This is a genomic window from Alteromonas sp. ABV4_150, assembly GCF_056311745.1.
The window spans coordinates 2,191,002-2,306,344 of sequence record NZ_CM149971.1 but is presented as its reverse complement, the minus strand read 5'-3'; the positions used below and the strand labels follow the sequence as shown (position 1 = coordinate 2,306,344).

The window sequence follows — 115,343 nt, the reverse complement described above, 5'->3', positions numbered from 1 at the left end:
CTTATTGAGCCGTTGATGCTTTGCTATCAGTCACTATTAGACTGCGGAATGCAGGTTGTTGCTAATGGCCTACTTCTAGATACTATTCGCCGTGCACGTGTTTTCGGCATTCACCTTCTACGCCTAGATGTACGCCAGGACTCTGAGCGTCATGCCGACGTTTTCAGCGAACTAACACGCTATTTAGGTTTAGGCGATTACGCACAGTGGAGCGAAGCCGACAAGCAAGCATTCTTATTGCGCGAGCTTGGCTCAAAACGTCCGCTATTCCCAGCACAATGGGATGCGTCTGACGATGTAAAAGAAGTACTAGATACTTGCAAGGTCATTGCAAAACACAGTAAGCATGGCTTTGGTATCTACATTATCTCTATGGCAAGCGAGCCATCAGATGTTATGGCGGTTCAGCTGCTTCTTCAAGAAAGCGGTGTAGATTGGCCAATGCCGGTAGCACCACTATTTGAAACGCTTGACGATTTGAACAACTCACCAGATGTAATGCGCAAACTCCTGTCTATCGACTGGTATCGCGGTTACGTGAAGGGCCGTCAGTTTGTTATGATTGGCTATTCTGACTCAGCAAAAGATGCAGGCGCATTGGCTGCTGGCTGGGCACAGTATCAGTCGCAAGAAGCATTGGTTGCAATTGCAGAAGAATTCGACGTAAGCCTCACCCTGTTCCACGGACGTGGTGGTACGATTGGTCGTGGTGGATTGCCAGCACACGCTGCTATTTATTCACAACCTCCTGGCTCATTAGACGGTGGGTTCCGCGTAACAGAACAGGGCGAAACTATTCGCTATAAATTCGGTATGCCTAAGCTGGCTAAACGCAGCCTAGGTATTTACGCCAGCGCCATAATTGAAGCCATGTTATTCCCGCCTCCGGCACCAAAAGAAGAATGGCGAGAGCTTATAACTGCAATGGCAGCCCAAGGTCGCGATAACTACCGTGCAACAGTACGCCATGATGAAGAGTTCGTACCTTACTTCCGTGTAGCAACGCCTGAGCAAGAGTTAGGTAAATTACCTCTAGGTAGCCGCCCTGCTAAGCGTAAGCCACAAGGCGGAATTGAGAGCCTACGCGCTATTCCGTGGATTTTTGCTTGGGCACAAACACGTTTAGTACTGCCAAGCTGGTTAGGCGTTATGCGTGCTATTGATAGCGTGAAAACCCCTGAGAACGAGAAAGTAGTTAACGAAATGTTCAGCGAATGGCCATTCTATCGTTCACGTCTTTCTATGCTAGACATGGTGTTCCACAAAGCCGATCCACGTATCAGCGAAGCGTATGATGAGCGCCTTGTACCTAAAGAGCTTAAGCACTTTGGTGAAGCGCTACGTAGCGAGCTTAAGGAAAGCATCTCGTCACTGTTAGCTATTACAGGCAATGACGACATTATGAAGAACGACCCGCAGGGTAAAGAGTCTATGGAGATCCGCGCAGGATACCTTCAGCCGCTGCATTACCTGCAAATTGAGCTTCTAGACCGTATCCGTAAAGCCGGTGACGATGCGCAGAACACCAGCCTTGAACGCGCCATGATGGTAACTATTGCAGGTATCGCGATAGGTATGCGTAACACGGGTTAAATAGCCCGCGTTATAAGGATATAAAAGCCCGCTTCGTATGACGTAGCGGGCTTTTTTGTGCTTATACCAGTCCGAATTTAGTACAGAGGTTTTAATTTCACTATTTAGCAGTAAAAACTAGTAGTAAAAAATTGGTGAATCAACCAAGTCCGCATGTTATTAGTAACGACGCTTTTTCTCATATTTTAAAGGATTAAAAATGCGTATATCCCTACTATTATTCTTTGTTGCGCTGTTCTCGCTCAATAGCCACTGCATCGCTAGTACATTGGAACTACCTACTGGATTATGGGAAGGCATTAGTGAAGATAATATGACTTTCCGACTACTTCAAATAAATGAAAGTGGTGAACACAACTTTTATGAAATAGCCATTGTAGGGGGCTTAAAAAGAGTTCGCCGCACTCCATTCACTAATGACGACATTAGTTGTACAGAGAATAGATGCACTATTAAAACAGTCATCGAAGGCGACGTGACGCGCGCAATCACTGTATCGCCTTATCTGGATACAGGTTTTAACGTGTTAGAGTCGAGCAATAGAGGTAAAGAGCATTATATTTCTGAGACGTATCAACTTATAAGACAAGACGCAAAATCAACTCCACGTAAGTTTGTTGAAAACCGTAAACAGATAATACTTGATGCAGAACAGCGTGATACTGTCCCACCTTTTGGCACATGGATTGGTGTGATGCACTATTTAGAAAGGCCAGAGCTAGCATTACTAGAATTAAACGAAAACCAACCTGGTTCACTTCGCGTTTATAGAAAAGGGGAAAAGACGTTTAGTGAACTGCAATCACTATTTTCTGCCGACGATATAAGTATAGATGGGCGAATGATCGAGATTGATGGGTCACATACAACATTCGCATCGAAGATAATTCTGTTTGTTCAAACGGACAACATGATTTCTGGATACACTTACGCAGTTCACAAGGGCTACCCAGTCGCACTGAGTACAATAACGCTGCACCGAATAGAGCCCTCCGAGCCGCAGTGACAGACTTGAAGAGTCAACTTATAAAAGGCTGCTACATGACTTAATGAATCGAAGAGAGGATTATGTACGGAGTCTATCGTGTGACAAGGACATCGTGGCGAAGCCTACAAAGACGCAACAAAAAAGGCTGGATACGCAAGGACGTATCCAGCCTTTCCTAGCGGATGCTAATGCATCCGCTTTAAGCACTATTAGCCGTTTACGAAGTCAACGCCTAGCTTGATGTCGCCACGTAGGCCTTCAAGCATGTCGTTTTTCGCTTTTTCTTCAAATGCGCTTAGCTCGCCGTATGGCAAGATTTCTTCAACACCGTTTGCGCCAAGGCGAACTGGGTGTGCGAAGAATGCTGCGTCGTCGCTGTCGTCAGTTTGTACATAAGTGTACTCAACAACGTTCTCACCTTGCATTGCTGCAACTAGAGATAGACAGAAGCGTGCTGCTGCTTGACCCATTGAAAGAGTTGCAGAGCCGCCGCCCGCTTTCGCTTCAACAACTTCAGTACCTGCATTCTGGATACGAGTCGTTAGGCTAGATACTTCTTCGTCTGTGAACTCAACGCCTTCAACTTGTGAAAGAAGAGGAAGGATAGTTGTACCAGAGTGACCACCGATTACTGGTACGTGTACTGAAGATACGTCTACACCTTTAAGTTCAGCAACAAAAGTTTCAGCACGAATAACGTCAAGCGTAGTTACACCGAAAAGCTTGTTCTTGTCGTAAACGCCTTTTGCTTTTAGCGTTTCAGCTGCAATAGCTACAGTAGTGTTCACTGGGTTAGTGATGATACCAACACACGCGTTCGGGCAGTTATCAGCTACACCTTCGATTAGGTTTTTAACAATGCCGGCGTTGATGTTGAACAGATCAGAACGATCCATACCTGGCTTACGAGGCATACCTGCTGGAATAAGAACTACGTCTGCTCCAGTCAGTGCTTCAGCTAGGTCATCTTTACCGTGACCGGTTACTTTTACCGCAGTGGGGATGTGGCTCAAATCAACGGCAACACCAGGAACAACTGGCGCAACGTCGTAAAGCGCTAAATCTGAACCTGCTGGCAATTGTGTTTTCAACAACAAAGACAGCGCCTGACCAATACCACCGGCAGCACCTAACACGGCTACTTTCATACCATTTCTCCTATGGGATTACTTCACGTATTTAAACGGAACGTCACACTAATGCAACGCGGGGGAAAACTCAATCACCGGATCGTCTTATTAACGTTATTTATGGCGATTTTTGTTCGATATTCATTATCATGAATGATTATGCAAAGAAATTGCGCAAAGTCCACCTGTGCGGCACAATATACGCATACTAAATATAATTCCTAACGATAACCCTCAGAAAAGAAAAGAGCGCTAATGGCAAACGCAAAACAAGAGCAACTCATCAAGGCTTTTAAAGAGATTCTTAAAGCGGAAAGTTATGGTTCACAAGGCGAGATTGTAGATGCTTTAAAAGCGCAAGGCTTTGACAATATCAGCCAATCCAAAATCTCTAGAATGCTGAGTAAGTTTGGTGCGGTACGTACCCGAAATGCCAGAGGAGACATGGTCTACTGTTTGCCTCCTGAACTAGGTATGCCTACCGCCAAAAGCCCACTCAAACAGTTGGTATTAGATATTGTTCACAACAATGTCATGGTTATTATTAGAACCAGCCCTGGAGCAGCACAGCTTATTGCTCGTCTACTAGATTCATTGAGCAAAAAAGATGGCGTATTAGGGACGATTGCGGGCGATGATACTATTTTTATTGCCCCTGCTGACGTGACACGAATTGAAGAATTAAGACAACGCGTTGAAGATTTATTTGAAAACGTTTAGCTATGCCTCCAAAAATCTGACAGCAAAAAAACAAGAAACCGCATACAAGATGCGGTTTCCTAATAGCTTATGAACTAAGACTTTTTAAGATAAAAGCTTAATTAGCGCATCTGCCGCGGGGCGCGATGACGGTGGATTCTGACCCGTTACCAATAAGCCATCAGTACACACTTTTACGGCGAAATCGTCAGCACTTTCATACTTACCGCCTTTTTTGACTAGCTCATCTTCTACCAGATAAGGCACTACGTCAGTAAGCTCCATTGCAGCTTCTTCACTATTGGAGAAGCCTGTCACAGCTTTTCCGTCCACCAAGTACTTACCATCTGTAGTTTTCACATCTTTAAGCACGATTGGCGCATGACACACGGCACCAACAGGTTTGTTTGCCGCAATTGTGTCTTCAATAAGTTTGATTGAGTGGGTGTTATCTGACAGATCCCACAAAGGGCCGTGACCGCCAGGATAAAACACTGCGTCAAATTCATCAGCACGCACGTCTTCAAGCGGAATAGTCGAAGCGATTGCACTACGCGCTAACTCATCTTTTGTATATCGCATTGCATCGTCTGTCATCGCGTCTTCTGCAAGACTGTTAGGGTCAATCGGAACCTGCCCACCCATCGGCGAGGCCAATGTAATTGTGTAACCTTGGTCTTTAAATGCGTAATAAGGTGCGGCAAACTCTTCTAACCACATGCCTGTTTTCTTACCCGTATCACCCATAATTTCATGAGACGTCATTACCATTAGCATACGTTTTGTCATAAGCCCTCCTTGCGAGCATTTAAAAGATTTTCTCGTCAGTTAATTCGTGTAGTGGAGGGACTTAGATCATAAGCAAAGGCTATGCGCGGTAAGTAACAGATGTGTGAGATAAATTGCAGGCATAAAAAAGTGCCACTTCCTGTTAAGGAGAGTGGCACCTAACACTACAACTTTTTTAAACTAAGTAATTAGAAGTCGTATTTAATACCGAACTGAACTTGCCATACTGATTGGTCAAGAACTTCTAGGTTTTTAATACGTGAATCACTGTTCAAGTCAAAATATTCATATTGACCATCTACGATATTTGCAGAAACTACAGCACGCTCATATTCATAGCGAGTACGCTCGATGCGGCCCCAATCGTCATTCAGTAGGTTACCGAAGTTTTCTATATCAAAGAAGACAGTAAGTTTGTGCTCTGGATAGAATGCTGGTAGTTCCTGTTGAACACGCACATCAATGATTGTTGACCAGCGAGAGTTGTCGCCATTACGTTCAGCAATTCCACCTTTATACTGAGCTAGCTCTGAACTATTGATATAGTCAATGAATTCTTGCTGAGCTGCTACGTCACCACCAAATGAAGTGGCTGCGAACAATGGATCATTGATACCATCTGGAACGTAAAGCAGGTGTCCTGCATCATCGTTACGGCTTTCACGCGCACAACGGCCACCACCAACATCTAGCACACATGCGTTATTTTCATCAAATGTGTAGCTGTAAGGCTGACCAGAGCGACGCTCTGCAAAGATTGATACAGTCGTTTCATAACCATCAATCAACTCTTTCTTCCAATTGAAGCGCATTTTCCATAGGTGCTCAGTCTGGAAGTTAGACGTGCCAGCACGTGGCTGCTGACGATCGTAAGCCGCGAAGTCTGAATAGTTAGACGTTGCAGTTGATGATGTGCCATAACCAATATCTTCTACATCAGCATAAGTATAACTTGTGAAGAAGTCGAATGAGCCATAAGAGGTATCCCACGCTTTTGAAGCAGACAAGGCGTATAGTATTGAATCACCTTCATCAACCGAGCCAGTTACGATAGCTTCTGGACCTTCACTACAGTCATAAACACCACGACCATCTGGTGCTGTACTAACTGGGTTCTCACAGCGTTGGTCGTACCAGTAAGTCGCATTTTCAAGCTTGTTATAAAGCACATCAGCAGAGAACAACCAACCTTCTAGTTCTTCCATTTCCGGCTCATGAGCAACACCAAGGCTTACTTTCCACGTTGTAGGAATATCAAAATCATTCGCCAGTGCATTTACATCACCATCTGGGGCATTGTTAGCAAGCTGGTCAAGAATATTCTGAGGAATGTACTGGCCCGTAGCAGCATCTGGTGTAGTAGGAACTTGGTATGTCTGACCAGAACCAAAGTCTTGATAGTTGTCAGAAATTACGCCGTCATTTGAGTAGCTGTTTGATACCCAAACGCTTGGTGCACCACCAGAGAAGCGCCCAATACCACCGCGTACAGTTGTATAATCAGAGGCATACCACTGGAACGACACACGAGGAAGAATTACATCTAGACCATCAACATCGTTAGTGTTTGAATAGCCGTAGCGGTCTACGAAGTTTTGGTTTTCGCGGATAGAGCCTTCAGATTCATACCAGTCATAACGAATACCAGCGTCAATCGTTAACTCAGCTGTCGCTTCCCATGAATCTTGGAAATAAAGTGAGTTGTAGTTGTAACCCCAAATCGCACGAAGGTCGTTCTCATCGTTTGTAATAGCATTATTGTAAAGCAGCGCAGATGCTTCAGCATTTGCAAGGTCTTCTAGGCTGTTAAATAGATACGAACCTTCAGAGTTTTGTGCAAATAGGTTATTTACGTCAACTTCTTCACGCTCATAACCAAACTTCAAGATGTGGTCGCCGGTTGTGTAAATACCAACTAGTTTAACTTGGAAGAAGTCCTGATCAAGAGAGTTACCGTGACGGAAGCGGTCTGGACCAATCGTCAAGTAATTTTCATCGCCATCTACTTCACGTAAGAAAACGGCAAAGTTAGGGAACTCAGAACCATTTAGAGACTCTTGGCCTGTAGCTTGCGTTGTTTTTGCTACTTTGAACTGTGTAGAGAAGTCTGAAGTCCAGTCAGAGAAGACGTGTGCAATAAAACTCTCAACTTTTTCAGAACGGTCATACCAAGCTGAAGACGCACCAAGTATTTCGTCGTTAGCTAGAAAGTTATTACCATTTTGCTCATTGATTGAGTTACCGTCGGTAAGCATGTAAGTAAACTTAGCGCGGTGGTCATCGTTGATATTCCAATCGATATTTGCAAGAACTTTCTCATCTTGTACGTCGTCTTTCTGGAAACCACCTATGTCAAAGCCCCAAACGTCAGAAACGATTTGAGAAACCTGAGCAACATCATCTAGCGTGATAGTTGAAACTTCATTAACGGCGCCTGATCCAGCAGGTCCACGATTAAGTGGTGCTACAGATTCAAATTTATCGTACGCAACAAAGAAAAAGAGCTTATCTTTTATCAACGGGCCACCTAAAGTGGCAACAAACGTTTCTTCTTCGAAATCGAAATTGAACTCTTCATCACCATTGTTATCGCCAATGAATGAATCGTCAGTGTAGTAGTAACCGACTGAGCCGTGGAATTCGTTCGTACCTGATTTAGTTACAGCGTTGATTGTACCACCAGTAAACCCGTTATACTCAACGTCAAAAGGCGCAGTTTGGATAGACAAAGATTCAATTGCATCATAAGAAATTGGAGAGCGCTGAGTAGGGTAACCGTTAGCGTTAAGACCGAAACGGTCGTTTAATGCTACGCCATCAACAGTCAAAGAGTTGAACTTATTATTTGCGCCTGCAATGCTAAGCTCTTTTGAACCACCGCTTTGAACGTTTACTGATGCAAACGGGTCAAGTTGTGCTGCATCTGTGATATCACGGTCAATTGATACTACTTGCTGAAGCGCTTCAAGACCAAGGCTTGTGCTTAGTGCTTCATTGGTATACCCAGTGCCCGCAGAGCTACCGGTTACCGTAATAACTTCAGTGCTGCGAGACGACTCAAGTTGAATTGGAAGATCCAACGCCTGGTCTAGAGAAAGATAAACGTTTTCTACTTTCGCAGGAACGAAACCGTCACCTGAAATTGTAATCGTATAAGGACCACCTACGCGAAGACCGCGCGAAGAAAAAGTGCCGTTTTCGTTCGTGATTGCTACTGAAGAAGTACCTGTAGGTTCGTGTTTTATTGTGACTGTCGCGCCAGAAAGGTCTGAGCCAGCTTCAGTGACAACATTGCCTCGGATAGACGACGTTGTTGTTTGTGCCGAGGCTGTACCCGCCAGACCTGCAGCAACAGCAACAGCGATCGCTACGCGACTTAGCTTTGCTTTGAAGTTCATGTGTGTGTTTCCCTTTTTGTTTAAAATTCTTTTTTCTTTCGGCCAAAAACTGTACATATATCGTGCAATTTGTCTGGTTCTTAACCGGAACCCGATGAATTGTCGTCAAGGTTCATGTCATTTTTATTACACTTTTACATTTTTATTTTACAGCAATCGTACGAGAATACTGAGTTTGCAAATTTTTTCTTGACCACATGGTCTAGTTAATTTACTTGTTATTATTATTGGCGACCCGCTTCGAATTGCTGAACCTATTCTTGACAGACGGGCAACTAATAAACAGCGTTTAATAAAAATCAGGTTCACCTATAATAAACCAATTATTATCAATAATTTAACGCATTTAAATAAACTTACCTATTGCAATAAATAACCTTAACTGATGAAATCACTTTATAAATCGTTAATTCATTCGGTCGTTTTTTTGACTAATTTCAGAATTGTTGCTTCAGGAAAATGGATAATTTTTATTTTGGCCGCTGTTACTTGTGGTTCGATAAACTATTTTCTAAATTCTGCATCGTATGGCGATATCGCGCCACAGACTGGTCATTACATAACCTGCAAGACTGGTCTTGAGGGTAACAATGATGTTTTTTCTGTATATGTTACCGATGGCAGAATCGCAGAAATGGCTAGCGAGCGTTTGTGTGAAGATAAAATCATTAAGCGTCAATATGGCGAGGTCAAGGTAACTATCGGTCAAAGCGACTACGACACGTTTCGTTATATCAATCACGGCGTTGTTGATTTAGCGTTGGTCAAGAGCAACGTAGTTGATGCTTTCGGGGCAGATCAGATTTACGGCTTAACTAAAATCGCGTCTCACCCTAACTATTCGGCTTTTTTCATAGCTTTACGAGAAAGACCTGAACTTTCAAAAGAGTATCTTTTAGGAAAGCGCATTGGCTTATTGGACTATCCTAGCAGTCGCTCAGGCCATATCGTTCCAAAAACCGTGATGCAAGAGCTGGGCTTAAGCGCCAATAATGTTGATATTGTATATTTTAGTTCTCATCAAGAACTAAGACGCGCGCTGCTTGCCGGTGATGTGGACATAATATCTTCTTACTGGGCTGAAGAAGATAAAGAAAAGTTTTCACGAAACTACGCCACGCCGCTTTTAGATAGCGTTAGCGGAATGCAATGGTTTTTGAAAATGCAAACGCAGAATACCGACTTGTTTTGTGCAATGCAGTCAGTCGTTCACGATATAGCGATGTCTCACCCCAGACCCTATTACAAAACTATTACATTGGAAGAGGGGTGTAACTAATGGGTAATAAAAAAGTTTATTTCAAGTCCAAGCCCCTGATTGCCATTAACGTTTTAGCTTTAATAGTGGCACTACAATGCGTGGCGATAACCGCACAATATTTCTCATTCCAATCTTCTGTTCATCTAGCGCTTGATAATGTTCAGCGTAGAATTAGTTTAGATAGTGCCTTTTTAGATGTGGGTAATAAAACACTTAACACGCCGGTCAATCAATTCGCGATTTACCGATATCTGAGTAGATTGAACAGCAGCCTCAAAGAAGAAGGTTATCCAGTTTTGGTAAAGGGTATTCAAGGTATAGAAACGAATTCTGATGACTTCAGCCTATACCCCAGTAAAATGTCGTCCCGTTTCATTAATGCTGAACAAGAGATTTTCGTCGAACTTCGTCATAAACCTCCTTCAAGCGCCTTAACGTTCAGTTGGATTGCTTTAATTGCGTCACTCTTTACATCCCCGCTATTCTTTATTTCGAGTAGAACAAGAAAGGCTCGCAAAGCGCTTGAAGAAGTCATCCCCCCTACGCCTAAGCTTGTTATTAACTTAAAAGACAAAACCATTTCTAACGGTATAGACGATAAAGTGGTTACGCTACAGAACAAGCCCTTATGCTTTTATACCGCATTGGTTAAGTATTGTATCGAGCACCCAGGTAATCCCTTGCCTCCCCACAAAGATGTACCTACTGAATTGCTAGCTTTAGCCAACAAAAGCTTCGGGCGCCTAATAGAACTTGGGCACACTAAACGCAAACGTCCAGACTTCAACGCAAACTTAGACAAGACGTTAAGTGAGATAAGAGCTGCTCTTGATGAGGTGTTCACATCGTATAATGAAGAAAAAGAGAATTATTACCCACCTCGTGCTCAGGGTGAAGGATCACGTTCGAAGCAACACTCTTATGCATTGCCACCGATAAAAGAAGAGGATATTGAAATTATTGGTAACTAATTAAAAACTGACCACTTGGAGAACTTTTTTGTATTTTATGCGAGTTTAAAAAACAGCCCGCAATACCTTGAAAATACAATAAAGTTCTAGCAAAGACCGCGCCTAAAAGTGATAACTTGTGAATATAACATTGATTCGCGAGGCCTAAACGCGTATCTTTGCACCAACAAAACCAGCTTTATAGTACTATGCAATCGCCACTTATTATTGCCATTTCTGGAAGCTTCTGGCTCTGGGAAGTCTCTTTTTACAAAAAATTTGTTTAACGGCTTCAGTGCTCAAGGCCGCCCTGTTCAAGTGCTGCGCGAAGATCACTATTACCGCGCCCAAGATCATCTTCCCATGGAACAACGTGAGAAGAATAACTACGATCATCCAAACGCATTTGAACATGAGCTATTGAAAGCGCACTTGCAAGCATTGCGTGATGGTCAGCCTATCGACTATCCGCATTACTGCTATAAAACGCACACACGTTTACCTGAAACGGAGCGCTTAAACCCCGCACCGGTGATCATACTTGAAGGTATTATGTTGCTTGCACGTACAGATTTATTACCTCTGTACGACGTAAAAATCTTTATCGATACTCCTCTTGATATTTGTTTGATGCGCCGAATGATGCGAGACCTTAAAGAACGAGGTCGTAGCATAGAATCAGTGGCCAAGCAGTACGAAGAAACTGTAAAGCCTATGTATCATCAATTTATCGAACCTAGCCGCTTCACTGCCGACGTAGTAGTGACGCAAGGTGGCAAAAACCAAATCGCATTAGATGTGATCAAATCACACATTCAGCAAGCGCTTCTTTAAGGGAACATTACTATGGTAGGTTTACTGGGCATTGCAGTCCTTCTGGGTATTGCTTTCGCGTTATCATCGGCGAAACGCAGTATAAATTGGCGCACCGTTGGCGGCGCATTTGCTATTCAAGCATCAGTTGGCGCATTTGTCCTGTACTCTGAACCAGGTAAAGAAGTTCTATTAAGCGCAACCAAATTTGTCGCCAACATTATTGCTTATAGCCAAGAAGGCATTAACTTCTTGTTCGGCCCTATTGGTGACAAATCAATTGCTTTTATTTTTGCCTTTAACGTGCTTCCCGTTATTGTCTTTTTCTCTGCACTTATCGCGGTTCTCTATCACCTCAAAGTGATGGGTGTCATCATCAAAGTAATCGGTGGATTCTTACAAAAAGCGCTGGGGACTAGTCGCCCTGAATCCATGTCCTCTGCAGCCAACATTTTTGTCGGTCAAACCGAAGCGCCTTTGGTAGTTCGCCCTTTCATCCCACACATGACGAGCTCTGAACTGTTTGCCATTATGGTAGGCGGGCTAGCGTCAATTGCGGGCTCTGTGATGGCAGGTTATGCAGGAATGGGCGTTGACCTTAAATACTTATTGGCCGCAAGCTTTATGGCTGCGCCAGGTGGTTTGCTAATGGCAAAAATTATCTTGCCTGAAACCAGTAAACCCAATGAAGACTTACACGACGTAGACGCGGAAGATACCGGCTACGCTAATGTATTTGATGCTGCTGCCAGTGGCGCAGCGTCAGGCATGCAGCTTGCGTTAAACGTAGGTGCCATGCTGCTCGCTTTCATAGCGTTAATTGCCATGTTCAACGGTCTTATTGGCTGGACAGCAGCGCTATTTGGCTATGAAAACGTTACGTTTGAAGGGATCCTGGGTTATGTACTTCAACCTCTCGCATGGGCAATCGGCGTACCATGGGAGGAAGCACAACTTGCAGGTAGCTTCATTGGTCAGAAAATGGTGGTCAACGAATTCGTTGCTTACCTTAACTTCTTAGAAAACCAATCGCAGCTATCTGAAGCATCTCAGGCCATTATCACCTTTGCACTTTGTGGTTTTGCAAACTTCTCTTCTATCGCTATTTTGATGGGTGGAATTGGTGCTATGGCACCAACACGCAGAAAAGAAATTGCGAGACTGGGGTTAAAAGCTGTTATTGCTGCAACGTTATCTAACTTAATGAGTGCCGCGCTAGCGGGCTTTTACCTCTCTCTTGGTTAAATTTCATTAATTTGGACCAGTTGGTCAAGATTTTACTAGACTAACTGGTCAGGTTTCTGTAAATTACGCGCAAATTCTTCGCGGTATTGATTTATGTCAATTTCTGCGACTTTTTTCTGTAGCCCGTCTACCTTTATAATGCCGCAGTCAAAATATACGGGATAAAGTTATGCAATTAGTTGCTGTTGATTACCAAGCGGAAAACGCACAAGAAGAATTCGTGAAGTCACTTCGCGAGACAGGGTTCGGTGTTTTGAAAAATCACCCTATCCAACAGTCATTAGTTCAAGGTATTTACGACAATTGGCAGGGCTTCTTCGACAGTGAAGAGAAGAACGATTACCTGTACAACAAAGGTAAACAAGACGGATTTTTCCCTCAGAGTGTTTCTGAGGTAGCTAAAGGCTTTACGAAAAAAGATATTAAAGAGTATTACCACTTCTATCCGTGGGGTCAGTGTCCAAAAGCGCTACACCCGCAGATTTCTCAGTACTATGAGGAAGCTAATACACTAGCGAAAGAGCTATTGGGTTGGATAGAAAAGCACTCTCCTTCAGAGGTGAGCGATAAGTACAGTCAGCCGCTAGGTGACATGATCAAAGATTCTGATCAAACCTTGCTACGTATACTGCACTACCCACCACTAAAAGGTGATGAAGAAGTTGATGCAATTCGCGCTGCTGCTCACGAAGATATTAATTTGATTACTATCTTGCCTGCAGCCAACGAGCCTGGATTGCAAGTACAAGCTAAAGACGGCAGTTGGATTGACGTTCCTTGTGATTTCGGGAACTTAATAGTGAATATTGGCGATATGCTTCAAGAAGCATCCGGCGGATATTTTCCATCAACTACGCATAGGGTTGTAAACCCAGATGGCACTGACATGACGAAGTCTCGTATTTCATTGCCACTATTCTTACACCCTAGACCAGATGTTGTTCTTTCAGAACGTCATACCGCAGGGTCATACCTGCAAGAGCGCCTTCGTGAGCTGGGCGTTATATAAATTAAGTTCCTTTTGTAGTGTTATTCTTTTTGCCGCAGCTAGTCTGCGGCTTTTTTTTAGTTGCTTGCTAAGGTCGCTAATTTAGAAGAATAGCGCTGTTTATCTTGTTCGTTTGGTGAATGCTTCACGGCCCTTTCTAAAAAGCGTTGTGCTTCGCTAACATCTCCCAACTCGTGATACGCTTTGGCCAAGCCGAACAAAATTTCGTGACGCGCGTTATCAAGCTTTAGCCCTTTTCTATAGTGCGCTATTGCAGCGTTAAGCTTACCAGCATCAAAAGCTTGCTCTCCCAAAATGTAATGATAGAAAGGGTTATTCTTACGCTTTGCTTCGACCATTCGCGTGATCTGCATTGCTTCCTCATCTCTGCCTTGATGGGTATAAAGAATAGATAAATTTTCCCACGCTGTTAGGTTTTCTTTATTGACGGAGAGAGCGTGTTTATAAGTCATCTCCGCCTGATCATAAGCTTCCACCATTCTGTAAAGAACGCCTAGGTTCACCCAGCTTTGCTGCAATTCAGGGGACAATGTGGCGGCGGCGCGAAAATAGCTATAAGCCCGTGTATACCTATTAGCAACAAGCGCGTCAGCCCCTTTGTTGTTGTAGTACATAGATACAATTTTGTTTTTTGACACAGGCTTTCTAGGAAAGTAATTGCGCAACATTTGGGGGTCAAAGTCTACGTCTGCCCATGAACGTCCAATCGATGTTACGTGGTTGGCTTCAGGTATTGAGATTCGCATATTGATATGACCATTTAGCAAGCTATACCCCTCCCTTCTAGTCCAGTACTCAGGAATATCCACTTCGTAGAAAGTCGCGGTTAAGCCTACATGCTCAGCCAGTGCATAAGTCATAATTGATAGGGATAAACAGTTTGCTGCACGATTATTAAATGTACTGTCTGCCGTCGTGTTCGCACTATTGCGATACAGCACGCCGTAGTCCGAATGATCAAAAATAGCTTTGACTAGCCCTTTTACGTTTTTCCCCGTAATGCTTTTTTCATAAACCGCATTCTCAGCAAAGATACGAGCGTCTTCTCCCAGAAAAAAAATATCATCGATAGACTCGACGGGAAATAAATGATGAGAAGAAAACAAGCTATCGTTTAATAGTGTCGGCGCTGCCGCTACACTATTCTCTTGCGTGGACTGACAAGCGCTAAGTAAGCCTACAAAAAGTAATAAAGAAACTGCTCGAGCATTCATACCAGGAACCTTCAATAGTCACTCGATAGTTTATAATTATAGCACCCATACTAATTTTTACATTTTATTTACATTCTACCAGGCTGCACTTTATGGCAAGAAATAAGTAAGACCTAGGCTAACTTGTTGATGCATCCCTCACCTTCTTTCGGTACTAGCCGCTCCTTTATCCGCATTACACAAAGTTAATCATCAAATTGTTAGGTATTGCCGTAACAAAACTCAATTCAGTAGCTTTCAGTGGCTGTCTTTAAGTAGTAGGCGATACGAAGGATGGTGAATTTCATTTAAAGCCCATTTACACATTGAAGGAAAGATTATGAAGAAGTTAATGAGTGCGTTGTTTTTAATTGTACTGAGCACAAGCGTTTTCGCGGGTCATCATGCAGAAGGTAAGCAAAAAGATATTGTCGACACTGCTGCTAGTAATGATATGTTTTCAACACTTGTGGCCGCCGTTAAGTCTGCTGATTTAGTCAGTACATTGAAAGGGGATGGCCCATTTACCGTTTTTGCGCCGACCGATGATGCATTTGCAGCATTACCTGATGGAACAATTGAAATGCTGCTTAAACCTGAAAACAAGCAAACGCTAACAAAAATTCTTACCTATCATGTGGTAGCAGGTAAAGTAACAGCAAAAGATGTAGCAGCGCTCTCTGATGCCACTACGGTAGAGGGTAGTAAGGTAATGGTATCTACTACAATGAATAAGGTCATGATAAATGACGCTCAAGTTATCAAAGCTGATGTTATGACCAGCAATGGCGTTATTCATGTTATTGATACCGTATTACTTCCAGACGACGTAAAAGCGTCGCTATAAATCGATCTACAACAGTTATAAAAAGATGAGCATAGACCGACGTCAGTGGGTCTATGTTTTTTTATAAACATTTATCGATCTCTTCAAATAATTACCGCGTAAACAAAGTCAATTCGACAAAGGCTGCGAAACTGCCTTGTTGCCATTGAAGAACGTTAAGTGGATAGAGTCAATCAACTCGGTATTACTGCACTTATAAACATATAAGGTTTCTCACTAAACCAGAGAAGGAGTTCAAATGTTCGCGGTTTACACATACAGTATTGCAGGACTATTAGTTATTAGTTTAACCGTGTTTGTTCAAAACATCGTAGCCGCGGTGGCGCATAGAAAGCAGTCGCGTTACATTCCCGGTAAAGTCAGCGAAGAATTGAGCCACGATAGTTTTGTATTTCGAAGCCACCGAACATTTCACAACTCGCTTGAAAATATTCACCAATTTACACTTCCCGCTTTGCTATGTATGTTTCTTGGCGCGCCAACAGACATACTTGCCATTTTAGTTTGGGCTTTCGCGCTAAGTCGTATCATTCATATGGCACTGTACTATGCTATTGCCACAGAAAAGAACCCTAGCCCAAGAAGCTATTTTTATATGCTGGGCACCCTGTGTACCCTCGGGGTTTTTGGGTTGGCGTTTTTTAGTTTGTTTCTCTGATGACAAACGGCTTCACCTCCCCATTTGTATTACGAATTATGTTTTTATTTTGAAAAAACGCCTGACGTATTAAAAACTCTTTCGAAGATGCGGATAAGCAGAGAACTAAATTCTACGCCCAAATATTACACTTTTGATTAATGTTCTTTTCTGCATACAGGCGTATTCTTAACAACTGAACGCACATATTTGTGTTAGGAGCCCCAGTGTACATCGATCAAGTCGGCGGTCGAACCTTAGCTGATTGCAGCGTTTTAATTGTCGACGACCAAGGTAGCAGCAGACTCGTTTTAAAAACTCTACTTGAAGAAATTGTAGAGTGTTATTCTGTGAGCTCGGGGAAAGAAGCGATCGAGTACTGCAAGCACAACAAGCCTGACTTGATCCTTATGGATGTCTCCATGCCAGAATTAGATGGGCATCAAACCACTAGGCTGCTTCGACAAAAACAATCGTGTGAGAATATACCTGTCATTTTCGTTACTTCTTCATCAACAGAAGAGGAAGAATCACGCTGCTGGGATTCAGGGTGTGTAGACTTTGTTGTTAAACCCGTCAACGCCTGTACGCTGCGTAACCGTGTGAAGTCTCATCTTCAAAACAAGCTCAGAAGTGATTTCTTAGAAAAACTAATCTATATCGACAAACTCACCGGCGCATACAATAGACACTATCTGGACGATTATCTTCCCCGACTTGTTAAAGACAGCGAACGCAATGCTACTCCACTGTCTTTGGTTATATTTGATGTCGACCATTTTAAGCTTTTTAACGATATGTATGGGCATTTGGAAGGCGATAGCTGTTTATGGAAGGTAAGTAAAACAATTACCGACGCACTCCTTCGGCCTATGGATAAATTGGTGAGGATCGGTGGTGAAGAGTTCTTAGTGATGTTGCCTAACACTGATTTGGAGGGCGCTAAAATAGTTGCTGAGCGCCTCTTAGAAACTGTCTATAACCTTAACGTTCCGCACACATCATCTGAATATGAGCGCGTAACATTAAGTGCTGGCTTAGCGATAAAAACCGCTAACGATGACAAAACGATTGACTATGTAATGCTGGAAGCGGATAAAAACTTGTACGCCGCTAAAACCTCCGGGCGGAACTGTTTAGTCGCCCCCACACTGTCGGTGATTAATAAAACCAAAAACCACGCATTCTCATCGGACGCTCAAGAACAGTGTTGAGAGCTTTATAGCCGAAGTACTATAGTTTCTATTCATTACCTAATTCAGTGCAACCTATAGCTCCCGTGTGAACAAGGCAGTCTAGCGTAGCCTCTTTTGTTATTCCTAATTCTGCCAATTGGGCGAAGTAAAGCTCAAGTGTAGCTAAAGCATCGTCTAGCGCATTATGTTCGTTGAAAGCAGGAAGGTCTAAGCGTTGACGGCATACACTCAACGTCGCACTGTTACTTGGCAAAACCTGATGCTGCTTGTTTAGCTGATACAGCGCAAGCTGAAGAGTATCAATATAAATCACCTCCAACTTTGGTAAAGCGCATTGTTTATAAGCTCTGTCTAAAGCCATTAAGTCCAGTCTAGCGTTATGAAAAATGAGTATGTTTTGTTTGAATAGCGGTGCGACAACATCAAGTGCATCTGCTAAATTTTCACCTTTTTGCAAGATATCGCGGGTTAACCCGTGAATCACAGGACTTTGCCCTAAGTCTGCAGTTGTATTGATGACATGATAGCCGCTCGTCGACAAATCAATACGCCCGCCCATACCACTCACATAGCCAACAGAGGTAATTTGCGTGATTGAAGGATTTAGCGAAGTGAGCTCTAAATCCACTGCCGTAAACGATGTACTATAAACATTGAATTCACGAAGGCGCTGCTTCAGCTTAGTTTTCCCCGTAAACGTCTGTACGCACGCCTTTATCCATCTTTTAATCATAGCGATTAACTCACGCCACCTGAGAACTTCATCACCATAGCTTGATTAGTTCTTTCTATCGCTTTAAAAGCCGCTTTTAGCTGATGCTTTTCAATTGATGACAGGCTTGATATGGACACGCGATTGTCGGTAACTTTATTTTCAAGTTGATGACGCCAGCGTAGACGATTGAGGAACAACCAAATATCTTTAAGGTTAGCAGCGTCGCGTTTTGAAAGTTGAGAACTGGCTGATAATGCGTCTAAGCGCGCAAGCGTGTTAGGTAAGGTGACGCCATCTGCGAGGGCGTAAATTCTTGCAATATTGTTTATTAAAGCAACAGCGCGGGTCTTTAGATCAATAACGTCCTTTTCTTTTCTTCCCTTCTCAAAAACAAACTTTTGGAACATGGAAAGAGGCACCGATATTTCGTTACTATTCCTCGTAAGAGCGGCTAAAAACATGTTTTGTTGCATTAAAGGAGCCCGCTGTTTTTGAAGCTGCTTAAATAAGCTTACATCGCCCGCAGCACACCGCACATCCAGAAAAATATTAAAGTGCATAATTGCATCTTTAGTGGGCGCTTTTACCCATTGCTTAGCTTCTTCTAGTGCCTCGTCGAGGGAGAGCCTAAGCTTTGAGTTACTGGCCATAATATTACCATCGCAAAGCTTAATGCCGCACTTCGCCAACCCGTTGCATACGTACTCTGCCATATTTGAAAAGTACTCGGATTGAGCTTCGCTAGGTCGTTTTGCCAGAAGTAACCCATTGTCTTGGTCTGAGCCCATCGTTTGATCTTCTCTGGCTTGAGAACCATACACCAGCCACGCAAACATCATGGGCGCTTTTCCATTTGCCTGCTGGAAGAAACCAATTAGCTTTCTGGTCATGATATCGGTTGCTTGTGACAATATTTTCCCTGCAATATCGTAATCACCCGCTTTTTTCGCATGAGCCGAAAAGTAGTGAGGCAGTTGCCACGACAGGCGAGTAAGCTCATAAAGATTATCAGCTTTGCTTAGCTCACCAATGATGAAAAGTACGTTACCTCGCTGATGACGAATGATATCGCTGGCGGTGACCATACCAAGAGGGACTAGCGTTTGATGCTCAATAACAGGCAAGTGGTGAATGTTTTTTTCCGTCATTAGCGCTAAAGCGTCAAATAAGGTCCTGTTACCCATAATCTGAGCCGGGTTAGCTGTCATTATTTGACTCACGGGAAGATGAGGGTCTAAACAGGCTGCCACCACTCTCGATCTTAAATCGCGGTCAGTAATAATACCAATTAGCTTCTCTTTTTCAGTTACCAATAAAGAGGAGACTTTTTGCGATGTCATTAATTGAGCAGCTGCCGTAATAGGGGTTTGAGCGTCCACGGAGACGGGGGCTTTTTCAATAACTTCTAAAAGTCCCTTGTAAAGCCACATTGAATTACTATCTGCGATAGCATGATTTTGAAGAACGTTATTGCTAAGTCCTTCAAAAAAATATCGTATTACAGGTATCTCTAATAAAGGTTCGACAGCTAACGCCTCAAAACAATAGACTAGCCCTGGGCTGTCTACCGTTATGCTTAATGGAAAATTTCGCTCATCCATAATATTTGCGTAACCGAAATAGTCACCTTCACTTAAATGCTGGATGGGAGCGTCAGAGTCTTTCACTGAAAACTGGCCGCTTTGAATGAGAAAAAGTGCGACCTTACCCGTCAGAACCTGATCCACATTATCAGCAGTCAAATAGATTAGCTCTGTGTGTTTTACAAGCTGTAAGCTTCTGCTCTTTGTCCAGCACATCAAAAGGCGCAGACGTATTAAGAAAGTCTTCAACTTGTTTAGCCATTGCAGTCATAGAGGTTTTCCGTTTCACAAAAAGAAAAAACCAACCTACTCACTTTCGCCAGTAGATTGGTTTTATTTAGCTAAAGCCTACCTTAAGGCAATACTAACTTAGTGCGCTGATGCTTCACCCGCTCCTTTAGGGTAACGAATGCTCTCAACCAATTCTTGGATTTCTTCTGGCGCTTCATCTGTTGCTTTAAACACTAGGAAAGCCACAATGAAGTTCACCATCATGCCTAAAGTGCCAATACCTTCAGGAGAGATACCAAACCACCAGTTGTCAGGCGTATTAGCAGCCGGATTTACAAACTTGAAGTAAATAATGTAAGCCGCAGTGAAGGCGATACCTGAAATCATGCCAGCAATAGCCCCTTTATCATTCATGCGCTTGCTGAAAATACCCATAATAATTGCCGGGAAGAAACTCGACGCCGCCAATCCGAAGGCAAATGCCACCACCTGCGCAACAAAGCCTGGCGGATTGATACCGAAGTAACCTGCTATGACAATGGCCACCGCTGCTGCCAATCTAGCGTACATAAGCTCGGCTTTATCGGTAATGTTTGGCATAAAGTTTCGTTTCAGTAAGTCATGGGAGACAGAAGTTGAAATAACCAACAGCAAGCCTGCGGACGTTGACAGTGCTGCTGCCACACCACCTGCCGCAACTAGTGCAATCACCCACGCTGGTAAGTTCGCAATTTCAGGGTTAGCTAATACCATGATGTCGCGGTCAACTTTCATTTCGTTGCGCTCATCACCCGAATAGAACATTTTGCCATCGCCATTTTTATCTTCAAACGCGATAAGGCCAGTCTGTTCCCAATTCTTAATCCACGACGGCGCTTCTGCATAACTAGTGCCCGTCAACTCTGGACCGTTAATGGTTTCAATCATATTCACACGAGCGAATGCTGCTAGCGACGGTGCTGTAGTGTACAAAATTGCGATAAACGCTAGGGCATAACCTGCAGATTTACGCGCATCGTGAACTTTAGGCACTGTAAAGAAGCGAACAATAACGTGTGGAAGACCCGCAGTACCCACCATTAGTGCAAAGGTGATAAAGAATACATCAATAGTACTTTTTGTCCCCGAGGTGTATTCATTGAACCCGAGCTCGACGGATAAATTGTCGAGTTTCTGTAGCATGTGCATCCCTGAACCGTCCGCTAATGTAGCGCCAAAACCGGTTTGTGGAAGAATATGGCCTGTAACCATCATTGAGATAAACACAGCAGGAACAATATACGCGAAGATCATGACGCAATACTGAGCAACCTGTGTGTAGGTAATGCCTTTCATGCCGCCAAGTACGGTGTAGAAGAACACGATCACCATGCCAATAACAACGCCAGACACAATATCCACTTCTAAGAAGCGGCTGAATACCACGCCCACGCCACGCATCTGACCTGCGACGTATGTAAAGCATACGAAAATGGCACAAAATACCGCAACGGTACGTGCTGTTTGTGAATAGTAACGATCACCAATAAAGTCAGGTACCGTAAACTTACCGAACTTACGTAGGTAAGGTGCTAAACAAAGTGCCAATAGAACATAGCCGCCGGTCCAACCCATAAGGTATACCGCACCATCATATCCCATAAATGAGATAAGACCCGCCATCGAAATAAATGATGCTGCCGACATCCAGTCTGCTGCCGTAGCCATACCGTTCATAACAGGAGGCACGCCACCACCCGCTACATAGAAGTCATTAGTCGAACCAGCGCGAGCCCAAATTGCAATTGCAATATACAGCGCGAACGACGCGCCAACGATAATAAATGTTAAAGCTTGAACGTCCATGATTTACTCCTCATCTACGCCGTAGCGTTTGTCCATGGCGTTCATCTTCGCCATATAGACAAAGATCAATGCAACAAATACATAAATTGAGCCCTGCTGTGCAAACCAGAAGCCTAATTTAAAGCCAAAAAACTGAATTTCATTTAAGATATCGACAAACAGTATGCCGGCACCAAATGATACGATGAACCAAACGACTAAAAGCTTAGCTAGGAGCGCTAGGTTTTCACTCCAGTAGGCTTTTTTGTCCTCTTCGTTTCTAAATGCCATTGTTTCACCCTCATGTCAGGTTAACTAGTTGTTATGATTTTACAATTCCCTAACGCTCGGCTTTGTTAACGTTATTGCTGCGTTTGAAACTTTTGCATAAAGCAGAAACAAAGCAGCAAAAGTCAAGCATTTAGGAGGTCAGCTACTACTCTAGACCTGAGGTGAGAATTTCAAAATGAGACCATGGTCGTAGGTAGACCATGGTCGAAATGATTATAATATCGGCACAGTTGTTAAAAGTAGGTTAAGGGAAGATTATGGTTTTTGGTTGGGTAACGCTTGCAGTCTTGTACCTCTTTTTGCTGTTTTCATTGGCAAGTTGGGGAGAGAAGAACTCGCCTACAGCAAGAGCACTAACTTCTCATCCCGCCATTTATTCACTAGCGCTGGCAATCTATTGTACCGCTTGGACTTTCTTTGGCATGGTGGGGCAAGCGAGCAGAGATACATGGATTTACCTGCCAATTATGCTTGGGCCCATCTTAGTCTACGTACTGGGATACAAGTTTATTTTTAAACTGACATTGGTGAGTAAAAAGCAGCATATTACAACCATTTCAGACTTCATTGCGTCACGCTACGGCAAGCGCCAAACCGTCGCCTTAGTCGTTACTCTGATTGCTCTACTCGCAACCATTCCCTACATCGCTCTTCAGCTAAAAGCGGTAGGCGCTACTTTTCAACTGCTAACGCAGCAGCCCAATAGCAATGGCATTATCATTGCCGCCACGGGGTTTATTGCTGCCTTTGCCATTTATTTTGGTACACGCCAAACTGATGTAACAGAATATCGACGTGGCCTGATGTTGGCCATAGCGTTTGAGTCGACCATCAAGCTACTTGCTTTGGTACTGGTTGCTATTGTGGGTTACAGCGCATGGAAACGAACTCAATCTGGTGCATTTTTCGAAAGTTTTACTAACGAGATTGCGCTTGCTCAATTCGGTTCATTTAGCTTCATTGCACAAACCATCATGGCGGCAGCAGCCATTGTTTGCTTACCTCGTCAGTTTCACGTCGCCATTATCGATAACTTAAGCCTTGGGCACATACGCACGGCGCGTTGGCTTTTCCCGCTCTACCTAGCCATTATTTCCGCGGTTATTCCTGTTATTGCTATCGCAGGCAAAGCCATTTTTGCTGGCCAAGGCATTGAACCTGACTCATATGTCTTGTCTCTGGCAATGTTTTCGGAATCTGCGCTTCTTCAGGTGATTGTATTTGTAGGTGGGCTGTCTGCAGCTACTGCTATGATCATAGTCGCCACGCTTACCTTAAGCACCATGCTTACTAATGATGTGATATTGCCACGTATTCTAGCGTTTACCGGCAATACCGATGACAAAAAAGACATATCTAGAAAGATTCGACTTATTCGACGGGTTGTCATTGCCTTTATTTTATTGATGGCTTTTTTATACCACCAGCAAATGACCAGCAGTCGCTCTCTTCACTCTATTGGCCTTATTGCTTTTTCTCTGGTAATCCAGCTGATGCCTGCCATCGTCGGTGGCCTTTATTGGAAACGCGCTCATGCTCACGGCGTTTATGCAGGGCTTATGGTAGGGCTTATAATTTGGGTACTTTGGTTGGTGCTTCCTATTGTAAGTGAGCAAGTTTCACAGATGGAGCAAAACGAACTAATAAGCCAAGGGGCAATGATTAGCTTGGCTGCAAATAGCTTGGTGTACATACTCTTTTCTCATTTTGCTCCCCAGCGCCTCATCGACAGAATGCAGGCAGAAGCGTTCGTTTCCCCCGCTATTTCCAGTAACAACACAGTGAAAGCCCAGGCGACGAACGTTACCGTTTCTGACCTTGTCACGTTGCTTTCAACTTTTATGGGTACAGGTCGCTGCGATCAGCTTCTTACCCAATATCAACAATTAAACAATTGCCAATTAAGCCACACTGACACGCCTAATGAATCGTTTCTATCATTCTGTGAACGCGCCCTTGGCGGGGTTATTGGTGCCTCTAGTGCAAAAGTACTTCTAGACAGCGCGCTACGTGGCAAAAAAATGGATTTTACTGAGGTAATTAACTTTTTCGACGATACCACTCAGGCGATGCAGTTTAATATGACAGCGCTATTAACCTCGCTTGAAAACATGGACCAGGGCATTAGCGTGGTAGACAAGCATCTGAATTTAGTTGCTTGGAATAAACGTTACGCAAATCTTTACCCTTACCCTGACAACTTACTTGCGGTTGGCACTCCCATTGAAAAACTCATACGTTACAACGCTTCTCAAGGCGAGTTTGGTACTCACGATGTAGATGCTGAAGTAGAAAAGCGCTTGGCACATCTTCGCTCCGGCATGCCACATCGATTCACACGACAGCGTAAAGATGGTCGGGTCATTGAAATGGTAGGAAATCCACTTCCCGGAGGCGGTTTTGTAACAAGCTTCAACGACATCACAGGGCATGTGGAGATTCAGCAAGCACTTGAAGAGTCCAACATTGATCTTGAAGCCCGTATCAAGAAGCGTACGGAAGAAGTGCACTCCATTAACGCAGAGCTTCGCCTTGAAATAGAACGCCGTTCCGAAGCGGAAAAAGAATTAATAAGAGCTAGAAAAGCTGCTGAAGATGCCAACGCCAGTAAAACCCGTTTCTTAGCCTTGGCAAGTCATGATGTACTGCAGCCGCTTAACGCAGCTAAACTCTACGTGAGTGCTTTGGAAGAGCAGGAACTGTCTGAGCAGGCCTTAGCTATCATTCAGAAGCTTGGCCATAGCGTTACCTCAAGTGAAACACTGATAGGCACACTGTTGGATATTGCTCGACTCGACCAGGGGGAAATGAAGCCTGATATCGAGTCTATTGATGTGAACGCCCTTCTCTCTCCGCTGGTAGATGAAATGGCCATGCGCGCCCGCGAGAAAGGGCTTGGCTTTAAAGCCATCATCCGCCCTTGTTGGGTACGAGGGGATAGAACCTATTTATATCGAATAACCCAAAACTTGTTATCAAATGCAGTGAAATACACCGAAAAAGGTCGCGTTCTATTTACTGTAAAACCTATTATGGGAACCGTTTACTTCAAGGTTCTCGATACGGGCATTGGTATTTCAGATGATAAAAAAGACAGCATATTTGGCGATTTCTTTCGCGCCAATGAGAGCAAAGAGCATGGGCTGGGCCTTGGTTTAGGTGTAGTGCGCCGCTTAGGTCTTCAGCTTAACAGCGATATTAAGGTTAACTCGAAGGTAGGAAAAGGAAGCTGCTTTGCATTTTCTCTAGAAAAAGCCGAGCCTAAACAAGCGCCTGATATTATAGTAAAACCTCGCAGTACCACATTCACTGGAATGAATGTACTTTGTGTGGACGATCAAAGAGAAAACTTAGATGCTATGCAAACTCTATTACAAAAATGGGGGATTAATGTCTTCTTGGCGAATAACTGGGATGATGCATTGAAGGTCTGTGAAGTTATACAGCCCCAAATTTTACTGATGGATTTTCAACTCAGTCACGATAGCGAAAAAAATGGGCTGGCACTGATTGAGGAAATAAGGCAGCGGCTAAACATCGTTGTACCGGCGGCGCTTATAACTGCAACTCCGGATGAGAATTTAGTAACTCAGTGTAAAGAACAAGGCGTTAACTTCTTGGCCAAGCCCTTAAAACCGGCGAAACTGCGCGCCCTCCTTCAAAGTATGACGCGCTATATAAGAGAAGCCAAAAATGTTTAGTTCATTGGAGTTTGTATGGCTTCTTGAGCGTTTTTTAACACTAATAGGGCAAGAAGCCACCTAAAATAATTCGTCGTGCGGTTTAGCTTCTTCTGCTCTAACCACCGGCGTTTCTACACTAGACTTAGCCACCACTTTACCCATTGCCCCCCACTTTTCTTTAGGGTTAAGCAAAACCGGGCGGGTTAATATCAAGTTATTGGGGTACATTAGCGTTTCGCGCTCTGCGGTAATTAAACGAGTGCTAAATGGTCCAACATCCGCAATAACGCCCTCGATGAAGTTATCGCCATCAAGAATGCGTACATAATTGCCTCTGCTATACGCCACATTTGTAAGCAAAATAAAGTAAGCCGTAATATTGCTGATGAGCGACCAGCTCGCAAAAAGTGCAACACCGGTTATCGTAATGATCGAAGTGGAAAGTACGAGTAAGCCCGAGAAATCAATACCCCATGCCAGTAGCAGCAGAGAAAATGATACAGTAGCTACAATTACACGAGCGGCAAAAAGCCCTTTTAATGCACTGTTAGATTTAAGCTTTGACTTTACGATATTAGTTTCTAACTTTGGCAGTAACTTCCGCGACATCGTCAAATAAATAAGCAACACCAAACAACTGAACACGACGTTTGACTGGTACTGAACTAACCATGTCAAAAAACCATGCCACCACTCATTCATTCATTTTTTCCTTACTGTTTTTGTTAGGCATATTGGCCTTTCTCTCTGTTTTTATTTCAAAAAAAGCCAGCGCGCTCCAATGCTAACGTTAATAGCAGACAAGTTCATGCATTAAAAGCTATCGACACAACAAGAATTATTCGTAAGACACCCCCGAACACTTCTATTAGTATGCGCGCAAAAATGACTTGTCTAAATTTTGACACCAGCCTGTATAGATAAAATTCCCGCTCAGCGAGAGTTAAAGTGTTCGTAATCACGGCGTGTTACCGCAGGTGTAGTGGTTCTACATCAAGGTGACACAACAAAGAGTACGGACATTTTAAACTCGCCCTTCGGTAAGGTCTGGCAAGCTGCCTAGCTTCATTGTGGGAATTTGAAAGGGAACAGCCATTCCTGCATTCCCACGCTTCGCTAGGAAACTTGCCAGTGCCTTCTGAGTGGGTCATTATTTATACAGATTGGTGTAACCACGTTCTAACGTGACAAATGACACGTCGAATAAACGACAAAATAAATCACAAACTACAGGCTTTTTTATAATGCGTATTGCTATTCTTTCAAGAAATCCACGCCTTTACTCCACTTCACGCTTAGTCGAAGCCGGGCAGGCTCGCGGACATCAGGTCGATGTTATCGATACTATGCACTGCTACATGGATATCACAAGCGCGCGACCGTCTGTACGTTATAATGGCAGAAAACTTCCCTACTATGACGCGGTAATTCCTCGTATTGGTGCATCTGTTAGCTTTTACGGTACCTCTGTGGTTCGCCAATTTGAAATGATGGGAACTTATAGCCTTAACGAGTCAGTCGCGATCAGCCGGTCACGTGATAAATTACGCTCGCTACAGCTTTTATCACGTAAGGGCATTGGCATGCCAAGGACAGGCTTTGCTCATCACCCAGATAAGATTGACGACGTGATAAAAACCGTTGGCGGTGCACCAGTTGTTATTAAGCTACTTGAAGGCACCCAAGGTATTGGTGTGGTATTGGCAGACACTCAAAAAGCCGCAGAATCGATTATTGAAGCTTTTATGGGACTAAATGCCAGTATCTTGGTGCAGGAATTCATTAAAGAGGCGGGCGGTTCCGATATACGCTGCTTCGTTGTGGGGGGAAAGGTAGTTGCTGCTATGAAACGTCAGGCTGCTCCAGGAGAGTTTCGCTCTAACCTTCACCGCGGTGGTCAAGCAAGCCTAGTTCGACTAAGCCCTGCAGAGCGCAAAACGGCGGTAGATGCCGCAAAAACAATGGGGCTTAACTGCTGTGGTGTAGACATTCTTCGCTCGAATAACGGTCCGGTCGTGATGGAAGTTAACTCTTCACCAGGCTTAGAAGGTATCGAGAAAGCGACTAACAAAGACGTGGCCAGCATGATTATCGAATTTATTGAGAAAAGCGCAGAGCCGCACAAAACGAAAACCCGCGGAAAAGGCTAATCTCTTCAACCTACGCAATAACGTAAATATAGGAAAACGTTAGTGGTAAATGATGTTTTAACAATTGGGGGTGAAAATATTGCCCCTGGCGAAACAAAAAAGATTGAGTTGGAGATGCCGCCACTATACACGGCTACCAATATGAGCATTCCTGTTTATGTTAAACGAGGAAAGCGGCCAGGCCCTGTTATGTTTGTAAGCGCAGCCATTCACGGTGACGAGTTAAACGGGATTGAGATAGTGGGTCGTCTTATCCGTTCAAAAGCGATTGAACGAATTAGAGGCACCCTGATAGCTGTCCCCATGGTTAACGTCTATGGCGTGCTGAATCAATCTCGCTATTTGCCTGACAGACGCGATTTAAATCGCAGTTTCCCTGGCAGTAAAAAGGGCTCACTTGCCGGCCGCTTAGCGAACTTATTTTTTAAAGAAGTCGTGAGTAAATGCGATGTGGGCATTGACCTTCATACCGGTGCTATTCACCGAAGTAATTTGCCACAAATTCGCGCAGACCTAGACGACACAGGAGTACTAGAGATGGCCAAGGCGTTCGGTGTTCCTGTACTGCTTAATGCTGAATTGCGTGACGGTTCATTGCGCGAAGCAGCCAGTGCGAGCGGCGTTAAAATTTTACTTTATGAAGCAGGCCAAGCACTGCGCTATGACGAATTTTCTATTCGCGCGGGCGTAAAAGGTATTATCAATACCATGCGCCATTTAGGCATGTTGAACAAAAGTCGCAGCAAAGGCCATAGTATTGAGCGTTTCATTGCCAGACAAAGTGGCTGGGTTCGCGCCCCTGAAAGTGGTTTTGTCAATCACCTTGCCCAACTAGGTGATCATGTCGCAAAAGGCGACAAACTGGCCACTATTGCGGACCCATTTGGTAATTATTTAGACAGCCTTGAAAGTCCTGCTGAAGGGGTTGTAATTGGTAAACAAAATATTCCGCTTACCCAAGAGGGTGAAGCCGTTTACCACATTGCGTACTTCTCAGAGCCTGATACTGTTGCTGAACACGTAGAATTACTGCAAGACAATTTATTGCCTCAAGAACAGAGTACTGTTTTATAAATTGGTAGAAGATTAATGAACAACAAAAAAATTGTAGGAGCGGTAGAACTGTGCGACTTGCCCAAGCTCGCCATTTCTGATTTAACCGTGCGCGTTGACACTGGGGCGGCAACATCGTCACTGCACGTAGACAACATCGAAGAATTTGAGCACAACGGTGAGCTTTGGATAAAGTTTGACATACATCCAGATATCCATAACGTTGAGCGAGTGGTTCGCAGAGAAGCAAGAGTTGAAGGACAAAAGCGCGTAAAGAGTTCAACAGCTACACGTGAGAAGCGCTATGTTATAATTACACCTATAATAATGGACGGCTACCAGTGGGATATTCAATTAACCCTAACGGATCGCTCTGAAATGACCTACTTAATGCTACTCGGACGTGAAGCTATGAGTGGGCAGTTTATTGTAGACCCCGAGCACGACTTTTTGCTGACGGGAAAAGATTAGCAATTAAGTCTTAAGGCCTTAATAGCGCCTTATCTGTGTATTGAGCCTTAGATAATCTTTAGTTGAGGCCTGCAGGCAAGTGTTCACCAAATGCGTGAGTAAAAATATGGACATTAAAGCTAAAGCGCTAAGTGCTAGCGTTCTTCTAATCAGTATATTCACACAACATGACGTGTGTGGACAGCAACAGCCCTTCAATGAGGTAAGTACAGACTTACCTCATACTGTTTTGCGCTTGCCAAACGTGCACCCCGGTAGGGATGCAGTTTATTCTTATGCAAAATCACTGCTCACTGAAACTTTGCGTATCACAGAGCCTCAGTACGGCACCTTTGAACTCACTGTTAGCGACCAAGAAACTGCGCAAGAACGACAGTTACGTAGCCTAGAGCACAATATGCTCGACGTAACTTGGAGCGTTACCTCTAGTGAACGAGAGCGTCAGTTTCTTCCTATCCGCATTCCAATCATGGCCGGTCTTTTCGGTAAACGCGCCTTGTTTGTCAAAGAAGGTGATGTTCGACTAAAAGAAGTGAAAAACTTTGTGGACCTGAAAAAGTTTCGCGCGGTACTCGGCTATGACTGGCCAGATACTAAAATTTTTCGAGCTAACGATATTCCTGTTTTAGAGACCACCTATCGTGCTTCATTTCGCATTGTTTCGGAAGGGTTCGCCGACATGTTTCCAAGAAGCGTCATGGAAATTAACGAAGAATTTTCCGACAAAACCTTATCAAAAGGCTTAACTATCGACGACAACCTCATCATTTCATACCCGAGCCCTATCTTTTTCTTTGTTGGCAGTGACAATCAAGCATTGGCGGGACGAATTGCAGAGGGCTTACTGATGCTGTTTGAAACCGGAAAGTTTCAAGAATTACTGCTCGCTCACAAGAACTTTAAAGAAGGGATGACTCTCGTTGATGGACGTACGATTATTGAAATTGAAAACCCGTTATTAAGTGAGCAAAGCCGCCTGGCGCTAGAAAAGTTTTTACCTGAATTCGCTATGTCTGAAGCCGTGCTTAAGCACGATGCTACTGAACCGGAGGCTCCAGCTCAAGCTGCGAAGCAATAAGTACTGCCTGAGTGCGGTTGTTTATGCCAAGCTTTTTGAAAATAGCGGTAACATGCGCTTTTACGGTAGCTTCAGCGATATCTAAATTAAAACCAATTTGTTTGTTCAACAGACCATCTCGCATGTAGCAAAGTACTTTGTACTGAGAAGGCGTAAGCGACGCAACCTTATCAGCGAGTTCAGAAAACTCTTCATTTACTTCATCAACATCTTCACTTAAATTATCAGGCAGCCATACGTCGCCATCTAAAATAGCCTCTACCGCATTGGCTATATCCTGTGCACTGGCAGTTTTAGGAATGAAGCCGAGTGCCCCTACGCTGATAATCTTTGAAATGAGAGTAGTGTCTTCCGTACCAGAAACCACGGCGACAGGTAGCTCGGGAAAGAGCTTTCGGATATGCAGCAGGCCAAATAAATCATTGCTGCCTGGCATATGTAAATCAAGAAGCAACAAGTCGATATCCTCATTATTGAGAATATCGACCGTGGTGTTTAGATCTCCAGCTTCTCTTAGGGTTAAGGCTGGAAGTGACAACGACAACGCGCCTCTCAGTGCATCGCGATACAGCGGATGATCATCAGCGATTAGAAGGGTTATCATTGTCTATATCCTTAATTCTACTTATTCAGACGTTCCTCTATCAGTGTATCAACAACCGATGGATCCGCCAATGTAGATGTGTCACCTAATTGCTCATGCTCATTGGCCGCGATTTTACGCAATATACGGCGCATGATCTTACCTGAGCGTGTCTTAGGTAGCCCACTTGACCACTGAATCATATCAGGTGTAGCAATGGGGCTTAGCTCTTGACGTACCCACGCTTTGAGCTCTTTGGTCAGGGCTTCGTCTGCTTCAACCCCTTCATTAGGCGTTACATAAACGTATATACCCTGCCCTTTGATATCGTGGGGGAAACCTACAACAGCGGCCTCAGCCACTTTTGAGTGAGCAACAAGCGCACTTTCTATTTCAGCCGTGCCCAAGCGGTGACCAGATACGTTTAGCACGTCATCTACGCGGCCGGTGATCCAGTAAAAGCCATCCTCGTCACAACGTGCGCCATCACCGGTGAAGTACACACCTTTATAAGCACTGAAATAAGTATTAATAAAGCGCTGATGGTCGCCGTAAACCGTGCGGGCTTGGCTTGGCCAGCTATCTTTAATAACCAAGTTACCTTCTGCTTCCCCTTCAAGCTCATTGCCGTCAGCGTCAAATAGTGCTGGCTGTATGCCAAAGAATGGGCGGGTTGCCGAACCTGGCTTTAATTCTGTGGCGCCGGGCAGAGGTAAAATCATGTGTCCGCCTGTTTCAGTCTGCCACCACGTGTCAATAATTGGGCAACGACTTTCACCAATAACACGGTGATACCATTCCCATGCCTCTGGGTTAATTGGCTCACCCACTGTACCAAGCAAGCGAAGTGACGATAAATCACAACCTTCAGCAGGCACGTCACCGTGAGCCATTAAGGCACGAATAGCCGTTGGTGCAGTATAAAGGCTATTAACTTTGTATTTTTCTACTACCTGGGCAATACGCTTAACGTCGGGATAAGTCGGAACACCTTCAAAGAACACTTGTGATGCAGCATTTACCATAGGGCCGTAAACCATATAGCTGTGACCTGTGATCCAGCCCACATCAGCAGTGCACCAATAAACGTCATCATCTTTGTAATCGAAAGCGTATCTGAAGGTCATTGCAGAATAAAGCAGATAACCGCCTGTGGTGTGGACCACACCTTTTGGCGTGCCCGTAGAGCCCGATGTATATAGAATAAATAACGGGTCTTCCGCATTCATTACTTCAGGTTCGCACTGGGCAGACATACCGTCCACAGCTTCATGCCACCACACATCGTGTTTTTCATTCCAGTCTACATCGCCACCCGTTAGCTTATGCACCAGAACATGCGTAATTGACGGGCAGGCATCATCGGCTAACGCTTTATCGACATTTGCTTTAAGCGGAATGCTTCTTCCTGCGCGGCGCCCCTCATCGGCTGTAATAACGACCTTTGCGCTACTGTCATTTATGCGGTCGGCAATAGCGTTTGGTGAGAAACCACCAAAAATTACCGAGTGAACCGCACCAATACGTGCACACGCAAGCATCGCGTAGGCAGCTTCAGGCACCATCGGCATGTAAATGGCGACGCGATCACCTTTCGTGACTCCCATCTCTTTAAGTGCATTCGCTAACTTACATACTTCATAGTGCACCTGTTGGTATGTCACATCTTGGCTGTCTTCCGGTGAGTCGCCTTCCCAGTGAAAGGCAACTTTAGTGGCATTATTGGCCAAGTGACGGTCAATACAGTTGTAGCTAGCGTTTAACTCACCGTCTTCGAACCATTTAATAGACACATCATTTTCACCAAACATGGTGTTTTTAATTTTGGTTGGCTTTTGATACCACTCAAGCATGGATGCGTGCTCAGCCCAGAACGCTTCGGGCTGCTCCACTGACTGCTTGTACATCTCGTCATATTGCGATGCAGTCAAGTGAGTGGATTGAAGAATGTTCTCAGGCACAGGGTAAGTTTTGCTGGCGGTCATAAAGATTGCCTCCAATATCAATAATGTAAAATTCTTGTTGTATGGTGAAACACTCTAGCTATTCACCCGCAAAGCAAAATGAGACTTTGGTCTTAGCAGCATAAAACTAAGGTGCTAATAAAAAAGTTAGACTAAAAGTATTACGACTATAGTCTTATGCGACCATCGGCTTATTTAAATTTGAGATAATAAGTACACAATCAACAATGTTAACGTTGAATTTACATTTATTTAACCACTTTTTTGGAACAGACACGATGAAAGCTAAAATAAAAAGTACCGCTACCGCAGTAGCGCTGTGCCTGGCGGCGAGCGGCGGCGCAGCACAAGCAGCAACAATTGGCGACACTAGTGTGAAATTCACGGGCTATGTTAAAGTTGACGCTATGGTAAGTGACTATTCAGATGGCACCATCGCCTCGGGTAGCGTAGGCCGAGATTTTTATATTCCCTCATTAACTCCTGTTGGTGGCGTTGACGAAGACCCGCAGTTCGATGCACACATCAGAACATCGCGTTTCCGCTTTGCCACCTCAACGCCTACCGCCGAAGGTGACACTATTAACGGTGTGTTTGAGCTGGATTTTGTGGTAACTGGCGGCGGTAATGAGCGTATAAGTAACTCATACGTGCCACGTGTTCGTCACGCTTACCTTACCTACAAAAATTGGTTGGTGGGTCAAACCTGGACTACCTTCATGGATGTAGGCTCACTGCCAGAGTCCCTAGATTTTATTGGAACAACAGACGGTATAACTTTTGGTCGCCAGGTCATGGTGAGATATACCAACGGTGGGCTTCAGATTGCTTTGGAAAACCCAGAATCAACAATCACGCCATTTGGTGGCGGCGGCCGGATTACGAGCGACGACAACAGCATGCCGGATCTTGTCGCAGCTTATACGTCGAAACAAGATTGGGGTTACGTGAAAGTAGCAGGCTTAGTTAGACAGCTTTCTTATGACAATGCCGCAGGTATTGACGCTGACGAAACCAGTTTCGGTGTGTCGTTAACAGGCAAATACGTTTTATCCAATGGCGATGACATTCGCTTCACGTTCAATACGGGGACAGGGTTAGGCAGATACTCTGCACTTAACGCCGTAAACGGCGCCGTACTAACGGAAAGTGGCGATCTTGAAGCCATTGACTCGATGGGTTACGGCGTTGCCTATCGTCACAAATGGAGCGAGAAAGCACGCAGTAGCATTATGTTCTCAGCTTTTGAAGCCGATAACGATGTGTCGCTTACCGGTTTGAATACCACCGAGAGCACCTACAGTACGCGTGTAAATTACCTTTACTCACCCACCAAAGCGCTAACCGTTGGTGCAGAATACGCGTTTGCGAAACGGGAAATTGAAGCTGGCCTTGAAGGCGACATGAATCGCTTCCAGGTTTCTGCTAAGTACGCATTTTAATAAGTAAGCAACTTTACAAACTAGAACGGCGTCTCTGAGCTCAGAGACGCCGTTTTTTATTGACCGAATGGTTGCTAAATGCGTTTAATGCCTAGTTTATACCGGCCCGCACAGGTAGTGCGGCACGCTAACTGTATTACACCATTAGAAACAATTAGTCCGCATTTACCTCTCTAGTGCATTTTAAAACTGCCAGTACGCTTTTATATTGTCGTAAAAATAATTCCCAGTGGTACTGCAAAGAACAATCCCCCCACGTAAGCTGCGCCGTACATCTTTCGTTCTGCAGCTAGGACAGATAGCTGGTAGGACAAATTAATAGGAATATTACGCAAAACAGGAACACCATAAATGAGTGTAACACCCAACACATTGTAGATAAGGTGTACCAGTGCTATCTGTAACGCAAAACCGCTATTCACGCCCGCCACGCCTAACGCAGCAATAAGGGCGGTAATGCAAGTTCCAATATTTGCACCAAGAGTAAACGGGTAGATTTCACGGGCTTTTAGCACCCCTGCCCCCACTAAGGGCACCATGAGTGATGTGGTCGTGGATGATGACTGCACCAACACCGTCATTAAGGCGCCAGATGTGATGCCGGATATGGGCCCCTGCCCAATGCTTTTGTGTAGTAAATCCTTCGCTTTTCCTACCATAAGGGACTTCATAATCTTTCCCATATAGGTAATAGAAACCATGATAAGCGCAATACCAATCAGAATTTTAGCGATACCTGGATAAACAGAAGGTAAAAACTCAAGGGACTGAGAAACCAAATTGGTTACTGGCTGTGTGGCCGCCTTTATTGGGTTGAACCCACTCACTCCTATCGCTTCTGGAGTATGAATAAGTGTTACAATCTGACCACTCAAATACTCTAAAATACCAAAGGCCATTTCTAGTGGAAGGAATATAAGTACGGAAAGAACATTGAAAAAATCATGAATAGTGGCTGCGTTAAAAGCGCGCTGAAATTCTTCTTTTTTAGCAACATGCCCTAGGCTTACCAAGGTATTGGTAATACTAGTACCAATATTCGCCCCCATCATCATGGGTACCGCGATGGTAATGGGTAAACCACCTGCAACCATACCAACAATAATTGAAGTTACCGTACTTGAAGACTGAATTAACGCAGTCGAAACCATGCCAATTATAAGACCCATTATTGGGTTTGATGCAAAATTAAAAAGCTCTCTAGCATGATCACCAGCGGCATATTTGAAGCCACTTCCAATCATGCTCACCGCAAGTAACATGACATAAACAAGTAATGCAAGAAGCAGCCATCGGTGCCAGTTATTGTTCTTTTCTACAGTGCTGGCTGATAATATATGTGGGTCAATCATTCAGATAACGAGTACGAGTTAATACAGAAAAAACCATACTATTACCACCGTGTGACACAAAAATGACGGGATATACCCGCCATTCTTCATCAAATAAGCACTAGCTATTAGAAGCCAAGAGGATACCTTCTAAATACATCGTGAATATCATTCAACGTCTCGCTTGAGAGCGAAATATTAAACGCATCGATATTTTCTTTTAACTGAGTCATAGTGGTTGCCCCAATAATAGTAGAGGTGACACCAGGTACTTGCTGACACCATGCTAACGCGAGTTGCGAAGGCGTTATTCCTGCTTTTTCAGCAATTTTCATGTATTCAGCAGTGGCAGCTTGCGCAGGCGGTTTATCTCTGAATAATCCCATACGCTGAGCTAATGTCCATCGACTCCCTTCCGGGCGCGCACCGTTTTGATATTTACCGCTTAGCATACCCGTGGCCAGTGGCGACCACGGTAAATAGGCAATATTCTCTAGCTCACACATTTCAATGAGATACGGCCAATCCTTCGCGTGAAGTAGGCTGAACTCGTTTTGAATAGATACAGGGAGAGGTATATCGAGTTCTTTGCAAAGGGTAAGAAAAATGTGGATGCCCCAAGGCGTGTCGTCCGACAGACCCCAGTGTCTTATTTTTCCTTCATCTAGCGCGCGCTTAATTCCCATAAGGATATCGCGCATACCCTCTATTTCTTTTTCGCGATTCGTTTTCGTAGGGTCCGCGCCATCAGGCCAATGTTTTCCGAAATGAGGCGTAACTCTGTTCGGCCAATGTAGCTGATAAACATCAATATAATCAGTATTTAAACGCTCTAGCGAATTAGTAAGCGCATTGCTTACTGCATCAGACGTAATTGGCCCAGCATTACGGATATACTTCAAGCCGCTGCCGGCAACTTTGGTCATTAATACAATATCTGAGCGCTTCGCTTCATTTCGCGAAAGCCAATTACCTATAATTCGCTCTGTATCGCCATAGGTTTTTGCGTTAGGAGGAACGGGATACATTTCGGCGGTATCTAAAAAGTTAACGCCTTTATCAAGGGCGTAAGCTATTTGTTCATCTGCATCTTGCTGGGTATTTTGAATGCCCCATGTCATCGTTCCTAAACAGATGTCTGACACCTGTAAATCGCTATTTCCTAAGCGGTTAAACTTCATCTTTGCTTCTACCTTGGCTTGTACCTTGTTAATGCAATAATGAGTCGGCCGTTTTAGAAAATCTACCTACTTTAAGCATTCAAATGAAAGCTATGAGGCTTTCTTATTGGCCAACTCGGCTTCGACGCTGGCGAGTCGCGCTTCAATATCTCTTTTCGACTCGACCATTTCATTCGCCAGCTCTGCGAGTGACTTCAACTCTGCAAACCCTAACTTTCTGGTATCAATCATTTGATACTGCCGCTTGCAGCGATAAAAGAAAGTAAGAAAGTTAACAAATGCGCGATGAAATGTCGCAAAACTCTTGATCAGCACCAGAATTAACACGACAGATGTGAGCGCGGCAATACTTAAGCTATAAATACGTACTTGTGCTTCTTGTTGCTCGATCATGGGTTGTAGCGCGGCATCAACGCCGCTTAGCTGACTTTCAACATTGTGAGCGCTTTGTCTAAATTCTCCACGTAACCCTTCATTGTGAGTTACACCATAAGTTTTGAATGCATCAACTAGCTCTAAAAGTGCTTCTCTGTACTGAGCCAAAATGTCTTTTAATAAAGCGGAACCGCCATTTTCAGCCACTAAACGCTCACTTAACGTCATCATTTGCCTTGCGTAAACCCCTTCTTGGGTTATCTGAAAGTTACGCGTAGCCAGTTGAATATTAGTTAGCAGTCTACTAGCTTGCGAGTCTTGAGTAAGCTGCCCACCATTTAGCGTGATTTCTAACTCTAGTATACGTGCTCTTAAGCCTTCATTTTGCGTTAATCCTATCCGTTCTTGAAGTGAAACAACCTGTCGAAACGTGCTGCTGTAGGCTTCCATCGAAGATGACAGGCTTTCCACGTCAGCCACAGGCAATCTATATTCGTTGAATAAGGGAACAAGAGTCGTTAGCCGGCGTTTAAATTCATAGCTCCGCTCAAGGAATTTGTCGTAATACACTGTCTCATGACGAAGCAAAAAGTCTTTTTCATGTCGTCGCATTTGCAGCAGGTCTTGCCCCATTCTTAGCAATACATCACGCTGCTGGTGTAGCCCAATAAGTTGTTGGGTGAAATAATGCTGGCTAGCAACTAACCCCACCATACCTATGACACAAACAAGGGTCATTAAAACTAGGCGAGATTTAATAGAATCGAACTTCATGACTAGCTCCTCTGGGGAGAAAAACGAATACAAGCTACATAAATAAAAGCTAATAAACGCTGAAAAAACGTTAACATACGTCGTCAATATAGAGGTTAAACAGATATTTTATTATTAAACCTTTGTACAAATTTAAATCGCTGCGTTGTTTAAAAAACTCTCACTTTTAGGGTGAAACCCCTATGTTCTCCTCCATCTCGACAAGCCACTATTAGGGCGTACTTTGCTGCGATGACGTAACCCGATTAACGCCGCGTGACAGTATACGACTGACTATCAGGTATACCTAACGCGTTCGACAGTACTGACGACAATATTACTAACGATATTCTTTGTCGTACCAATGAAGAACGCAGCCTTTAGAATTTGGAGAAGAATATGAAGAAGTTCGCCCTATCTACCCTAGCTGCTGCAATGCTGGCAAGCCCTTCGGCCCATACGCTAGCTGACGCTTACATTGGCACCCAAATGGCCGATAAACTCGTTTCGTTATCGCCTACAGAATCATTGATGGCAGTAGTTACTTACGACCAGCTGTCGCCGCTTGCTGAATCACAAATTACCCAGCTATTGAACTTGGGAATTACCAAAGGCATTCAATTTAAAAATTTGCCAATTATTGGCGTAGTAGCAACTAAGGCACAAATAGAGGCTATTGCACAATTTGACGGTGTACGCTCGGTGTTTGCAAACCGTGAGATGAGCTTGTACAACGCCGATGCACGTGAAATTACAGGTGTTGCCGATTTGCAGGGCGAAGCATTTGCGTCGCGCAACAATGTCGAATTTACCGGCAAAGGTTCAACGGTTTTAGTCATTGACTCTGGTATTGATGCATCTCATCAAGATCACTTCTTTGGTGACACCGTGGTGGATAATGTGCAAGCGATCTTGAACCCAGGTGCATTGTCTGTTGTTGGCATTACGGGCCCAACACTCTCTAACCAAGTAAATACAGACTTAAACTCAGGCCACGGTACTCACGTTACAGGCACTATCGCAGGTACTGGCGCTATGTCTGGCGGCAAGCACCGCGGCGCAGCACCAGATGCGGATATCATTGGTTATGGCTCGGGTGCAGCGGTGTTACTACTTGATACCATTGGCGGTTTTGATTACGCGATTAGCAAGCAGTACACCTTCGACAACCCTATTAAAGTTATCAGCAACTCATGGGGATCAAGCGGCAAGTATGAGCCACTTGGTCCTATATCACTAGCCAGCTATAAAGCTCACACAATGGGAATGATTAGTGTCTTCGCAGCCGGTAATAGCGGCCCCGGAGAAGACTCACACAACCCATATGCTCAGATTCCTTGGGGCATTTCTGTGGGTGCGGGCGATAAGTTTGGCAAACTTGCTGATTTCTCATCTCGCGGCCTTAAAGGTGAATCTGGTGATTTTACAATGCCCGACGGCACTGAGTGGACGTATACAAACGACGTAACCGTTGTTGCTCCAGGTGTAGACATTATTTCTACTCGCGCTGTATTAAACGCAGCAGCCAATGGTGGTGATGGTGATATTGGCGCGATAGAGCCTCAAAACATACCTTTCTACACCATGATTTCCGGTACCTCTATGGCGACACCGCATGTGTCAGGCATTATTGCATTAATGCTGGAAGCCAACCCAAATCTTGATAACTTAACCATTAAGCGTTTGCTTCAAGAAACTGCTACAAATATGCCGGGTTATGAGCGTTGGGAAGTAGGTGCGGGTTATGTAAACGCTCGCTCTGCGGTTGCCGCAGCCCTTCTTGAAGACATGGATCATAAAATTACGGTTAATAACCTAGATGGCAAAAGCTTCAAAGCAAACGCATTGGTTACCACCAGCGACCGTGTAGAAAACTTCGATGTATTTTATTCTCCAGTAGGTGCTCCTGAAGTTATTGAATTTGAAGTAGGAACAGAAGAAGTACTTGTTAAAGCGTCTGCAGATAGTTTCGCAAACTTAACCAAGCTTGTTCTTGTTGCGCCAGACGGTACTGAATATCGCGGCAACCTTACAACGCCAGTGCTTACTACGACTATGCGTGTTGCAGCTCCTGCCATGCCTGGCACTTGGGGAGTATATGTTTATGGGCTAACGTCGCTTTCGGGCCTCGAGGCCGACCCATTTGGGTTAACCAACGGCCCGGGCCTGCCTGAAACATTCAATGTGACTGTGTCGTTTGAAAATAGTGGTGGTTTTGAAGGTATGGATGATGTGGAAGGCCATCCTCAACAAAATGCCATTGAGTTCGCTGTTAGCGAGCGCCTAATGGACGCTATTAATAGACGTGGTTTCTCGCCAGATGCTCGCCTTAAGCGCAAAGACTTCGCTCGCTATGCAGTAATGGGGGGCGCTGTAAGACAGTACCGTGACCTGCTAAACGAAGAGCGTCCTAACATTGGTACAGTGCCAGGATTTGACAAGGCATTCATCGAGTCGGTAATGGTTAATGGCGGCGCGCTTAAAGACAAGCTTCGTACACAAGCACCTGTTCTAAGAAGCGTAGACGGCAGCGCCGCCCCCTTTGCTAGCGTAACCAAGTTAGATATTGCTTATTCTCTTGTTCAAATGTTAGGTCTTGAAGAAGGCAGCACTTAGCTTCGACCCTAACGCCGACATCGTTGTTGACTATAATGGTCAGCAGGTTGTGCTAGAGGACCAAGACAGTATTCCGACTGATATGAAAGGCTATGTACAGTTAGCGCTTACTTTGTCTCTTATCAACGCTGAGTTCGGAGTAGAGCAAAGCCCATTTAGCATCACGCCAACTATTACTGCGAGTTTCGCGCCCGATACCGTAGTAACCAGAGCGCATTATGCTGTGCTGGCTTCACGCTTTTTCACTCAGTATTTCGAATAAAATCGCAAGCCACTGAAAACGGTGCCATTATTTGAATTGATAATGGCACCGCTTTAGGTTAAATTTTAACCAACACTGAAAGAGGTCATCCTATGATGTTTACTGCGATGAAATTCAGACAACTTACCACCGTTGTTGCCGCCACTGCATTACTGCTATTCTCAACTGCACATGCGCAAGTTGTTACTCCTGCAACCTTAACTGTCGATGATAATAAAATTCAGGCGAAACTTTCGCTAACCAGCTTAATTGAAGTTGATTTGACTGTAGAGTTTGAAAACAGTATTGGTCTCAATGCTAACACTATTGATATTACTGCCGAACTGCTTGACCCTGCGGATTTAGCCATTACCGACCGCCTGCCTTCTGTGCTAACAAGCGCCGTTTCAGGTTTTCCTGTTCTTGTTTCTATTTCGCCGAAAACAGACGCAGGATTTGGCTTTGAAGGCTTGGCCACGGTTGAGCTTTACACTAAAGCTATTCATTACACCCCGACTATTCCATGGCGTTTATTTACCTCGCACGATGGCGGGCAATTTGAAGATATAACAGTGCTTATGTCATCTGGAAGTATTCGCGCTCGTGGTAGCACAGGTCAATTTTCTGATTTCATTATATTGCTCGACAATCGACCTGCTAATACTGTTATTAACGACAAAGTTGCCTCTTTAAGTACGATTATTAATGGTAATCGCGACAAGATTGCTCCACTGCTAGAAGCAGCCATTGATAACGGAATAAATGATATTCAATCAGCGCTAGCGATAAACGATGATGATGCAGCATTAACCGCGGTTGATAGCCTTATCACACTGGTTGATAACGCGCCTGGAAGTCAAATCGCCGACGTTTGGCGGTCTAGTGGCGACGTGGTTAATGTGAAAGGTTTACTGCTTACTCAACTGCAAACATTGCGCTTTAGCTTAAGAACACTGTAAATAGAGCTGCAGCTCTTTAAACCAAACTGACTTTCGAACAACGATTCGGGTTTAAAATCAGCGTGGCTTTGTGCGCGTTCAGGCATGCTAATAGGTTGTCAAAAAGACAAAAATTCAGCGACAGTGAAATGACGAGGGTGATGCTATGCCATTACAGTTTGCCTTTACCAAAAGAAACGGCAGCATAAGTGAACACTTGCTTTTTGAGGGCCGTGAATATCAAGTCGGTCGCGCCGACAGTGCGGACATCGTTATTCGTCACCCTCAAGTCTCGCGCTCCCATATCGTTTTACGCGCTGCGAGACGCGCTGACAACGACCATATTTGGCAGCTAGACGACACCAGCTCTACAGGGTGCTTCAGCAACGCAGGCATTCCCGTAAAACATCTTAAGCTAGACAAACCCCAGGTTTTACAACTTGGCCCAATTCCTTGTAAATTTGCGCCCGTTGCATTTAACAATATTGTAAAACTTGATAGCCAGCGTGAATGGCGCAAACAACAGCTAAAACAATATCAAAACCAACTACAGCGCTGTAACAACAGTACTGCACTTATTAACCTCGCCAGAGAATGTTTAACTCAGTCGCTTGGTTGCGAGCGCGCTTCGCTGATATTGTTTGATAGAATAAATAACTACCAGCTTGGTGTGGGGTATGAAGACTGGATGCAGGGCGATGATTTTACCGGCAGCCGCACTATCATCAATCAATGTATGCAGACAAATGCCGTTCGCGCTATCGGCAATATTGTTTGTGACAATACGCTTAATCAGCAGCACAGTATAATTAACCACGGTATTCAAGCAGCCGTTTGTGTACCCGTGTGTTTAGATGAAAAACCTGTTGGCGTTTTATATGCTGATTCTACTTTAGGGCGACGTTACTTTACCCAAACGGACATAGAATTTGCCACCTCCTTAGCAAATATGATTTCCATGCGTTTGTTATTCCACACAATAGAGCATAAACTTTCACTCATAAGCTAGAATAAGAACAATAACAATTAAGCCAGTCGACCATTTGGTATTATCCATGGCAAACGGGCTTGCGCGGCGTACACCGTATTTTAGTGGCGTCCTCGCGTTAATTAGTGAAGTGTGGAGAAGGCTTTGAACAGGCCAGATGTATTCTCGTCGCAAAAAAATTCCCTTAAAACTGAAGCTTTAGCTTTAGGGTCATCTATTGACCCCAATTCACGCCTAGCTAACCGTTTTCGCATTGTAGATCAGTTGGGCTCAGGGGCTCAGGCGAGTGTCTATAGTGCTATTGACGAGCTACTTGATGTGAAAGTGGCGCTTAAAGTGATAGAGGGTGGTGCTAGCGACCCAGTTAAAATGCAAACTATCCGCAACGAAGTCAATATTGCCAGACAACTGCAGCACCCCAATATTATTCGTGTACATGATGTTTTCTCTGACGGAGATACCGCATTCTTTACCATGGCCTTCATCGAAGGAGAGCCTCTTTACACCCGCATTCAAAGATCTATCAGCAAGGCTGACTTCGATAAGTGGCAACAACAGCTCATCGAAGCATTACTGGCATGTAAAACAGTAGGTATAAAGCATGGCGACATAAAGCCAGACAACATTCTTGTCGACCATAACGCTGACATTAAGCTTATCGACTTTGGCATCGGCCAAAGCGCGGCTTCGGGTGTTCAAACTAGCGGACATCAAGGCTACACAGCGCCTGAAGTTATTCAAACCGGAAAAGCAAGTGAGCATTCTGACACTTATAGTTTAGGTAAAGTGCTTGAAGACATGCTGAGTTGTGTTGAAAAAGAAGGAGTTGGCATATCCCATTTCTTGTGGTTAAAAAAGCGCAAAACCTGCATTGCTCAATTAACCCATCGCTTACCTGCCAAGAGGCTTACGCTGGAACAAGCACTAAATGCTAGTGCTCTATACGATAATGCCAGCGCCAACGTGCCAAATAAAACCATTGTTGGCTTTTCCGTGATTGCGTTACTAGGCTTAATTGTGAGTGCCGGCATTTTTTCCTACTCGCGGTATCAAAAAAGCCCTCCTAAATTAGCGACAGATAGCCCTATTCAGCTTTTGGTATTGAACGACCCTCAGTATCCGCTTTTAGAAACCATTAACACCTTGCTTCGCTATCCTTTGTCTACCCACCCCAATATAGTGTTAGACAATAAAGAACAGACCCAAGCTCTGGTGAGCAATTTAGCGTTAGCCCCCTTTACGAGTGATAATGATCGTACTGATTTGGCCGCATCGCTTGCAGCTAACAGTGTATTGCTACTTGATGCGACACCTACCAGTAATAGTGCGTACTTACTTCACGCGAGCGTACTCAGCATGCCTGCCAATACGCAAATTTTTGCAGTGTCGCACAATGTAGATGCAAACACCCTTTCTGAGGATTTAGGGGAGTTTTCCAACAAGTTAATTCAGCAACTATTTGATGCTGTTGAAACTCAATCCCCCCAGCCACTCCCTGATTTACGTTATCTAGATGCGCTGGATAGCGCATGGCAAAAGGGCGAGACATTAAATAGTGCAGATGCTATCGATGCCATTATAGCGACAACTCCAGATTATCCTGGTGGATGGGTAGCCAAAGCCCGCAATAGGATCAATATTGGCGACTATGATGGAGCTAGGCAGGCACTGGAAACCTTAACCAGCATTTCAAACCTAGCCCCCTATTGGCGACTACAAAGTGAGCTTCTAAGAGCTGAACTCAATGAAGATTTAGCACTTGCACAACAATCGATAGATGCACTGGTTTCTCAGTTCCCCAACCGACCAGAATTACTATCAATGCGAGCCGATATATACCAGTGGGCAGGCGAAGACGTCAAAGCGATGGCCGACTACAAAGCGGCGCTAGCACTTCGACCTAATAATGGGCAACTGTGGTTCGAGCTAGCCCGTTTGCAGATTATTAACGGAGATATAGAAACAGCCACCAGCGATTCGTTAACACGCGCACTTGTGGCATTTCGCCAGGCCAAGGATACCCAGGGCGAAAGCTTAGTGCTGAATGCTTTTGGTATTGCCTACCTACGAACGGCCGACAATGTAGCAGCGACGCGTTATTTTAAGGATGCGCTGGCGCTGCGAGATGCGAAAACACAGCCTTCTCAACGAGCCAAAACCTTAGCAAACTATGCTATTGCTACGTCGCTTACAGGCGACTACACCACTGCTGAAGCGTCGCTAGAAGAAGCAGTAAAGCTACTTCATGATTTAGGTGACCTGGCACAAGAAGCGCACGTTAACGACACCTTAGGTTTTATGTTTGAAGAGCGAGGGCAGTTTGCAAGAGCATTAGATTACTACAAACGAGGGCTTGATATTCGCGTTCAAACCGATGACAAGGTGCTTCAGCCCCAAAGTATGAGCAACGTTGCCTACATGCACTTTTTAATTGGTGACATTTCACTTGCCGAAATCTACTGGCAGCAGGCTAAGATGCTGTTTGAGAGAAACGGTGATGAATCTCACCTGCTTAGAACCCATCAAAATCTTGCCCAATTGAGTTTAGTAAAGGGTGACAAAAACATTGCTTCAAGGTACCTAACAAGCGTTGATAAAAAGCTGGGTACTCAACATAACCAAGAAAAAATGATAAATAATCTGCTGTTCAGCTATTTAAACTTTGCAACCGGAAACTTAGAAAAAGCCACACTACATGCTGCAAAGGCAAAACGCTTAGCTCAAGATTCAGAAGATAGCCGCGCAAACACAGAAGTATTACTATGGGAGGGTGAAATATGCTTGCTGACCGCAAACTGGCCATGCTTAGAGGAAACGCTTAAGTCCGTATCCGCCAATATCAGCGAAAAAAGTCACGAGCAGTTTGCCGTTTATCAGTGGTTATCATTGGGGTTAAAGCATCATCAAGGTAACCTTCGCGATGAAAGTAGCGACATCTACAACACGCTTCTAAACAATAACAATGTGCCCGTGATTACTGAAATAAAGATTTTGCTAGATATGCAGCAGCGCCTTTCTCTCCCCCAAACCAGTAGTGCTATGGAAAAGCTCACCACGCTAATCAAGCCTACCTATTACCAACAATACTTACAGTGGTTGTATATAAACGCACTGTTTGGTGATGAAGCGTCAGTTGAAAAGCTCAAGCAAAAACTCGCGCTATACCCTTCTTATTGGCGTAATCACCTATACTATCGCGCTATCCCTGGTAAAGAAGACACCGTTGATCGGCTAACACCCCAGTGGCTGTCTCAATTACCTGAAAAACAAGCTGGTGACTACAGGGATGCTTATTTTGAGTGATTTAGCCAAAGAAATAGAGAGTATTAAGGCACTCCAGGCAACACTGCAGGCAAGACTAGACGCTGATCAAGAAGTACTTCAGCAGCTTGCAAAGCGCCTGTGGGCCCAGCAAGAGTCAGAAAAAGCTAAGCTATCTAGAGAGTTGCACGACGGTATCGGGCAGTTACTTACTGGGCTTACAAGACGACTGCAGGCGCTCTCATCTTCATCGCCTGAAATAGAAGCACTACACGGCATTGCTGAAATGGCGCTAAATGATGTAAGGCAGCTCTCGCGACTTATGAGCCCCACCATTTTAGATGACCTAGGTCTAAAACCTGCACTAAACTGGCTGTGTCGCAACTTGCTTAGTAATGAGGATATTGAGTATCAAACGGATATAACTTTGCCAACTGATCTCTCTAAAGATATAAGCACTTTATTGTTTAGAATCGCGCAAGAAACGCTGGTAAATGCTATAAAACATAGTGAAGCAACACATCTCACCCTGACGGTTTCTCACCACCATAACGTTATTCGGTTAGATATTTTTGATAATGGTATAGGGTTTGATAGTAAAGCAATAGAGCCTGGCATAGGTCTTTCAAGTATTCGCGATAGGGCCGACGCGTTCAACGCGACGCTAGAAGTAGATTCTGCTGTAGGGCAAGGCACAAGAACAACAGTAACGGTACCTGTATGACAATTCGTGTAGTGTTAGCCGACGATCATGTACTCATGCGTCAAGGCGTGTCTCAAATGCTAAATTCAAACCCAGATATCGATGTGGTTGGGGAATGTGATGACGGCGTTGAGCTTATCGCCGCGGTGCTTAAACATTCCCCCGACGTTATTTTGATGGACATTTCCATGCCGCGCATGAGCGGACTGGTTGCCATTGATAAAATATTGTCACAGCGAAAAGACGCAAAGATACTTGTTCTGTCTATGCACAACGAAGTGGAATATATAGACGCCATGCGCGACGCCGGCGCAAAAGGTTATATATTAAAAGAGTCGTCTGGCGACAGCTTAGTCGATGCAATAAAAAAAGTGGCGACCAACAAAACCTGTTTTCCTGACGAATTAACCCAGTCATCCAGTGAGCAATGTCAAAAGCACGTATCGCCGCTGAGTATTTTGACGCGAAGAGAGCGAGAAGTCTTTTTCTTGGTGGCCGCAGGAAACACCAGTAAAAAAATTGCGGAGTTACTAGATATGAGCCTTAAAACCGCAGAAAACCATCGCAGCAACATTTATAAGAAGCTCAATTTAAGCAGTTCCGCAGAACTTATCAGAATGGCTGGAAAGGCGGGCTTGCTAGAATAACTGAACCGATTCTTACTTTACGCACTGTTCCCCCTCACCCGCAAACAACACGAGATCTGGTTGTGACATTGAAAATCTTCAGTAGTAGGGATGCTGCTGTGGAGCGCCCATGGATAAATTCTGATGTTGAGCGATAAACTTTCGGCGAAACCTAAACAAACAAGAGGGGCCTTGCTTCATCTGCCTCCCCTCTTTCTAAAAATCACGCGAGGGCCGGTTGTAACATTCAAAACCCTCAGCAGCAGGGATGCTGCTGTGGAGCGCCCATGGATGGGTTTACCGCGTGTTTTGAATGTTACAACCTGCCCTCAACCCTAAGGACTAAAGTTCTGCGTATTGCGTTAGGATAAACGCCGCTTCACCTCGTGACACGCCATCTTGTGGTTTAAAGAAGGCTTTAATTGTAGGCTGCAGGTCAAATGGACCTTGCTCTATTTTAACTTCCACCTGCATTATTCCTGCAGCTAGCGCCTGTTGAACATGGCCGCGATACTCAGGCGCAATTGCATCAGTATCTTCAACTTCCACCGCTTCACCAAGCACAATAGCGATAACCTTTTCAGAGTCAAAGCTGTTCGCGGCATCTTCAAGACCTAATGCTTGAACCATTGAGTACGCCATTTCTTCCTTGCTAACCTGAATGCTACTACCAAAGAAGTCACCATCGACTTGCATTACGGGCTGCGTATTCATCTCTAGGTCCCCTAACACCGCGCCAGTCGCTGTTGCTGAATTTACCGCGGCAGCATTTTCTGCACTCACATCAGTGAAGTTAACTGTGTTACCGTCATTGGTTTGACGTAGGTTTGCACTAAGCGCTAGCGTATCTGCAAGCTCTACACGCGTTAATGGTGCATCTGGGGCAAAACCGCTTTCTTTTGCATCCATTAGTTCATTGGCAACAACGTATTCAATGAAAGGTTTGGCAGGATGACCTACAACATCATCAATACCGGTATAACCTGATGTTACTAACAAGCGAATATTCACATCGTTAGTGCCAGGAATACCCACACCGTTTGTAACACCTAGTGGGTCAACTGACACACCGCTAATGCTGCCAATACCGCGGCTATACAGTTTCCATGTACCAGGCATACCCGGCGCAGCTGTACCAACCGAAGAACCCAAAACAGGCAGGCCGATGCCAGAACCGTAGGTATTTCCTGCTGGGTCTTCTAGTACGAACGCTGTTGCCGTTTCGATAGATGCATTTGCCACAACCATAGATACTTCAGGACCAACTTCAAATGTTTCAGTCGGTGACTCGCCGACTGGCAGGTAGGTAACAGACCGAGTAAAGCTATCGCCTTCAGCAACATTAGCAAATGCGTTAAATTCGCGATTTTTCTTCACGGTATCGCCGAATACTTCTTCACCTTCAAGCACTGCAGTTACCGCAGCATAGGCGTTAACATAACCTGCGCCCACTTCCCACTCGTCCATACCAGCCATTGGTGTTGCGGTTTCCTGAAGAATACGCTTAACATCTTCCCACTGAAGGTTTGGATTCGCTTCTAGCATTAGCGCAACAATACCTGACACGTGGGGCGCTGCCATTGAAGTGCCGCTAGACACGGTATAAAACGGTAGGTGTTGTGGCTCAATCATTTCAGCGTCGTCAGCGGCGCTCAAACCGCCTAAGCTAGACAGTGATGCACGAGCAGAAATAACGTCTACACCAGGAGCTGTTACGGTAGGACGGTCTTCCCACGTGAACACTTCACCATCGACAACCGCTTGTCCGCCTTTTCCGTCGACACCGCGAGAACTAAAGTCAGCTAGCTCACCCTGCTTGTTACCCGCAGCCACTGTAATTACCCAAGGGGCCTTTTTAAAGTTACCGGTAATTGTCGATTCGCCTGGACCTGAGTTACCTGCCGAGAACACGGTAATAATACCGTTGTCTGCCAGTGCTTTAGTAACAACGTTTGTTGGATCGTCTGGGTTAAATTCTGTACCCACATCACCAGTGTTACCGAAGGAGTTAGAGATAACACGAATGTTGTAGTCGAACTGGTGGGTTAACGCGTAGTCGAAGCCGCCAATAGTATCGAGGATAAATAGACCTGCGCCCGAGCCATAACCAATAATATCTGCACCTGGAGCCACACCTGCATGCAAGCCACCGCTCTTAGCGCCGTTACCGCCAACTGTACCAGCTACGTGCGTTCCGTGACCGCCTAGAATATCGGTGTTAGATACGTTTTCTTGGTATGTAATCGGTAAAATGCCGCTGTAGCTATTTAAGTTCACCTGCGCTAGAACGTTTTGCACAACGTGATCAGGGAATGCTAAATCGCTGTGTGTGCCGTCAACACCCGAGTCGTTTACCACTACACCAATGCCCTTACCTGATACCGGCATGCCATTTATGCGAATGTTACGGTCAGCCTGTAGTGCCTGTACACCCGTAATTTGGGTAGACTCATGGTTTTCTAGTTCTAGCGGGTCGTTGTTCCACACTGACACCACGTCATCACGTTGATAAAGCGCTTCTACTTGCTGTTTGTTAGCTAACACACCAACAATAGGCACGTTACGCAGGCTAACACCGCCAGTGATGCCTAACGATTCAAGTGCGGTAATTTGTTCTGTTGTGGCAGGTCCCTTACCTTCAAATGTAACAATAACTTGTTGTAGTTCTAGTGGCGAAGCAGCAAGTGCATCGGCCAATGTTTTGTCGAAAGTTTTTGCATTCACCATGCTCGCTGGTAGGGCACAAGCAATAGCTACTGATAATACTGTTTTTTTATTAAGGAACTTCATAATACACCTCTCTTTGAGTACCCCTTGAGTATTTAACAACCAAAGAAGCAAAACTATGGGGAGTTCCCCCTATTCGGTGTAATTTATAAAGGCGCTGAAAAAACAGGAATTTAAAAAGAAAAAAGCCCTCACAAAAGGAGAGCTAAAAACACCAACTATCGAGAATCATAGATATGTTGGAGGGAACGAACGCGGTATAAGAAATGAAACGCTTATTAAAATTAAAAACGCTTTACTGTTGGCGTTTCCTCAGTGAAGTCAATGCGAACAAAACTAGCATTAGAGTAGCAAAGGAAGCGGGTTCACTCACTTGCGTTGAGCCATTGTTGGAACCATCATTAGGCTCTACTGTTTTAACTAACTGAAACAAACCGCCCGCACAGCGGTCGCCATTTTCAAAGAAAACACAAGTATCGGTTTGCCCTAGTCCAGCTAAACCTGAACTAATAGTAAACTCGTAAGGAACACTTGAATCTTCGATGAAGAACTCAAAGCCTTCACTGCTTTCATCACCAAACACACCATCATCTAAATCAACTATCGCAAAGTCAGCAATGTCGTCTTCTAAAATATCGTAAGAGACGCCATCAAACTCTAACTGAAAGACAAACGATAACCATGTGTTCATATTGAACTGGGTTTCGTTTTCATCGAAGGTAATTTGCCCAACTAAACTGGTTTCCTCCGATTCATCACCTAACACTAGGCGCGTAAAATCGTAGGTGATTACGCCGGCGAAAGAAGGCGCAGAAAACAGAACGAACATAGCGGCAATTAGAGACTTCATGGCAAGGCTACCTTTGTGAATTTGTAGACTCAGTATCGAATCAACTGTACGAAGTGCAAATAGGGAGTTCCCCCTACATAGTGCCAATGGCTAGTTAATTGTGAGTGTATGCGATGCTTTGCTTTCTACCTAAGAACGTACTTTGATGCGTCGAAAGGGGTAGCGCTTTTTTGTCCGCAACAAGCATGACATGAGCAGCATTTCTAAAAGGTAGAACTCGACTTTTTCCATATTTGAAGTTGACCGCAACCGCGCCAACTTCCAAATACGCAAGCGCTTGTGTATTAATACTGTTGCTCTGCGTTTGCGACCAATAATCCCCTTTTTGAACATGAGGAAAAAAAGCGCTTTGTATAAAAGGGCCATTAGGTTTCGTTGGTGTTTGAACCAAGGCAGTCAGCTCTTCTTCATTGGGCAAGCGCCAGTTAGATAGGTTACACACTTTCCGTTTAATCGCTTGCTGCTGAATATGCCTTGTATCGCAACCCGGCTTGTTGAAATAACAACTCCCTCGCTCTTGCACTCCTTTACGCTTTTTTTCGTCGAACCAACTGTAGCTCCAATAACTGTCAAAGGGTGACTCGTCATCTCTTCCCACCAGCCAAGTAACCTCGAGCTCTCTGTCGTAAACACAATGCCAAGGGCCTTGCTCATTTGAAATGGCCTGTCCATGTGAGTTCAATTTTACGAATCGATACTCTGCTGTTTCTTTAGCTGCAAATATATCAGGCACGCTTTTTAAAAATTGATAAAGTACGCTTAACTGCGTACCAACGAGGACTATAGCGCAAAGGACAAAAAGCTTTTTTACGAATAACAGCATCGCATTACCCTTACAATTCATAGCTAAGCCGCAAGGGTCTAACATGTCGGGTATGAGCAATTTGAGCGTGATCAAACGCGCTTACCCACAAACAAATACCATCAGTTAAACTGATGTCTGTCTTTTCGGAAGCTTGCTTCTTTCGCACAATTTCAAGGTTCCAGTAACCGTTTGCATACCTTCCATAAGCACGCACGTCGGCTCGTCCCCCTTCAAGCTGATTAGAACGGTACAAAACCGAGTTGATCAAACTGCCTATTGGTAAATCATCCCGTTTGGGAGAATAAGCTTTGTAGTCAAACCAGCTAGCATAACCTTGATGGTCAAACGAAGGTGCGTTAGGAAGGCGTTTCGGGGTAACATTTTCGCTGCTGTACCATTTCCAGTTTAAGACGTAGCTTCCCCCATATCGCCGTCTTGCTGATAGCCGGCCGTGTACCTTTTTTCGCCTATAATAGGCGCTACGGGCCTGCCGATATAACTGTCGTCGACCAAGTACATAGCATTCGTCCTTACCGCTTTCCACTGCCACAAATCAACGACACCGTCGGATGTAAAGTGATAGCCTTTTTTATGTTTATTAGCAGGTAGTTCAGACCGAGGCTGACTCCCTAAATGGGCGGTGGCAGCGGCTGCTATACTGCAACTTTTAGAAAACAGCAGCGCCAGTTTATCTTCGTAATACTCCTTCTCATCGAACCGCTCAAAACCATGGCTTTTTACTCGCCAACCTGCATCGGTTTTAACTAAAGGAAGGTGAAGTAAACTTTCCGTAGGATCTTGCCAGCGAACAAAGAAATATGTTTCAGCCGTATTGTGCAGCGTTTTAATCGTAACGTCCGACGTCCCTTTATAAAAATTGGCGCCGGCAAAAGTTTTTACTATGACGCCAGGTGCCTTTTGCCAAGCACTCTCATTGGCTTTTCCATCAATTTTGATAAACACATCGTCGGCAACCACTTTAGATTGCAGAGTGGTAGGCGTAGATAATGTGAACAAGTACAAACTACACGTTACCAATGCAGCTGCCCCTAAATAAAAATATCCTTGCTTGAAAGTGAAAGGTTCAAAAATAATGTGGAGAAGGTATGTTACCGGCTTTTGAAAGTAGTATCGCAAGGGGTGTAGCGCAATAAAAATAAGTAGTCCAACCGCACTATAATAATGGATAAAGCGCACCACTATATGTGTCAGTTCAAAAAAGAATTGTGCCCCTCCACTCAATACCGACACGCACATAAGTGCAGAGCCTATTTGGTTAAATGTTTTTGGTACGGCCTTTTCTTTTCGTTGATTTAGCAGCGCGAAAAGCATTACCGGTATCATCACAAGCAATAACAGCCCTGAAATCACGTGCCAAATATGCACAAGCCCTTCAGGTAACAGCCAATCAAAATAAAGCCAAAAGTCTCGATGCTGTGACGCAATACGAAAGCCGCTTAACAACTGTGTGATTAAGCAACAGCCTACTACCAGATGGCTAAATAAAAACAGTTTTTTGCGCGTCATTTTCGTACACAAATTTGCCGAATACTTATGCTGCACAATTATGAATTTTTTATGACTCCCCCATCAATAGGGTGTTCCCCCCATATCTCATCGCCTCATTTTTTTATCCAATACGCACCAAACAAAACTAAGGTAACAGTCATATGATTATGCGTAGTTATAGAACGATTCTGGCACTGCTTTTATTGAGTTATGCGGGCACGGTAGTATCAGCTACTCACTTATACCGGTTAGCATGGGATAGCGACCCCGCACACCAGGCGATAGTAGGTTTTTCACCTAAGGGGGTTAGCCTTTCACCTTATGTTCTTTATGGAACGTCAACCGATGAAGACCAATGGCAACGGGTAGAAATTAGTCACAAAGCCAGTTTCTTTAGCCTTGAATCTTACTTTGTGCGGCTTACCCGTTTGCCTGCCGACAGTGCGATTTACTTCAAGGTATGTGATTTTGATGGTTGTGATACCCCAATGTGGTTTAAAACTGCATCAACTGAACCTACACCATTTACAGCTATTGCAGGCGGCGACACACGCACGGGCTGGACGACGCGGCAGGAAGGCAACAAGCTAGTAGCGAAGATTCGCCCCTTGTTTATTATGCACGGTGGTGACTTCACCAATGGTAATACCCCTTTTGAAATGGCGGGTTTTCTTGATGACTGGCAGCTAACTTTTTCAAATGATGTTATAAACGGCAAAGCGTTTAAGCGCATTTATCCCATCATTCCCACTCACGGTAATCACGAAGACACCAACTATGCCACCTTATGTCAGGTATTCGGTGTCGACTTTATACGAGACAATGTGTGTGATGAACAAGACACCTACGGCGCGTTAACCGTTAATGCACTGGCTAGAGTTTATACGCTCAACAGTCAGTACCAAGAAAGTGGATGGCACGTGTATGCAACCCAGATGAATGATTGGCTTGCGTCAGATTTGCAGTTGAGCCAGCAAGCGCCCTTGTGGCGACTAGCCCAATACCACAAGCCCATCTTCCCTCATTTCGATGGAAAGTCATCGAATGAAGGGTTGTTCCAGTGGTGGGCAACACTGTTTTACCAGCGCAACATGAACCTTGTTGTTGAGTCAGATACCCACATCAACAAACTGACCTATCCTATGACACCAGTGCAAAACGAGGTCGCCTTTCGTCGTTCAGACGAAGGCGGCACCGTTTATGTGGGTGAAGGCAGCTGGGGCGCTCCGGCCCGTTCTGCTAATCAGTCCTACCCTTGGACCATTGACCTTGCCAGTATTCAACAATTTAAAGTGTTGAGCATTACTTCTAGTGAAATACAAGTGCGTACCGCTGAATTTGATGAAGAAGCCAGCACTCTTTCGATGGAGGAAAGAGAAAGGAACCCGTTAGCCTTGCCTGAAAATATTAAATGGTGGGTAGCCAATGACGTAGGCGCTGTTTTCACTCTGACTCAGAACAGCAAAGGGTTAACAACCTACTTACCGCCAAATCAAGAAAATCAACGGGCTTATACGCTTACTGCAAAGCACGATAGTTTTATCTCTAGTGCAAAACCTACGATGAACTACAATGCTTACCCTAGCGGTATGATGGTGGTTAATAACCATATTCAGTATGGTGAAACAAAAGCTCTGATGAGCTTTGATGCAAGTGACATAGCAAAATGTGCCACTCTCGATAGCGCTACCTTGTCTTTTCAATCTAACCCAAGCCAAACAAGTACCGCAACGGGGTTAGCTAGCGAACTATTTCCCGTATATCCGAACCCCACGGCATTGGGTATATCAATTGTTACGCCAAGCTTCAATGAAAACACTGTGAACTGGCATAGTGGGCATTCGCTCTTTTCTAGCAATGCATTTGCAAATGTTAACGTCATTGATGCAGGTAATAATATAACCCTTCCTTTAGACGAATCTACTATTCGTACACTGCAGCAACAGTTTTTAGAACACGGTGCGTTTGGGCTTGGAATTTCATCGATGCATCCTCTACAGCAACGCTTTATCGACGCTAGCGAAAACACCAAAGCACCTGTTTTACACGTGGCCTTTTTAGCTACCGAAGATTGCTTTTCAACGCCAAACAACCTTTTAACGCCGCCGCAGACCCTTGCAAACTTGCACGCAAGCACAGGCGTTTTTGAAACCTATTTCGTTGATGCTATTGAGAACGACAGGACCCTTTCCATTTATTTAGAGCGCGGTTTTGGCGATGCTGATTTGTATGTACAAATTGGCCAAAACGTCAGTTTTCGTAACTATGTATGCCGCTCTAATGGGGTAGACAATACGGAAAGCTGCATCATTGACGTACCGCATGGAAGCGCCGTTTCTATTGGTATTCATGCTCGCTCTCAATACGAGGGGCTGAGTTTACGAATTACAAATAAATAACTCCGTATTTAGACAATTAAGGTATTGCTAGCGCTGTAGTTGTATTCGGCTGAAGCGCGCTCCCCTATTGAGAGAGAAGGTAAAACAATGAAAAACGCGATAAATTATTCCCGTCGACAATTTTTTAAAACGGCGGGGTTATCCGCTTCAATTTTAGGCTTTAGGGCTTCAGCCGCGCCTTTTGAAGCGCTGAATACGTCTTTTAAGCTTGATAACAACTACTACTTCCAACATGGAGTTGCCAGTGGTGATCCGCTCCCTAACGCTGTAGTCCTATGGACTCGCATCAGTCATGTTGCAACTGAAACACTAGTCACTCTGCATGTTGCTTTAGACAGTTCGATGAAAAACAGCGTGCTTAAAGAACAGTTAACCACGTCTGAAAGTCGAGACTATACCGTAAAAGTAGATGTCCAAAACCTTTCGTCGGATACCACCTACTTCTATCAATTTGAAGTCAGCGGCTATAGAAGCCGCATAGGCACTACGAAAACGGCACCTGTCACGACAGACCATGCCCGCTTTGCGGTTGTAAGTTGTTCAAACTACCCCGAGGGCTTTTTCAATGTCTACCATGCTATTACGAACAAGAATGCCGTTGGGGATATTGATGCCGTCCTTCACTTAGGCGACTACTTATATGAATACGCCGAAGATGAATATGGCGATGGATCGCGGTTAGGCAGAGCGCCACTGCCTGACAAAGAAATTACCAGCTTAAGTGACTACCGGACCCGACACGCCCAATACAAAACTGATCCAGACCTAGCGTTATTGCATGCTGCCTACCCCTTTATCACGGTGTGGGATGATCATGAAATAACGAATGATGCTCATCGCACTGGCGCTGAAAACCATAACGAGGGCGAAGGCAACTACCAACTACGCAAATCTTACGCAATTCAAGCCTATTATGAATGGATGCCTATTCGCGAAGGCAGCATCTACAGGCATTTTGAGTGGGGCTCGCTCCTTGATTTATATATGCTTGATACACGCATTGAAGGGCGCGATCCGCAGGTTGATTCACCTGTTTCAGCAGAACGCTACGATACCAACCGTACACTTCTTGGCGATAGCCAAGAACGCTGGTTGCTAGATAAGCTCACTACATCTACGTCTACATGGCGCTTTTTAGGGCAACAAGTGATGTTTGGTCAATTCAAAGGACTGAACGCGCCAAACCTAGAGGCAGCCGGAATTCCTGTTACCAAAGATATTCTTGCGCTTAACATGGACCAATGGGATGGCTACCCTGAAGCTAGGCAACGAATTCTGGACGCCATCAAAGCCTATAGAATAGAGAATACGGTTGTATTAACAGGCGATATCCACACGTCTTGGGGAATGGAGGTTTTTGAAGATAGCACTAACGGGTACACCTACAACGATCGTGTTCGCCTTGGTGAACAGCCCTTAGCAGTGGAGTTTGTGACGCCTTCGGTAACATCGCCGGGGTTAAGCGACCCTGCTGCAGACCCGCTAGCCAAATTGATACCGACAATGAACCCACATATGAAATACGTAGAGCTTAAATCTCACGGCTTTATGATTGTTGATGTTACCCATCTAAAAGTAACCTGTGATTGGTGGTATGTAGATACTATTGATAGTGCGGCATACAAGGCTTATTTGGCAAAAAGTTTGTATACCACCAATGGAAGCCAGCGATTAACTGAACGCAAAGACCTAGGTGTATCCTTTGACTATACGCACAACCCTTTTAAATAAGTTCAGTTGCTGACAGCAGCCAAATCTTAGGGCGATTTAAAAGCGTTGAAGATTAATCAACGCTTTTGTTTAGTATTTTTGCTAACTCGTAGTTACCTTGTGAAAGTGCGATATCTGCTACTGAGTTGCCCGCTTTATCCATATGAGCTGGGTTAGCCCCTTTATCGATAAGCGTATTGATAATTTCTTGTCTGTCGAACAGGCTTGCGAACATTAACGCGGTTTGGCCCTGTGCGTTTTCTTCGTCAATATCGCAATCGGCAAACACTAGCTGTTTGGCCACGCTTACATGCCCTTTAAAGATGGCCCCCATTAACGCAGTATTGCCGCGATTGTCTTCTTGACATGGGTTAGCATTAGCTTCACTGATTAGAAAATTAACAGTGTCGGTGTGCCCATGGTACGCCGCAAGTATAAGCGCGGTATAGCCTTTTTCATCCGCTACGTTAATATCTAGGCCAGCTTGATAAAATGCAGCTAGCATGGCGCTATCGCCTTCTCGCGCCGCATCAAAATAGCGCGCTTTTAAGGCTTCCATATTAGGCGTAGTTGCACGTTGTTGAGGATTAGCTTGAGTTGTTGAGTCAGTTGCCGCACTAGTATAAACACTGGTGAAGGTGGCAACGACGAACAGTGCTGCCATAAGTGTTTGCTTCAAAAAAGACATTGTGCCCCCTTACTGGTAAATTAAATTTGGTTACTACTAAACTCTTTTGGCAAAGCGGTTTTAGCAAAGCTATAAGAGAAAGGTCGTTAAAGAAAAATGGGAGTTACTCAACACTGTGGTATAACTCCCAACGTTATTGCTACTTAGCTTATTGCATAAGTGCCGTTAGGCTCTCTGCAACTTGCTTTGCTTTTGCAGCGCGTGCTGCCTGTTGCTCCATCAAGTCTTTTGCAGTTTGGCGAACTTTCGACATTGGCGCTTTAGCTAGTTTAGCTACGCCCTTACCGTAGTTCTTATCTGCGTTGTACATATAAGCACTAATGATTACGCGAATCTCTTCTTCAGGAACCGATGCTAACGCTCCACCTAAGTTACTAATAAGGTGCGCTTGACCTTCTTTAGTTAGGTTTCTGAAAAACTCACCCGCTTGCTTAAAGTTCTGTTCTTTATAGAACGGAATTTGTTGTGTCATACCTGCAAGCGGCTTGCTTGAATAACGAAACGCTGGGTCTTCGTTAAGATCAAGACGACGGCTTGGCTGATAGTTCACATCGCGATTAGAGCTAGTTGTGCGAAGCTGACCGTGTTGCTCGTGGTTATTGATAACCGCGTTTTTCGGCGCGTTAATAGGAATGCGGTACGCATTAACACCTAAACGATAGCGCTGCGTATCAGCATACGAGAACAAACGACCTTGGAGCATTCTGTCTTCTGATGGCTCAATACCTGGAATTAAGTTGCTTGGTGCAAATGCCGCTTGCTCAGTTTCTTCAAAGAAGTTGTCTGGCACACGGTTAAGCACTAGGCGACCAATTTTCTTAGCAGGAACTAAAGACTCAGGCCAAATTTTAGTAGTATCAAGTGGATTAAACTCGAAATCATCTAACTGTTCTGGCTCTAACTCTTGAAGATACAGATCCCAAGATGCTGTTTCACCTTTTTCACCGATACGGGTATACACATCCGTGGTGTGCGGCTGGAAGTCCATACCTTGAACTTTCATTGCTTCTTCAGCAGAGAAGTTCTTAATAGGTTGGTTCGCTTTCCAAGTAAACTTCACATACTTGTAATTACCTTCGTCATCAACAAATTTAAATGCGTGAACGCCTGAGCCGTCCATATTTAAATAGCTTGCTGGTGTACCGTAATCAGAGAAAAGCATGGTTAACGTATGCGTTGACTCTGGCACGTGAGAGAAAAAGTCAAAAATGCGCTTCGCATCTTGCTTGTTCGTTACCGGCGACGGTTTAAATGCGTGAACCATATCAGGGAATTTAATTGCATCGCGAATAAAGAATACCGGGAAGTTGTTACCTACTAGATCCCAGTTTCCCTGTTCGGTGTAAAACTTCACCGCAAAACCACGTGGGTCACGCAGCGTCTCTGGCGATAAATGTCCGTGAACTACTGATGAAAAACGAACAAATACTTCAGTCTTTTTACCTTCGCCTTGAAATGGTGCGGCAACGGTCTCGTCAGATAGGTCGACATAGTTTTCATAGTAGCCGTGAATACCAACACCACGGGCGTGAACAACACGCTCTGGAATACGTTCACGGTCGAATGCTGCTAGCTTTTCAATAAGGTGAGAGTCTTGTAGTAGTACTGGACCCCATGGACCTGCTGTTTGCGAGTTCTGGTTGTCGCCTACCGGTGCGCCATTTTGGCGAGTGAGTGTATCTGCACTTACGCCTAAAGTAAGCATACTGGCAGCAACGCTGCCTAATACGAATTTAGTTAAGGTTGATTTCATTGATGTTCTCACAGCTGTACTCCTACGTGAAGGTTGGTACGAGGTTTAGGGGCTTTAACTTCTACGCATACTTGGTCGCCGTAATAGTTATCAGCGTAATTACATTGCGTTTGAATTGATTGCTTCGTAGTGGAGGAAACACGGTGGCTATTCGCCGTTGTTAGCTTTTTTAATAGTGCGCTCATTTCGCTCTCCTTGTTGAGTTAAGAGCATTATCATTAATTGAGTAAAACTATTAAAACGAGATAAAATGATTCAAACAATCAAATAAAACGATTATGAAAGTTCTAGCTAATCGAATTATTTTATGAGTAGTAGAAGCTGGAATGGTGTGTGAAAAATGGTTATCTGGATTGGTGATGCTACTTGCGTTAAAACGTCAGCTGTTTTGAGAAAGGGGTAGGAACAGCGTTTTATTAAAACGCTGCTCCTAAAATCATTTGAAAAACTTAGGCTTTAAGCCACGGACCAGTAATTGCCAAGGTTTTCGTTGGTGAGTAAATATTGACGAAAAGCGTATTACCGTCTGGTGAGAAGCACGCACCTGCAAGTTCAGTTTGCGTATGTAGTTTGGCAAAGTTGTATACTTCTCCGCTTGGCGTAACACCACGCAAATGGTTGTCCACTATGTCGGTATATTGATCTTCACACACTAACAGATGACCGTTCGGGCACACTGTTAGATTATCGCCAAAGTTATACAGGCTTTTGTCCTCACTTTCTAAAAACAGCTGAAGCTTGTCTTGTTTACCATCTGTAGATGGAACAAGCTTCATTACCTGACCTAACTGCTTTTGTCCGCCATTGGTACAACAGAAATAAAGCTCATCTTCGCCCCAGTGTATGCCTTCACCGCGAGCGAACAGCGCAGCACCTTTATCGTACCCTTGCACGCGTAAATCATCATTAGGGCTTTCTGGGTTATCTAAGGCTACCCACTCAACGTCGAACCATGTAGTTACAGGCATAGCATTAGTATTCCAGTTACGTGTATCGAACTGAGGTTTGTCTTTTATCATCAACGCTTCTAACTGACCGCCTGCCGCTAAGTTGCCGTACTCCTTAGGTACAAAGCGATAAAGCAAACTATCGCCCCTATCTTCGGTCAGATAAACAATACCGGTTTTAGGGTCCACACAAGCTGCTTCGTGATTAAAACGTCCCATAGCTTTAAGCGGCTTCGCTTTTATTAATGAGCTCGCATTGGCAGGCACTTCAAAGATATAGCCGTGGTCGTTATTTACTACGTCGCCGTTAGGGCCATTAGGGCGGTCTACCGATTCTTCACACGTCAACCAAGTGCCCCAAGGCGTAATGCCGCCAGAGCAGTTTCTTACGGTGCCAGTAAGGCTTATAAACTCTCGCTCAACCTCATTGGAGTTAAGGTTATACACCACAGTTGTGGTACCGCCAGGTAACGCAATGCCATTAGCATACCTATCGTAGGCTAGATTGCTGGTTTGTTCTTGAATGGTCTTGGGTTGTGCATCTAAGTGTTTGGGGTGCAGTTCATGATTGCGTACAAGCGCTACCTTATTGCTACTACCTTCTATGGGTAGACATCCCATACCATCTGCTCTATCAGGTACATGCATACCGTCAGACATCGCATTGCCAAGACTTGAAATAACTTTATAGCTAAAGCCTTTGGGTAAATCGAGCAGCTTTTGAGGGTCGTCTACGAGCGCGCCATAGCCTTCACTAATTGGCATTGATGCCAAGTTCATTTTCTTACCAAAAGCACTGGTAGCTAGTCCACCAAATGCCAAAGAGCCTACTAAAAACTGGCGTCGTGTAATCATGAAAATCTCGTTAAACAATAAAGCCGGGCATGATAGCCATTAATTGTTACAGTATAACAACACTATAAGAAATCATTGGCAAGTGACATTCGTATTTTATAGGCAGACAGCTTCGGGAAAGCGGTTAATGGGGAAGATTTCTAGCAACTACCCTATAGTTTTTCAGCCAAACGAGGCGGGTAGTAAAAAGGTTTACAATCTACAACTTTGAAATGCTGAGCATCGATATGTTCGGGGTTCAATACAAAGTTAAACTAACCTGGACAAACACTTGATGGTACTTGTAGTACGGCAGAGGACTTATTTTGAAGCCAAGTCGTGCCGAGCTGTTGGGTATGCTGCGAGTATGGCATGGCATCCCAGCCAGCAGGCAGTTCGTTAACTGATAAACGTTTTATACGAACTTCTTCCGACAATAGCACTGTGGTGATAGTGAGATCCTTTTTCAACACTTCAGATGAGTCATTAACTAATCGCTCTAACATCGCTAAAGCCCGACTGCTAGCAGTATAGAACACAGACTGCCCTGTATAGTGCCACCGTCCTTCACAATAATGGCCACCTATGCCATTGAGCGCGTTCTCGATAGAGTTGTTCTTTCTTGGTGCTATACGATAGACAAGCACTAGGCTACGAAACCGTATTCTAAGCCAAGCACAATACGCTTGATCAAGGCGCGACCACTGGCTGACTCTAACACAGAGACAGGGGCTGAATTATTGAATTGGACGTGAGGAGTGTTTAACCAAAGGTTCCAACGTTCTACGCTTTCAAAGTAAGCGATACCAAGGTTCATTAGTCGGGCCACATCAAGTGTATTTTCACTCACCTGTGGAGTTAGATGCTTGTTATCCCTAGCATATCTTTCAAGCGTCTTAGGTGTAGTACGTATAAATTTAGCAAATGCTTTTCGGTCCCATCTCATTATGGATTCAAGACGCTTTACTCTATTGACGGGAAAACCTTTACGGACTGCCTCAACTTCGTCAAACGGTGACGATAGCTTGTTTAATAGGCCACCGCTAACGATTTCAACCAAATCGATCTCGTTATCGTAAGTCCCGTATCTCTTGTTTTCACTTACTTTCATAGCGCCTCCGATAGACATACAAACCTAAATATAAAGACAAATGTCGTTTCTATCAACTGAACTTGAGATCGGCTCCCTCCCTCCCAATAGCTTTCGTTTTACATAGATTAAAAGAAGCGAGTCTATGATCTCTGTTCCCCTGCATCGCACGGACACGGAGTCGGTGTTCTTACTTAAAAGCTAGAATGGGTTTACGGCGTGTTTCCCTTCCTCCTCTCAAGCTATTTACTATGCCGATTAAGGAAGGAGTGAAGCCCCATCAAACACTGATTGCAGCAGAGACGCTGCTGCGAAGCCGACATGGATGGGAGCACGGCGTGTTCTCCTTCCTCCTCTCAAGCTATTTACCATGCCGATCAAGGAGGGAGTGAAGCCCCATCAAAAACTCTCAGCAGCAGGGACGCTGCTGCGAAGCCGCCATGGATGGCTTTACGGCGTGTTTTTGATGGGGCTTCACTCCCGACCTAAAAAATCGCAGGCATAAAAAAAGCGCACCTAAGTGCGCTTTTTTGGCTTATGTTGCTAAGTCTAGATTAGTCTAGGATCTTAGATACAACACCAGCACCTACTGTACGACCACCTTCACGGATTGCGAAACGAAGACCTTCTTCCATCGCGATCGGAGCAATTAGCTCAACTTTGAATTTAAGGTTGTCACCAGGCATTACCATTTCTACGCCTTCTGGAAGCTCTACAGCACCAGTTACGTCAGTTGTACGGAAGTAGAACTGTGGACGGTAACCTTTGAAGAATGGAGTATGACGGCCACCTTCATCTTTAGATAGTACGTATACTTCTGCTTCGAAGTTAACGTGTGGAGTGATTGAACCAGGCTTAGCTAGTACTTGACCACGTTCAACTTCATCACGCTTAGTACCACGTAGAAGAACACCAACGTTCTCACCTGCACGGCCTTCGTCAAGAAGCTTACGGAACATCTCAACACCAGTACAAGTAGTCTTAGTAGTGTCTTTGATACCTACGATTTCTACTTCTTCACCAACCTTGATGATACCTTGCTCAACACGACCTGTTACAACAGTACCACGGCCTGAGATTGAGAATACGTCTTCGATTGGAAGGATGAACGGCTTGTCGATTGCACGCTCTGGCTCTGGGATGTATGAATCAAGCGCTTCACCAAGCTCGATGATTTTCTTTTCCCACTCTGCGTCGCCTTCAAGCGCTTTAAGAGCTGAACCTTGGATAACTGGTAGGTCATCACCTGGGAATTCGTATTCGTTAAGAAGTTCACGAACTTCCATTTCTACTAGCTCTAGAAGCTCTTCATCATCAACCATGTCACACTTGTTCATGAATACGATGATGTAAGGAATACCAACCTGACGACCAAGTAGGATGTGCTCACGAGTCTGTGGCATAGGGCCATCAGTCGCAGCTACTACTAGGATACCACCGTCCATCTGAGCAGCACCAGTGATCATGTTTTTAACGTAATCAGCGTGTCCTGGGCAGTCTACGTGTGCGTAGTGACGAGTAGGAGTGTCATATTCTACGTGTGAAGTAGAAATGGTGATACCACGAGCTTTCTCTTCAGGCGCGTTATCGATTTGATCGAAAGCCTGAGCAGAACCGCCGTAAGTTTTAGAAAGAACTGTAGTGATAGCTGCAGTTAGGGTAGTTTTACCGTGGTCAACGTGGCCGATTGTACCCACGTTTACGTGGGGTTTCGTACGTTCAAACTTTTCTTTTGCCATTTCTATTATCCCAGCAAAGTTACATTAAAAAATTTAGAAATTTTACATGAGCTGGGGAGAAATAAACTGGTGCTGATAGGCAGATTTGAACTGCCGACCTCACCCTTACCAAGGGTGCGCTCTACCAACTGAGCTATATCAGCACTGATTTGGAGCGGGCAGCGGGAATCGAACCCGCATCATCAGCTTGGAAGGCTGAGGTAATAGCCATTATACGATGCCCGCAATCCTAATTCTCTGGCCACCTCATAGAGAAAGTGGTGGAGGGGGCAGGATTCGAACCTGCGAAGGCTGAGCCGGCAGATTTACAGTCTGCTCCCGTTGACCGCTTGGGTACCCCTCCAGATTGATGGTGCCGACTGCCGGAATCGAACTGGCGACCTACTGATTACAAGTCAGTTGCTCTACCAACTGAGCTAAGTCGGCACTACATCAAGTGGGTGCGCATTCTAGAGTATTGTTTAACTCTGTGCAAGTGTCTTTTTGAAAATTTTTCAATTTTCTTTTTTGACCAATTTTTCAACTAATCAAAAACTTACGTCGATGTTCACTTTAGAAGTTCACTTCGAGCGTAGCGGGCAAGACCCTGCATCACCAAATGAGCGAGGCGCATGTTATCAGCAGATTTTAAGAATGCAAACACTTTTTTGTCTCCACCCCCTAAAATTATATCAAAATCGGTTTGTTTGCTTGATATGTAATCAATCGCGCTCAAATAAACACCATATAGTGCCGCATGACACCCTGATGCCACACAATCTTCAGTATCGGTTCCCACACCAAAGGTGGTCGGAATTTCATCATTCGCGAACACTTTTTTAGTAGAAGCAACCAAAGCATTACGCATTACTTGAAAACCAGGTACGATCCAACCGCCTAAATGTTGACCATCCACAACAAAATCGACCGTTATTGCCGTACCCACATCCATAACAAAAAATGCTTTTTTTGATTTTTCTGCCGCGCAGACCATCGCAAGCCATCTATCAACGCCCATTTTTTGAACATTCGCGTAACTATTTTTTATGCCGAAGGCTTCTTTCTCTGTGTGCTTTTCTACAAAAATAATATTTCGCTCGTTACACATGGCGGATATTTCATCAACCAGCTCCTGATTTCTTACCGAAGCTATATACAAATGGGAAATATTTTTCTGAGAATCGATAAAAGAGAAGAGAGAATTGGCATCTTCACATGCATTAGGCTCTTCTTCTGCATGACAAAGCAGTGAATATTTTATTCGGGTGTTACCGATATCCACTAATATGACGTAGTTTTCTTCAATGTTGTTCATATTTTTGGTTTCAATCGCAAAGCAATGCGTAAAACGAACGGATAAAATGCTATTTAAAAATCACAAAGATGAACTACGAAGTACTTTTATTATAAATAATGGCCAAAATCTTCGTAGCTCAGCTATAAAGTAAAACAAAAATAAAAAGTTAATTGCCTCTAAGGCTAACTTCGCCACCGTGGAATCGGGTAATACCGTCTTGCGTTTCAACGAGTAGCGCGCCGCTGGCGTCCACTCCCCTATCAATTCCGGAAAAACGCTTCTCACCCATTTGTAAAACAATGCGTTTATCGGCGTATAAGTCGAGCGCTTCCCAATATGCAGTGAATGGCCCGAAGCCCTGCTGGGTAAATTTAGGTAAATAAGACCACAGCGATTTAATAATTTCTGCCGCTAATGCATTTCTATCTGGGATAGTGCCTAAATAAGAAGCAAGATCGCTATGAGGCTGACCAACATCGTACTGATTATCGGGTACGCAAACATTTAAACCTATGCCGATAACACTATGCGCAGTAGCACCTATTTGCCCTTCTACTTCAATAAGTACGCCCGCCAACTTTTTACCCTGCAGATAAATATCATTTGGCCATTTTAATTCAGCATCTTCGACACCAAATTCTTTGAGCGCATCGCAAACAGCTAGACCTACTAATAAAGAAAGCCCAGCCATACTCTGATAACCATCAGGAAAAGACCAATACATAGAAAAAGTTAAGCTGCCGCCAACTGGCGCTAACCATGAACGGCCGTGTCGCCCTCGCCCATCGGTTTGAATTTCGGCAAAAACAACATCGCCATTTTCAAGATCTTCTCGTTTGCTCGCAATACGCTTTTTCATTTCTGTATTGGTAGAAGGTAAAACCGACTCCACATCAATAACCGCTCGTTTTGTATTGCCTAAATGGCGTTTAATGCTGTCAGCGCTTAACAATGGAAAACCTCGTTCTAATCGGTAGCCTTTACCTTTTACTTTAAATACATCTAACCCCCAATCGGCAAGTTGGGAAATATGACCCGCTACTGCGGTACGTGAAAGTCCAACTTGCTGAGCAATGGTTTCACCTGAATGGAACTGACCGTCAGACAACAAAGCGAGTATATGTTTTCTTATAGCTTTTGATGCTTGTCTCATAGCGAAATAAGTCCTTTGCTTCCTAATAAGCGTACTTCGGGCTCCAGCTGTATGCCAAATTTATCCTGTACGCTTGCTATGATATTTTTCGCCATGGTAATTACATCGCTTCCGGTAGCGCCACCTATGTTAGTAAGTACCAATGGCTGTGTAGGGTGGCAACGTACTTTGTTTAACGTTTTGCCTTTAAAACCTGCTTGGTCGATAAGCCACGCGGCAGGAATTTTTATTTGTTCTTTTTCAGTGGCTGGCAGCTCAACACCTCCGTGCACCATAAAATGGGGCACTGAATCATACTCTTGTGCGATCGCTTGAAACACTGCTTTTGAAACCACCGGGTTTTTGAAGAAACTTCCTGCATTGCCTAGCTCGGCAGGATCGGGAAGTTTGCTCTTCCTAATTTCTATTACCTTACTATACACCTTTTCTGGTGTAGGCTCAGTGAGTGCCGCTAGTTCGCCATAGCTGGTTTCAAGTTCGTAGTGCTTGGGCAGTTTAAAGTTTACATGAGTGATTAGCACTTTGTTCGCTAGTGCATGCTTGAACACACTGTCTCTATAGCCAAATTGACAGTCTTCATTGCCCAGCAATACCTGCTCGCCGGTTTCAAGAAATACGCATTCTACTTTGTCAATTAGCGTATTCACTTCTCGTCCGTACGCACCAATATTCTGAATTGGGCATGCGCCTACTGAACCTGGTATTAGGGCGAGATTTTCGAAACCATACCACTTCTCTTTCATACACAAAGTAATGAAGTCGTGCCAGTTTTCACCTGCACCTACCCGTAAGTAATGGTGACTTTCTGTATCAAAATGGCTTATTCCTTTAATCTCGTTAACCAGAATTGTACCGTCAAAGTCGTCAGTGAAGACTGAATTGCTTCCACCGCCTAATATATAAATGGCTTTATTATTATTTTTAGAAGTATTGAAGATAGACAGGAATGAAGTAACGTCGCTAAACGACTGGATAGAATCACAAGAAGCGGCAAGGCCAAATGTGCTATATGGTTGTAGTGAAGGCATAGAGTTTTACGAACTGCGAACAATTCGCTAATGGTAGGGTAACGAAGCAGCAAATAAAAGCGCAAAGAAGGAATAATATTGTTGCCAATATTGCAAAGCGCTAGAGCATTACCACTTTCATTCGTTAAAGTGAGAAAACGGAAGCTAGCGCTTATACGTAAATACAGAGAACTTACTGTTCTTTGGCTTTATAACCAATACGAAACCCTCCCCAATGTTTACCGTTCACATATATCGGTGCAGATAGATCATGCATGACCTCACCTGTATCTCGCTTGTAGGTTTGCAGCAAGAATGTTGAGGTATTACTGCCACAACGTCTTCCGGTTTTATCGTCGAATATCCGCTTAGTTCGGTTATTTGCTAAATCCGTATCATAATCGCCAGTAAGAGGCTGACTAAACTTCTTGTTGTGGGTAGGAAAGTAGCCATTTTTATCAACCGCACCGGCATAGATTATAAAGGTGTGTTTATCTAATAGAGGCTCTTGGATTGCAGGAAGTACATTATCGGTAAATTTATCAAAAGGTGTCGTGTGCTTTACAGGGTTGGTGTTTGGTATAGGTCTATAGTTAAAATCAAATAGCTCTGCTTCTGATATCGCGCCCTCTGATATAGCCTGCTCGAACCGTTTTCCAATAACTTTAGAAGCGTTAACCGCGATGTCTTTTACTTCACTATTTCTATCATTTACATCGAAGCTTTCCAGTAGCCTAAAAATATCCTCAGCTTGGCTGCTCAATGAAAGCGCTTGAGTAGAAACATCGGTTAAGTCATGCTCTAGTTTTTCTGTAGTAACATGGAGTTGAAGGATATTTGTACTTATCCCTGCGCTATGCTCCGCGTTATTTTCTACCATTGCTTGCATTGCTCCCATTGACTCGCGTGCTTTTGTGGAGAGCTTACTAGAATATGAGATAGCTTCTTCGCTATCCTGCAATTTTGCATTCATGTTGTCACTGGAGTTGAGCACTGTTTCCATGGTAGCAACTGCAGCTTGGCTGCTTGCGTTCATGTCCAGCAGTAGGCTTTCTATTCCTGACGTGGCGTCGGTTGTTTTCTTAGCAAGCTCGCGTACCTCATCAGCAACCACAGCAAAACCACGTCCTTGCTCTCCTGCTCTTGCAGCTTCAATAGCGGCGTTTAGCGCGAGCATATTTGTTTGATCGGCCAACTGGTTTATCGTATTTGTTATGGTACTAATGCCCTCAGCTTTGCTCTTTAGCGTAATAAGTGCTTCAGATGACGCATTTATGTTTTTAACCAGTTGCTGTTGTTGGTTTATTACTTCTTTTAAAGAGGTACTTCCACGTTGCGTTTTTTCATCGGATTCATTCATAGAATAAGCAGCATTTTTGGCAAGTTCATCTAACTGAGTCGATGATGCTTCGAGCTGTTGTAGTCTGCCGCTCATTTCACTGATATTAGCAACTTGCTCATTAAAAGCCTTGGATAACTGTTCTAAAAAGAAAGAGATTGAAGCACTATCTATAGCAATATTACTCGCGGCGTGGCTTACCTTTGTAGCATCATCGCTGTGAGCGTTTTTCTTATAATCATCAGATAGAACGGTTTTGCTCGCCGATATATTTTGGTTTTGAAACGCCTTTTCAATAATAAAGGCTGCGAGAAGAATAGTAAGAAAGATCGCGCACGAAGCAAATAAGACTTCTGATGTCACAAAAGACATCACTACGTTAACGAGACTTGCAATTACAGCTAAAACTAAGAACTTCATTAGACCCAAATAACATTTCATTTACAAACCTAAAATGTAGACCGACTTAACCTAATTATCTATAAGCGGATAGTATTAAGTAGCGGGGTGAGAGTACTTTGTTACTGATTGTTATCTGGTACTAACTCATTTAGGTGCAAAACCATCCAACCGTTTATATAAATATTTCGTGGCCGTCTAGCATCATAAATGGCACCAGAATTAACGAACTCATTTACTTTTGTTTTGCTAAGCACAAGGTTATCAACACGATAGTAATTGCGCAGCAATAAAGCTTTATCAAATTTCGCATGTTGACTTGGCGAGACAGGTGTTGTGTGAGCAATGTTTCCGACTTTAAAAGTAAGAGTATCATTATCAGCACTAAGTAATTTCAGGGGGACATAGCGAAATCGAGCATCCGAAGTGGGATCTATAGCTCTATAGTCAATATAGAAAAAGTCGTTTTTCTGTGGGTTACTTAAGACCCGCTCTTTTTCACTATTCTCAATAAATGCATTACCAACGAAGAAGAAGACTATTAGAAGAAAGCAAACAAGTTCTGCATGCTGCTTTAATAGAGCGGTCACAGATTCAAGTTGAAAATTTCCCCGCAAATAAGCAGGGCTATTATCAAATGGTAAGGATGACATACAAACTTCCTAGTTGTTTGGTGTTTTTATACCATACCGATTATTTTTCAACCTGTCCCTCGTTCTACCTAATTATTTTGTTTCTTACAAACGCAAAAAACCCGCCGTTAGGCGGGTTTCTCTTAATGGGACCTGGCAGTGTCCTACTCTCACATGGGGAAACCCCACACTACCATTGGCGCTAATACGTTTCACTTCTGAGTTCGAAATGGTTTCAGGTGGTACCGTATCGCTATGGCTGCCAGGAAAACTGGTTTGCAGTAGCGTTTACTGCGTAAAGCTGATGCTCTATCAACTTCACTGAATTCTGTTAGCTTACATACATGGATGCTATAGCTTCTATATAAAGCAAAAAACCCGCCGTTAGGCGGGTTCTTCTTAATGGGACCTGGCAGTGTCCTACTCTCACATGGGGAAACCCCACACTACCATCGGCGCTAATACGTTTCACTTCTGAGTTCGGAATGGAGTCAGGTGGTACCGTATCGCTATGGCTGCCAGGAAAAACTGGTAACAATTTGGGAAAGATAATATTAATTCAATCAGTGAGTAACTACTTTTCACTCTACTTACTTTAGCTTGTCTACAACACTCAAAAGCCTAAAGCTTCTTGGGCGTTGTATGGTTAAGCCTCTCGGGCAATTAGTACAGGTTAGCTTAACGCCTTACAACGCTTCCACACCCTGCCTATCAACGTCATCGTCTATAACAACCCTTCCAGAACTTAAAGTTCAGGGATGACTCATCTTTGGGCCGGCTTCCCGCTTAGATGCTTTCAGCGGTTATCCGTTCCGAACATAGCTACCGGGCAATGCGATTGGCATCACAACCCGAACACCAGCGGTTCGTCCACTCCGGTCCTCTCGTACTAGGAGCAGCTCCCATCAATCATCCAACGCCCACACCAGATAGGGACCGAACTGTCTCACGACGTTCTAAACCCAGCTCGCGTACCACTTTAAATGGCGAACAGCCATACCCTTGGGACCGACTTCAGCCCCAGGATGTGATGAGCCGACATCGAGGTGCCAAACACCGCCGTCGATATGAACTCTTGGGCGGTATCAGCCTGTTATCCCCGGAGTACCTTTTATCCGTTGAGCGATGGCCCTTCCATACAGAACCACCGGATCACTATGACCTACTTTCGTACCTGCTCGACGTGTCTGTCTCGCAGTTAAGCTAGCTTATGCCATTGCACTAACCTCACGATGTCCGACCGTGATTAGCTAACCTTCGTGCTCCTCCGTTACTATTTGGGAGGAGACCGCCCCAGTCAAACTACCCACCAGACACTGTCCACAATCCCGATGAGGGACCAATGTTAGAACATCAAACATACAAGGGTGGTATTTCAAGGACGGCTCCACACAATCTAGCGACTGTGCTTCAAAGCCTCCCACCTATCCTACACATGTAGGTTCAATGTTCAGTGCCAAGCTGTAGTAAAGGTTCACGGGGTCTTTCCGTCTAGGTGCGGGTACACAGCATCTTCACTGCGATTTCAATTTCACTGAGTCTCGGGTGGAGACAGCGTGGCCATGGTTACACCATTCGTGCAGGTCGGAACTTACCCGACAAGGAATTTCGCTACCTTAGGACCGTTATAGTTACGGCCGCCGTTTACCGGGGCTTCGATCAAGAGCTTCGTCCGAAAACTAACCCCATCAATTAACCTTCCGGCACCGGGCAGGTGTCACACCCTATACGTCCTCTTACGAGTTTGCAGAGTGCTGTGTTTTTAATAAACAGTCCCAGCCACCTGGTCACTGCGGCCTCCATTTGCTTACCACGCGAAGTGTTCACAAACAGAGGCGTACCTTCTCCCGAAGTTACGGTACAATTTTGCCGAGTTCCTTCACCCGAGTTCTCTCAAGCGCCTTAGTATTCTCTACCTGACCACCTGTGTCGGTTTGGGGTACGGTTCATATAATCATAAGTTTAGAAGCTTTTCCTGGAAGCAGGGCATCAACAACTTCACTCCCTTGGGAGCTCGTCTCGTGTCTCGGCCTTGAAAACCCGGATTTACCTAAGTCTTCAGCCTACGCACTTTCACTTGGACAACCAACGCCAAGCTTGCCTAGCCTTCTCCGTCCCTCCATCACTGATTATATAAGTACGGGAATATTAACCCGTTTCCCATCGACTACGCATTTCTGCCTCGCCTTAGGGGCCGACTTACCCTGCCCTGATTAGCATGGGACAGGAAACCTTGGTCTTCCGGCGTGGGAGTTTTTCACTCCCATTATCGTTACTCATGTCAGCATTCGCACTTGTGATATGTCCAGCAAGCTTTACAACTCACCTTCATCCACTTACACAACGCTCCCCTACCCAGCAAGTAAACTTGCTGCCGCAGCTTCGGTATATTGCTTAGCCCCGTTACATCTTCCGCGCAGGCCGACTCGACTAGTGAGCTATTACGCTTTCTTTAAAGGGTGGCTGCCTTCTAAGCCAACCTCCTAGCTGTCTATGCCTTCCCACATCGTTTCCCACTTAGCAATATTTTGGGACCTTAGCTGGCGGTCTGGGTTGTTTCCCTCTCCACGACGGACGTTAGCACCCGCCGTGTGTCTCCCGGATAGTTCTCATTGGTATTCGGAGTTTGCAAAGGGTTGGTAAGTCGGGATGACCCCCTAGCCTTAACAGTGCTCTACCCCCAATGGAATTCGTCCGAGGCTCTACCTAAATAGATTTCGGGGAGAACCAGCTATCTCCCGGTTTGATTGGCCTTTCACCCCCAGCCACAAGTCATCCCCTGACTTTTCAACGTCAGTGGGTTCGGTCCTCCAGTTGATGTTACTCAACCTTCAACCTGCTCATGGCTAGATCACCGGGTTTCGGGTCTATACCTAGCAACTAAACGCGCAGTTAACACTCGCTTTCGCTACGGCTCCGCTATTCGCTTAACCTTGCTACTAAATATAAGTCGCTGACCCATTATACAAAAGGTACGCAGTCACCCCGAAGGGCTCCCACTGCTTGTACGTATACGGTTTCAGGTTCTATTTCACTCCCCTCACAGGGGTTCTTTTCGCCTTTCCCTCACGGTACTGGTTCACTATCGGTCAGTTAGGAGTATTTAGCCTTGGAGGATGGTCCCCCCATATTCAGTCAAGATAACACGTGTCCCGACCTACTCGATTTCACTGTAAAGATTGCGTCGTGTACAGGGCTATCACCTTGTATCGCTCCTCTTCCCAAAGGATTCCACTACATTCAATACAGCTTAAGGGCTGTTCCCCGTTCGCTCGCCGCTACTAGGGGAATCTCAATTGATTTCTTTTCCTAAGGGTACTTAGATGTTTCAGTTCCCCTCGTTCGCCTCGTTACGCTATGTATTCACGTAACGATACCTATAAATAGGTGGGTTTCCCCATTCGGACATCTGTGGCTCAAATGCATTTTGTCGGCTCACCACAGCTTTTCGCAGACTTACACGTCCTTCATCGCCTCTAACTGCCAAGGCATCCACCGTATACGCTTCGTCACTTAACCATACAACCCCAAACAGCCTTTTGACTTCTGTCTAAGTTATGTCGCATGAATGACAAGCTAATCGGAAGAATTGCCTTGCTATCAATAAATTGATAACAAGCAATTCAGTCAAGTAGAGTAAAAAGTTCATCTTTCGATTTCTCAGTTACTCAATTTTGATTGATTACTATTAATATCAGCTTTCCAAATTGTTAAAGAGCATAGTGCTTAATTCAAAACACTTAGGTTTGATCTTAAATCAAAGCTAAGGGCTTTTATTTAAGTCATCTTTAAATATAAACAAGACTATCTGTGTAGGCACTGCATCAAGTGCGTCTTTCGACGTAATGGTAAGGAGGTGATCCAACCCCAGGTTCCCCTAGGGTTACCTTGTTACGACTTCACCCCAGTCATGAAACACAAAGTGGTAATCGTCCTCCCGAAGGTTAGACTAACTACTTCTTTTGCATCCCACTCCCATGGTGTGACGGGCGGTGTGTACAAGGCCCGGGAACGTATTCACCGCAGTATTCTGACCTGCGATTACTAGCGATTCCGACTTCATGGAGTCGAGTTGCAGACTCCAATCCGGACTACGACATTCTTTAAGGGGTCCGCTCCACATCACTGTCTCGCTTCCCTCTGTAAATGCCATTGTAGCACGTGTGTAGCCCTACACGTAAGGGCCATGATGACTTGACGTCGTCCCCACCTTCCTCCGGTTTGTCACCGGCAGTCTCCTTAGAGTGCCCAACTTAATGCTGGCAACTAAGGACAAGGGTTGCGCTCGTTGCGGGACTTAACCCAACATCTCACGACACGAGCTGACGACAGCCATGCAGCACCTGTGTCAGAGTTCCCGAAGGCACCAATCTATCTCTAGAAAGTTCTCTGCATGTCAAGTGTAGGTAAGGTTCTTCGCGTTGCATCGAATTAAACCACATGCTCCACCGCTTGTGCGGGCCCCCGTCAATTCATTTGAGTTTTAACCTTGCGGCCGTACTCCCCAGGCGGTCTACTTAGCGCGTTAGCTTCGCTACTCACGACTTAAAGTCACAAACAGCTAGTAGACAGCGTTTACGGTGTGGACTACCAGGGTATCTAATCCTGTTCGCTACCCACACTTTCGCACATGAGCGTCAGTCTTTGGCCAGGGAGTCGCCTTCGCCACTGATGTTCCTCCAGATATCTACGCATTTCACCGCTACACCTGGAATTCCACTCCCCTCTCCAAGACTCTAGTCTGCCAGTTCTAAATGACCATCCCAGGTTGAGCCCGGGGCTTTCACATCTAGCTTAACAAACCGCCTGCGTGCGCTTTACGCCCAGTAATTCCGATTAACGCTCGCACCCTCCGTATTACCGCGGCTGCTGGCACGGAGTTAGCCGGTGCTTCTTCTGTTGTTAACGTCACGGCTAGCAGGTATTAACTACTAACTTTTCCTCACAACTGAAAGTGCTTTACAACCCGAAGGCCTTCTTCACACACGCGGCATGGCTGCATCAGGGTTTCCCCCATTGTGCAATATTCCCCACTGCTGCCTCCCGTAGGAGTCTGGGCCGTGTCTCAGTCCCAGTGTGGCTGATCTTCCTCTCAGAACAGCTAGAGATCGTTGCCTTGGTAAGCCTTTACCTTACCAACTAGCTAATCTCACTTGGGCCTCTCTTTGCGCCGGAGCCTGAGCCCCGTTTGGTCCGAAGACATTATGCGGTATTAGCAGTCGTTTCCAACTGTTATCCCCCTCGCAAAGGCAAGTTCCCAAGCATTACTCACCCGTCCGCCACTCGTCATCTTCTAGCAAGCTAGAAATGTTACCGTTCGACTTGCATGTGTTAGGCCTGCCGCCAGCGTTCAATCTGAGCCATGATCAAACTCTTCAATTAAATATATCGAAATATGAATCGTCGTTGTGACACTCTTAACGAGTGCCCACACAGATTGTCTTGTCTAAATTGTTAAAGAACGTAGCAGCTTCGCTGCTATTCACTAGAAGCCGTTCGCTTCTTAGTGACTCACCCTGTTCGAGTGAGGTGCGCATTATACGCTGGAAGTTTTCGTTGTCAACACTTTTTGAAAATTTATTTTCTGAAGCGTTTCTTCTAAACTCCCGTCTTTACTGGCCTATATAGGTAGTAGAGACTTACTTCAGGAGGCTTGCTGTTTTGCTTTTCCCCCGAAGCGGATGCGCATTTTAGGGAAATGAGCGCTCACGTCAACACTTATTTTAAAAAAGATGAAAAAACTGAACCAACCGTCTATTTTTCATTCAAATGTGATAATTAGTAGACAATATGGACTAATTACTAATAGGATGGGGATTCAGATCCTATAAAGTAGTCGTTCTTAAAGTAGTAGTTGATACTGCCGTTATTATATTAGTGCTTGGTATTAGTTAATGATATTGAAGCCAGCGTAAGGGAATACGTATAAAAACCTATATAAGCGTAAACGATGCACGCTTTGCGTTTTTTATAAATGTATTAATACTGGTGGTGTCATAAATTGACTACGCAATAATTATAAAGGTGGGTTTATGTTACGAACGCTCTCATTGCTATCATCTGCAGTACTAGCTTCTCAGGTTAGTTTTATTGCAATGGCACAAGACGCTTCTTCGAGTGAAGTTATTCAGCCTTCTGTTTCGACAAGCGTTGAAACCGCTGAAAAGCCAAACCGCTTTCAAACTGCCTTTCTAAAGAGACAGGTAAAACAAACCATGTCGGTAGGCAGAGCAATAAGCTCGATTGCGGGTCACTATCCCCAAGAAATCGTATCTATTGTAGACATTGCGTTAGATACCTACCCAGATAAGTACAGAGAAATAATATTTGCGGCTATTTCTGCACAGCCCGCCTCAACAGAAGAAATTGTTCAGTTAGCTATTGAGAAAGAAGTTAGCAGCTGCCCTAACATTGTACAGCTAGCTATAAAAGCAGAACCGACTTACGTGGATTTCGTAGTGCAAGCTGCGGCAGTCTCTACGCCTGAAGAATTAGATGAGATTGTACGTGTTGCCGTATTAACGCAACCAGATGCGGCTGATAGTATTGTTCAGACATTATCGCAAGAACATCCGAACAAAATAGTCGATATCATGACAAGCGCCTTAAACGCAGTCCCTTTTGTAGGAGAATATGTAGTAGATGCGCTTTTGGCTGTATTCCCTAACGAAGCGGAAACAGTGGTTGAAACAGCGGTACGAGAGTCATCGCAGCAGCGTGAACAAGTATTGCGTATATTAAATACCGCACAACATGCAGGTGTGTCTGAAGATAAGTTAAAAGAATATGCAATGTCAGCTGGATTGAGCGAAGACGATGTAAATAGTGCGCTAAACAATTAGTGCCTTAGTTCATAAATAATGCTTTACCAAAAACGGCGTATTGAGTGAATCAATACGCCGTTTTTGGTTTTTGGCTTCGTATGTAACTTCAACTGCTATAAGGTTTGTCGTAGTAACAGCACACGTACTTTTAATCTTTTCAGCACTTGAACATCGCCTATATTGCAATTGCGATAACTGGATTCTACAAAGTCATTCGTCGAAGGAGTGAAGCATTGCCGCTTCTTTATATAGCATAAGCTCGGATTTTAATAGGTCGACCTTGGCTTTGATCTCTTTGATCTTGGCTTTAATCTCATTTTGCGCTCGCGCATTTAATACGAACATATCGCTGTCACCTGCATCGAATCGCGTTTTCTCTACCTTCGACAAAGTTTTTGCTAACTCAGCATTTTCGCTTTGCAATGCAACAATATCTTTTGCTTGCGACCAATAAATCAAAGCTTGCTCGAATCGTTGTACAATAGCTTGCTGTGTAGATGTTAGCTTATGTGCAAGCTCTCTTTGCTTTGACTGAAGTTGAGCGCGCTCTGCTTTTGCCTTTCTGTTGCCTAGCGGATAAGAGAACGACAAACCTACTTTCGTTTCTGTGCCCTCTAGTGTTTCCGACCCTGCTCCCACATCTCTGGCAATAGATGCGGTAAGATCAAGCTTTGGAAGTAGCGCGTTGTCAGCAAGCGTAACCTTATTTTCTACCACCTGCTGCTCTAACTTCATTACGTCCAATTCAGGGTGACTGCGTAGAGCATTGCGAAGCGTAACCAATTGACTGTTGCCAATCCAAAAGGGCCAGCTTAACTCGTTAGGTGGCTGTTCACTATTAATTGCCAACATGTCGCCATTTGGCGAGCGCCAGTAAAAAGACAGCATTTGCGCGTGCATGTCGCGCTTTTGTTTAAGCTCGGCTAATGTTAAGCGCTGTTGAAGTAAGTTGGCTTTAAACTCGGTAAGCACAATACTGGCTAAGTCACCCTTCTCTACTCGAGTGACTAGCGCTTTTTCACGCTCTGACGCTGTATTTAGTAACTCAGTAACGGCTTGAATTTGTAACGCACTCTCATACCACGCAATGTATTCACTTACACCTTTATAGACAAAGTCGTTTATAAGGCTCGTCGCTAGTGCCTGCCATTGCGACGTAGCCAGCCCAGCGTTGCGCAATTCAGTTCTGCGTTTATCTATCTCGCGATTTTGCAAAAGAGACATGGCAACACCTACACTCGCCTCGCCAGCAGACAGCGTATCGTAGTACCCTTCATAGCTAGGAAAGTCACCCGCTGCAATTCGATACTCACCAAATACAGACGCGTTAAAATCTTCAATTGGGTTAGTGAAACGCTGAGTGAGATTTGTCCCATCGTAGTAACCTGACACTCGGCTCTTTGTTTTCTGCTCAATAAAGGGGTCGAAGCTAGCTTCGTGCAATCTCAAGTTCAGCGGCAGCTTGGTAATTACCTTCGTTAATAGCCTGCACATAAGGGTGATAGTTCACCATACTATCAACTAACGCTTCTATGGTTGGTGCCTGTCTAGCAATTTCAGTTTGTACTTGATTCGTATTTTGCGTCTGCGCAAATGAACCAGGTACACTCCCACCTATATAGGTAGCTAATGCAATTGCAGTAAAAAACAATCTGCGCATTACCATATAGATGCCCCCGAACCTTTTGCACCACCAGAAGATGCTTGCTGTGTAGGTAATGGAGGGAAGTTATTTAACTGACGCCACATTTCATAACCTAATCGTACTTCTTCTAGCAACACCCATGCTTTCACTCGGCTGCCTAATCGCGCTGAGCTTTCTGCTGGCCACGGGATGTCTGACTCGTCAGGCCTGATCCAAACATTAAAGTCGCCGGTAGCATTGGCTACTGGCTCTACATATACAACTTCACCGCCGAAGGTTCCTATTGCACTTCCCGGCCACCCGCTAAACTGGAAAACTGGCCAACCCTCAAACTGCAATCGCGCTTTTGCACCAGGCTTCACCAATGGTGCGTCTAGCCCTCTTACCGTTACCCGCACACTGCGCTTGGCATCAGCAGGAATGAACTGACCTAAGATGTCGCCAGATTTCACAAAGGTAGACACACCTCCAGATAATAAACGCACCACCGTACCATCCACCGGCGCGAGCTTTGTTTGTGTAGATTGGCGAGAGAGCGTCATGCTTACTTCGTTTATTTCAGATACCGACGCAGCAGCTTTCGCTCTTAGCTCCTGTACTTTAATCTCGGCTTGTTCAACCTCTTTACGAGACACCAAGCCCTGCTCTTGCAGTGACTTTTGGCGCGCCAAGTTATTTTCGGCATTTCTGACCGCAGTTTCATTAGCTTGGTTTTTCAAGTTCGCAGCCGAAAGCTGAGACTGAAGCTTTTCAAGGCGCTGTGCATCAATATCAATAAGCGTAACGATAGGGTCGCCCGCCTTCACCTGCTGCCCTTCCCTTACATGCCACTGCTTTACCTGCCCATCTACAAGCGCGTTGATAGGTTGAGTTCTGTCTTTCGGATCGAGCGAGTCCACCATGCCTGTGCCATAAGCGGTTTGGATCCAAGGGGTGAAGTACAGTATTAAGCCAGCAGCGAGCACTAAGAAAATAATCATGCCAGTGACTATGCGGTGTAGCTTAGGCACTTTCAAAGAAGGCAATGAGGTAATGTTGTCTAAAAAGCGACGTTCAGCGTTATTCACTTACTCACCCTCCTTATTGTTCGTACTTTCGAGTTCGACACTAATCGGTGACTCTCCGTTAGTATATTCGTTTAACATTGCCGTAGCATTGTCATGGAGATGTAGCACACCTTCAAAACAATCCTGTAGTGGCATATTGGTAAAATACATCACGGTAAAATCGTATTTGCTTAGGCGTCTTAATAATCGAGTTCGTAACTCTACTGGAATGGCATCGAAGTGTTGGTTCAATATAAGGAGCTTTGGCTTTCCAATAATGGCGGCGGCCAGTTTAAGCAGCAAGAACTCTAGCGGCTGTAAAGGCGCACCTAATACCGACACTTTGGTCTGCAAACCTTCCGGTAAGCTATCAATAACCTTTGCCATTTCAACTTCTTCAAGGGCTGCGCGAATATCGGCTATGCTTGCCTCTGGATGAGCCAGTTTCAAATAGCGCTCTATAGACACTTCTATAATCAGGGAGCGATCTAAAATAGTTACCGCCTGCCTTAACTCATGGGTGTCATAATCGTTTAGGCTAAATTCACCTAATAATATATCGCCTGACTTCACGCGGTCGTATTGTTTTACAAGCCCCAGTAATTGCTTTTGAACCCAGCTTTTATCAGTAGTCACGAAGTATTTCGTTCCTGGCTCAAAAATAACGTTTAAATGGCAGGTATCATTGCCATGTTTAAGCTCTACATTGTTAAACACTAACTTAGACGATGTGGGGATATGCTCTGAAGCATTTAACTCTTCCTGCGGCATCGCTAGGGCACCACCTAGCTTTTCGGCTGCACCGTATAATTCGTAATAAAGCTTCAAGTATTGAGTGAAACGAGATAGCCCAAAAAATACGGCAGACATAACCAGCTCGGCAGCGACAAGCTGGCCAATAGAAAGCTCGCCTTGAACAACAAGCACACCACCAATACCAAGTAGCGACGCACTCGCCACCGCATACATTAATAGGAACATCACCACCTGCGCGAACGTGTAGTGAAAATGATTTTTATGCTTTTGCACATAGTCACTGATGTAGCCTTCAGTACTGCGCCCAGCGTACTCGACATGATCTGCCGACTTAAAGAACTCGTGTGCAATCGCAATGTCGTGCAGCCACTTCGCGGAATCATATTTAGCGTGAGAAAGTTCGATAGCCGTTCGTTTAGCGCCGCGGCCCCAAATTTTCCACACCGCATACATAGTGAGTAGTAGTACTACGTTAAAGGCGAAAAGTGCGGGGTGGTAAAATGAAACCAACGTAAAGCCCACCAGCATCTGTAGTACAAGCGCGAAACCATCAATCATTAAAGACGGAATATTCTTTTGAAACGTCATAATGTCGAAATAGCGCTGGGTTATGCTCACATTTTGACGCCCTTCAAAAAAGCTATGGGGCGCGAGAATAGTTTTAAGGCCGATATCGGCAGTTAAACGTGCGTAAACCTTTCGCTCGTAAAACTCCATCACCCGCATACGAAGGGCGCTAAACACACCCGATATAAATAAAGTAAGGAACAAAATAACAGCTAGGATGACCACAGCTCGAGTTGAGCCAATATTGGCAATACTGTTAATTAGCGTTTGCACCGCAATTGGCACTGCCAATGTCATTAAACTGATTGCAACGCCATAAGCGATAGCAACCCAAAAAAAGCCAGCCTCGGGTTTTAGTAGCGAAAACAGTGTTTTTCGCGTTTTACGTAAGTTTATTGTTTTAGCCATAGTTATGTCTTCAATATACCGCTAGCTGAGAAAAGTTAGTTATGCGTTGTTTTAAATAGTTTATGCAACAACGTTTATAGTCTATTCCAATGGCGAGTTAGAATAAATCTGTTATATTCTTAATAGTTCATCGAAAATAATTGCGTTTGTAAATGCTGGGGTCAGAGTACATTTCTCCGCCCGTTTAACAGGCTGCTAAAATATGCATCACCTAAACTATCATCATTTGTATTATTTTTATCTAGTCGCACGCGAAGGCAGTATCGCAAAAGCAGCAAAAATACTTCACGTTACTCCTCAAACAGTGAGCGGGCAACTAAGCACGTTTGAAAGTCAGCTTGGTTACTCCTTATTCGATAGAATAAACAAACGACTATACCTAAACGCGAAAGGCAAAGTGACGTACCAGTATGCCAGTGAAATATTTCACAAGGGTAATCAACTGGCTGAAATACTTAACAATAGCGATGAAGTGAATACGAAAGAATTTGTAATAGGTATTACAAATGGTATTCCAAAAGTGCTTTTTTACGATTTTGTTCACGGCACCATGCGTAAATTTGCAAACGTGAGGTTTGTGATAAGAGAAGATAGCTTTGATGGACTGCTAAAAGAACTGGCCATTAACGCTGTCGATTTCATTGTGGCTGACAGAGGAATTGCTCCGGGCACGCAAGTAAACGCAAACAGCTACCTCCTAGGTGAAAGTTCGCTAAGTTTTTTCGCCAAGCAACCACTTTCTGCCAACCAACGCTTTCCTGACTGCCTAAACCACATGCCACTTTTAATGCAGGGTAACACCTCGGGTATTAGACACGCCCTATCCAGCTGGCTAGCAACAGAGCAACTGTACCCCAAAATTGTGGCAGAGTTCGACGATAGTGCCCTTCTCAAACTATTTGGTAGCGAGAACTTTGGGGTATTTTGCGCCCCCTCGGCGATAGCCGAGCATGTAGAAAAACAATACGATGTGCATTGTATTGGCAAATCAGAGGCTTTGAGTGAACGATATTACGCAATTACAGGTAAAAGCCGCGCAGAGTACACGTTGAGTGAGGATATCATTGGCTCAGCAAAAGAGATTTTCAGTAACTAGCTTAGCCTTTACATTTTTCCACGCAAAGCTCTACTTGTGATTCACCGAAGCGCTCGTCAAGCAATCGGTGCGCTTCCTGCTGAACTTTTGACCAGTCGAAACGTCCGCGACCAATGTATGCATTTTCAGCGAGCGTCTCGACCATCTCGAAGCACTCACGATCAACAACCTTTCTAACCATTTCGAAGACATCCTATTCCCCAATATCTTGTAGATAATATGACATTCGCTGTTTATCTGCCTTTAAACTTGGGTATCTAGCTATCGCATTTTGTATCGTAGGGGATAACATTGGGGTATACGAAACACGCTTTAACAACAAAAGCAGAATAATCACTCTTCCCTGCGTTTATTAAGCCGCAACGCCATCATCTATATCTTGTGAATAGAAGCTAAGCGTCAGAAACTTTTCTAACATGAAGCGAAGCGCATCGTTTATCGGCATAAGCTTATCGCCTAGATCGTAGTCAAGTTGTGCGAGCTTCTGTCTACCTTCTGCGATCATAGGCGGCTTAATGGCTGTAGATTGATCAGCATTATTTGCAGCGATATCGCCTATTAACGGTTGCTCGATTACGTCTGAACGCTGTGGCTGTATAGCTATTAGGGCAGCCGCGTACTTTTCAGGTACTGCCTGCTTAATAGTTTTACATACCGAAAGCGTGGCCTCGCCGGACTTCGTTTTATAGCCAGCCGCGCCGAACATACGACAAATACCGGGGCGATATTCGTAAATACCGCAATAACCTTCTGAACCATCTAAACTTAAGCGCTGATATAGCTTACAAGCAAAGCCGCTGTAGCTTTCAAGTTCATCGAATACTTGATCTGCCTGCCCCGTATCGAACAGGTGCAATGCAAAAGGCAACATTTCTAGTGGCGATACTTCAATGTCGGGCTTATTACAACACGCACCACATTTTTCTACACAGTTGAGAGACTGATTAGATTGGAACGCACTAAATTCTTGAGAAAGAGATTGGTAAACATCCATCACTTGGCTGGACAGCTCACGCAGCCTATTCATAATGACTCCGCTAAAAAGCAAACTAAAACAAAAATATGTTCATGCGGTTTTATGTGGTGGGTAGCATGAACGCAATACTCTGTTTACTGGTTTTGGTAACCAGTGAACTGATATCATTGGACGCAGAAATGTACTCTGACCCCATCATTTAAAGCATGCTTCTTCCCCGCCGAGTGTGATTAAGCTTAAGGCTTAATGGCAGGGGTTGAATTTGTGCGGATTTTATTTTGATTTTTAAGGTTTGGGAAGTTTTTTGTGAGGTTGGATTGCGAAAAAACTAATGCTTTTCGCAATCTCAATTCTTATGTTAGTCGGCGTTGAACAGGTCGCGGCTGTATACTTTATCTAGTACGTCTTCGATGTCACCCGTTACACGGTTGGCGACGATAACGTCAGAGATTTTCTTAAACTCTTCTAGATCGTTTACAACACGTGAACGGAAAAACTCTTCTTCTTTGAGTACTGGTTCGTAAACTACAACCTCAATACCTTTAGCCTTAATACGCTTCATGATGCCTTGAATCGCACTTGCACGGAAGTTATCAGAACCAGACTTCATGATAAGGCGATAAATGCCTACAATCTTTGGACCACGGCTTACGATGGAATCGGCGATAAAATCTTTACGCGTACGGTTAGCATCTACAATAGCCTGAATCATATTGTTAGGCACTTCACTGTAGTTTGCTAAAAGCTGCTTGGTATCTTTAGGTAAGCAGTAACCGCCGTAACCAAAGCTCGGGTTGTTATAGTGACTGCCGATACGAGGGTCTAAACCAACACCTTCAATGATTTGTTTAGTATCAAGACCATTACGCTCGGCATAGCTGTCTAACTCGTTGAAGTAGGCAACACGCATCGCTAGATAAGTGTTAGCGAAAAGCTTAATGGCCTCTGCTTCAGTGCTGTCGGTGAATAACACATCAATTTCTTCTTTAATTGCACCTTGCTGAAGTAATTTTGCGAAAATTTCAGCGCGTTCACTTTGCTCACCCACAATAATACGGCTTGGGTAAAGGTTATCGTAAAGCGCTTTGCCTTCGCGCAAGAACTCTGGAGAGAAAATAATATTTTCAGAACCAAAACGTGCTTTTGCGTCTTTAGTAAACCCTACTGGTACAGTCGATTTTACAATCATCACAGCATTAGGGTTAATTTCCATCACTGTTTTGATAACTGCCTCTACACTACCTGTATTAAAGTAGTTTGTTTGTGGGTCGTAATCTGTTGGTGTTGCAATGACAACGTAGTCGGCATCTTTATAAGCAACTTGTGCATCTAACGTAGCTTCAAGGTTAAGCTCTTTTGTTGTTAGGTATTCTGAAATTTCTTTGTCTTCAATTGGAGACGTTTTGTTATTTAGCATTTCGACTTTTTCGGGTACCAAGTCGACTGCTTTCACTTCATTGTGCTGTGCAAGTAGTACTGCATTTGAAAGCCCTACATAACCCGTACCTGCTACTGCTATTTTGTACTTAGCTAACGTACTTTCCATTTACTGTTTCTCCAATCCTATTAACTATCAGCGATAGAAATAATTACTAAAATATTCTCGTTATATATTGCCAGAGTTTTTTGAAAATCTCATGAACAATGCATCATAAAGGTGCTTAATTTATAGAAACCATGGTGAGCCGGTGCGTTTCAGTCTAAAACCATCATTTCAATACAAAGCCTAAGTGCACTATTGCTAACATAGCAACAATCGCACCACTACGTGAATATTGTCTCCCTAACCAAAAAAGCCCCAGCTAACATAGTAAACTGAGGCTTAAAAAATTATTGTTATCTAACTAGCTTCCTGTACCTAAACGCTCGCCTTGGTAACTGCCGTCAAGAACTGCTTTCCACCAGCCCTCGTTTGCTAAATACCACTCAACAGTTTTGCGAATACCGCTTTCGAAGGTTTCTTGTGGCTTCCATCCTAACTCACGCTCAATTTTACTAGCATCAATAGCGTAGCGCATATCGTGCCCTGGGCGATCTTGAACGTAGGTAATTTGCTCAGCGTATTTGCTATCTTTTGGCTTAACTTCATCCAGAATTGAACAGATAGTTTGCACTACTTCAATGTTCTGCTTTTCGTTGTGGCCACCAATGTTGTAGGTTTCACCGATTTCGCCATTAAGCGCAACCACTACCAATGCACGTGCATGATCTTCAACATACAACCAGTCTCGAATTTGATTCCCCTTGCCATATACAGGCAGCGGCTTTCCAGCTAGTGCATTTAGAATAACCAAAGGAATAAGCTTTTCCGGGAAGTGGTACGGGCCGTAATTGTTAGAGCAGTTAGTTACAAGTGTTGGTAACTTATAGGTGCGAAGCCACGAACGCACTAGCTGATCTGAGCTTGCTTTACTTGCTGAGTATGGCGAGCTTGGCGCATACGGTGTAGTTTCTTTAAAGAGTGGAAGCTCTGTTCCTGGCTCAACTTCATCCGGGTGGGGAAGGTCACCATATACTTCATCGGTAGAAATATGATGGAACTTGAACCCAGCTTTTTTATCGCCCTCAAGTTCAGACCAATATGCTCTTGCTTGCTCAAGCAAAGTGTATGTACCAACTACATTGGTTTGAATAAACTCGCCAGGCCCGTCAATTGAACGATCTACATGAGATTCTGCCGCAAGGTGCATGATGATATCTGGCTGGTGCGTGTTGAAAACACGCTTTACTTCTTCAGCATCACAAATATCAACTTGTTCAAAGCTGTAGCGATTGTTGTCTGAAACGGGTGTTAATGACTCTAAATTACCCGCGTAAGTTAGCTTATCTAAGTTAACCACGGTATGCTCAGTGTCGTTTATAAGATGGCGTACTACTGCAGAGCCAATGAAACCTGCGCCACCTGTTACTAAAATAGTTTTACTCATTTTCTTTTTACCAAAAGTATAATCTTGTTCTTGTCACTTACGCTTTCAATTCATCTAACATGCTGGCTAATTGCTTGCGCCAGTGCGTGGGCTTACACGCCGCAAACGCTTCGCGCGCGGTTTGCTTGTCTAATACACTGTAATGCGGGCGCTTGGCAGGCGTTGGATACTGGCTTGACGGTATAGGTAACACTGGAATTGATTTGGCTAGTAAACCTTTCTCAACACCTAGCTCTTGAATAGCTAAAGCAAAGTCATACCAGCTAGCTACACCTTCATCAGTCCAGTGATACACGCCACTGGTTTTATTAAAAGCGGCAGAAACACAAGCTTCAGCCAAACCTTTAGCCCATGTAGGCGTACCAATTTGGTCATCTATTACGCCTAACTGAGGTTTATCTGCCATCAAACGCAGCATGGTTTTCACAAAGTTATTACCATGCGAAGAGTAAACCCAAGCTGTGCGAATTAGACAGCTAGCATCTGGCAGTATTTCAAGCAGCGCTTTTTCGCCTTCTGCTTTTGATTTGCCATAAGCACCTTGTGGTTCAATGATGTCGTCAGTTAAATAAGGTGAACCTTTATGACCGTTAAACACATAGTCAGTAGACACATGCACCATGAAGGCGCCGTTAGCTTTGCAGAAGTTTGCTAAGTTTTTAACGGCAAGCATATTAATAGCATTACACGCCTCGGTATCTTCTTCGGCTTTATCAACAGCTGTATAGGCCGATGCGTTTATTAGAACTTCAGCCGATAAAGACGATAGCGTTTCTTCAATATTAGAGGCACTCGTAATATCAATATCATCACGCCCCAAAAACGAAACTTGATGCTCGCTATTTTCTAGTTCACGAGAAAGCTCAAATGCTAACTGCCCAGACTTACCTATAATTACAATATTCATTAATCGCTAATACCTAGTAAAACACCAATAAAAAGCCAGTGAAAAAAACAATGACAATTAAAACGTAGGTGCGTCTACAAATGCCAAGCCCGCCTCATCTTTACCTGATAGAGAAGGCTTCTCGCCATTTACTAAAGGCCAGTCGATATTTAAGGTTGGGTCGTCGAACTTAACTGATATTTCAGATTCTGGGTGATAGTAGTCTGTGCACTTATACACAAACTCAGCCGATTCGCTGGTTACGTAAAAGCCGTGAGCAAAGCCGGCAGGTACCCATAACTGGCGTTTGTTCTCAGCTGATAACGTCACCCCAACCCACTTACCATATGTAGGAGAACCTTTACGCATGTCTACGGCTACATCATATACTTCACCACTAACTACACGTACTAATTTGCCTTGGGTTTGCTCCATCTGATAATGAAGGCCGCGAAGAATACCTTGGCTAGATTTAGAATGGTTATCCTGAACAAAATCTACATCTGCACATTCTTTCTTAAACCAGTCGGTGCGAAAGGTTTCTAGAAAAAAACCACGCTCGTCACCAAATACTTTAGGCTCGATGATTTTTACATCAGGGATATCTGTTTTAATTACTTGCATTTACTTTCCGTACAAACTGGCAATTTAAAATAAGAAGAAAGGTGGCAATGCCACCTTTTAGAATTTGATATGAAGCTAGATCTTAACTCTATCGTTAATCACTTTAAGCAGGTAATCACCATAACCACTCTTCTTTAGTGGTGCCGCAAGCTTTTCAAGCTGCTCAGCGTTGATATAGCCCATTCTATAGGCTACTTCTTCTGGGCAACATACTTTCAATCCTTGGCGTTTTTCGATAGCCGCCACGAAGTTTGCTGCATCAAGAAGTGAGTCTAGTGTGCCCGTATCAAGCCAAGCTGAACCGCGCCCCATTAGCTCTACTTTCAAACTGCCATCTTGAAGATATAAGTTGTTCAAGTCAGTAATTTCAAGCTCACCGCGAGGCGAAGGTTTTACCTCTTTAGCAAAATCTACGACCCGATTATCATAATAGTATAGGCCAGTAACCGCGTAGCTTGACTTTGGTCTGCTTGGTTTTTCTTCAATAGAAAGTGCGTTCCAATCATCATCGAATTCTACCACACCGTAACGCTCTGGGTCATGAACATGATAACCGAATACCGTCGCTCCATAATCTTGTCTAAATGCGTTCTGTAGCGAAACCTTTAAATCATGTCCATAGTATATGTTGTCACCTAGTATCAGCGAGCAACTATCGTTGCCTATGAATTCTTTACCTATAAGAAAAGCTTGCGCAAGCCCATCAGGCGATGACTGGACCGCAAACTGAATATTCATTCCCAACGAGCTTCCGTCACCGAGCAGATCAATGAAACGTTGTTGCTCTTCTGGAGTAGTAATGACTAACACATCTCTTATTCCCGACATCATAAGGGTAGTAAGCGGATAGAAAATCATCGGCTTATCATATACAGGCATTAATTGTTTACTGACTACTTTAGTTAGAGGATGTAAACGGGTACCTGATCCTCCTGACAGAATTATTCCTTTTCTCATTAAAAAATCTCTTAAAATAATTAGCTTTGTTTATCTTCAAATATCGCAAGTGTTTGCAGCTATTTTTAGCACTTCATTAATTTGCTCAATAAGGCGTTCTTGGCTGAACTCTCTGACTAGTTTATCTTGTGCTCTGCTCTTTACCTCAAATGTAAAATTTTCGTCACTTATAAGCTTGTCTAAAGCATCAGTCCATTCATCGCAAGTATCAGCTAGGACTCCACAGTCATCACCTATAGCATAGTCGTATGCAGTTCCTTTTGACGCAACTACTGCAATACCTGATGCAGTGTATTCAACCCACTTTGTGTTAGCTTTCATGAGGTTGAAATTAATTGGCGTGAGAGGACATAGGCCTACATCCCACTCCCGCGCTGCAAATTTCTCTAAAAATTCAGAATAATTAGAAACTGGAGGAACAACTGTAACTTGAGAATTGTACGGCATCAATCTCTCTGGAACCGGAATGGAACCGAAAAGTTCGAATTGTACGTCTCGGTATTTATCAAGAATTGAACATACAGCGTCTAAAATCATCTCCAAATTATGAGAATGATCTGCACTAGCCATGTAGCCAATTGTTTGTACAGGCTTACGCTTCGCAGTATTTATAATCTCACCTGGGCAGTAAATAACACCAGTATATATCTTAGTTTTAATTGTAAGATGCTTCAGCCGTTCGGCTAAGTTTTTAGTTGAAGCATAAACTAAATTTACGTTGTCCAACAAATACCTTACAGTCGCTATGCGATTATCACTGTTGTGATGCTTAAATTTACCTTGCCCTATATTGGCTGGAATGTTCAGTAAATCATCGTCAATATGATATATCGTTGGAATGTTTCTACTTTTTGCCCAGGTGAGCATATTTCGAGACATAGGTCCGCTATACCTGCAAAAAACTATGTGCGTTGGCGCGAACTCCTCAAACTTACTCTCGATCCATGAGAATTGAATCATATCACTTACCCCAAGATCTTTAGGTAGGTCACTTTCATACAGCGTCTCGAGTTCTATATCGCCTTTGGCTTTAACACCCTCGAGTGGCTTGAGGAAACTAAGCTGTAAAGTAGGGATAGGTCCGTTAGCAACAAACATTATTCTTGGCGAATTAGCTTTTTTAACACCTTGAGAATTTTTCTTAGGGCTAAATTCGATCAGCTTTCTGAACTTACTTAGTGCAATATCGCTAGAGCACTGCAGTCCTATACGTTTTAGAAATACGTTTTGAGCGTCTAGATACTTACTCGGGTTTTTAATCGCATCTTTATCGAATGCAATTAAGTCAGCAACATCCGAAACTACATGGAGTCCTTTATAGTTACCAATGTCAATTCCTTTATCTTTATCGCACCAGACTGCTACAGGTATTTGTGCTAACACCATATCAATAATTATTGAAGAAGGTGCGGAGACTCCATATTTGTAACCGGATAGATCGACTTTGTAGATAGGCTTGTTTTCTAAGACGGCATTTTTCGGCAGTGGAATCTTATTTTTAATAACAAATTGACCACCAGGATGAGGGCGCAATCCAACCTGTCTTCCTAACTCAGAAAGGTGCAATGAAAATTTGTTGAAATCATCGATAAAGTTCTGCTTTTTATCACCTGAAATAGACATTCGGACGGAATGAAGATTTTCACAAATTAATCCATAATTTAAAGTTTCGTGAGAAAGATCAAGATCCAAGTCTAAAAGCGCTGTCGGCCCAGTAGTGAGCAATTTACGTTTTTGAGAGTCGACCATTGAATAAAGCCTATCCTCATCAAACCAACCGCATACAATATCAGCAGAGAATGTAACATTAGTACCGTGCGCAAGATCATGCTGCTTACTTTGTAAAAAACCAATACATTCATATCCATGCTGCAGGCTAACCTTGATAAAGTCATTGCCTACCGCTCTGAAAACATCTCTAGTCATATCATGAGCTGGTAAATTCGATTCACTACCAGCAAAAATAATTCCTTTCTGCTCGCTAAGTAATTTAACAACCTCATAGGCGTTAGAATACTTGAAACTTAGTGTGCTGTACATCCCTGCAAGTTCACCAAGTTCTTTGCTCCAAACAAGAGCGTTGTCTCTCTGAATAAACTTTTCGCTAATACACAAGATAATATCATTTTCAGAATTTGATGCTGCTAGCCTGACTAACGGCCTCAGAATGTTCACATCTTGTAAAAGATTAAATAAAAAAACGACCTTTCTATTCATTTACACTACGTCTCTCATTTGCAAATTCGGTTGGCGCCATGGAAGTTTTGATTCCTCTAACAGATACAAATCGATGTTAAGGAAATAATTTAAAACAATACCAATAACCTCTATAACGTCTTTATAATGAAGCAGTAAGAAGCTTGGGTCCGACAATTTTTTTCTGAAACCTTTAATTATCCAAGCATACATATCACAAATTTCTGATTCTATGTCGAACATACACACTTCTGTATAGGACGCTTTACCGATAGATTCTTCTCCTAACGTTTTAATTTCACGAAAGCTTATTTCTTCGAAAGAATCTAAAAAATTAGATCTCACAAAAAACCTAAACCTTCCCGTTTGGGCATCATAATCGAACCGAAAACTAGGCCTAATTTTGGATACAGAGAAAGGAGAACTTATAGTTATATATTTTGACTGCTGAATCAACGCAACCTGTTCAATTGGAATGGATAATCCAAATATAAATCCTTTGAACCTCTCGGAGTCCACAGTGCTCGTATTGTTACTCCGGTCCAATTCAATACTTTCTGAGCTACTAAGTTGAGTCTCGACTAGACTATTTAGAAATAGGGACGAATTTCTAGCCTCAATAGCGGGGTCAGCCTTATTCAACAAAGTGCTCTTAAAGTCTCCAAGTTCGTTAGCTTGATATTTTAGGCTTTTATTCTGCAAGTCTAATACAAACTCTCGTATATCTCTGTAATAGAATTGTTCCAAATCGGAGTATAAGTTGAAACCAGGGGCTATGACCTGACACCCATAAGTGAAAGCTGTTACGCATCGGTTTAAGCTTTTAACAATACTGAAACCTTGATAATTTACAGGAATGAAACAAGCAAAGGCTTTTCTCAAAGTTTCTTTCTCTCGCTCTTCAGTCCATAATTCAATCGAGAGCGAACTGCCTATTGAACGTAACCTTTGCATCATTTGAGGTGTCAAAGCCCTTAGGTTTGTCAGAATTGTTATTTTAACTCGAAATGATTGCCTGTTAAGGAAAAGTAATTGCTCTTTGAATGCTAGTAAATCAGATAGTCCGACTCTAAAATCCGGGTTATCGCCCATGCCAAACCAAACGATGTCTAATGTATTCGTCTCTAAAAAGTGGGAATGTTTTTGCGAAAGTAACTGATCAAAACCCAAAAATTCATTTGCATCTATAGGATCATTCAAAACGTGCACTTTATCAGGTGCAAAGTACTTTATTGCAACTGATTTCATACGCTCGGTAGAAGACCATGCAAAATCGCAAATTCTTGCCAGATTTCTCAACCAATTCCTCAACCTAACAAATCTAGAATCATTCGATTGACTAAAGTAATCATCGAATAAATCAACACCAACTAATTTTCCAGCATCTTTTGCTTTTTGAGCTAAAACCACTGCACTACTTGAGTAGCACTTACTTATTAAGTAAACATCGTGGCTATCACAATCATCTCTCAAGCAATCATTTAATTCGGAAAAACAAAGTAAATAATTATTCTCTTCGTAGTATTTTGCTAGCCTTTTATAACGAATTCTTGCGCCCGCTTGATTCAAATAATCCTGATTAGGAACAACTATACAAAGGGTTTTGAACATCAACTCAACCTCACTTGGCATTGATCTGAATTATTCACGTTAACTTGAATAGATTGCGACATAATGTTGACTGAAACTCGCGGCAGTAATTCTACTTTATGCTTTTCTGCCTCGTAAATCATACGGCGCTCGTCTTTATCATATTTTAAAACTTCCAAATCTGTTGATTGCAATAACCTATTGTTCAAGAGCCCAACTTTCGTGCTTGCGGCGTCAACAAAAATAACGTCATCATCTGAACAAACACTAAGGAAGTAATGGTTGTGGCTACGAATATCCCTGATTATCGCTGAGTGACCGTGTTGGCTAATGAAACCTTTGCCCTTCTTATGAATTAAATTCTCTTGAGGTATAACAAACCTGCTGTTTTCTTGCATGAAGCTTATCATGTAATGCAAACAAGCCCTTGGAATAGGCGAGATTTCATCTACTATAATTAATGAAAACTCTTCTTCAACCTTCTGTAAAGTCGTATGAAGATTTTCCAAGTCCTCTTGTTTACAGTTGATCAACGAGATTCTAGCTTTTACATCGCTAAATGAGGAAACCAACAATTTATCGTTGGAATCGACTATCATTAAATACAAATGATAATCAAAATTCAGCTCAGCGAGTATTTCCTTTAAAGCTTCAATTGATGTCGAATCGTCAATAAAAAAAATAACAGCAAGATTACTTATATTTTGATGATGTTCGTCAAAGACTTCTAATGTAGGCGCCACATTTTGGCATAGTGAATTACTAAATTGACTAGGACCAACAATAAACATTGGGTTGATGTCTATAAGGTTTTTCTCTTTGGACTTTGAAAGAGAGAGAACGGATGTATTGGAAGACTCTTCATCACTCACGTAAATAAAACTACTTTCATCGGCTTTTCGCCCAAGAGCAAGTGAAATCATCCCTTTGATGGTAAGTCTAGCACCTAATAGGCCTTTACTATTAAGTTTATATTTATTAGCACTTTTTGACTCTGAATTTATGCTTAAATCTTGATAAATAGCTTCTTCAGTTTCCGAGAAAACTTTATTTTTGCTATAGGCATATGATATTCCGAACGAACGAACAAATTGCATATATTGTTTATCGAACAGTACATCGTTCATGTCAAAATTTTCAAGAGAAACTAATAATTCAGTTACGCATGGTGTATGCACATCAACAATTTGTTGGTGAAGTGTATGACCATAGTGAGCCACGACTTCCAAGTAGTTGGCTAAAGAACAATTAAAGCACAATTCGTGAAAATGAACTCCGCCTCTTAGAAGACTCACATAAGGAAAAGGTAAAGTGTAAGATTTGTTTCCGACGCTTATCTCAAGAATCATACTTCCGAACTGATTAGGAAGGTCTATGTCAGTATAAAGACAGTTGAAAGTGCTTTGTCTTAATGAAACTACTTTAGACTTGTCGCTAGAAATAAAATAAACGTTAACTCCGAATTCCTGATTTGTTCCAAGAATAGCTTCGTTAAGGTAAAACCGAACTGTCGCTGAATTGACCAGAATTACATCACTTATATACATCGAAACAAAAGAAATGTTATTTTCACAGTAATTAGCAAGAAGAGTATTATAACCACTCAAATCTAGTTCGCGCGCCGCTCTCATTGGTTCCGAACTACAATTTTCGTTGTCTGCATTCAGTACATTAATAGTTTTCCTTCTGCACTCTTGTATATAAGAATCTGCAAACAGTAAGTTTTCGTCACCAAGCATTCGCTTCGAATATCGTGAATAGCTCACTTCGCGACCTTCTCGCCGCCCTACAGTGATATAGTGATACAATGCATTGCTTTCAACGTTGCGGACATCGCTGTGTAGGTTTAAATAATATGAAGTCGAAAAGGAAGGACAAGGGTCATACTCTTTGATAACTCCAACTGTACAGAAATGAAGAGCTAAGTCTTTTGGCGAAAGACTATTAAGCCCGTATGTGTCACGATACCAATTCTGATTAAACCATTTGCTTTTCTGTATTGCATTTGCTTTTTTAATTGTTTCATTGTCTGGTATAAATTGAGTAAACATTCGCTCAATGTCATCAGGCGACGCGATTTTTGATATTTTCAGTTGACTTTGTTCTACCTTACCATACAAGAGGAGTTCAATAGGATGCACTAAGCCGTTCATGAGTTTTGCAAACGACTTTCGATTTAGCTCTGTACTAAACAGTGGGTGTGGATCAATGCTTAAAGTTTCGCCAAATAGCAAATAAAATTTTCGTAAGTGGCTACTAGATAAATGGGTCAACTGGTACTTATCTGCAAACCATTCGGTATTAAACCATTCACTATCTCTCAAAACTAAGTTTAAATTAGACAACTTCTCAGTTAATTCTAAACTGTTCAATAGACTCTTTAAATCAGAATTGTCGTAATCTTTTGACTTTTCAAGCTCTCTTCCTTCAAATCTCCCGCTCTCTAAATAATGAATATATGGGTTGACGTTAGAGCCTAAAATGTCAGGGTATTTGGCGCAGTAGCGAGCACAAGAAAACGCAGGTGATGGATCAAATCCTTTTCGATATCCATCCTTTAAAAAATGAGCTAAACACTCCTCTTCGTCCAAGGATGAATCAAAGTAAGTCGAAGAGTACCAGCTAGCCTGAAACGCGCCAAATGAATGAACTAGGGCAGAAAGCTTTTCTTGCTGCTCCAAGCTAACTCTTGGACTTAGTGAACTAATATGTTTAGCAAAGGAGCGAGTCGAAAATAGTTTTCGGTTCTCTTTAACACCATGAGTTAAATAGTGAACAAGAGGGTTAATACCAGATTCACGAACGTCAGGATATTTATCTAAGTAAAGGTGCGTTGAAAACTCGGCACTTGGATCGAAGCTCAACTTATAGCCAAGTGAAAGATAATGGTGTTCAGGCGATAGTTTCACATGATCGAACTTGTCACCATAGTTATTTAAATACCATTCTGCATCAAATAGATCGGACGTTTTCAATAAACTGATGTGCTTCTTCAACTCAAAGTATTGCTTGACTCGTAATTTAATAAAATTTTTCATTCGTTGTTCATACTTTTTATTACTCTGGTTGTTAAACACAACCTTTTTGCTGATTTATTCCCCAAAAATAAATTATAGTGTTAGTCCTTATCTAGTAACTCTTCATCACACTCTATATCCGCAATAGACTGTGATCCGTTTTGACGTACTTCATTCACCATTGGTCTCTCTGCGCTAAGGTCTGTCTTTACTGTATCTGAATTGGTCGCGTACTTAAAAAATAGCTTCATGACGTGGTCTACACCTGCTTCAAGCACTGACCGAAGGTCATTGTCGTAGTATGTCCCTCTGTTGAAATTACCAGTAATAATTTCAAAGGACGGAAAATAAAAAGCATCCTTGGTTTCACTAACAATACTCTCAGCAGCAACTCTCAAAACTGATTTAGAATAGACTGTCGCAGACAGTACATGTGTGTCATCTCTTGCAGTAGCCATAAGCGGGACAGGTGACACCGTGAAGACGAGTTTAACTGTTGGATTAACTTCCCTTAACAGTGAAATGAACATTCTTAAATCTGACATTACATCTTCTACCGTTTGATTATAAAATTCATAAGAATCTTCATCAAACTCACCACCTTCCACGCCTGGACATATAGGGAATACGGCACCATCGTATCGACTTCTCCAACACTCTGTTAGCCCCAGCGTGAAAACAAACACGTCTGTTGTAGAAAAAAGCTCTCTTACTGCCCTGAGGTGGCTTCGGCGATCTAGCTCCATGCTAGCCTCGCTATCAAAACCTCCTGGCTGTATATTGGGCCGGAAAGGGTCTCTTATATTACCATCCTTAGCGACCCATGCAGGCTCGTTGGGCGTGAAAATACCAAATGCTCTTTGAAACAACTGAAGTAACTGTCTTGTTGTGTAAAGATTGCCATATCTTGCAGAAAAAGTTCCGTAATTAAACTGCCTGTTTCCTTCAGCACTCAACACGTCATGTCCTTTTTCTAAGACATAATAATTGAAACCGGATTTGCTTAACCTTCTCGCGATATGTTGAGCAAAGCAACTACCTGCAGTGGCAACCTTTGTATCTTTTTGAATCAGAGTAGGAAAATCAACGACAGGGTCTACATCTAGAGGAGAGACACGTGCAACCGAGCGTTTCCAAAACGCCTTATCGCCTAATAAATGATATGGGTTTGTTGTCATCTTAACTTCCTCATTTTATCCAACCACGGATTTTATATGTCTTACAACTATGTCTGCAAAGGCCACATTTGCATGAGTGGCATCATCTGCGTAATAGGGCTCTGCAAGAAAACCATCGTCATCACAAACTGTTCGAGGCAGTTCGATAAACTTAATATTCATTTGCTGGCACAGTTTCCGAGTAATCTCCATTTGTACCTTGTATACCTCTAACCTAAGAGAAGCGTTACTAACTCCTGACTTGGCGATGTTTTTTCTAACAAAATCGCTCTCTGGTCGTTTTAGAATATGCGAAGTGGACTTTTTAGGTGGTGTAGCAGCTACATGATAAACTGGTAAACTGGTTTCATTAACTATGGATTGCAATTTCTTAAAATCCCCTTTTCGAAGACCGCTCTCTAGTAACCATTTAAATGCTTCACGTGGTAGTGTAGTTGAAACATCATCTCCCACATATTGCTTAGACTCTTCGTCCGCGATGGAAAAAGGTTCCGAATGCTTTATTAGAGAAAGAGAGTTATGCTGATTCCCCCCGGTGAACGAAACTACAGCCTTAAATTTTTCTTCCTCTGACTTAATTTCTTGCAGAAATTCTTCAAAGAAAATGTCTCCAATTACCTTGTCGCCTTTTTGCTTAGCAAAGGTCTGTGCATAAAAGTCATCATGTTGCTCATTATTAGCAATAGAGCGCTTAACTGAGTGGGTATGGCTGTCACCGATAATTAATATACGCTTTTTCATAGCTCACCCCATCAAGTTCTTTTCTTTCAACTCTTGATTTGCTTTATCGAGTTTATCCTCAGGTAAAGGTTGGGTGTTCACCCAATCAACAAATCGTTTCATCCCCTCTTCAAGAGAAACTTTCGGTGTATACTTCAGCACTTCTTTTAAGCGAGTTATGTCAGCGCAATTATGTCTAATGTCACCAACGCGATACTGACCCGTTACACGAATGTCAGGCTCTTTACCAAATGCACGCGTCAATTGCTTCGCTATATCTACAACGGTGGTAAATTGGCCGGTACCGACGTTAATGATTGTGTTTGGGGCTTCACCTCGCTTCAATGCAGAAAGAAATGCACCCGCGACGTCAGAAACGTGTACAAAATCACGGGTTTCTAATCCATCTTCGAAAATAGGAAGGTGTTTATCCATGCGAACGCGGGTTGAGAAGATTGAAAGAATTCCAGTATAGGGGTTGTTCAGAGACTGCCCTTCACCATATACATTTTGCAAGCGTAATATGCCATACCCTATACCCAGTGACTCACAGCAGATAGCAATAAGATCTTCCTGTGCATACTTAGTCGATGCGTATATAGATGCAGGTTGGATTTTATCGTCTTCGTGAGTTGGTACTGGAATCAAATTCTTGCCAGATGCATCTTTTGCAGTCCATTGATGATCGGCGAGTTCTTCTGGCAATCGTGGTCTAGGATAAACCCTTTTTGAAGAGCCTTCATCTTCAGATATATAAGCACCTTCTCCATATACGGAACGACTTGACGCTAGTAAAATACGTTTGACCGGAAGTTTTTCGTTTGTGATGATGTCCAACATTAGAGCGGTGGCTTGGCTATTTACCAAGTTATACTTTTCAATTTCGTACATCGACTGGCCAGTGCCAGTTTCGGCTGCCAGATGAATTATCCCATCGGTGGAACGCAAAACGGACTCTAAAACCGACCGTTCAGTTACTGACCCTTTGACGAAATCGATACCAGACTCACTTATCCATGAAGGGGGCGTTTGGGACTCGCCATGAATTTGAGGCGAAAGGTTATCAAGAATAGTTACATTAAAACCGTTTTGCCTCAACAGCGGACATAAGTGACTGCCAATAAAACCCGCGCCACCAGTTACAAGAATTTTTTTCATAATCGATTAATCTTCCCGAATATCGTCGCTTTTTTTTTAAAAGCTAACGTTTTGACTCCTAAAATCTGGCATCACTTTATTACATTTTGAGCTTTGATTCGAGGAAAATCACGAGTGACCATACTAGTGCTTTAAAGATACCCAATTTAATTTGATCTGCCTCATTGAAATGGATATCTATCTTCATTACTCTCTACAGACTAAAAATTGGAGCGAGAACATGAGAAAAGTATTTGTAGGGTACACTTCGTACCAAGATGTTGTATATCAGGTGGCTAAACATTCCATTGAGAGGCATTCTGCTGATGTTAAGTGCTACCCTATTATTCAACAGGCTTTGCGCGATCTTGGTATTTATTACAGGGATATAGATAAGAACGGCGCTACTGAATTTTCGATAACGCGATTTCTTACCCCGTGGCTCGCAGGCTTTAAAGGCTGGGTAATGTTTTGTGATAATGATGTACTTGCTTTGACTGATGTAAATGAACTCTTTGACCAAGCAGATGATAAGTATGCCGTGATGGTTGTAAAGCACGATCACACCCCATCTGAGACGGTGAAACTTGATGGACAAGTTCAGACACAGTACCCGAGAAAAAATTGGTCTTCAGTTGTATTATGGAATCTTGACCATCCAAAGAATCAGCTGATAACTCCTGATTTAGTAAATGAGATTTCTCCATTATACTTACATCGGTTTATGTGGTTAGAAGATCATGAGATTGGCGAACTTTCTCTTGAATGGAACTGGTTAGTAGATTGGTATAAAGAACCAGACAATGGCAAACCAAAGTTTTTACATTTTACTGACGGTGGCCCGTATTTTAAGAATTATCAAGACTGCGATTACGCGGATCTATGGTTAAAAGAATACGAATTGATGACAGGAAAGCCATTCACGCAAGAAGATATAATCGACTAAAGAACTGAGAATAAGAAGTACAATGAAAATTCAACATATTGAAATAAACAATAATGCACCTTTCTGCCTCTTCGGTGGAGTAAATGTATTAGAGACAGAACAGTTCGCGATAGACGTTTGCGGTCACTACGTAGAAGTCTGTAAAGAACTGGATATTCCGCTAGTATTTAAAGCTTCTTTCGACAAAGCGAATCGCTCATCTGTTCATTCATATCGCGGTCCTGGATTAGAAAAGGGTTTAGAAATATTCTCAGCTTTAAAAAAAGAATTCGATAATATTCCTTTGATTACCGACGTACATGAACCTTGGCAAGCCAAACCAGTTTCTGAAATCGTTGACGTGCTTCAATTGCCCGCTTTTCTTGCACGTCAAACCGACCTCGTTGCTGCACTCGCTGAGACTAAAAGGCCAATTAATATTAAAAAGCCACAGTTCATCAGCCCTGGACAGATGAAAAACATTGTGCATAAGTTTGAAGAAATGGGCAACGAAAACCTCATGCTCTGTGACCGTGGCACACTCCATGGCTATGACAACCTAGTGGTCGATATGCTTGGGTTTGGTGTGATGAAGCAGGTAAGTAATAATAAACCTATTATTTTTGATGTAACTCATGCACTTCAGACTCGAGATTCTGGTGCAGCTGCATCTGGTGGCAGACGCGACCAAGTATGCGAGCTTGCTAGGGCGGGAATGGCTACCAAAATTGCAGGCCTGTTTTTGGAGTCACATCCAGACCCCGACAAAGCAAAATGTGACGGCCCGAGCGCGTTGCCCTTGGAATTGTTAAAACCTTTCCTTGCCCAAATGAAAGCTGTTGACAGTTTAGTCAAATCCTTCACCCCATTGGATACTTCAAAATAACATGAGCGTGCATATCATAATTCCAGCTCGGTATAATTCTTCACGATTACCGGGTAAACCTTTGCTCGAAATTAAAGGAAGACCTGTTGTATGGCATGTCTACCAGCGGGCCTTAGAAACAAATATTGATTCAATTATTGTCGCAACAGATGATGACAGAATACTGCAAGCTGTTGAGTCTTTTGAGTGCCAAGTGGTTATGACTGGAGAATCGCACCAAAGTGGCACGGATCGTTTAGCCGAAGTAGCAACTAAATTAGGGTTTAATGACGATGACATTGTTGTGAATCTTCAAGGCGATGAGCCTTTAATTGACCCTGATTATATCGAGGTTGTAGTAGAACATCTGAAAAAAAACTCAGGGGCTGACATTTCTACGTTAATGTGTCCTATAGACTCAGCCAAGGACCTTTTTAATCCTAATATAGTTAAAGTTGTTACTGCACAAGACTCATTAGCTCTTTATTTTAGTCGCGCTCCTATCCCTTGGGAAAGAGGGAAATTTGACAAATTTGATGACTTAGAAGAACTGCAAATAAGCGATGGGCAATACTTTCGTCATATCGGTTTATATGCTTATAGGGTCAGAACTCTAAAAACGCTGAGTCAATCCCCTATGACTAAATTAGAGGAACTCGAGGCACTTGAACAATTACGCGCATTGCAGCTTGGTAAAAAAATTGCGGTAGCTAAAGTTGAAAACGCATGTCCACATGGGGTAGACACCCTAGAGGATTACGTAAGAATTAAAAAAATCATGGAAGAATCTATATAATGGACTTAAAAGAACGCGCAAAGCAGGTTTTTAAAATTGAGTCTGACGCAGTCGCAAATTTATCAGCTCTGCTAACTGATGACTTTTCAAATGCAGTATCTGCAATTTTAAACAGTAGAGGACGCCTGATTGTATGTGGAATGGGAAAATCTGGAATAATTGGAAAGAAAATATCGGCTACATTAGCTAGTACTGGTACTCCAAGTTTTTCGATGCATCCAGGTGAAGCCTTTCATGGTGATCTAGGTATGGTAGTTGCGGAAGATATATTTTTGGCTATCTCTAACTCTGGGGAAACTGAAGAGGTTTTGAAATTGCTTCCGTTTTTGAAAGACAATCAAAATTTATTGATTTCAATGACTGGCAACCCTAATTCAACGCTAGCAAAGGAAAGTGAGTTTCATTTAAACATAGCGGTTCCTCAAGAAGCCTGTCCGTTAAAACTTGCCCCAACAGCTTCAACTACAGCAACCCTCGCTATGGGCGATGCTATAGCTATAGCTCTGATGGAAGGCAGGAATTTTCAACCAGAAAATTTTGCAAGGTTTCATCCTGGTGGAAGTTTAGGGCGAAAACTGTTGTTGAAGGTGAAGGATGAAATGCTCACGAAAAACCTCCCTACGGTTGAGGAGGGGACCTCATTGATAAACATCATCGACAGTATTTCAAGAGGCGAGCAAGGGCTTGCTGTTGTCACCGAACAAAATATGTTAATAAAAGGTATCGTAACGGATGGTGATATTCGCCGAGCTATGGAAAAATATGGTACGGAAGTATTTTCAATGAAGGCAATTGATCTAATGTCTTCCTCTCCTAAAACCATCTCGCCAAACGAGCTTGTTTCTTACGCAGACGATATCATGCAGAGCGCTAGATTAAACAAATTACTTGTTGAGTCAGAAGGAAAATTAATAGGTATTTTGAGAAAATAGTGGCCATAAGCTGAGCGATTCTTAGAGAATGTCTCAAAATACTATGACTCTATAAATAATGAAATTGAACAAAGTTTCAATTGTGATGGGCTTTACGAAGAAACGAGCCTGTAACAGATTCTATGTAACTGCCATTAGTTAATATGCTTTTCGAGGCGTTCCTCGAACTCGATAATAAAACGACTCATCGACTGACGCCAATTTTTAATCTGCATCGACCATTTCTTACTGGCGTCTTTTATTGCTAAGTACACCATTTTTCTAGCGGAATCATCACTGGGGAAGATTTTCCGTTTCTTGATGGCTTTACGGATAACGCTATTCAGAGATTCAATGGCGTTAGTGGTGTAAATTGCCCTGCGGATGTCCTCTGGGTAGTTGAACAAGGTATTAAGATTGTGCCAGTGCGTCCGCCATGATTTAGCGATTTGTGGATACTGGCCGTCCCATGTTTCAGCAAACCGTTCTATAGACGTCAAAAGTAGAATTTTCTCGTAATCTATACGCAGGAAATTCTGCATGAAAAAATCTAAATACACTCCTTCTTGGCTCAGCGTACGCCGAAGAGCTCTAAAAAGGTATGTCACTAGTTTAGGGGAAGTTTACAGCCCGAAACGCTCTTGGAAATTGAACAAGCTGGGTAGTCCAGTCCAAGGTTTATGCTTACACTGAAGCGCGGCAACATTGATAGTGTGATTACGTCAAAATCGCTTCGTATTTATACCGTCAGTATCCCTTGGTAATCACACTAATTCAAATAAGTGTCAATCAAGCGGGTTCTTTAATTTTTCCTGTCTTACTCGCGTTAGAGACTGATACGCCGCACTATCAGGTTTAAGCTGAGATTGGTTACTAAACCATTCAACGTTCCGTTTAACAACCTTTGCAGGACTGCCTGCAATTACACAAAACTCTTCCTCAAAGCGCTTTGTGACAATCGATTGTGCTCCGATAATGCAGTCATTTGGTATTGTAACAGATTTATTGATGTAGGATTGCTCACCTACCCAGACATGATTACCGATAAAAATTCCTTCAGATACATCAAGATATTCTCCTGATTCTCGATCAAATATAAGGTGAGGAAATTCACCACCTCTGATGGTTATGTTATTTGAAAACATGCAATTTTTACCTATCAAAATTTTGTTCCCAATATTCGGAAGCAAAAATCGCCCTTTGGATGCAATGGAAAAGCCCTCTTCTATTTCTAAAGTAGTGTTGTGTGAATGATGCTTCCTAGTTCCAATTTCTATTCTTAAGTTATTTAGGTTAGAGTTTCTCCCTATAATAATCCTGTTGTTGTCTCCAAAAACATAAAGCTGTAAGCCCTGATGCTTTTTGCTTGAATCAATCTGAATATAGTTGTTGCTTCCTTGCACTACTCCTTGAACTGTTGTCTGCTCAGAAATCTCAGTTTTGTTGTTTGTACCTGTAATTTGAAGTGTTTCCATGTATCCCTTAGACCCTTCGTTTTTAAGTTTCTAAATTGATTATTATTAGCGTAGCTCGTATTAGATTATCTCTGTAAGGCCTTGATTACTTGCTTAGGCAATAAAGTAACAAACGATTATAAGTTTTTTATATCATTTGATATCCGACAGGCTAACTTGCTAGAAAATCAGTACTGATAAACTCAGCTTTCATCACTGATTAGTGAATCTTTCGTTTTGTCTCCATTAAAATGCATTAAAAGTCAACAATCGCGAAAACATTGCATTTGCAAATGACTCTGTTTTTGCGAACAGAACTTGTAGATAAAACGAGGAACTGACTCTCAAATGTTACATACCTCGATCTTTGGTAAAAAATTAACACCTAGGTGCTTTGTATCTCGAAACTCTTTTTTATTTAGTAGAGGTTTAGACATTGAAGTATTTTTTATCGAAAGCGCGTCTCAAAAGGCCTCCTTTTTGTTTGAGTTGATTTTTTGTTTTCACAACCTCAAACGTTTTCCATAATGCTCATTAGCCGACTGGTGTAGGGTAATTTAAGAATGTTTTCTATGAAATCTGTTGAAAGCGCTTCTGGATAGTTTTTCACTTTACCCTCTCTAACTTTTAACATACTTCTATTAGGACTCTCTTTCGTTGATCCCATTCGACCATTAGTTAGTGAAAATGCGTCAACACTGAGCTCAAACCTTTGCATAGCATTAAACTTACTGTTCTCGATAGCACCTTCGAAAGCTTTAAGGTTAACATCTCCGAATAAAAACTTAACTAGATCCATAAATCTCTGCGGCGAAGCTATTAGATGCTCGTACTGTATTAACATTTTTGGAGCAGTAGACTTGTTAAACAAATTGAAAAAAGCCAAGACTAACTTAGAATGCCTCTCTATACCGTATTGCTTCGAAAGTATGAAATCCTGCAGTGATGCTTTAACTACCTGCTCTCTGAAGACTTTTTGGTTGTAAAACGATACAAGTGTACTTAAAGGATCTCTAACCAAAAATATTAAGTTTTTTGTCCAACAAATTTGTTGGTCCATGATAAACGGTGTCACGGGATAATCTTGAAAAAAATCGAAGAAGTTATGACTAAAATTGATGGTTGGTGTTCTAATTATTGCCCGCCTTTTGTCCCAACTTCTATGAGGGGTGAACTCTAAGCTAAACATGGTTTCAAAAGCAGCTTCGATATATCTAGCTAAAAAGTACCTAACCCATGTCCTACCTGATTTAGGAAAAGATAAGAAAAGATAATCACAATCGCATAGTTCTCGGTATCTTTTTGGGTATGATCTAAGGTTAGGGTATTTTTTTACATTACTGTCAAACTCTTCATAAAAATCATCATAGTTCCTAAACACTTCTTTCCCCATTAATACTATTGATAACTGGACCATTACGATACTAGCAATTTTCTATGCCGTTTTATGAAGGCAAGTGGCTAGATTGAAGCCAAGTTAATGGGTTTTATCATATTAAGCAAGGTAGTGTTAAACCCGACTGTCGAAACGCTTTTCAAAAAGTACATTACATTGTATAAGTCAGGTATTCGAGAAGGTTTCCTAAGCAAGGCTTAACGATTTACAGTATCACTAATTAATATTTCTCCGGCGCTTTTAGTCACGATGTCGACCTGAGTCCCATTCTTTAGCTTTTTAGGGTAAGTAAAACTAAACCCAATAAAACCATTTCGATGAATGTTTCGTTCATTAGCAGTGCTTCTATATTCACTCGCTAGAACTTCCGTTACCTTTTTGTTACCGACACGCACCTCTAACGCAACTGGAGACTGACTGTCATAATCGGCAGCCCAACCTTTCATCATTTTACCTTCATCACTTATGGCCATGTTTGTTTTACCAAAGCGTATAAAAGGACTATCAGCCTCTAAAGCCAACTTTTGTCGTTCAAAGCGTGTGAGCGCATATTCATAAAGCTTAAAATCTTCTTTGTTATGCTTTTTTATCAGCGCAATCTCTTCGTCAGATAATTCATAGCTTGAAGATTTTTTCTCTGTATTTTTATTGATATCCAATCCTTGAATATCAATGGAATACATCTTGTTAATGAGTGCTAATGATTCATTGTAACGTTCTGTCAAACCTATAAAACCAATAGCGTCAGGCCACGTACCTTGAAATGCTTTGTATTGTACGTTTTTAAATCGCGGTTCATTTACGAATTCGGTGAACGAACGTTTATAACGGTGGTGGCGAGTAAAATGCTCGTAATGAGAACGAACCTGTTGAATAGGATCACGAACGAAGGTTATTGCATTCTTAGCCGGAATAAATGGCGCATATTTAGGATGATTAATGTGCCCTGTAAGGAATTTAGCTTTTTCTACTATCTTCATTCCGGCTGCGTAGCGGTCACGTTTTTCATAATCTAACGTTCGTATGTCTGGGTTAGTCTCATTTGCTTTAGGCCCATAATCATAGAAGACATGCTCTTTACCGAAGTAGCGCTCGGCCGCTACGCGGAAACTAGAACCGGCAGTTTTAGATATATGAATAAAAAATAATGGGTAATTTGCTGCTTCCATTTTGTCCTATCTAATAGAAAAAGTTCGGTGGGCATTGAAAGGTTTGTATTGGTTAATATTAACATTTACAGCCTTACTGACAACCGCAAAGAGTCCATAAACCTGTTGTAAACATGAGTTGCACTGCTTAATTAATGCTTAACGCCTTTTAAACAAACTGAGACCTTAAAAAAGGCTGTTTGTGTAGAGCGCAATTCTGTTTTTTCACCAAAATAAAGCGTTATGGCGTTAAATAAAAAGACAACCACTCTCGCTCCTGAGAGTTAAGACTGTCTTGCTGAGGCTGCCTATACATCTCTGCATTCCAAGCTTCGTACAAGCTTTTAAGTTCTTCTGCTTTGTCTGGCATGTCTGACATTAAGTTATTGGAAAGTGTCTCGTCTAAAGACATATCAAACAAAAACTCGTGCTCTGCGCCCATTTTAAGGTACTTATAGTTTCCAAGACGAACTGCTGACTGATTCCAAAAACGCCAAAAAAGCGGGCGGTTCATAAGAGCGCTCTTGTCAAAACCTTGAGTTGGAAAAATATCAACACCGTCGAGTTCTGATAAAACAGTTTCAGGCGCACCTGCACGTTTAATAGCAGAGTACAGTACATCTAGGCTGATGACCGGCTCTTCAAGAACGGTATTGCTTTGCAGTTTGTCGGGCCAATGGACGATAAAGGGCACTTTTATCCCCCCTTCAGTCAACATACCTTTTTCACCGACTAAGGGGGTATTCAGTGAACCATTCCAAGCCTCTTTTTCCGTTATGGGTGCATCAGTAAAGTCGAGTCCTATTGGAGCACCATTGTCACTGATAAAAGCGATAATAGTGTTTTCCAGTATTCCATGTTCTTCAAGCTTAGATACTATACTGCCTACGCCTGCATCTACTGCGTACATCATTGCCAACGCGTATCTACGCCGATTAGACGACTGTTCAGGGAATAATGACAAGTAATCTTCTGTTGCCTCTAAAGGTACATGAGGGGCGTAATGAGCCACATGAAGATAAAACGGCTCATCGTGATTTATATCTATAAATTGCGTCGCTGCATCTGAAACAACATCTAACCTGTAGTCAGAATTACTTATCCAGCCCAACTGGGTTTGATTGCCCTCAAGGTCATAGTTAGCCCAATAACGGTTTGCGTAACCGAAATAATTGTATTTATAACCTTTTGATGACGGGTAATATCGCTCCTTTAGCGATGAAGGTAACTTGCCAGGGTTAAACTCACTTATGGGTGTATTAGGAAAGTTATACTTAAACCATGGCTTTGAATTTTGATCTACTTCAAGGTGCCACTTGCCAACCATTCCTGTTGTATAACCAAGGTCAGAAAAACGGTCTCCCATGGTGACTACATTTTCAGGTATTGGTGTATATCGGTTGTCATCTACTCCAAATCGTTGTTGATAGACACCAGTAACCATTCCCGCTCGCGAGGGTGTGCATTGGGGTGCAGTTATGTAGCCATTAGTAAATAGCACCCCATTGGCCGCTAGCTTGTCTATATTAGGCGTGTTGATGCCTTGAACAATATTGTGAACGCCGATGTCAGCATATCCTTGGTCGTCGGTGAAAATGACAATTAGATTTGGCTTGGAAGGAAGTATTAAAGACTTCGCGCTGACTTTAAATTTTGTTCCAGCTTCATTTACTAGGTTTGCTGTAATACTAAATGATGTGCGTTTACGTACTTGGGGTGCAATAAAGCTGAACTTGCCTTCGCTGGTATTCACTATATTTAGTGAAGTTTCCAATGATGTATTCCACGACTCTACCGTAACCTTTTGCGAATTGCTGTCATTAGAGTCGTTTACAGTTATGAAAACTGTGTCATCAGAAGTAATTTTTTGTGGCAAAGTAATTGAATAAGAGCGACTGAATTGCTCCTGTTCAGACACCGTTGGTGGGGACGATTGGGAGTCGCCGCCACATGAAGCTACACATAATAAAACTAAAAAAAACAAGCCACGCAACGTTACAGCATCCATACTTTTATTCCAAATTCGGCGAATTACACCTCACCAGTATTCTTGTATTATTGATTGGCGAATAATCTAGCGTCAATAATAAAAATAGTAGTTACAAATAATTCGCCGTTTTATTGATCTTTAATCGACTCTATTTCTTCAAGAAACTCATTTTCTTCATCAGTATTTACCCACGGTTCACGCTTGTGAGCATCTTTACTTATTTTTTTCTTCAGCGCTCGGTTTTTTTCTAACTGCTCAGGATTTTTGAAAGTCGGTGCGTCATCAGAATTTAAGCCAGTGTTGATTGCAGGGTACACCCAGTGTTTTTCCGTGCTGCCATTGTACCCCTGTCGAATGAATCTTTCAGTCCACTCTACATGCCCTGCACCGTAGCCACTAAACCTAGGGTCTAGATACCCTATATTATCCATTGCATCCTTGCTACAAGCTGTACATTGCCCTGTAACCAACTTGCAAAGATACGGTAAAGTACTCGAACCTGTACCAGAAAGAACTGCATCTTCTTTTTTAATTATTCGCTTATGCGCATAATTAATGTGACCCCATAAAAGTGCCGCTATGACCCACTCTTTTTGCCAACTTTCTTCGTTTGGTCGACAGTCGTCCTCTAAGAGAATTAAAACATCAACTTTTTTGACTTCGTTGAGATAATACAAAGCCCTGTTTTTGTTTCGAACAACCCCTTTATTCTGGCAATTAGTATGAGGGACATTATTTTTTTCACACCATTCTACAGTATCGTCTTTACTGCCATCGTCGGCAACAACAAGTTGATAATCACCTGTTGTGAAGGCTTTGATGGCTTCGACAGTTTTTGCTAAATGGTCTTTCCTGTTGTACGTGATAACTCCAATACCTACATTTAAAGTAGCTATGTATTCGTCTGCTATCGAATCAAAAAGGTTGGAGATTATAGGGCCATTAGGCCGAAGTATCTTTGCTCTAGCAATTAACCAAAAGCTTGTACTTTTACTAACCTTTCTAAAAAGAATTGCTAGATCCCTGAAAACCTCTGGGGACAGGTTTACATTCATTATGAATTGACTAACAGAGAAGTCTGCATGATTCAGTATAAAAGTAACTAGTGTGGTTATATCTGTAGAAGGCAAACTATTAGCAATTAATGCCTTGGCAGTATCTAACGAAACTCTTACTTCACTGTGATTATTAAATTCATCAGTTTTGAAACCGATAAGCTTCTCGAAGTTCTTATTCCCTTTTTCTATTTCCTGTTGGATGAAGGCCAACTCAGTATCGGTTAAGCAAAACCTGTCTACCTTAACGTGACCTTTGGCCTGTTTCTCACCAGCAACCTTGTTACGTATAGCTTTAACGTAACGTTTGGCGTATTGCTTAGTTGCAACGGCCCGACTTCGAAGGCGTTTCTGCTGTAATTCTTTTTTCATTTTGAGACTATTTCAATAGACCTAACAGTATCGGAAGTTTGCTTTTTAGCTAACAACATCTTCAAAAATCACTATCTGCGTTTGCTTTTCTACAACTTTAATTGTTTGACCGTTTTTGAAAGTATTTGGATATTTGTAAGACTTCCCAATATACCCATCGCGATGAATATTTCTTTCTGAGGCTAACGCCCTGTAGTCAGATAGCTTAATGAGCTCGACAGCTTTTCCATCTAGTAATATATCGGCTTCCAACGCTTCTTCTTGCTCGTAACAACACGCCCATATATTAAGTTGCTTACCTTTGTCTTTCGGCAAAATATTCATCTGGCCAAATCGAACTAAGGGAAGCTCTTTATCTAACAACTCTTTATGTAACGTAAAGCGATCTAGCGCGAAATTGTAAAGCTCATAGTCCTTCGCGTTCATTTTTTTGATAAGTGAAGTTTCACTCTCAGTGAACGTATAAGTATCGGATGCTTTGGCCGTATTTTTGTTTATATCTAGTACTTTAATATCGGTTCCATAGTATTTATTAAACAGAGCTATTGATTCATTGTAGCGTTCCGTAATACCAATAAAGCCGATAGCATCAGTCCAAACTCCATTTAATGCTTTAGACTGCATATTGGCAAAGCGGTTTTCTTTTATAAAATCTTCGAAGCTGCCTTTATAATCGTGAAGTCTTGAAAAGTGTTCATAGTGTGAACGCACTTGTTGGGCAGGGTCACGAACAAACGTTATTACGCTCTTTGCCGGAAAGAATGGAGCGTACTTGGGGTAAATGACATGCCCTGACAAAAACTTTGCATTTTTCTTTATGCTCTTGCCCGCCAGATACCTGTCTTTAGACTCGTATTCAAACTTTAAAATATCAGGATGAGTTTCGTTTGAGCCTGTACCGTAGTCAAAAAAAGTAAGCTTCCGGCCCAAAATATTGTTCTGCAGCTACACGAAAACTTGAGCCAGCGGTTTTAGGAATATGGATAAAAAATAAGGGAAAATTGTTCATAATACTTCTAGTTGTTCAGAGCCTAACGCAGCGAAAAGTTTTCATGGGTATTGGACAAATTAGGGTTATAAGCTGTGTCATTGCACAGCAGTTTTTTCCACTTATCCTTCATATACTCACTTTCTTTATTAAATCGCGCCACTTTCTCTGGCGTATCTTCTTCACCGCGGCTTATCGACTCGTGATGGTAAAGTTCAGCCCACGGGGTAAATAGGTTTCGGTAGCCTGCGGTGTGAACTTTTAAGCAAAAATCGACGTCATTAAAGGCAACTGTTAAGTCTTGTTCGTTTAACCCACCAACCTCTTCAAACACATTTTTGCGGACTAGTAAGCATGCTGCTGTAACCGCTGACATATTTTGAACAAGATGCAAACGGGTAAAATATCCCGGTTCGTTCTTATGGAAATATTTGTGAGAGTGACCGGCTACTCCGCCTATACCGAGTACTACGCCCGCATGCTGGATAGTATCGTTAGGGTAATAAAGCTTCGCACCTACACAGCCAATTTCAGGCCTAAGGGCATGCGATACCATTTCTGATAACCAGTCTTCGTTTATAACTTCGATATCGTTGTTAACTAGCCCAACTACTTCACCTTCGGCCTGGAAGACTGCAAAGTTGTTAATAGCAGAATAGTTGAAAGGCTTATCCCATTTTAAAACTCTGAAATTAGCTTTGGTATTAGTGTACTCACTGAAGAGGCCCAGTGTTTTATCACAGGTCGTTTGATTATCTACAACAATAATTTCGAAGTTCTTGTATGAGGTCTTGTCATAAATAGACTCTAAACACTGCTTTAAAATGTCATAACCATCTCTTGTCGGAATGACCAAGCTAACGAGTGGTTGCTCATTTGGCAGCGCCCAATTAACCTTATACGTATTTGGATAATTGCCTTTATCAACTGTAGCATCTTGGCCTGAATGTTCGAGGAAATGTCTTATGGCTTCAATGCCAGCATCTGTCGTGTACGACTTAGCGGAAGCATTCGAGGCTGTCGAGTTCTCAATAACACGCCAGTGATAAAGAATGAAAGGTAAATGCACAACTTCATCATGCTTAAGGCCGGCCGTCGCCCGCAAAAGTAAATCGTGATCTTGCGAACCTTCTACACCTACTCTAAATCCACCTATCTTTTTAAGCACGCTTGTTTTGTACACTACGGGGTGACATATGTAGTTTTGGCTTAGAAGTAAATCTGGGTTCCAATCAGGTTTAAAGTGCGGCTGATGGCGATTGCCCTGCTCGTCTATTTTATCTTCGTCGCCATAAAGCACTTTCGCGTTTGCGTTGTCCGTTATAGCTTTCGCAAAGAAGGATAACGTGTGAGCAGGTAACGTATCGTCATGGTCAAGCAGTAGAACGTAGTCGCTAGTTACCATACTTAAAGCGGCGTTACTTGATTTGGAAATATGCCCGTTTTCGCTCAGCAGGTTCAATTTAATATTGGCGTGCTTTTGTGCGTATGACTCTAATGTGCTAATAGTCTCTGCGTTGGTCGACGCATCATCGGCAATACATAATTCCCAATTTTTGTGAGCTTGCCGAAGAACAGAATCGATACACTCTCTTAAATAAATAGGGTCAGTGTTGTAAGTAGGAAGAATAATAGAAAACTTTACTTCTGACTGTTCTGAGGTGAAGGTTTGCTGCATTTTCTGTAACGCGCGCGGCTCATCAAACTCAACCCAAAACGGATAGCTTTTTTCCATCACTCCTGTGGTAAAGGTTTTATTGTATTCTTCGTATACTGTCTCTATTAACGTTCCACCGTTAAGCTTTCGGTTTGTATCAAGGTACTCTTCTACATCATCGACATGGCTGAGCAGCTTATATAATCGCTGTTTCATGTGTCGCATCGCAATGAAAGACGGCACTTTCGAAATCATGAACGTGTTTAGAGTAAACTCAGTTTCTGCTTCACAAGGGTCGAAGCGAAGCATACCATTGTTATTTTCAAGATAGAAAAGGCGGTTTACAAATTTAGTGCTATGCCATGGCACATCAACAGTGGCTAGCTCGCCTTTCTGTAAATTGGAATACAACTTTCCCACGTGCGACTGATGGTTCGCTTCAGTTATTTTTACGCGAAGAAGATACCATCCTTTCGCAAAGGTTCGTGAAGGTATGCGGCGAGCAGGATGAATAATAAACTGTGGATCATCACCAGTTGACAACCAGCTAGAGCCATTACTTTCGATCGTGGTTTCATTCAACTGGTGGTGAGGGACAATGATTAACTTTTTGGCTAGCCGATATGCTAATCGTTTCAGATTAGATGGCTTTAGTACTTTTGATAACAAAATGCGTAAACACCCTATTCCTATGCAATGCTAAACTGCTTTCCTTAATATTGCATGGTTCAGCTACTGAGCATGCAAACCAGCTATTGTCCCTAATAATATACTATTTCAAATAGTGGCAACACAGGATATTCGTCATTTTAACTTCTAGAGAGTGCCTTAGATAAGAAAAAAGCACCTTACGGTGCTTTTTTGAAATATTATTCTGATTTATTTGGCAACGCGCCCATATCTATCAGAAAAACGCACAATATCGTCTTCACCAAGATATGCACCTGACTGCACTTCAATAAGCTCTAGAGGAATCTTTCCAGGGTTTTCTAACGCATGAACCGCACCAATAGGAATGTAGACCGACTCGTTTTCTGTAACTAGCTGTGTTTTTTCATCAATAGTTACGTTTGCACTGCCAGATACTACAATCCAATGCTCAGCGCGATGATGATGCATTTGAACAGATAGTTTTTCACCTGGCTTAACCGTAATGCGTTTTACTTGGAAACGGGCGCCGCTATCAATAGAATCGTAGCTTCCCCATGGACGGAATACTTCACGGTGGAATTTGAACTCAGCGCGGTGCTCTGCTTTAAGTTTGTTCACTACCGTTTTAATGCTTTGCGCATCGTTCTTATGTGCCACCATAACGGCATCTTTGGTTTCTACTACGATAACGTCTTCTAGCCCAATTACTGATACCAGACGCTGCTCAGCATTAACATAACTGTTCTTAGTGTTTTCTAAGATAGTATCGCCTACAGTAGCATTGCCGTTTTCGTCTTTCTCTGCAGTTTCCCATAGTGACGACCAACTCCCCACGTCGCTCCAACCTGCGTCTAATGGAACCATAGCTGCGCTATAGGTTTTTTCCATTACCGCGTAATCGATTGAATCGTCTGGGCAAGTCGCAAAAATGTCGTGGTCAACACGGATGAAATCTAGATCTGGTGTTTCTGTGTCGATAGCACGCTTACACACGTCTAGCATTTCAGGGTTGTATTTTCCTAACTCTTCCAAGTAACGGCTTGCTTTAAACATAAACATACCGCTATTCCAGTAGTAACTGCCCGAATCTACATACTCTTTTGCAGTTTCCAAAGCAGGCTTTTCCACAAACTGTGCTACTTCAAAACCATCGCCCGCTTGCCCACCAGCTTTGATATAACCATACCCGGTATGCGGCTGGTCAGGAACAATACCGAAAGTAACAAGTTTACCCTGCTCTGCCAGCTTTTCGGCCTTAGCAATAGCAGTGTGAAATGCTTGGTTGTTTTTAATAAGGTGATCTGCAGCTAGGACAAGAAGAACAGGGTCTTCGCCATTAATTGTGGCGTGTAGTGCAGCTAATGCAATTGCCGGTGCCGTATTACGACCAACAGGCTCTAAAAGAATGCCGCCATGTTGAATGTCTTTTTGACGAAGCTGCTCTGCAACCAAAAAGCGGTGTGCATCGTTACAAATGAAGATGGGGTTTTGAGCTGGCGTGCCTTTTAAGCGTGTGATTGTGTCTTGAAGCATGGTGCTGTCTGATGTAAGAGACAAAAACTGCTTTGGAAGCGCTGCACGCGATTTTGGCCATAAGCGACTACCTGAGCCGCCAGCTAATACTACTGGTTTCATTTGTAATATCCTTGATGTGTGGGTTCTGTGCCCACGTCCTGTTATTTATATATTCTCTGTTTAGTATACAAAGGTTTGTATTACGATTAAATGGCAAAGTTGTACTGTCTTACAGTGCAAACACTAGTGACTGAAAACGTGGCATTTTGAATTTATGGCGCAACGATTAAGGATATTACAATTAAAGTTTTAGGGTCAGAGTTGTGACTCTGACCCCTTTATTCATGCGCTTTGACTAACTGTGTCATTCAACAACCCCAATAC

The 115,343-nt window shown here is 43.3% G+C and carries 86 protein-coding genes, 4 tRNA genes, 4 rRNA genes and 4 pseudogenes (2 of these 98 cut by a window edge); 32 read left to right on the top strand and 66 right to left on the bottom strand.

Features of this window, described 5'->3' with window-relative positions; translation table 11 throughout:
* Positions 1 to 1,593 carry the 3' portion of a phosphoenolpyruvate carboxylase gene (ppc, locus tag ACYX4M_RS10085; RefSeq protein WP_476079995.1) on the top strand. It extends 1,029 nt beyond the left edge of the window, so only the last 1,593 of its 2,622 coding nucleotides appear in the window; its start codon lies off the left edge, out of view; its stop codon occupies positions 1,591 to 1,593.
* A 199-nt stretch (positions 1,594 to 1,792) separates the two neighbouring features.
* Positions 1,793 to 2,599, top strand: coding sequence for a hypothetical protein (locus ACYX4M_RS10080; RefSeq protein WP_476079994.1), 807 nt, complete (start codon positions 1,793 to 1,795; stop codon positions 2,597 to 2,599).
* Between the two features lie 191 nt (positions 2,600 to 2,790).
* Here the strand turns inward: ACYX4M_RS10080 and mdh are convergent, their stop codons facing one another.
* Positions 2,791 to 3,729 (bottom strand): malate dehydrogenase, encoded by a 939-nt coding sequence (mdh, locus tag ACYX4M_RS10075; protein ID WP_476079993.1) that lies wholly within the window; start codon positions 3,727 to 3,729, stop codon positions 2,791 to 2,793.
* A gap of 237 nt (positions 3,730 to 3,966) precedes the next feature.
* On the opposite strand from mdh, the gene argR reads away from it, so the two are divergent.
* Entirely contained in the window at positions 3,967 to 4,431 is a 465-nt protein-coding gene (gene argR / locus ACYX4M_RS10070) for a transcriptional regulator ArgR (RefSeq protein ID WP_025253953.1), read from the top strand.
* Between the two features lie 84 nt (positions 4,432 to 4,515).
* On the opposite strand, the gene ACYX4M_RS10065 is transcribed toward argR, so the two are convergent.
* Positions 4,516 to 5,199, bottom strand: coding sequence for a type 1 glutamine amidotransferase domain-containing protein (locus ACYX4M_RS10065; protein ID WP_476079992.1), 684 nt, complete (start codon positions 5,197 to 5,199; stop codon positions 4,516 to 4,518).
* Positions 5,200 to 5,387: 188 nt separating this feature from the next.
* Entirely contained in the window at positions 5,388 to 8,597 is a 3,210-nt protein-coding gene (locus ACYX4M_RS10060) for a TonB-dependent receptor (protein ID WP_476079991.1), read from the bottom strand.
* Positions 8,598 to 8,982: 385 nt separating this feature from the next.
* Here ACYX4M_RS10060 and ACYX4M_RS10055 point away from each other — a divergent pair, with 385 nt between their 5' ends.
* The 5 genes and pseudogenes from ACYX4M_RS10055 to ACYX4M_RS10035 all read left to right on the top strand — a co-directional run bounded on the left by ACYX4M_RS10055 (position 8,983) and on the right by ACYX4M_RS10035 (position 13,875).
* Positions 8,983 to 9,876, top strand: a complete 894-nt coding sequence (locus ACYX4M_RS10055; protein WP_476079990.1) for a PhnD/SsuA/transferrin family substrate-binding protein — start codon at positions 8,983 to 8,985, stop codon at positions 9,874 to 9,876.
* Positions 9,876 to 10,829, top strand: coding sequence for a hypothetical protein (locus ACYX4M_RS10050; protein ID WP_476079989.1), 954 nt, complete (start codon positions 9,876 to 9,878; stop codon positions 10,827 to 10,829). The genes ACYX4M_RS10055 and ACYX4M_RS10050 overlap by 1 nt, the downstream gene beginning before the upstream one ends.
* 188 nt (positions 10,830 to 11,017) lie before the next feature.
* Positions 11,018 to 11,642, top strand: a pseudogene (gene udk, locus ACYX4M_RS10045) (uridine kinase).
* Positions 11,643 to 11,654: 12 nt separating this feature from the next.
* On the top strand, positions 11,655 to 12,866 hold the full coding sequence (locus tag ACYX4M_RS10040; RefSeq protein WP_476079988.1) for a NupC/NupG family nucleoside CNT transporter: 1,212 nt from the start codon (positions 11,655 to 11,657) through the stop codon (positions 12,864 to 12,866).
* 169 nt (positions 12,867 to 13,035) lie between these two features.
* Complete coding sequence (locus ACYX4M_RS10035; protein ID WP_476079987.1) at positions 13,036 to 13,875, top strand: isopenicillin N synthase family dioxygenase; 840 nt, start codon at positions 13,036 to 13,038, stop codon at positions 13,873 to 13,875.
* A gap of 56 nt (positions 13,876 to 13,931) precedes the next feature.
* Here ACYX4M_RS10035 and ACYX4M_RS10030 read toward each other — a convergent pair whose 3' ends face one another.
* Positions 13,932 to 15,089, bottom strand: a complete 1,158-nt coding sequence (locus tag ACYX4M_RS10030; protein ID WP_476079986.1) for a tetratricopeptide repeat protein — start codon at positions 15,087 to 15,089, stop codon at positions 13,932 to 13,934.
* Positions 15,090 to 15,408: 319 nt separating this feature from the next.
* Between ACYX4M_RS10030 and ACYX4M_RS10025 the strand changes: the two genes are divergently transcribed.
* The 3 genes from ACYX4M_RS10025 to ACYX4M_RS10015 all read left to right on the top strand — a co-directional run bounded on the left by ACYX4M_RS10025 (position 15,409) and on the right by ACYX4M_RS10015 (position 17,766).
* The gene (locus ACYX4M_RS10025; protein WP_476079985.1) at positions 15,409 to 15,915 is read left to right on the top strand and encodes a fasciclin domain-containing protein; all 507 of its coding nucleotides are present in this window, start codon (positions 15,409 to 15,411) and stop codon (positions 15,913 to 15,915) included.
* Between the two features lie 238 nt (positions 15,916 to 16,153).
* Positions 16,154 to 16,573: an MAPEG family protein gene (locus ACYX4M_RS10020; RefSeq protein ID WP_476079984.1), complete on the top strand. Its 420-nt coding sequence runs from the start codon at positions 16,154 to 16,156 to the stop codon at positions 16,571 to 16,573.
* A 206-nt stretch (positions 16,574 to 16,779) separates the two neighbouring features.
* Positions 16,780 to 17,766, top strand: a complete 987-nt coding sequence (locus ACYX4M_RS10015) for a GGDEF domain-containing response regulator (protein ID WP_476079983.1) — start codon at positions 16,780 to 16,782, stop codon at positions 17,764 to 17,766.
* Positions 17,767 to 17,794: 28 nt separating this feature from the next.
* Here the strand turns inward: ACYX4M_RS10015 and ACYX4M_RS10010 are convergent, their stop codons facing one another.
* The 4 genes and pseudogenes from ACYX4M_RS10010 to ACYX4M_RS09995 all read right to left on the bottom strand — a co-directional run bounded on the left by ACYX4M_RS10010 (position 17,795) and on the right by ACYX4M_RS09995 (position 22,392).
* On the bottom strand, positions 17,795 to 18,481 hold the full coding sequence (locus ACYX4M_RS10010; protein WP_476079982.1) for a 3'-5' exonuclease: 687 nt from the start codon (positions 18,479 to 18,481) through the stop codon (positions 17,795 to 17,797).
* 5 nt (positions 18,482 to 18,486) lie between these two features.
* Positions 18,487 to 20,317, bottom strand: a pseudogene (locus ACYX4M_RS10005) (putative nucleotidyltransferase substrate binding domain-containing protein).
* Positions 20,318 to 20,415: 98 nt separating this feature from the next.
* Positions 20,416 to 22,122 carry a sodium:solute symporter family protein gene (locus ACYX4M_RS10000; RefSeq protein ID WP_476079981.1) on the bottom strand — a complete coding sequence of 569 codons (1,707 nt, stop codon included), beginning with the start codon at positions 22,120 to 22,122 and terminating at the stop codon, positions 20,416 to 20,418.
* Positions 22,123 to 22,125: 3 nt separating this feature from the next.
* Positions 22,126 to 22,392, bottom strand: a complete 267-nt coding sequence (locus tag ACYX4M_RS09995) for a DUF4212 domain-containing protein (protein WP_039216401.1) — start codon at positions 22,390 to 22,392, stop codon at positions 22,126 to 22,128.
* Positions 22,393 to 22,649: 257 nt separating this feature from the next.
* On the opposite strand from ACYX4M_RS09995, the gene ACYX4M_RS09990 reads away from it, so the two are divergent.
* Positions 22,650 to 26,093: a PAS domain-containing hybrid sensor histidine kinase/response regulator gene (locus ACYX4M_RS09990; protein ID WP_476079980.1), complete on the top strand. Its 3,444-nt coding sequence runs from the start codon at positions 22,650 to 22,652 to the stop codon at positions 26,091 to 26,093.
* A 60-nt stretch (positions 26,094 to 26,153) separates the two neighbouring features.
* On the opposite strand, the gene ACYX4M_RS09985 is transcribed toward ACYX4M_RS09990, so the two are convergent.
* Complete coding sequence (locus ACYX4M_RS09985) at positions 26,154 to 26,777, bottom strand: mechanosensitive ion channel domain-containing protein (protein ID WP_476079979.1); 624 nt, start codon at positions 26,775 to 26,777, stop codon at positions 26,154 to 26,156.
* A gap of 542 nt (positions 26,778 to 27,319) precedes the next feature.
* Between ACYX4M_RS09985 and rimK the strand changes: the two genes are divergently transcribed.
* The 4 genes from rimK (at position 27,320) to ACYX4M_RS09965 (ending at position 30,827) form a co-directional block, all read left to right on the top strand.
* Positions 27,320 to 28,225, top strand: coding sequence for a 30S ribosomal protein S6--L-glutamate ligase (gene rimK / locus ACYX4M_RS09980; protein ID WP_334060863.1), 906 nt, complete (start codon positions 27,320 to 27,322; stop codon positions 28,223 to 28,225).
* Positions 28,226 to 28,267: 42 nt separating this feature from the next.
* Positions 28,268 to 29,299 carry a succinylglutamate desuccinylase/aspartoacylase family protein gene (locus ACYX4M_RS09975; RefSeq protein ID WP_476079978.1) on the top strand — a complete coding sequence of 344 codons (1,032 nt, stop codon included), beginning with the start codon at positions 28,268 to 28,270 and terminating at the stop codon, positions 29,297 to 29,299.
* Positions 29,300 to 29,314: 15 nt separating this feature from the next.
* On the top strand, positions 29,315 to 29,749 hold the full coding sequence (locus tag ACYX4M_RS09970; RefSeq protein WP_476079977.1) for an ATP-dependent zinc protease family protein: 435 nt from the start codon (positions 29,315 to 29,317) through the stop codon (positions 29,747 to 29,749).
* A gap of 106 nt (positions 29,750 to 29,855) precedes the next feature.
* On the top strand, positions 29,856 to 30,827 hold the full coding sequence (locus ACYX4M_RS09965) for an amino acid ABC transporter substrate-binding protein (protein ID WP_476079976.1): 972 nt from the start codon (positions 29,856 to 29,858) through the stop codon (positions 30,825 to 30,827).
* Here ACYX4M_RS09965 and ACYX4M_RS09960 read toward each other — a convergent pair.
* Both ACYX4M_RS09960 and acs read right to left on the bottom strand, forming a co-directional pair.
* On the bottom strand, positions 30,787 to 31,431 hold the full coding sequence (locus ACYX4M_RS09960; RefSeq protein WP_476079975.1) for a response regulator: 645 nt from the start codon (positions 31,429 to 31,431) through the stop codon (positions 30,787 to 30,789). The genes ACYX4M_RS09965 and ACYX4M_RS09960 overlap by 41 nt on opposite strands.
* A 17-nt stretch (positions 31,432 to 31,448) precedes the next feature.
* Positions 31,449 to 33,395, bottom strand: a complete 1,947-nt coding sequence (acs, locus tag ACYX4M_RS09955) for an acetate--CoA ligase (RefSeq protein WP_476079974.1) — start codon at positions 33,393 to 33,395, stop codon at positions 31,449 to 31,451.
* 257 nt (positions 33,396 to 33,652) lie between these two features.
* Here acs and ACYX4M_RS09950 point away from each other — a divergent pair, with 257 nt between their 5' ends.
* A complete protein-coding gene (locus ACYX4M_RS09950; protein WP_476079973.1) occupies positions 33,653 to 34,816 on the top strand; it encodes a DcaP family trimeric outer membrane transporter in 1,164 nt (387 codons plus the stop codon).
* 203 nt (positions 34,817 to 35,019) lie between these two features.
* On the opposite strand, the gene ACYX4M_RS09945 is transcribed toward ACYX4M_RS09950, so the two are convergent.
* The 3 genes from ACYX4M_RS09945 to ACYX4M_RS09935 all read right to left on the bottom strand — a co-directional run bounded on the left by ACYX4M_RS09945 (position 35,020) and on the right by ACYX4M_RS09935 (position 38,477).
* Entirely contained in the window at positions 35,020 to 36,168 is a 1,149-nt protein-coding gene (locus ACYX4M_RS09945) for a Na/Pi symporter (RefSeq protein WP_476079972.1), read from the bottom strand.
* 107 nt (positions 36,169 to 36,275) lie between these two features.
* Positions 36,276 to 37,328: an aldo/keto reductase gene (locus ACYX4M_RS09940; RefSeq protein WP_476079971.1), complete on the bottom strand. Its 1,053-nt coding sequence runs from the start codon at positions 37,326 to 37,328 to the stop codon at positions 36,276 to 36,278.
* 90 nt (positions 37,329 to 37,418) lie between these two features.
* Positions 37,419 to 38,477: a chemotaxis protein gene (locus ACYX4M_RS09935; RefSeq protein ID WP_476079970.1), complete on the bottom strand. Its 1,059-nt coding sequence runs from the start codon at positions 38,475 to 38,477 to the stop codon at positions 37,419 to 37,421.
* A 378-nt stretch (positions 38,478 to 38,855) separates the two neighbouring features.
* Here ACYX4M_RS09935 and ACYX4M_RS09930 point away from each other — a divergent pair, with 378 nt between their 5' ends.
* The 7 genes from ACYX4M_RS09930 to ACYX4M_RS09900 all read left to right on the top strand — a co-directional run bounded on the left by ACYX4M_RS09930 (position 38,856) and on the right by ACYX4M_RS09900 (position 47,850).
* Positions 38,856 to 41,072 carry a S8 family peptidase gene (locus ACYX4M_RS09930; protein ID WP_476079969.1) on the top strand — a complete coding sequence of 739 codons (2,217 nt, stop codon included), beginning with the start codon at positions 38,856 to 38,858 and terminating at the stop codon, positions 41,070 to 41,072.
* A complete protein-coding gene (locus ACYX4M_RS09925) occupies positions 41,053 to 41,334 on the top strand; it encodes a hypothetical protein (protein ID WP_476079968.1) in 282 nt (93 codons plus the stop codon). Before ACYX4M_RS09930 ends, ACYX4M_RS09925 begins: the two co-directional genes overlap by 20 nt.
* 92 nt (positions 41,335 to 41,426) lie before the next feature.
* Positions 41,427 to 42,272 (top strand): DUF6689 family protein, encoded by an 846-nt coding sequence (locus tag ACYX4M_RS09920; RefSeq protein ID WP_476079967.1) that lies wholly within the window; start codon positions 41,427 to 41,429, stop codon positions 42,270 to 42,272.
* Between the two features lie 145 nt (positions 42,273 to 42,417).
* Positions 42,418 to 43,260 carry a GAF domain-containing protein gene (locus ACYX4M_RS09915; RefSeq protein WP_476079966.1) on the top strand — a complete coding sequence of 281 codons (843 nt, stop codon included), beginning with the start codon at positions 42,418 to 42,420 and terminating at the stop codon, positions 43,258 to 43,260.
* 123 nt (positions 43,261 to 43,383) lie between these two features.
* Entirely contained in the window at positions 43,384 to 46,542 is a 3,159-nt protein-coding gene (locus ACYX4M_RS09910; RefSeq protein ID WP_476079965.1) for a protein kinase domain-containing protein, read from the top strand.
* Positions 46,535 to 47,224 (top strand): sensor histidine kinase, encoded by a 690-nt coding sequence (locus ACYX4M_RS09905; RefSeq protein WP_476079964.1) that lies wholly within the window; start codon positions 46,535 to 46,537, stop codon positions 47,222 to 47,224. The genes ACYX4M_RS09910 and ACYX4M_RS09905 overlap by 8 nt, the downstream gene beginning before the upstream one ends.
* Positions 47,221 to 47,850, top strand: coding sequence for a response regulator (locus tag ACYX4M_RS09900; protein ID WP_476079963.1), 630 nt, complete (start codon positions 47,221 to 47,223; stop codon positions 47,848 to 47,850). Before ACYX4M_RS09905 ends, ACYX4M_RS09900 begins: the two co-directional genes overlap by 4 nt.
* Positions 47,851 to 48,171: 321 nt before the next feature.
* Here the strand turns inward: ACYX4M_RS09900 and ACYX4M_RS09895 are convergent, their stop codons facing one another.
* From ACYX4M_RS09895 to ACYX4M_RS09875, 5 genes and pseudogenes are all read right to left on the bottom strand, one after another.
* Entirely contained in the window at positions 48,172 to 50,619 is a 2,448-nt protein-coding gene (locus ACYX4M_RS09895) for a S8 family serine peptidase (protein WP_476079962.1), read from the bottom strand.
* 232 nt (positions 50,620 to 50,851) lie between these two features.
* Positions 50,852 to 51,406 (bottom strand): hypothetical protein, encoded by a 555-nt coding sequence (locus ACYX4M_RS09890; RefSeq protein ID WP_476079961.1) that lies wholly within the window; start codon positions 51,404 to 51,406, stop codon positions 50,852 to 50,854.
* Positions 51,407 to 51,500: 94 nt separating this feature from the next.
* Positions 51,501 to 52,229 carry an Lcl C-terminal domain-containing protein gene (locus ACYX4M_RS09885; RefSeq protein ID WP_476079960.1) on the bottom strand — a complete coding sequence of 243 codons (729 nt, stop codon included), beginning with the start codon at positions 52,227 to 52,229 and terminating at the stop codon, positions 51,501 to 51,503.
* A 10-nt stretch (positions 52,230 to 52,239) separates the two neighbouring features.
* Positions 52,240 to 52,581, bottom strand: a pseudogene (locus tag ACYX4M_RS09880) (ethylbenzene dehydrogenase-related protein); the annotation flags it as partial.
* Positions 52,582 to 52,616: 35 nt separating this feature from the next.
* Positions 52,617 to 53,738: an ethylbenzene dehydrogenase-related protein gene (locus tag ACYX4M_RS09875; RefSeq protein ID WP_476079959.1), complete on the bottom strand. Its 1,122-nt coding sequence runs from the start codon at positions 53,736 to 53,738 to the stop codon at positions 52,617 to 52,619.
* 143 nt (positions 53,739 to 53,881) lie between these two features.
* Between ACYX4M_RS09875 and ACYX4M_RS09870 the strand changes: the two genes are divergently transcribed.
* Positions 53,882 to 56,119 (top strand): DNRLRE domain-containing protein, encoded by a 2,238-nt coding sequence (locus ACYX4M_RS09870; protein WP_476079958.1) that lies wholly within the window; start codon positions 53,882 to 53,884, stop codon positions 56,117 to 56,119.
* An 87-nt stretch (positions 56,120 to 56,206) separates the two neighbouring features.
* A complete protein-coding gene (locus tag ACYX4M_RS09865) occupies positions 56,207 to 57,850 on the top strand; it encodes an alkaline phosphatase D family protein (protein ID WP_476079957.1) in 1,644 nt (547 codons plus the stop codon).
* A gap of 52 nt (positions 57,851 to 57,902) precedes the next feature.
* Here ACYX4M_RS09865 and ACYX4M_RS09860 read toward each other — a convergent pair whose 3' ends face one another.
* The 20 genes from ACYX4M_RS09860 to ACYX4M_RS09765 all read right to left on the bottom strand — a co-directional run bounded on the left by ACYX4M_RS09860 (position 57,903) and on the right by ACYX4M_RS09765 (position 76,068).
* On the bottom strand, positions 57,903 to 58,517 hold the full coding sequence (locus tag ACYX4M_RS09860) for an ankyrin repeat domain-containing protein (protein WP_476079956.1): 615 nt from the start codon (positions 58,515 to 58,517) through the stop codon (positions 57,903 to 57,905).
* A 148-nt stretch (positions 58,518 to 58,665) separates the two neighbouring features.
* Positions 58,666 to 60,282: a catalase gene (locus ACYX4M_RS09855; protein ID WP_476079955.1), complete on the bottom strand. Its 1,617-nt coding sequence runs from the start codon at positions 60,280 to 60,282 to the stop codon at positions 58,666 to 58,668.
* Positions 60,279 to 60,455: a hypothetical protein gene (locus ACYX4M_RS09850; RefSeq protein ID WP_476079954.1), complete on the bottom strand. Its 177-nt coding sequence runs from the start codon at positions 60,453 to 60,455 to the stop codon at positions 60,279 to 60,281. Before ACYX4M_RS09850 ends, ACYX4M_RS09855 begins: the two co-directional genes overlap by 4 nt.
* 264 nt (positions 60,456 to 60,719) lie before the next feature.
* Positions 60,720 to 62,072 (bottom strand): alkaline phosphatase PhoX, encoded by a 1,353-nt coding sequence (locus ACYX4M_RS09845; RefSeq protein WP_476079953.1) that lies wholly within the window; start codon positions 62,070 to 62,072, stop codon positions 60,720 to 60,722.
* 254 nt (positions 62,073 to 62,326) lie between these two features.
* Complete coding sequence (locus ACYX4M_RS09840) at positions 62,327 to 62,698, bottom strand: RES family NAD+ phosphorylase (RefSeq protein WP_476079952.1); 372 nt, start codon at positions 62,696 to 62,698, stop codon at positions 62,327 to 62,329.
* The gene (locus ACYX4M_RS09835) at positions 62,698 to 63,162 is read right to left on the bottom strand and encodes an antitoxin Xre/MbcA/ParS toxin-binding domain-containing protein (protein ID WP_476079951.1); all 465 of its coding nucleotides are present in this window, start codon (positions 63,160 to 63,162) and stop codon (positions 62,698 to 62,700) included. Before ACYX4M_RS09835 ends, ACYX4M_RS09840 begins: the two co-directional genes overlap by 1 nt.
* A 533-nt stretch (positions 63,163 to 63,695) precedes the next feature.
* A complete protein-coding gene (gene tuf / locus ACYX4M_RS09830) occupies positions 63,696 to 64,880 on the bottom strand; it encodes an elongation factor Tu (RefSeq protein ID WP_012519826.1) in 1,185 nt (394 codons plus the stop codon).
* Positions 64,881 to 64,947: 67 nt separating this feature from the next.
* Positions 64,948 to 65,023: transfer RNA gene (locus tag ACYX4M_RS09825), tRNA-Thr, on the bottom strand.
* A gap of 7 nt (positions 65,024 to 65,030) precedes the next feature.
* A tRNA-Gly gene (locus ACYX4M_RS09820) sits at positions 65,031 to 65,105 on the bottom strand.
* Positions 65,106 to 65,138: 33 nt separating this feature from the next.
* A tRNA-Tyr gene (locus ACYX4M_RS09815) sits at positions 65,139 to 65,223 on the bottom strand.
* Between the two features lie 7 nt (positions 65,224 to 65,230).
* Positions 65,231 to 65,306, bottom strand: a tRNA-Thr gene (locus tag ACYX4M_RS09810).
* A 121-nt stretch (positions 65,307 to 65,427) separates the two neighbouring features.
* Positions 65,428 to 66,174, bottom strand: a complete 747-nt coding sequence (locus ACYX4M_RS09805) for a type III pantothenate kinase (RefSeq protein ID WP_476079950.1) — start codon at positions 66,172 to 66,174, stop codon at positions 65,428 to 65,430.
* Between the two features lie 148 nt (positions 66,175 to 66,322).
* Positions 66,323 to 67,309: a bifunctional biotin--[acetyl-CoA-carboxylase] ligase/biotin operon repressor BirA gene (gene birA / locus ACYX4M_RS09800; RefSeq protein ID WP_039222269.1), complete on the bottom strand. Its 987-nt coding sequence runs from the start codon at positions 67,307 to 67,309 to the stop codon at positions 66,323 to 66,325.
* Entirely contained in the window at positions 67,306 to 68,337 is a 1,032-nt protein-coding gene (gene murB / locus ACYX4M_RS09795) for a UDP-N-acetylmuramate dehydrogenase (RefSeq protein ID WP_476079949.1), read from the bottom strand. The genes birA and murB overlap by 4 nt, the downstream gene beginning before the upstream one ends.
* Before the next feature lie 172 nt (positions 68,338 to 68,509).
* The gene (locus tag ACYX4M_RS09790) at positions 68,510 to 70,075 is read right to left on the bottom strand and encodes a methyl-accepting chemotaxis protein (RefSeq protein ID WP_476079948.1); all 1,566 of its coding nucleotides are present in this window, start codon (positions 70,073 to 70,075) and stop codon (positions 68,510 to 68,512) included.
* Positions 70,076 to 70,176: 101 nt separating this feature from the next.
* On the bottom strand, positions 70,177 to 70,707 hold the full coding sequence (locus ACYX4M_RS09785; protein WP_476079947.1) for a hypothetical protein: 531 nt from the start codon (positions 70,705 to 70,707) through the stop codon (positions 70,177 to 70,179).
* Between the two features lie 130 nt (positions 70,708 to 70,837).
* A 5S ribosomal RNA gene (rrf, locus tag ACYX4M_RS09780) occupies positions 70,838 to 70,953 on the bottom strand.
* A 140-nt stretch (positions 70,954 to 71,093) separates the two neighbouring features.
* Positions 71,094 to 71,209 (bottom strand): 5S ribosomal RNA (rrf, locus tag ACYX4M_RS09775).
* 119 nt (positions 71,210 to 71,328) lie between these two features.
* A 23S ribosomal RNA gene (locus tag ACYX4M_RS09770) occupies positions 71,329 to 74,205 on the bottom strand.
* Positions 74,206 to 74,535: 330 nt separating this feature from the next.
* Positions 74,536 to 76,068, bottom strand: a 16S ribosomal RNA gene (locus tag ACYX4M_RS09765).
* Together the 16S, 23S and 5S rRNA genes form the textbook arrangement of a ribosomal RNA operon.
* Positions 76,069 to 76,718: 650 nt before the next feature.
* On the opposite strand from ACYX4M_RS09765, the gene ACYX4M_RS09760 reads away from it, so the two are divergent.
* Positions 76,719 to 77,528, top strand: coding sequence for a hypothetical protein (locus ACYX4M_RS09760; protein ID WP_476079946.1), 810 nt, complete (start codon positions 76,719 to 76,721; stop codon positions 77,526 to 77,528).
* Between the two features lie 192 nt (positions 77,529 to 77,720).
* On the opposite strand, the gene ACYX4M_RS09755 is transcribed toward ACYX4M_RS09760, so the two are convergent.
* The 4 genes from ACYX4M_RS09755 to ACYX4M_RS09740 are packed head-to-tail and all read right to left on the bottom strand — an operon-like array spanning position 77,721 to position 81,932.
* Positions 77,721 to 78,902, bottom strand: a complete 1,182-nt coding sequence (locus ACYX4M_RS09755; protein ID WP_476079945.1) for a TolC family protein — start codon at positions 78,900 to 78,902, stop codon at positions 77,721 to 77,723.
* 37 nt (positions 78,903 to 78,939) lie between these two features.
* Positions 78,940 to 79,170 (bottom strand): hypothetical protein, encoded by a 231-nt coding sequence (locus ACYX4M_RS09750; RefSeq protein WP_476079944.1) that lies wholly within the window; start codon positions 79,168 to 79,170, stop codon positions 78,940 to 78,942.
* Positions 79,170 to 80,222 carry an HlyD family secretion protein gene (locus tag ACYX4M_RS09745; RefSeq protein ID WP_476079943.1) on the bottom strand — a complete coding sequence of 351 codons (1,053 nt, stop codon included), beginning with the start codon at positions 80,220 to 80,222 and terminating at the stop codon, positions 79,170 to 79,172. Before ACYX4M_RS09745 ends, ACYX4M_RS09750 begins: the two co-directional genes overlap by 1 nt.
* The gene (locus ACYX4M_RS09740; protein ID WP_476079942.1) at positions 80,223 to 81,932 is read right to left on the bottom strand and encodes an ABC transporter transmembrane domain-containing protein; all 1,710 of its coding nucleotides are present in this window, start codon (positions 81,930 to 81,932) and stop codon (positions 80,223 to 80,225) included.
* A gap of 202 nt (positions 81,933 to 82,134) precedes the next feature.
* On the opposite strand from ACYX4M_RS09740, the gene ACYX4M_RS09735 reads away from it, so the two are divergent.
* Positions 82,135 to 83,028, top strand: coding sequence for a LysR family transcriptional regulator (locus ACYX4M_RS09735; protein WP_476079941.1), 894 nt, complete (start codon positions 82,135 to 82,137; stop codon positions 83,026 to 83,028).
* 1 nt (position 83,029) lies between these two features.
* Here the strand turns inward: ACYX4M_RS09735 and ACYX4M_RS09730 are convergent, their stop codons facing one another.
* The 13 genes from ACYX4M_RS09730 to ACYX4M_RS09670 form a co-directional block, all read right to left on the bottom strand.
* Entirely contained in the window at positions 83,030 to 83,209 is a 180-nt protein-coding gene (locus ACYX4M_RS09730) for a hypothetical protein (protein WP_476079940.1), read from the bottom strand.
* Positions 83,210 to 83,380: 171 nt separating this feature from the next.
* Complete coding sequence (locus ACYX4M_RS09725) at positions 83,381 to 84,055, bottom strand: YkgJ family cysteine cluster protein (RefSeq protein ID WP_476079939.1); 675 nt, start codon at positions 84,053 to 84,055, stop codon at positions 83,381 to 83,383.
* 307 nt (positions 84,056 to 84,362) lie between these two features.
* The gene (locus ACYX4M_RS09720; RefSeq protein WP_476079938.1) at positions 84,363 to 85,550 is read right to left on the bottom strand and encodes a nucleotide sugar dehydrogenase; all 1,188 of its coding nucleotides are present in this window, start codon (positions 85,548 to 85,550) and stop codon (positions 84,363 to 84,365) included.
* Between the two features lie 298 nt (positions 85,551 to 85,848).
* Positions 85,849 to 86,931 (bottom strand): dTDP-glucose 4,6-dehydratase, encoded by a 1,083-nt coding sequence (gene rfbB, locus ACYX4M_RS09715; RefSeq protein ID WP_476082832.1) that lies wholly within the window; start codon positions 86,929 to 86,931, stop codon positions 85,849 to 85,851.
* Between the two features lie 37 nt (positions 86,932 to 86,968).
* Positions 86,969 to 87,838 (bottom strand): dTDP-4-dehydrorhamnose reductase, encoded by an 870-nt coding sequence (rfbD, locus tag ACYX4M_RS09710; RefSeq protein WP_476082831.1) that lies wholly within the window; start codon positions 87,836 to 87,838, stop codon positions 86,969 to 86,971.
* A gap of 57 nt (positions 87,839 to 87,895) precedes the next feature.
* A complete protein-coding gene (gene rfbC / locus ACYX4M_RS09705) occupies positions 87,896 to 88,441 on the bottom strand; it encodes a dTDP-4-dehydrorhamnose 3,5-epimerase (protein ID WP_476082830.1) in 546 nt (181 codons plus the stop codon).
* Between the two features lie 75 nt (positions 88,442 to 88,516).
* Positions 88,517 to 89,398, bottom strand: coding sequence for a glucose-1-phosphate thymidylyltransferase RfbA (gene rfbA, locus ACYX4M_RS09700; RefSeq protein ID WP_476082829.1), 882 nt, complete (start codon positions 89,396 to 89,398; stop codon positions 88,517 to 88,519).
* Between the two features lie 36 nt (positions 89,399 to 89,434).
* Positions 89,435 to 91,615, bottom strand: coding sequence for a glycosyltransferase family protein (locus ACYX4M_RS09695; protein WP_476082828.1), 2,181 nt, complete (start codon positions 91,613 to 91,615; stop codon positions 89,435 to 89,437).
* Complete coding sequence (locus ACYX4M_RS09690; RefSeq protein ID WP_476082827.1) at positions 91,616 to 93,205, bottom strand: hypothetical protein; 1,590 nt, start codon at positions 93,203 to 93,205, stop codon at positions 91,616 to 91,618.
* Positions 93,205 to 96,222, bottom strand: a complete 3,018-nt coding sequence (locus ACYX4M_RS09685; protein WP_476082826.1) for a hypothetical protein — start codon at positions 96,220 to 96,222, stop codon at positions 93,205 to 93,207. The genes ACYX4M_RS09690 and ACYX4M_RS09685 overlap by 1 nt, the downstream gene beginning before the upstream one ends.
* Before the next feature lie 80 nt (positions 96,223 to 96,302).
* The gene (locus tag ACYX4M_RS09680) at positions 96,303 to 97,379 is read right to left on the bottom strand and encodes a GSCFA domain-containing protein (RefSeq protein WP_476082825.1); all 1,077 of its coding nucleotides are present in this window, start codon (positions 97,377 to 97,379) and stop codon (positions 96,303 to 96,305) included.
* Between the two features lie 15 nt (positions 97,380 to 97,394).
* The gene (locus tag ACYX4M_RS09675; RefSeq protein ID WP_476082824.1) at positions 97,395 to 98,120 is read right to left on the bottom strand and encodes a hypothetical protein; all 726 of its coding nucleotides are present in this window, start codon (positions 98,118 to 98,120) and stop codon (positions 97,395 to 97,397) included.
* Positions 98,121 to 98,123: 3 nt separating this feature from the next.
* The gene (locus ACYX4M_RS09670; protein ID WP_476082823.1) at positions 98,124 to 99,257 is read right to left on the bottom strand and encodes an NAD-dependent epimerase/dehydratase family protein; all 1,134 of its coding nucleotides are present in this window, start codon (positions 99,255 to 99,257) and stop codon (positions 98,124 to 98,126) included.
* 220 nt (positions 99,258 to 99,477) lie between these two features.
* Between ACYX4M_RS09670 and ACYX4M_RS09665 the strand changes: the two genes are divergently transcribed.
* From ACYX4M_RS09665 to ACYX4M_RS09650, 4 genes are read left to right on the top strand one after another with little or no spacing between them, the layout of a single operon-like run.
* On the top strand, positions 99,478 to 100,182 hold the full coding sequence (locus ACYX4M_RS09665) for a hypothetical protein (RefSeq protein ID WP_476082822.1): 705 nt from the start codon (positions 99,478 to 99,480) through the stop codon (positions 100,180 to 100,182).
* Between the two features lie 22 nt (positions 100,183 to 100,204).
* Positions 100,205 to 101,047, top strand: coding sequence for a 3-deoxy-8-phosphooctulonate synthase (kdsA, locus tag ACYX4M_RS09660; protein WP_476082821.1), 843 nt, complete (start codon positions 100,205 to 100,207; stop codon positions 101,045 to 101,047).
* Between the two features lies 1 nt (position 101,048).
* Complete coding sequence (kdsB, locus tag ACYX4M_RS09655) at positions 101,049 to 101,822, top strand: 3-deoxy-manno-octulosonate cytidylyltransferase (protein ID WP_476082820.1); 774 nt, start codon at positions 101,049 to 101,051, stop codon at positions 101,820 to 101,822.
* Complete coding sequence (locus ACYX4M_RS09650; RefSeq protein WP_476082819.1) at positions 101,822 to 102,754, top strand: KpsF/GutQ family sugar-phosphate isomerase; 933 nt, start codon at positions 101,822 to 101,824, stop codon at positions 102,752 to 102,754. Before kdsB ends, ACYX4M_RS09650 begins: the two co-directional genes overlap by 1 nt.
* A gap of 134 nt (positions 102,755 to 102,888) precedes the next feature.
* On the opposite strand, the pseudogene ACYX4M_RS09645 reads toward ACYX4M_RS09650, so the two are convergent.
* From ACYX4M_RS09645 to ACYX4M_RS09600, 10 genes and pseudogenes are all read right to left on the bottom strand, one after another.
* Positions 102,889 to 103,227 (bottom strand): annotated as a pseudogene (locus ACYX4M_RS09645) (transposase); the annotation flags it as partial.
* A gap of 291 nt (positions 103,228 to 103,518) precedes the next feature.
* Positions 103,519 to 104,208 (bottom strand): acyltransferase, encoded by a 690-nt coding sequence (locus ACYX4M_RS09640; protein ID WP_476082818.1) that lies wholly within the window; start codon positions 104,206 to 104,208, stop codon positions 103,519 to 103,521.
* A gap of 490 nt (positions 104,209 to 104,698) precedes the next feature.
* A complete protein-coding gene (locus tag ACYX4M_RS09635) occupies positions 104,699 to 105,604 on the bottom strand; it encodes a sulfotransferase domain-containing protein (protein ID WP_476082817.1) in 906 nt (301 codons plus the stop codon).
* A 176-nt stretch (positions 105,605 to 105,780) separates the two neighbouring features.
* Positions 105,781 to 106,752, bottom strand: coding sequence for a hypothetical protein (locus tag ACYX4M_RS09630; protein ID WP_476082816.1), 972 nt, complete (start codon positions 106,750 to 106,752; stop codon positions 105,781 to 105,783).
* Positions 106,753 to 106,972: 220 nt separating this feature from the next.
* Positions 106,973 to 108,739: a sulfatase-like hydrolase/transferase gene (locus ACYX4M_RS09625; protein ID WP_476082815.1), complete on the bottom strand. Its 1,767-nt coding sequence runs from the start codon at positions 108,737 to 108,739 to the stop codon at positions 106,973 to 106,975.
* Positions 108,740 to 108,849: 110 nt separating this feature from the next.
* Positions 108,850 to 110,148, bottom strand: a complete 1,299-nt coding sequence (locus tag ACYX4M_RS09620; RefSeq protein ID WP_476082814.1) for a glycosyltransferase family 2 protein — start codon at positions 110,146 to 110,148, stop codon at positions 108,850 to 108,852.
* Positions 110,149 to 110,193: 45 nt separating this feature from the next.
* Positions 110,194 to 111,078, bottom strand: a complete 885-nt coding sequence (locus ACYX4M_RS09615) for a hypothetical protein (RefSeq protein WP_476082813.1) — start codon at positions 111,076 to 111,078, stop codon at positions 110,194 to 110,196.
* A gap of 101 nt (positions 111,079 to 111,179) precedes the next feature.
* Entirely contained in the window at positions 111,180 to 113,462 is a 2,283-nt protein-coding gene (locus tag ACYX4M_RS09610; protein WP_476082812.1) for a glycosyltransferase family 2 protein, read from the bottom strand.
* Positions 113,463 to 113,672: 210 nt separating this feature from the next.
* Positions 113,673 to 115,079 (bottom strand): mannose-1-phosphate guanylyltransferase/mannose-6-phosphate isomerase, encoded by a 1,407-nt coding sequence (locus tag ACYX4M_RS09605; RefSeq protein WP_476082811.1) that lies wholly within the window; start codon positions 115,077 to 115,079, stop codon positions 113,673 to 113,675.
* Between the two features lie 222 nt (positions 115,080 to 115,301).
* On the bottom strand, positions 115,302 to 115,343 hold the final stretch of the coding sequence (locus ACYX4M_RS09600) for a flagellin N-terminal helical domain-containing protein (RefSeq protein ID WP_476082810.1). It continues 1,311 nt past the right edge of the window; only the last 42 of its 1,353 coding nucleotides appear in the window; its start codon lies off the right edge, out of view — the gene reads right to left on this strand; its stop codon occupies positions 115,302 to 115,304.

What these genes read in the sequence shown, in the direction of transcription:
- ACYX4M_RS10080 (WP_476079994.1), top strand. Translation starts at nt 1,793, where the DNA reads ATGCGTATATCCCTACTATTATTCTTTGTTGCGCTGTTCTCGCTCAAT.
- mdh (WP_476079993.1), bottom strand. Translation starts at nt 3,729, where the DNA reads ATGAAAGTAGCCGTGTTAGGTGCTGCCGGTGGTATTGGTCAGGCGCTG.
- argR (WP_025253953.1), top strand. Translation starts at nt 3,967, where the DNA reads ATGGCAAACGCAAAACAAGAGCAACTCATCAAGGCTTTTAAAGAGATT.
- ACYX4M_RS10065 (WP_476079992.1), bottom strand. Translation starts at nt 5,199, where the DNA reads ATGACAAAACGTATGCTAATGGTAATGACGTCTCATGAAATTATGGGT.
- ACYX4M_RS10060 (WP_476079991.1), bottom strand. Translation starts at nt 8,597, where the DNA reads ATGAACTTCAAAGCAAAGCTAAGTCGCGTAGCGATCGCTGTTGCTGTT.
- ACYX4M_RS10055 (WP_476079990.1), top strand. Translation starts at nt 8,983, where the DNA reads ATGAAATCACTTTATAAATCGTTAATTCATTCGGTCGTTTTTTTGACT.
- ACYX4M_RS10050 (WP_476079989.1), top strand. Translation starts at nt 9,876, where the DNA reads ATGGGTAATAAAAAAGTTTATTTCAAGTCCAAGCCCCTGATTGCCATT.
- ACYX4M_RS10040 (WP_476079988.1), top strand. Translation starts at nt 11,655, where the DNA reads ATGGTAGGTTTACTGGGCATTGCAGTCCTTCTGGGTATTGCTTTCGCG.
- ACYX4M_RS10035 (WP_476079987.1), top strand. Translation starts at nt 13,036, where the DNA reads ATGCAATTAGTTGCTGTTGATTACCAAGCGGAAAACGCACAAGAAGAA.
- ACYX4M_RS10030 (WP_476079986.1), bottom strand. Translation starts at nt 15,089, where the DNA reads ATGAATGCTCGAGCAGTTTCTTTATTACTTTTTGTAGGCTTACTTAGC.
- ACYX4M_RS10025 (WP_476079985.1), top strand. Translation starts at nt 15,409, where the DNA reads ATGAAGAAGTTAATGAGTGCGTTGTTTTTAATTGTACTGAGCACAAGC.
- ACYX4M_RS10020 (WP_476079984.1), top strand. Translation starts at nt 16,154, where the DNA reads ATGTTCGCGGTTTACACATACAGTATTGCAGGACTATTAGTTATTAGT.
- ACYX4M_RS10010 (WP_476079982.1), bottom strand. Translation starts at nt 18,481, where the DNA reads ATGATTAAAAGATGGATAAAGGCGTGCGTACAGACGTTTACGGGGAAA.
- ACYX4M_RS10000 (WP_476079981.1), bottom strand. Translation starts at nt 22,122, where the DNA reads ATGGACGTTCAAGCTTTAACATTTATTATCGTTGGCGCGTCGTTCGCG.
- ACYX4M_RS09995 (WP_039216401.1), bottom strand. Translation starts at nt 22,392, where the DNA reads ATGGCATTTAGAAACGAAGAGGACAAAAAAGCCTACTGGAGTGAAAAC.
- ACYX4M_RS09990 (WP_476079980.1), top strand. Translation starts at nt 22,650, where the DNA reads ATGGTTTTTGGTTGGGTAACGCTTGCAGTCTTGTACCTCTTTTTGCTG.
- ACYX4M_RS09985 (WP_476079979.1), bottom strand. Translation starts at nt 26,777, where the DNA reads ATGAATGAGTGGTGGCATGGTTTTTTGACATGGTTAGTTCAGTACCAG.
- rimK (WP_334060863.1), top strand. Translation starts at nt 27,320, where the DNA reads ATGCGTATTGCTATTCTTTCAAGAAATCCACGCCTTTACTCCACTTCA.
- ACYX4M_RS09970 (WP_476079977.1), top strand. Translation starts at nt 29,315, where the DNA reads ATGAACAACAAAAAAATTGTAGGAGCGGTAGAACTGTGCGACTTGCCC.
- ACYX4M_RS09965 (WP_476079976.1), top strand. Translation starts at nt 29,856, where the DNA reads ATGGACATTAAAGCTAAAGCGCTAAGTGCTAGCGTTCTTCTAATCAGT.
- ACYX4M_RS09960 (WP_476079975.1), bottom strand. Translation starts at nt 31,431, where the DNA reads ATGATAACCCTTCTAATCGCTGATGATCATCCGCTGTATCGCGATGCA.
- acs (WP_476079974.1), bottom strand. Translation starts at nt 33,395, where the DNA reads ATGACCGCCAGCAAAACTTACCCTGTGCCTGAGAACATTCTTCAATCC.
- ACYX4M_RS09950 (WP_476079973.1), top strand. Translation starts at nt 33,653, where the DNA reads ATGAAAGCTAAAATAAAAAGTACCGCTACCGCAGTAGCGCTGTGCCTG.
- ACYX4M_RS09945 (WP_476079972.1), bottom strand. Translation starts at nt 36,168, where the DNA reads ATGATTGACCCACATATATTATCAGCCAGCACTGTAGAAAAGAACAAT.
- ACYX4M_RS09940 (WP_476079971.1), bottom strand. Translation starts at nt 37,328, where the DNA reads ATGAAGTTTAACCGCTTAGGAAATAGCGATTTACAGGTGTCAGACATC.
- ACYX4M_RS09935 (WP_476079970.1), bottom strand. Translation starts at nt 38,477, where the DNA reads ATGAAGTTCGATTCTATTAAATCTCGCCTAGTTTTAATGACCCTTGTT.
- ACYX4M_RS09930 (WP_476079969.1), top strand. Translation starts at nt 38,856, where the DNA reads ATGAAGAAGTTCGCCCTATCTACCCTAGCTGCTGCAATGCTGGCAAGC.
- ACYX4M_RS09920 (WP_476079967.1), top strand. Translation starts at nt 41,427, where the DNA reads ATGATGTTTACTGCGATGAAATTCAGACAACTTACCACCGTTGTTGCC.
- ACYX4M_RS09915 (WP_476079966.1), top strand. Translation starts at nt 42,418, where the DNA reads ATGCCATTACAGTTTGCCTTTACCAAAAGAAACGGCAGCATAAGTGAA.
- ACYX4M_RS09900 (WP_476079963.1), top strand. Translation starts at nt 47,221, where the DNA reads ATGACAATTCGTGTAGTGTTAGCCGACGATCATGTACTCATGCGTCAA.
- ACYX4M_RS09895 (WP_476079962.1), bottom strand. Translation starts at nt 50,619, where the DNA reads ATGAAGTTCCTTAATAAAAAAACAGTATTATCAGTAGCTATTGCTTGT.
- ACYX4M_RS09890 (WP_476079961.1), bottom strand. Translation starts at nt 51,406, where the DNA reads ATGAAGTCTCTAATTGCCGCTATGTTCGTTCTGTTTTCTGCGCCTTCT.
- ACYX4M_RS09885 (WP_476079960.1), bottom strand. Translation starts at nt 52,229, where the DNA reads ATGCTGTTATTCGTAAAAAAGCTTTTTGTCCTTTGCGCTATAGTCCTC.
- ACYX4M_RS09875 (WP_476079959.1), bottom strand. Translation starts at nt 53,738, where the DNA reads ATGACGCGCAAAAAACTGTTTTTATTTAGCCATCTGGTAGTAGGCTGT.
- ACYX4M_RS09870 (WP_476079958.1), top strand. Translation starts at nt 53,882, where the DNA reads ATGATTATGCGTAGTTATAGAACGATTCTGGCACTGCTTTTATTGAGT.
- ACYX4M_RS09865 (WP_476079957.1), top strand. Translation starts at nt 56,207, where the DNA reads ATGAAAAACGCGATAAATTATTCCCGTCGACAATTTTTTAAAACGGCG.
- ACYX4M_RS09860 (WP_476079956.1), bottom strand. Translation starts at nt 58,517, where the DNA reads ATGTCTTTTTTGAAGCAAACACTTATGGCAGCACTGTTCGTCGTTGCC.
- ACYX4M_RS09850 (WP_476079954.1), bottom strand. Translation starts at nt 60,455, where the DNA reads ATGAGCGCACTATTAAAAAAGCTAACAACGGCGAATAGCCACCGTGTT.
- ACYX4M_RS09845 (WP_476079953.1), bottom strand. Translation starts at nt 62,072, where the DNA reads ATGATTACACGACGCCAGTTTTTAGTAGGCTCTTTGGCATTTGGTGGA.
- ACYX4M_RS09835 (WP_476079951.1), bottom strand. Translation starts at nt 63,162, where the DNA reads ATGAAAGTAAGTGAAAACAAGAGATACGGGACTTACGATAACGAGATC.
- tuf (WP_012519826.1), bottom strand. Translation starts at nt 64,880, where the DNA reads ATGGCAAAAGAAAAGTTTGAACGTACGAAACCCCACGTAAACGTGGGT.
- ACYX4M_RS09805 (WP_476079950.1), bottom strand. Translation starts at nt 66,174, where the DNA reads ATGAACAACATTGAAGAAAACTACGTCATATTAGTGGATATCGGTAAC.
- birA (WP_039222269.1), bottom strand. Translation starts at nt 67,309, where the DNA reads ATGAGACAAGCATCAAAAGCTATAAGAAAACATATACTCGCTTTGTTG.
- murB (WP_476079949.1), bottom strand. Translation starts at nt 68,337, where the DNA reads ATGCCTTCACTACAACCATATAGCACATTTGGCCTTGCCGCTTCTTGT.
- ACYX4M_RS09790 (WP_476079948.1), bottom strand. Translation starts at nt 70,075, where the DNA reads ATGAAGTTCTTAGTTTTAGCTGTAATTGCAAGTCTCGTTAACGTAGTG.
- ACYX4M_RS09785 (WP_476079947.1), bottom strand. Translation starts at nt 70,707, where the DNA reads ATGTCATCCTTACCATTTGATAATAGCCCTGCTTATTTGCGGGGAAAT.
- ACYX4M_RS09760 (WP_476079946.1), top strand. Translation starts at nt 76,719, where the DNA reads ATGTTACGAACGCTCTCATTGCTATCATCTGCAGTACTAGCTTCTCAG.
- ACYX4M_RS09750 (WP_476079944.1), bottom strand. Translation starts at nt 79,170, where the DNA reads ATGCGCAGATTGTTTTTTACTGCAATTGCATTAGCTACCTATATAGGT.
- ACYX4M_RS09740 (WP_476079942.1), bottom strand. Translation starts at nt 81,932, where the DNA reads ATGGCTAAAACAATAAACTTACGTAAAACGCGAAAAACACTGTTTTCG.
- ACYX4M_RS09735 (WP_476079941.1), top strand. Translation starts at nt 82,135, where the DNA reads ATGCATCACCTAAACTATCATCATTTGTATTATTTTTATCTAGTCGCA.
- ACYX4M_RS09730 (WP_476079940.1), bottom strand. Translation starts at nt 83,209, where the DNA reads ATGGTTAGAAAGGTTGTTGATCGTGAGTGCTTCGAGATGGTCGAGACG.
- ACYX4M_RS09725 (WP_476079939.1), bottom strand. Translation starts at nt 84,055, where the DNA reads ATGAATAGGCTGCGTGAGCTGTCCAGCCAAGTGATGGATGTTTACCAA.
- ACYX4M_RS09720 (WP_476079938.1), bottom strand. Translation starts at nt 85,550, where the DNA reads ATGGAAAGTACGTTAGCTAAGTACAAAATAGCAGTAGCAGGTACGGGT.
- rfbB (WP_476082832.1), bottom strand. Translation starts at nt 86,931, where the DNA reads ATGAGTAAAACTATTTTAGTAACAGGTGGCGCAGGTTTCATTGGCTCT.
- rfbD (WP_476082831.1), bottom strand. Translation starts at nt 87,838, where the DNA reads ATGAATATTGTAATTATAGGTAAGTCTGGGCAGTTAGCATTTGAGCTT.
- rfbC (WP_476082830.1), bottom strand. Translation starts at nt 88,441, where the DNA reads ATGCAAGTAATTAAAACAGATATCCCTGATGTAAAAATCATCGAGCCT.
- rfbA (WP_476082829.1), bottom strand. Translation starts at nt 89,398, where the DNA reads ATGAGAAAAGGAATAATTCTGTCAGGAGGATCAGGTACCCGTTTACAT.
- ACYX4M_RS09695 (WP_476082828.1), bottom strand. Translation starts at nt 91,615, where the DNA reads ATGAATAGAAAGGTCGTTTTTTTATTTAATCTTTTACAAGATGTGAAC.
- ACYX4M_RS09690 (WP_476082827.1), bottom strand. Translation starts at nt 93,205, where the DNA reads ATGTTCAAAACCCTTTGTATAGTTGTTCCTAATCAGGATTATTTGAAT.
- ACYX4M_RS09685 (WP_476082826.1), bottom strand. Translation starts at nt 96,222, where the DNA reads ATGAAAAATTTTATTAAATTACGAGTCAAGCAATACTTTGAGTTGAAG.
- ACYX4M_RS09680 (WP_476082825.1), bottom strand. Translation starts at nt 97,379, where the DNA reads ATGACAACAAACCCATATCATTTATTAGGCGATAAGGCGTTTTGGAAA.
- ACYX4M_RS09675 (WP_476082824.1), bottom strand. Translation starts at nt 98,120, where the DNA reads ATGAAAAAGCGTATATTAATTATCGGTGACAGCCATACCCACTCAGTT.
- ACYX4M_RS09670 (WP_476082823.1), bottom strand. Translation starts at nt 99,257, where the DNA reads ATGAAAAAAATTCTTGTAACTGGTGGCGCGGGTTTTATTGGCAGTCAC.
- ACYX4M_RS09665 (WP_476082822.1), top strand. Translation starts at nt 99,478, where the DNA reads ATGAGAAAAGTATTTGTAGGGTACACTTCGTACCAAGATGTTGTATAT.
- kdsA (WP_476082821.1), top strand. Translation starts at nt 100,205, where the DNA reads ATGAAAATTCAACATATTGAAATAAACAATAATGCACCTTTCTGCCTC.
- kdsB (WP_476082820.1), top strand. Translation starts at nt 101,049, where the DNA reads ATGAGCGTGCATATCATAATTCCAGCTCGGTATAATTCTTCACGATTA.
- ACYX4M_RS09650 (WP_476082819.1), top strand. Translation starts at nt 101,822, where the DNA reads ATGGACTTAAAAGAACGCGCAAAGCAGGTTTTTAAAATTGAGTCTGAC.
- ACYX4M_RS09640 (WP_476082818.1), bottom strand. Translation starts at nt 104,208, where the DNA reads ATGGAAACACTTCAAATTACAGGTACAAACAACAAAACTGAGATTTCT.
- ACYX4M_RS09635 (WP_476082817.1), bottom strand. Translation starts at nt 105,604, where the DNA reads ATGGTCCAGTTATCAATAGTATTAATGGGGAAAGAAGTGTTTAGGAAC.
- ACYX4M_RS09630 (WP_476082816.1), bottom strand. Translation starts at nt 106,752, where the DNA reads ATGGAAGCAGCAAATTACCCATTATTTTTTATTCATATATCTAAAACT.
- ACYX4M_RS09625 (WP_476082815.1), bottom strand. Translation starts at nt 108,739, where the DNA reads ATGGATGCTGTAACGTTGCGTGGCTTGTTTTTTTTAGTTTTATTATGT.
- ACYX4M_RS09620 (WP_476082814.1), bottom strand. Translation starts at nt 110,148, where the DNA reads ATGAAAAAAGAATTACAGCAGAAACGCCTTCGAAGTCGGGCCGTTGCA.
- ACYX4M_RS09605 (WP_476082811.1), bottom strand. Translation starts at nt 115,079, where the DNA reads ATGAAACCAGTAGTATTAGCTGGCGGCTCAGGTAGTCGCTTATGGCCA.